Genomic DNA, 115,343 nt, shown 5'->3' with positions numbered 1-115,343 from the left:
AAAAACGGATAAGCCCCTGAGAGAGCCCCAGTTGTTCCTGCTCCTCCAATGGAATTTCAGAAGAGGTGGAAGTGCCTGGAGCGCTGAACAGGGTTTTATAGAATCCTAAACTTACCGCCAAGTATCCTAATTTTTCTTTTTGCATCAATTCCATTAGAGCATTGGCCTTGTCCAATGATCCCACATCAAGTGTCATCAATCCGCCATAGCCGTACTCCGAGTTCATTTGGGATTTCATGACTTCATGTCCAGGGTGACTTTTTAAGCCTGGATAAACCACCCTTAAGCCATCTTTTTCAAATTGATTCGCCAAGAACTGTGCATTTTCACTGTGCTTTTTTATTCTGATATGAAGTGTTCTCATGTTTTTAAGGATGGAAGCCGCCCTAAAACTATCCAAAGTACTACCGAGCAACATGCCTGCCCCATCATTGACATCTTTTAAACTCAAACAAAATTCTGTTGAAGCACAAACCGCACCGGCAACACAATCGCTACTTCCGTTGATAAATTTGGTAAGACTGTGTATTACCATATCAGCCCCCAATTTGGATGCGTTTATGCTTAAGGGAGAAAAGGTGTTGTCAACTACAAGCGGAATCCCGTGTTTCTTCGCTAGTTTGGAAAGCGATTCAATATGGGCTACCTCAAGGAGAGGATTACTTATCGCCTCACAATAAATCATCTTTGTTTTTGGGGTAATGGATTGTTCAACCACATCCAAATCGGTGATGTCCACAAACGAGGTTGAGATGTTGAATTTCTTTACGAAGTTTTTCAAAAAAGCATAGGTTCCACCGTAAATGGTTCTGCTACAGACTATATGTTCATCCGCATCGCATAGTTGAAAAATCACAGAACTTATCGCACCCATACCGCTAGCATATACATTGGCAGACTCCGTGCCCTCCAATTGGGCCATTGCTTCACCCAAATAGAGGTTAGATGGTGATGAATGCCTACTATATAGGTAGCAACCTTCGGTATTGCCCTCGAAGGTATCGAACATGGTTTTTGCGGAGAGAAAAGTATAGGTTGAAGAATCGGATATGGATGGATTAATTCCTCCAAACTCTCCAAAATATTGAAGGCCTTGAATCTGTTCTGATGCTTTGTAGTCCATTGGTTTTAATTTTCGATAAAATTATATGGTCTTGGATGTAAAGTCAATCAAATTAGTTAAATATAGAATAAAAGTCTATAATACTATATGAATTTAGATTTTATGTCTAATTTTGATATCAAACGATACATTAAACTGAAAATATATCAGCATGGAGTTGGATAAAACGGATAAGAAGCTCATACGGTTACTACAAGAGGATTGCAAAAGGACCACCAAGCAATATGCCGATAGTTTGGATTTATCCAAAACCGCTGTTTACGAACGCATTCGACGCTTAGAAAGAATTGGTATTGTGACCAATTATGTTGCACTCATTGATAAAGAAAAGGTGCGACGAAATTTCACCGTGCTTTGCCAAATTCGATTGGTGCAACATACCAAAGAAAATGTGCTACGGTTTGAGCGGGAAATATTAAAGTTGAACGAGGTGTCAGAATGTTTTCATGTGAGTGGGGATTATGATTATGTGCTAAAGGTAAACGTGGCGGACATGAAGGAATATCGCGAATTTATGGTCACCAAACTAACCGCAATAAGTAATATAGGAAGCACCCAGAGTTCTTTTTCCATTAAGGAAGTAAAAAGCAGCCCCTCAGTACATATTTAGCAAAGTTTAACGTAAATCCATGTTAAATAGATGTTCGGTTTGAACGAATCTTTCTAATTTTTCGTTACCAAAAAACGAACTACAATCAAAAAACATCATTTAACCAATGAGTTCCCGTACACGCATATTGCTCACGGTGACAGCAACGATAATAGGAGGATTATCACTTATGCTGTACACCACATTGTCACAACAGATTTTATTGGACAACCTTAGCTTTTGTACATCTTACAGTACAGAATTGTTCTTTGGAGGCCTGGCTACCTTTGCTTCAGCTGTGGTTGCAGGATTTTTGGCTTCATTAATTGTTGTACGTGACAATTATTGGCCACATTTTGCAATTTCCCTATTTATAGTTGGCAAAATGTCCTTTGCCGTGCTATGTGGTCAGTGGAGTGGCCCTTTTTGGTTCGAATCTGGATTGCACCTTTCATTGCTGGCTGGCATATGGATAGGATATCACGGTGCCAATAAATTTCCATTGGCTCCCATATAGGCCTTAAATGGATTTGAGATAGGAAACCATTTCACCCCTTAGTTTTTGGTCAGGCACCTTGCCAAGTCCAGCTTTCATATTGTCAATCATATGATGGGGTTTTGAGGTGCCGGGAATTACGCAGGTTACATTTTCGTGGGAAAGGATAAATTTCAAAAAATACTGCCCCCAACTGCTTATGTCTGCTTCTTGAGCCCATTCCGGCAGCGATTTGCCCCTTACATGTCGAAATAAAGAGCCACTTTCGTACGGTTGGTTAATCAATGTGGCAACTTTATATTTTTCCACGGTATCAAATAGAGAATTCTCTGCATGTCTTGATCGTATGGAATAATTGAATTGTACAAAATCTGGACGTTCAATCTTTATTACTTTTTCTAAAGAATCGTGGGATGAGTCCACATAATGTGTAATGCCCCAATACTTGATTTTGCCTTCTTCCTTCCATGTTTTCAAGGTTTTCACATGGGTTTTCCAATCCACTAGGTTGTGAATTTGCATCAAATCAATCTTTTTTCGTTGCATTTTACGCATGGAGGCTTCCATTTGCCTAATACCCGCTTCTCTTCCCGATGTCCAAACCTTGGTAGCATAAAAAAGCTTGTTTTGAAAAGCAAGATTGCTGGTGAGATCACCTACTACCTTTTCAGATGAACCATACATCGGAGATGAATCAATAACGCTTCCACCCAAACCATTCAATTCTGAAAGTACTTGGGTCAATACTTTTCGTTTTTGTGCGGAATTACCGACATCGAAGGTTTGCCATGTGCCAAGGCCAACAATAGGTAATGGTTCTCCCGTCGAAGGAATGTTTCTGGTACGGATTTTAGCCAATGGAATCAATGTGTTCGGAATTGGACTCATAGAAAAACCAAGACCTCCCAATAAGGACAATTTTATGACCTCTCTACGATTGAATGCTGTTTTCATAAATCTTGTTGTTTAAAGTTAGGGTTTTCTCTTTTTTATACTGTTGTTTTCCGAGGTTATGGCCAATAAAACTCCATAAAAAAGAAAGAGGGATGGCCAAAAACGCGATTGCACCAAGTCCCCATCCAATGGCGAGCAGTCCAGCGAATAGCCATCCAATGAGAGCATCACCTCCGCGATAAACAGCAGTGTCTATAAAGTTTTTTGCCTTGTATTTTTCTTCCAATGAAGTAACAGTGTACAGCACTTCACGCGAGGGACGAAGCAGCATAAAATTACCGGCCCTGTGCAGAACCATTAACACAGCGATGACCCATAGTGATGAATTTGCACCTAACAAAAACAAGCCTAAACCCATTAAAAATGGGATGGAGGCAAGCACTCTGGCCAAACCAAATTTTTTGATAATGTTTCCCGTCAACAATAACTGTCCAATTATTGCAATGGTATTAACTGTAAAATCGATATTGGAGAAATAGCTTAGACGCTGGCTTCGCTCCGTCAGTGTACGCTCTACAATGTGGGCTTGCTCAAAATAGAGTACTGTGGAAATTGTCGTGTATAGCAAAATAAAAAGCACAATGGATAGCAGATATCTGGATTTTGAGATGTTATGAATTGCTGCGAAAAGTCGTTTTGTATTCAATCCTTTGCTCGCCGTAATTTTAGCGTCGTTGTCTTTTTTTGATAAAACAAGAATTAAAAATATACAGCAGAGCGACATGAAAAGAAAGAATGCTGCTGCCAATAATAAAGGGCCCATTGAAGCTTGTTGCCCCAGATAATTTACAATAAGAGGTCCCGTCAAAGCTCCCAAACTGCCACCAGCAGCAATGATGCCAAAAAAACGTTTGGCAGCTGGCCCAGAGAACACATCTGCCATAAAACTCCAAAACAAAGAGACCACAAAAAGATTAAAAACGCTTAGCCAAATAAAAAAAGAGATGGCGATGGTTTTTGTGATTCCAATCAAATCGAACAGGACATAGAATAAGAAAATAGTGGCTAAAAAGAAGGAGTATGAAAAAAGCAACACTTTTTTTATTGAAATTTTTGCCGTTAGCAAAGCAAAAATCGGAACAATACAAAGCATGGCAATGAAGGTTCCGGTGAACAACCACTGCATATTTACCGCGCCGTTGACAATTCCCATTTCATCGCGTAATGGCCTTAGAATGAAATATGAACACAACAGACAGAAGAAATATACAAAAGAGCAGGCTACAAGTTGGGCATTGTTAGATCTGGCCAATTTTGATATCGAAATTTTAAATGAATGTGCCATAACAGTGCTGAATCAAAATGTTCAGGACCGAATATCAACCGATAATTGTCGCTAGGCTTTTCAATTAAGGAATAGGTCTGATGGATTTATAAAAACCTATTTGATAATACTGTGGGCTTTAAGGAATTTTGAAGGTGTGGTTCCCGTCGCTTTTTTGAAGGCAATGTTGAAAGAAGATAGTGTGTTGAATCCGCAATCGTAGGCGAGACTGGCAATTTTTACATGTTTATTTTCAGGCTGAAGCAATCTTGTTTTAACCGCTTCGATACGATATCCGTTCAAAAAATCGGGAAAGCTTTTGTCAAGGGTATTGTTGACAATATGTGAGATAAGATAGGAAGGAAGGTTCATGGCTTTGGCAACTTTGCTGAGTGAGCAATTGGGATCAAGATACAAGCCTTCGTCCTCCATCAATTGCTTCATTTGAACAGCGTAAACGTTCATCTGGGTCTCGGTCAAGCGAATATTCTGTTGTTTTCTTTGGACTGAATACTGCAATAGTGAAGGGTTCTTGAACAGCATAAAGACCAAAAAATATACGAACGGAAAGTAACTTATGGGACCCAGCAAATAGGGGGTTATCCCTAAAATATAATTGGAGAAATATAAAAACTGCAACACCGCCGTTCCAAATATCAAAGAACCAATCCAAATAATTGTTGCCTTACTCAATGATACGCTTCTATTTTTAGAGCTAAAATAGATGCCCAATAAGACAAGCCCCGTCAAACTATAGGCCAATTGTTGAAATAGCAATGCGGAATATCCTCCAGCATACCAAAAATTATCCAATGTTAATATTGCAGCATACAAGAATAAAATAAGGCTGGGAACAAAATGAAGCAAGTTCCAGTTGGACCATTTTCTAGGAAATAAAAAATGAAGGATGTATAGAAAAAGTACCGGCCCGGAAATACTGTGTGCAATAAAACCAAGATTAATCAACCAAAGTGGCGTGGTGTCAAGATAAACCCAAAGCAATGATTTGGTCAACCGGAGTGTGATAGCCAGAAAAAACAACCCTAAAAGTAAATTCCTGAAGTCTTTTTTCCTTTCAAAAAAACTATAAACCGATATCAATAAACTTTGGGCTGCCCCAAGTCCGGCGATAAACACCTCCATTTCCTTATCCAATTTCAATGCACGCATCTCTCAAATGTAATTAGAAATTGTGGATGTTGTCAAAAGTGGAATTCAACTTTAAGATAGATTTATAAGTCGCTTAAATAAAAAGAAAATCAAAACCTAAAAGAACCGGTCCTTTTAGAATAAACATTGTTATTTTTGTTCCTGTTATCGAACAAAATAATAGCTCTAAAATAGAAATATGAATCAATATGATGTGGCCGTTATAGGCTCAGGACCTGGAGGATATGTAGCGGCAATCCGTTGTGCCCAACTGGGAATGAAAACTGCAATAATAGAAAAGTACAATACCCTTGGCGGGACTTGTTTGAATGTAGGTTGCATTCCATCCAAAGCATTGTTGGACTCCTCACATCATTACGAAGATGCCATCAAGCATTTTGAAGAGCACGGTATCGATATCCCGGGAGAGGTAAAGGTTAATTTGGAACAAATGATCAACCGGAAGCAGGGCGTTGTGGACCAAACAACAAAAGGCATCCAGTTTTTAATGGACAAAAACAAAATTGATGTTTACCATGGTTTGGGAAGTTTCAAAGATGCGACCCATGTGAATATTACAAATGAAAAAGGGAAAACCGAGACCATTGAAGCTAAACATACGATTATAGCCACAGGATCCAAACCCTCTACGCTGCCATTTATCAAAATTGATAAGGAACGGATAATCACTTCTACCGAAGCGTTGAAGCTCAAAGAGGTTCCAAAGCACATGATTGTTATTGGTGGCGGAGTTATCGGGTTGGAGCTTGGTCAAGTGTACAAACGTATTGGAGCCGAGGTTACAGTGGTTGAATTCATGGATCGGATCATTCCAGGTATGGATGGAGCCCTTTCCAAAGACTTGATGCGTTCTTTGAAGAAGCAAAAGATGAAATTCAACCTTTCCCATAAAGTAAAATCTGTGGAACGGATTGGTGATGACGTAGTGGTGAAAGCGGATGACAAAAAAGGACAGGAAGTTGTTTTTAAAGGAGACTATTGTTTGGTTTCCGTAGGAAGAAGACCTTATACGGATGGATTAAATGTTGAAGCCGCTGGTGTTAAACTGGATGATAGGGGCAAGGTAGAGGTGAACGAGCACCTACAAACCAATGTTTCCAACATTTATGCGATTGGAGATGTGGTCAAAGGAGCGATGTTGGCCCATAAAGCGGAAGAAGAAGGTACTATGGTCGCAGAATTACTTGCGGGACAAAAGCCACATATTAATTATAATCTTATCCCAGGAGTGGTTTACACTTGGCCCGAAGTTGCAGCTGTCGGAAAAACAGAAGAAGAACTTAAAGAGGCCGGGGTTGCATACAAGGTAGGCCAATTTCCAATGCGAGCATTGGGGAGAGCGAGAGCCAGTATGGACATAGATGGTTTCGTCAAAATCTTGGCAGACAAGGCTACTGATGAGGTGTTAGGCGTCCATATGATTGGAGCACGCTGTGCTGATTTAATTACTGAAGGTGTCACCGCAATGGAGTTTAGGGCTTCTGCTGAAGATATTGCACGTATGAGTCATGCGCATCCAACCTATGCTGAAGCTGTTAAAGAAGCTGCTTTAGCCGCTACGGATGATAGGGCGATTCATATTTAATCGGATTTGGAAATTTGACGATTGTCATTTCGAGCGGAGTCGAGAAGTTTTAAGCTTCAATCTGCTTTATTAGGTCTCGCCCTTCGACAAGCTCAGGATGACACTCGACCTGACAAATAATTATATTGGCTAAACGAAAATCATTTCATTTTAACCACGAACTGTTCTAAGCAATCTTCTGAGCAATACCCTTGCTCTTATTGAAACTTCCCGTACCAGTGGAGTAGATGCCTTTTTAAGTTCCAAGGTCTGGGTTTTTACAAAAGCCGTGGTTTGTGAAATCTGCGTTTTGATTTCGGCTTCGTGTTTGTTATAACGCAATGCCAAGAAAGTACAAGCAAACATGAATGCCAATGCTCCAAAAATAACCGTATTTGGTTCCAGCGAATGGTGCATAAAACGGTATAAGCCCAATCCTGTAAAACTTCCATAAAGGATGATGAAGTGTATCACGTAAATGGATAAAGTGCTTGCTCCGATTTTTAAAACCGTTTTATTGGTCATGAATTGGCGGAACAACATAAAAATGGCGAATACCACAAAAACATCACCTAAACGTATAAAGAGATAGTTATTGGTTTCTATCAGTTTAAACAATTCCACACCACTAAGGTCATAAAGGGCTACAAATCCCAATGAGGAATAAAAAATCAAGGTCAATCCAATTACGGTTGCCATTGAAATTCCCGCAGGATACAAATACCTGTAATTTTTAAACCTTGTGAACAAAACCGAGATAAAGCCCCCGATGGTTGCATACCCGAGCCATGGGATTATAGTAAATACAGAACCATTGGCTTTCGTAAAATAATTGGCCAAAGCATCGGGTAAAAATGCAAAAGACCACTGCTTGTAAATCGGTTCAAATAAAAATAGCAGTATTGTAATCCCTAAAAGAAGGGAAGGAAAAAGGTATTTTTTTCGTTCCGCGGCGAACAGATAGACTCCTATCAACACTAAAATGGATAGCCCAATACAATGCAGCACATCAACGAAGTAAAAGGAATCGTAAATCTGCCCACTGAACAGCCCAAAAATGTTCATCCGGAGGAGGTAGCCAATAAGCAAAAGTTGGAGTCCACGGCGAATTCCTTTTTTTACTCTCGGGTTTTCAAATCCTTTTTGGGGTACCCTTATTAAGAGATAAGTAAATATAAAACCAGAGACGGTAAAGAAAACAGGAGCAGTAATTCCCCTAAAGTATAGCCATATGTTGAAAACCATATTGTCCTGATCCCTAAAAACAGGGTCTAATAACCCATCTATAAAATGCCCTTGGAGCATCATCAAAATGGCCCATGCCCTCATGGCATCAATAAAGAACAATCTGGCGGTTTTAGAATTCATCTATTATTTAAACGATTATCCTATATACTTGTTATACAGTATGTTTGGATGTTCCGGGGTCAAAATTAGCCAAAATACTCGCATGTAATATGCAATTACGGTATTTTAGCGAAACAATTAAACTTTTTCCATTATGGCTGCAATTTTGGCACTAGCAGGGAGTAATTCTTCAACATCCGTCAATTATGAATTGGTAAAACATACCATTTCTTTGATTCAAAGTCGTGAAATACAGCTAATTGACATGTCAAAATGCCCTTTTCCAATGTTTAGCGAAGAGGAGGAAAAACAGAACGGATATTCCAATTCGCTGGTGGAGCTCAAGAATGATTTTCAAAAAGCCGAAGCAATTGTACTTTCCGTAAGTGAACATAACGGAAACCCTTCAGCATATTTTAAAAATGTCTTGGACTGGTTATCTCGTTTGGAACGTAAATTTTTACAAGACACCAAAGTACTGCTCATGTCAACTTCCCCAGGTGGAAGGGGAGGAGTAGGCTCCTTGGCAGTTGTAGAGGCAATGTTGCCTCGTTTTGGAGCCGAGATTGTCGCCAAATTTTCATTGCCTTCATTTCACCAGAATTTTGACAATGAAAAAGGTATTATTGATGAGGAATTAAGAAACCAACATCAGGATGTAGTACAAATTTTGCTCGACTCACTAAAGTAAACCCATTGCGTAGGCATCGTTCCTTTAAAATCTCGTCTCCTTCCAAGTACAAAGATGCCATTTTGGATTGGTCTAAAGAGAACCAACTTGTTGCTTGGTTGGATAGCAACGAACATCAAGATAAGTACAGCTCGTACGATGCCATACTTGCAATATCGAGACAGACCGATAAGTCCGATTTTGCAAATAAAAACATCGATGAACTACAAAAAACCATCGATAAAGGGAAAGATTGGTTGTTTGGTTATATTTCATACGATATTAAAAATGAAATAGAAGACCTTGATTCCAACAATTTTGACGGTTTAGGCTTTCCAGAACTTTACTTCTTTTGTCCTCAGAAAATAATCACTATTAAGGGTGAAACATTAAACTTCTTGTACCTGAACGAATTACAGCATGAGATTGAGGGTGATTTTCAAAACATTAAAAGATTGGTGTTTGCCAATACTGCCAAAAACCATCCTTCGCAATCGATTCGTATTAAAATGCGTATTCACAAAGATGCCTATTTTGAAAAGGCACAAAAATTTCTTGACCATATTCACCGTGGCGATATTTATGAAGCAAACTTTTGCCAAGAATTTTACGCTGAGAACACGTCAATAGACCCTTTGGAAACATACAAGAACCTCAATCAAATCTCTGAACCTCCTTTTGCCGCTTATTTAAAATTAGATGAAAAGTATTTGTTATGTGCCTCTCCGGAACGCTATTTGAAAAAAGAGGGGCAAACCATCATCTCCCAGCCCATTAAAGGAACCGCTGCCAGAGGGGAGGATATCTTATTTGATGAGAAACTCAAACTTCAATTGGAAAAAGATGAGAAAGAAAGAGCTGAAAATATCATGATTTCAGATCTGGTTCGAAACGACCTTTCCAAAAGCGCATTAAAAGGAAGTGTAAAAGTAGCAGAACTGTGCAAGGTGTATTCCTTTAAGCAAGTGCATCAAATGATATCAACCATTACTGCCAAGGTCTCCATTGACAAAAAACCTTTGGATCTAATCAAAGAAACTTTTCCGATGGGTAGCATGACCGGAGCACCCAAAATTTCGGCGATGAAGATTATTGATGAACTGGAAGAAACCAAACGTGGCTTGTACAGTGGCACGGTGGGTTACTTTGACCCTGAAGGAAACTTTGATTTTAACGTGGTTATCCGAAGTATACTCTACAATAACAAACGCGAATATGTTTCCTTTTCTGTGGGAAGTGCCATTACTTCAAGATCCAATCCCGAAAGTGAATATCAAGAATGTCTACTTAAAGCAAAGGCCATGCGAAACGTCCTAGAGGGTAGCTAGGCTTAATTGTTACTTTTGCACTATGCTGGAGCTGTTTAAAATCAATCTTCATAATAATATGCCTTTTCTAAAGGAAGGTAAACTATTGCTGGCTTGCAGTGGCGGATTGGATAGCGTGATTCTTGCCCATTTGTGTTTCAAATCCGATTTGGATATTACCTTGGCCCATTGCAATTTCAATTTACGAGGCTCGGAAAGTGACGAAGATGAAACCTATGTAAAACAATTAGCATTGGAATTAGGGGTTCCTTCCATTACCAAATCATTCGACACCAAAAAACATATACAAGAAAATGGAGGGTCAGTTCAAATGGCTGCCAGAGCGCTTCGATACGAGTGGTTTGACGAACTGATGAAAACCCAAGAATATGATTATGTGCTGACGGCGCACCATGCCGATGATAACCTTGAAACTTTTTTGATTAATCTGTCCAGAGGGTCAGGAATTGAAGGGCTTACAGGAATTCCTTGGCAAAACAACAAGGTGATTAGACCATTACTCAATTTTTCGAGAGCTCAAATTTTGGAACATGCCAAATTGGAAGGGATTACCTGGAGGGAGGACAGCAGTAACAAGGAAAGTAAATACTTGCGAAACAAGGTGAGACATGAAATTGTACCACGATTAAAAGAAATGCATCCCACCTTTTTAAACAATTTTATGCAGACCCAAGCCTACCTGGAGCAAACGGATTCCTTGGTAAAAAACCATATGGATTCCATCAAAAAAAACGTATTCGTAGAGAAGGAAGGAGAAAAAAAGGTCAAGGTAGAGGAACTTTTGAAACTTCGACCAATCGAAGCATATCTCTATCAGCTTTTTCATGAATATGGTTTTACGGATTGGGTTGGCCTAAAAGATTTACTGAACGCCACCAGCGGCAAAGAAGTTTTATCCCAAACCCATAGACTGCTAAAGGACAGGGAATGGCTAATACTTTCAACAAATAAAAATGAAAGCCATGATTTTTTCTTGATTGAAGACGGAACAAAGCAAATGGACAGTCCCATAAACATTAAAATAGAAAAAGTTAAATCCATGGAAAAGTGCCCTAAAAATGTGGCCTTTTTCGATAAGGAAAAGTTAAACTATCCGTTAATGTTAAGAAGATGGCAAAAAGGCGACTATTTTTATCCTTTTGGAATGCAGGGGAAAAAGAAGCTTTCCAAGTATTTCAAAGATGAAAAAGTAGATGTGTTTTCCAAGGAAAAGCAATGGTTGTTATGTTCAGATAATGAAATTGCTTGGGTGGTGGGAATGCGTTCCGATAATAGATTTAAGGTGGATGATTCCACGAAGCATATTATTAAAATTACATTTTCAGTATGAAATTGATATCCATTTTATTTGGTTTCTTTTTGGCCCTAACACCCTTAATGGGTCAATCTGAAAATGAACCGGCAGTTTGGAGCCATGAGGTGAACAAAGTCGCCGATTCCGAATATGAATTGGTGTTCAAAGGTAAAATTCATGAAGGATGGCATGTATATTCACAATACACGGCCGAAGGAGGGTCATTGCCCAGCGAGTTTACATTTGAGAAGGCCGGCGAGGACTATGAATTATTGGGCAAAACGGAAGAAAGCGAGACTATAATAGAGTACAGCGATATTTTTGAGGTAGAGGAAACCTTCTTTAAACATGAAGCAGTTTTCACCCAAAAAATCAAACTGCTAAATCCGGATGTAAAGCAGATTTCGGTCAATCTTTTTTACCAAATATGCAAGGAAGTTTGTATACCTATGGATGAACTGTTCCAAGTTTCTTTGGATGGCAGTGCTTTTGTTGAAACCAAAAAAGAACTCGATGAAAACAGCATAGCTTTGGGCAAATCCTTGAAACTGGATTTAAAGAACAAAGAATTGCTCAATCAAGGAGGACTAAACGATGCAAACGGAAAATCTGGTCTTTGGATGATTTTTGGTTTGGGCTTTTTGGGAGGACTTATCGCCTTACTGACCCCTTGTGTTTTTCCAATGATTCCTTTGACCGTTTCTTTTTTCACCAAACAATCGCAAAATAGGTCCAAAGGTGTGGTCAATGCCATTTTGTATGGATTTTTCATCGTGTTGATTTATTTCTTGTTGAGTCTTCCCTTCCATGTATTTGATTCGGTGGATTCGCAAATTTTGAATACCATAGCCACAAACATCTGGTTGAATGTGTTCTTCTTCTTGATTTTTGTATTCTTTGCTTTTTCCTTTTTTGGATACTACGAACTCACCTTGCCCAGCTCATGGGCCAACAAAATGGATGCGGCTTCCACTAAAGCTGGAGGCGGTTTGGGTATCTTTTTTATGGCACTTACACTGGCCATTGTTTCCTTCTCTTGCACCGGCCCTATTTTGGGTGGTTTGTTGGGAAGCACTACCCTGGCCGAAGGTGATGTTGCTACCAACCTTTCCGCAGGAATGGTCGGTTTTGGACTGGCGTTGGCATTGCCCTTTGCACTTTTTGCGTTATTTCCGGCATGGCTCAACTCATTACCAAAATCGGGAGGTTGGATGACAACAGTGAAGGTAGTTTTGGGCTTTTTGGAGTTGGCCTTGGCATTCAAGTTCCTTTCCAATGCCGATTTGGTGGGTAACTGGGGAATATTCAAAAGAGAGATCTTTTTGGGAATTTGGATAGTGCTTTTTGTTTTGATGGCATTATATCTGTTCGGATTGTTCAGGTTTCCGCACGATGGCCCAAAGCAAAAATTATCGACTGCACGGAAATTTACTGGTTTATTGAGTGCTGGATTCTCAGTGTATCTGATTTTAGGACTATTCAATCTGACCAATCTAAAATTGCTGAGTGGATTTCCTCCACCGGACTTTTACAGCATACAAGAAACGGAAAGTGATTGTCCACTGGGATTGGATTGTTTCAAAGATTTTGATGAAGGGGTCGCCCATGCCCAAAAAGTGAATAAGCCCATATTACTGGATTTTACAGGATGGGCCTGTGTGAATTGCCGAAAAATGGAAGAAAATGTTTGGAGTGACTCAAATATCTATCCTTTGATTCGCGATGAATACGTACTTATTTCCTTGTACGTTGATGACAGAAAAGAACTCCCAGAAGCACAAAAATTCGATTTTCAATACGATTCAGGTCGAATAAAGGCCATTGAAACAATTGGCCAAAAATGGGGCACGTTCCAGACAATAAACTTCAACGCAGCTTCACAACCGTATTACGTATTACTGTCTCCAAATCTCGAGATTTTGAACGATGCGGTACAATATGTGGATATCGATGTGTACGAAAAATGGCTGAAATCAGGTCTGGAAAAGTATCATCTATCCATGAATCAGGAATAGCAATAACCCGAGTTTCTTTTCATGCTTTTTGGAAAATAGTTTAACTTAGACTAACTATTTACAATTAACCAAAGATCCCCACAGTGAAGAAATTCAAGAAAGTACTTCTTGTACTTGCCGGCCTGCTTATACTTTTTATTCTTGGTTCGATTCTTTTTGTTCAAAGTCTTAAACCCGATTACAGCGGAAAAAAAGCACTGCCCGGCTTGGAAAACAAGGTGGATGTGTATTTTGATGCCTATGGCATCCCGCACATCTATGCCCAATCCGAACCTGATGCTTTAAGGGCATTGGGATATGTGCACGCCCAAGACCGTCTCTGGCAAATGGAGTTGTTGCGAAGGTTGGCAAAAGGTAGACTTTCTGAAGTTTTTGGACAAGATTTGGTTGAAACTGACAAATTTTTCCTCTCGCTGGGAATAGATGAGCATACAACAGAAACAGTGACCAAACTGGATGAACAAAATGAAATGGTTGTTTTGTCCAATGCTTATCTTGAAGGCGTTAATAAATTTATTGAAGAAGGCCCTACACCAATAGAATTCTACCTAACTGGACTTAAAAAGGAGCCTTTTGCCATGGAAGACATCTATAATGTTGTCGGATATATGGCATTTAGTTTTGCCATGGCGCATAAAACTGATCCTTTGTTAACCAACATCCGGGATAATCTCGGCGAAGAATATATATCCAACCTTGCTGTTGATTCCGACACATCCACAGTTTGGATTAAAAATTATAAGAACACCGTTGCCGATACCCTTGGCAACACCATGGCATTCAACATTAAAAAAGCTTTAGAACATCTTCCTGTGCCGTTGTTTGAGGGAAGCAATAGTTGGGTGTTGGCTCCGGAGAAGACAAAAAATGGGAAAGTAATCCTTGCCAACGACCCGCATATTGGTTTTGCACAACCATCCGTATGGTATGAGGCCCATGTGACTACGCCCAATTACGAAAAATATGGATATCATCTTGCCGGGGTTCCATTTCCTTTGTTGGGACATGACAGGAATTTGGCCTACGGACTTACCATGTTCGAGAATGATGATATTGATTTTTATTATGAAGAAACCCATCCATCCGATAGCACAAAATACAAAACCGAAGATGGTTGGGAGAACTATGAGGTGGTTTCAAAAGAAATCAAGGTGAAGGATGGGGAGACCCTTGCATTTTCCTATAAAAAAACACGACATGGTCCTGTACTCAACAACATTGCCAAACAAATAAAGGGAGAACGACCCATTGCAATGTCTTGGATTTATACCAAGGTCAATAATGAGATAATGGATGCACTTTATGGAATAAGTCATTCCAAAAACATTGATGACTTTAAAGGTGCATTACCGAAAATACATGCCCCTGGCCTCAATGTGATGTACGGAGATGCAGAAGGCAATGTGGCTTGGTGGGCTACGGCTAAACTATATCAGATGCCAGATAGTCTTTCCACCAAATTTGTTTTGGATGGCACCACAGGAGAAAACGAACCTATTAGATATTTGGATTTTTCAGAAAATCCAAGTGCGGTTAATCCACCTTGGCATTACGTCTATTCCGCTAATAATCAACCTGACTCCATTGCCGGAATGTTATATCCTGGATATTACTTGCCAGAAAATAGAGGTAAGAGAATTGTGCAATTACTGGATGACAAAAATGACTGGGACAAGGAATCCACCTCAAAAATGATTTTGGATGTCACATCTTCAGTCAACCCCGACTTAATTACCGAATTGATCAAGTTACTGGATGTATCTAGTTTGACCGATGAGCAGCTTGTGCAGGTTGATGCCCTTACAAACTGGAACGGAAGTTATACCCTGGATAGTACTAGTCCAACATTATATCACAGGTGTGAGTATTACATGCTCAAAAATACCATGGAGGATGAGCTTGGCCCCGAACAGTTTCAGCAGTTGTTGGGCACGCATATACTCAAACGCCAGATTGCTTGGGGTGCCAAAATGATAGAGGGCAAATGGTGGGACAATGTAAACACCTCTGAGGTAGTGGAAACTAGGGACCAAATTGTTTTGAAATCTTTTTCAGATGCATGGATGTCACTAATAAAGGACTTTGGGGAAGACCCTACGCAATGGACTTGGGATAAGGTGCATACTTTAGAGCATCAACACCCTATTGGTCAAGTGGAACGTCTTAGAGAGTTTTTTAATGTGGGCCCATTTCCAGTAGAAGGAACAAGGGAGGTAATCAACAACATGGCCTTTCCGTACGATAGCACCGGTTTCTATAAGGTGAACTCTGGCCCATCAACACGAAGGATCATTGACTTTTCGGATATTGAAAATAGCATCAGCATACTTCCAACAGGCCAATCGGGCAATCCTTTTAGCAAGCATTATGAAGATCAAGCTGAATTGTTTGTCAATGGACAGTTCAGAAAGATGATGATGAATCAGCAGGAAATTCAAGACAACGCCCAATCAATATTGATTTTCACTCCTAATCAGTAGATTTATTCAAATTCTTCCAGCCACGAATATGGACTATTATTTAAGAATCACGTTCTAGGGAACTTTCTATTCAGTTCGTATTTAGTTTTCTCTCATTTTGATGGATATAAATGACTGATATTTAATGATATCGTTAATATTTTGATCATTTTCTGAGAATTTCATAGGATTCGTGATTATTAATAGTATTTTAGATTCTGCTAATTCATTTAATCAATAAACATCCTTAATACGACCATTTAATATTATGTTTTATTTTATTAGGACTGCTTTAATGCCCTGTTTGGCATTGGGTGGAATCTTTTTGTCTTTCGGACAAGACCAAGCTCAAATAGCATATTATAATTCCTTTGACGATAATGTAGGCATTGAAAACACTGGTCTTTACCAAGGTGTTATCTATACTGATAAGTATCGTACCATAAATGAAAAAACCCAATTTTTCAAAACCAGGGAATTCCAATCAGGAAGTGTTTGCTATGATGGACAGTGCTATTATGATTTAGAGATGAAATACGATGTCTATGAAGATGCGGTTTTAATCCGTTTGGTAGGCAGAGTAGGGGGTGGAACCCTTAAGTTGGTGAAAGATTATGTTGAAAGTTTTCAAATAGAGGGACATGATTTCATAAAGATTCTGCCAAAAGACGCACCGACCTTAAATGCATATGGCTTTTACGAAGTGGCACTCGAAAGTGCAAGTTTTACACTCTTTACCAAGCACACCAAAAAGAGTTTTGATAGAAAAGACAGAAAATCCATTTACTATGAATTTTTAGAGGGACAAAGTGAAAATGTATTATTGTATAATGGTGCATACCACATCATTAAGTCCAAAAAGGATATTGTCGCACTGTTTCCCGACCTCAAAAGAGAAATAGATAGATTTTATAATGTTGCCAGGGCACTTAGAAAATCCAATCCAGATGGTTTTCGCATCAGCCTCATGAAACGCATTGAAATACTCCTATCCCAAAAAGCAAACCAATCAGAAAAATGAAAAAAGTTTTCGCTGTAGCCATGCTTCTTGCAAGCATGCAATTTGTCGTGGCTCAAGAAATCCCAAGAATCTCGGTTTCATTTGCCAATGTTGATGTGTCCGAGGCACTTCAGGAAATTGAAAGTAAGACCAATTACAAGTTTTATTATTTGGAATCTTGGCTGGAAGGTATTAAGGTTACTGGAAGTTTCCAGAACGAACAAGTAAGCCTAGTTTTGGACGACCTGTTCAAGGATACCATTTTAAACTTCTATATTTCGGATGATGACCAGGTTTTTCTTCTGCAGAACAACCAAATCTACGACAGTTTGCCAGACGATTTTTTTGGGAATGAAGAGCAGGTGGCCGATGATGAGCCAAGTTATGACGACCTACAGGATTATGGCCCTCTGTTTGTCAACTCGGATGAAAATGGAGCCAATAGAGGATTGCAAGTGGTAAAGATCGGTAAGGAAAACCGAAACAACCGTAGAAGAACCTTCACACTTAATGGAAAAGTGGTCAATACCAGAAATGGGCAGCCCATTCCGGATTTGGCCATCATTGTACAAGGAAAGGATATTGGTACCTCAACGAATGCCAATGGAAACTATAGTTTGGAACTTCCCATCGGGGAAAATATTATCCAAACAAGAGGATTGGGTATTCAGGACTCAAGAACCAAGGTGGTGTTGTATAATGATGGAACCTATAATTTTCAACTTAATGAAAGTGTCGAGGCACTCGACGAAGTGGTTGTTCAAGGTAACTTGGACCGAAATGTTGAAACAGCACTCACAGGGGTTACCTTGATAGAAGTGGAAAAAATAAAAAATATTCCCTTGGTTTTGGGCGAAAGGGATATTCTAAAAGCTGCCATTACCCTGCCTGGTATTACCACCGCAGGTGAAGGTGCGGCAGGCTACAATGTAAGGGGAGGTAGAACAGACCAAAACCTGATACTATTGGACAACGGGGTAATTTACAACCCAGCCCACTTTTTTGGGATTTTCTCGGCGATAAACCCGTTTAGCACAGGATCTGCCGAAATCTATAAAGGCAATGTGCCAGCAGAGTTCGGGGGAAGGCTTTCTTCGGTTTTTGATATTACAACCAAGGATGGAAATACCCAAAAATTCTCCGGAGAAGCATCAATAGGCCCTGTTACAAGTAATATTGTGCTTGAAACTCCAGTTGTCAAAGATAAATCTGCCTTATTGGTTGGCGGAAGGGCCACATATTCCGATTGGATATTAAAAGCTCTTGATGATGAGCAACTGAACAACAGCACCGCTTCCTTTTTTGATGTGGTAGCCAAGTACAACCATACCATAGATGATAAAAACGAGATTAAGGCCACGGGCTATTTCAGTCGGGATGAGTTTAGTATAACCTCCGATTCCATTTTTGATTATAGCAACAGATTGGTGTCGTTAAAATGGGATCACAAGTTCAGTGAGAAGACAACAGGGAGTCTCATACTGTCCAATAGTGAGTATAAATTTGGTATTGAATTCGATGGCGAGTCCAATGATGATTTCGATTTGGGTTATAAAAACAGCGAAACGGAATTCAAGATTAAAATGAAGTACTTGCATAGCGACAAGCACAAATTCGATTACGGAATATCCAGCAAGCTGTATGTTGTAAATCCTGGAGATATAGTTCCCCTAAGCAGTGCATCGGATGTATCCGCATTGACCATTCCGGAGGAAAGAGGTCTTGAATCCGCGGTTTTTTTATCAGATAGTTATGAGGTCAATGATAAGTTATTAATTGATTTAGGACTGCGTTATTCTTTTTATGCTGCGTTGGGAGCTTCACAGCAGCGAATTTATCAAGATAACGCTCCACGAAATAACGGAACCTTGGTGGAAACACAGGACTTTGATAAAAATGAGGTGATTGAAACCTATGGAGGCCCCGAATTAAGGCTGTCTGCCCGTTATTTCCTGGCCCCTGATTTTTCTGTTAAGGCAAGTCTTAACAATGCCTATCAATACATTCATACCCTATCAAACAACACCACAGTTTCTCCTACAGATACTTGGAAGTTATCCGACCTGAACATTGAACCCCAAGAAGCGTATCAAGCTTCGCTTGGATTGTATAAAAATTTCGAAGGGAATAAATATGAACTCAGTTTGGAGGGCTATTACAAACAACAAAAAAATCTACTGGACTATAAGGTCGGCGCACAATTGTTGTTGAATGAAGCTATAGAAACTGAAGTCTTGCAAGGCGACGGTAAAGCCTATGGGGTGGAATTCCTGATCAAGAAAAACGAAGGTAAATTAAATGGTTGGCTTGGATACACCTACTCCAGGTCTTTTGTTAAGTTGGACAGTGAATTTAATGAAGAACGCGTGAACAATGGTGAATTTTTCCCATCCAACTTCGACAAACCCCATGATATTAGTTTGGTGGCCAATTACAAATTTACCAGAAGATTTAGTGCTTCGGCAAACTTTGTATATCAGACTGGAAGGCCTGTGACTTTCCCCATTGGGAGTTTTGCCTTTAATAATTCAGAGTTTGTTTTTTATAGTGATAGGAACAAGTTTCGAATTCCTGATTATTACCGATTGGACCTAAGTTTCAATATGGAGGGCAACCATAAGATCAAGAAATTTGCACACAGCTTTTGGAGCTTTTCAATCTACAATGTTTTGGGAAGGAATAATCCGTACTCTGTCTTTTTTGTAACCCAAGATGGAGATATAAAAGCGTACCAAAGCTCAATATTTTCGATTCCTGTCCCAACAATAACTTACAATTTCAAGTTTTAACGGCATGATGCTGCAAAGGAAATACCCGTTCATTTTGGCAACAAATGGCATTTTGGCCCTTTGCATGGGGTGTGTGGAGGAATTTGAACCAAAAATAAACGACTTTGAAGATTTGCTGGTGGTTGAAGCTACCATAAGCAATGAATTGAAACATCAAACCATATACTTGAACCGGACCTTTACATTTGATGATGAAGCTGCAGCACCGGAGACCAATGCGCAGGTAAGAATATTGGATGATTCCAACAATGAGTACGTGTTCAATGAATCAGCACCCGGAGTTTATACTTCACTCGCACCTTTTCAAGCGCAACCCAATGTCAACTATCAACTAAAGATTGCGATGAGCAACGGCAGCAACTATAGTTCGGACAATACTAGTTTACCCACCGGTTCGGCCTTGGACAGTCTGTATGCTGAACGAATCGTTACTGACACAGGAGAAGAAGGGATGGGAGTTTTTATCGATAATTTTGATGAGCAAGGTCAGGCCAAAAACTACAGGTACGAGTATGAAGAAACATATAAGGTCATTGCTCCAGATTGGAATGCCGTTGCCTTGAAAAATACACCCCAGCCGGTTTGCCCTTTAACCATTAAGGTGGATCGTGAGCGGGAGGAAAGGGTGTGCTATGGTACAAGGATTTCGAATGAAATTATACTGGCCAGCACCGAAAATTTTGAACAGAATAGATTGAAACGTTTCATGATCAGGTTCGTGAACAGGGACAACTATGTTTTATCTCACCGCTATAGTATTTTGGTGCGGCAACATGTACAATCCAATGAAGCATTTTCATTTTATGACCGATTAAAGGAATTCTCGAGCTCCGAAAGTCTCTTTTCAGAGACGCAACCCGGTTTTTTGACAGGGAATCTTCATTCAGATACTGACGGTGGCGATAATGTTTTAGGCTATTTTAATGTTGCTTCCATCTCCGAAAAAAGAATCTTTTTTAATTATGACGATTTTTTTCCTGGGGAAGACCTTCCGCCTTATGCAGACCCATGCCAGCGATCACAACCAAAAGTAGCCGCTGGTCACGGACCCGAACCACGTTGCATTTTGGCATCCTTGGTTGATCTTGACTTAATAAGATATGTGGTGGATAATGAAAATTATATTGGACCACAATCAGATGGAGGACCCTTTATTGTGGTTCCCAGGGTATGTGGCGATTGTACGGTATTAGGTAAAATAGAAGTTCCGGAATTTTGGATAGAATAAGAACATGAAAATATTCACTAACATAAAATTATACTTCGTATTCGCATTGCTTTCTAGCTGTATTGAGCCCTTCGAAGCTACTTTCACTGATTTTGAAAGTGCAATTGTTATCGAAGCTACCATTACGGATGAAATGGAACAGCAGCAGGTGTTTATTACAAGGACTTTTGAGTTTGAGGCTGATGGACCCACCCCGGAATCCAATGCCAATGTACGCGTAACTGGTGGAAGCGATACCTTTGTTTTTCAACAGATTGCACCTGGGGTTTATAGGTCAATGATGGCGTTTGCAGCGCAGCCAAATACAACATATCAACTGCTAATAGAGACCCAGGACGGGAGAACTTATTCATCAGATGCGATGGTTTTGCCTTCCAAAACACAAATTGATGAAGTTCGGGCAGAAAGGATTACCAATGATGAGGGCATCGATGGTGTTGCCATTTTGGTGGATAGTTTTGATCCAACAGGAAGTTCTGTGAACTACCGTTATGAGTATCAAGAGACTTTTAAGATAATTGCTCCCTTCTGGACGCCAACTGACTTGGAAAAAGTGCCTTTGGAAGAACAAACACGCCTATGCGACGTTAGGGCGATACCAGATGTTAGATCAGAGCAGATATGTTTTGGAACGGATTTATCCAATGCCATTATACAGACCAACACTTCTGATTTAGCGGAGGATAGAGTAGATGATTTTATGGTCAGGTTTATTTCTAGTGATAACTACATTATATCCCATAGGTATAGCATTTTGGTTCGCCAGCTGGTTCAATCCAATGCGGCCTTCACATTCTACGAAACATTGAATGAGTTTTCCGGAAATGAAAGTTTGTTTTCTGAGACACAACCCGGATTCCTAGAAGGAAATGTTTTTTCCGATATAGATAGAAATGAGAAAGTACTCGGCTATTTTGAAGTAGCTTCGGTAACTGAACAACGCATATTTTTTAACTATGAAGATTTGTATCCTGGGGAAGAATTGCCACCCTATGTTGACCCATGTGCGATAAACTCACCACCATTGGTATCCGGATCAGTCCCTCCAAGATGTGTTTTGAGTACCCAGGTAGAATTGGGTTTGGTGGGATATGTTGATTTAAATGAAACTCCAGGACCAGGAGAAGGGCCTTTTTTAACGGTGCCTAATGTTTGTGGAGATTGCTCTGAAATAGGAAACCCGACTCCACCAGCATTTTGGATTGAAGAGTAAGGTTGCAAAGTAGTAACAATGAATTTTGAAACAAATTTGAAAAAAGCATTTTTTATCATAACAAGCATCTTATTTTGTGGTTGTATTGAACCATTTGAGACCACTTTCATTGATTTTGAAAGCGCACTTGTTATTGAGGCAACCATTACCAATGAATTCAAACAACAGCAAATAGTACTTTCTCGGACGTATGAATTTGAAGTAGATGGCCCTACAGCTGAATCAAATGCCGATGTAAGTGTGAGCGATTCATCTGGCAATACGTTTATATTTCAAGATTCTGGAAGCGGAGTTTACTTGTCGCAGCAGGCCTTTGCCGCTCAGGACGGAATGGCTTATGAACTTTCGATTACCACCCAAAATGGGAGAAATTATGGTTCAGGTTCCGTACCCTTTTCATTGGGAACCAACATAGGTGAAGTGTCCGCAGAGCGAACCACCAACGATGACGGTATTGAGGGGATGGCTATTCGGGTCAATAGTTTTGATCCTGAGGATAATTCAAGAAATTATCGATATGAATATGAGGAGACCTATAAGGTGATAGCACCAAGTTGGGACCCAACTATGTTGATCGGTGATCCTGCGCCAGATAGTGGATGCAGTGTTGTCAAAGTAAATAATGAAATCAATGAGCAAACCTGTTATCCAACGGATAGTTCCAACACTATCATTCTAACTTCCACCGAAGATTTGAACGAAGATAGGGTAAGCAATTTTATGGTACGGTTTGTTCCAAGGGACAACTACATCATATCCCATAGGTATAGCATTTTGGTGCGACAGTTTGTACAATCCAACGAAGCTTTCACCTTTTTCGAACGATTGAACGAGCTTTCCAGTTCTGAAAGTTTGTTTTCCCAGGTTCAACCCGGATTTCTGCAAGGGAATGTTTTTTCAAAAGATTCAGAGGAAGAACGGGTTTTGGGCTTTTTTGATGTAAGTACAGTTTCCGAACAGCGGATTTTCTTTAATTATGATGATTTTTTCCCTGGAGAACCATTACCCCCGTATGTAGAACCTTGTAACCCAAGTGCACCTCCACTTGCAAGTTTTGGGGGCTGTATTGTAAGACCTATAATTGAAGTAAGAGCTGGAGTTTATGCTGGAGATAATGATGATATGCAGCTAGGAGAAGGACCATATTTTATTGTTTCCCGTGTCTGTGGAGATTGTAGTGTGTTGGGACCTAAAGAAGTCCCAGAATTTTGGATTGAGTGAAGGTATTTACCAAATATAGAGCCATTCTTACTGTTCTAATTCTGGGAACATTAGGAGGCTGTATTGAACCGTTTGAAACTGAATTTATTGAATTTGAAGACGCTTTTGTGGTAGATGCCACAATAACAGATGAAATGAAACAACAAGAGATAAATTTAACCAGAACCTTTAGATTCCAGGATGATGGACCATCCGGAGAATCTGGAGCTTCCGTGGTAGTTATGGATAATAAAGGCAATAACTATGCATTTGAGGAAACAAGTTCTGGAAACTATCGTTCCAATGCGCCGTTTGCTGCCGCCCCGGACACGGATTATCAATTGTTGATTACATCGGCGTCAGGCAAGCGGTACAGCTCTTCAGTAATGCAGTTGCCCAATACCAGCCAATTGGACAGTTTATACGCCAAACGGGTCACCAATGATTTTGGTGAAGATGGTATGGGAATTTTTGTGAATACCTCGAACCCTTCAGAAAGCACTAATTTTTATAGGTACGAATATGAGGAAACCTACAAGGTAATAGCACCTCGATGGATACCACAGGAACTGGAAGTTATGGAAACAGTTCCTCCAAGCGTAATAATAGTAGAGAGACCATTAGAAGAACGGGTGTGTTACCCATCAAATTTGTCAACTGACCTGATTCTTACTGATACAGAAGATTTTGAAGCAGGTAGGATATCCAATTTTCCTATCCGCTTTATTAACAGTGACGATTACATCCTATCACATCGATATAGCATTTTGGTACGACAATATACCCACACCTTGGAAGCATTTTCGTTTTTGGAGACCTTAAATGAATTTTCTGCCAGTGAGAGTCTTTTTTCCGAGACCCAACCCGGTTTTTTGCAGGGCAATATTGTGTCCGAAGATAATGCTAATGACAAAGTGTTAGGTTTTTTTGATGTGGTGGCGGTGGAAGAAAAACGAATTTTCTTCAATTATGAAGATTTTTATCCAGGAGAATCCTTACCGCCTTACATAGACCCATGTGAGGAATCTGCCCCATTTAATGGACTGTTGGATCTGATTCGATGGGATTTGATTAAATATATAAAAGATAATGACGGGGAATTTGGCTCATATACGAGTGGTCCATACATAACAGTGCCACAGGTCTGTGGAGACTGCACCATTTTGGGCCCTTCGGAAGTCCCTGAATTTTGGATTGAATAAATTTGAATTATGAAAAATAGTAGTATCGTATTAGCAGCGTTGTTATTGAGTTCAATGATCACTTTTGGTCAGTTTTCCAATATAGGAGATGCAAATTCTTTCAGCAACTTGCCAAAAGAGCATGTGTATGTTCACCATAACGAATCCTTATTGTTTTCAGGAGAATACCTTAGATATAAGCTACACTGTATAAATAAGAGCACCAAGGTTGCAAGTGAAATAAGCAAAATAGCTTACGTGGCACTTGTTGATGAAAATGGGAGGCCTGTGTTCACTCATAAAGTACGATTAGATCAAGGTTCGGGATATGGAGATTTCTTTATTCCTACAGCAATACCTACCGGAAGTTATAAGTTACTTGGCTATTCAGAATGGATGAAAAACTTTGAAGATGCTGGTTTTTTTCAAACCGATATCCATATAATAAACCCATATCAAGTTACTTCAGATTCTTATTTGGAGCCCAAGTTGGATTCCGTGCAGGAAGCAATGGCTGCTTTAGCGTCAAAACCAATGGATCTTCCAAAGTTTAAAGCTGTTAGCAGTGCTTTTTTGAATTTGGATCTTGATAAATCCGAAGTCGGGAAAAGAGAAAAAATGGTTGCGAATGTTTCTGCGGAAAATCTGGCGGCACAACAGGGAGATTATGCGATTTCAGTAAGAAAGATAGACCCCATCCCATCTCCAGAAAAAATTTCTTCCATGTCCTTTTTCAATAATTATATTCTCAAAGGGATTAATAGCTCAGCAAACAGGACAGCCGTGAAGCGATTGCCTGAATTAAGGGGTGAAGTGATTTCTGGAGTTATTGTAAACAAAGAAACCAAAAACCCTGAAGAAGGAGCGCGCATTTCACTTTCTATGCCAGGAGATAACTTTTTGCTTAAAGTAGCCACTTCAGATGTAAATGGCCGTTTTAAATTCATCGCTGAAAGGGAATATGACAATGTAAATGCAGCACTTCAAGTACTTTCCGATAACTGGGATCAGTTTGAGGTCATCTTGGATTCCCATGACCTTAACTTGGAAAATGTTGGTCATACAGATTTCAAACTCTCTAAAAAAATGAAGGATTATATCCTTGAGAAAAGCATTCAAAACCAAATTGAGAATGCATATAAGGAACGAAGATCAGATTCTATTCTCCCAGCAAGGCATAGAGCCCCTTATTATCGAGACTATGCAGCAAATTACAATTTAGATGACTATACCCGATTCAACAGTATTCAAGAAACTATTGTAGAAGTGGTTGACCAAGTCTCTGTCAGAAGATTAAATAGTGGTGATAGGGTATTCGAAATAAGACCAGAGGTGGGTTTTACTGACCTTAGTTTGTTGCCAATGGTTTTTGTTGACGGTCTTTTTATAAAACGGCATGAGGACTTTATGGATTACAGCGCTAAAAAAATTGAAAGGATCAGCTTTTCAAGGGATAAAGTAATGTTAGGTTCACAGACTTTTCAAGGCGTATTGTTCTTTAAAACCATCGAAGGCGACTTTTACAATGATTTTTATGCCCCACACATTCAAAACGTTGAGCTATTTAAGCCACAACCTCAAAAAATGTACTTCAATCAGGTGTATGATGGTGACAAAAGTAATGGTAGGGTTCCGGATTTTCGTTATCAATTACTTTGGAACCCCAAACTTGATGTTTCCAGTGGAAAGGAAGAGGTGATTTTCTATACTTCAGATGTACCTGGGGAATACGAGTTGGTTGTAGAAGGGTTTACGTCAAATGGAAACCCGGTATCCATCAAAGAAAGGTTCGTGGTTAAATAATACTGCCCTACTTTTTGGGCATAGTTAACCGAACTTTTCTTACTATGCTCATAAAAATTTATGGTAGCGCAGTTTTTGGTATCGAGGCCCAGACCATTGTGGTTGAAGTCAATATTGATAAAGGAATAGGGTACCACCTTGTTGGCCTGCCTGACAATGCCATTAAAGAAAGCAATTATCGTATTGCTGCTGCTCTTCAAAATAATGGATTTCGAATCCCAGGAAAGAAGATAACCATTAATATGGCGCCAGCCGATCTTAGGAAAGAAGGTTCGGCTTACGACCTGACCTTAGCATTGGGAATTTTATCGGCATCCAATCAAATCAAATCTGACGACATTGATAAGTTTATCATCATGGGTGAACTTTCATTGGATGGAGGCTTGCAACCTATAAAAGGAGCTTTGCCCATAGCTATTAAAGCCAGAGAAGAGCACTTCAAAGGGTTTATACTCCCTAAACAAAATGCGATGGAAGCTGCCGTCGTGGACGATTTAGAGGTGTTTGGAGTGGAAAACATAAGAGAGGTAATTGATTATTTTGACAAGGGAAAAAGGCTTACTCCAACCAAAGTGGATACAAGAATTGAATTTTATAAACACCTCAATTTTCCCGAGTTTGACTTTTCCGATGTAAGGGGCCAAGAAAGCATAAAACGTTGCATGGAAATAGCGGCAGCAGGTGGACACAACATTATTTTGATAGGCCCACCTGGAGCAGGCAAAACCATGTTGGCCAAGAGATTGCCTTCCATTTTACCACCAATGACGCTTCATGAAGCCTTGGAAACTACAAAAATCCACAGTGTTGTAGGCAAACTAAAGAATGTTGGATTAATGAGCCAAAGACCTTTCCGAAGTCCTCATCATACCATTAGTAGTGCTGCTTTGGTTGGCGGTGGCAGTTACCCACAGCCCGGGGAAATCTCTTTGTCACATAATGGGGTGTTGTTTTTGGATGAATTACCGGAGTTTGAACGAAGAGTTCTTGAAGTAATGCGTCAGCCGATGGAAGATCGTGAGGTAACGATTTCCAGGGCCAGATTTTCAGTGACCTACCCAAGCAGTTTTATGTTGGTGGCGAGTATGAACCCTAGTCCTTCGGGTTATTTCAATGACCCCGATGCTCCGATTACTTCGTCTCCAATGGAAATGAAACGGTATCTGGATAAGATTTCAGGTCCCTTGCTGGATAGAATTGATATCCACATTGAGGTTGCCCCTGTCCCTTTCGAAAAGCTGTCCGATGAAAGCAATGGCGAGACCAGTAGTTCGATTAGAAATCGGGTAGTTGCTGCAAGGGAAGTCCAAACCAACAGATTTTCCACTTTAGAGAATGTGCATTACAATGCCCAAATGAACACAAAGCAAATACGAAAGTTTTGTGTATTGGATGAACCTTCAAAAGAATTACTTAAAAATGCCATGATGAGGTTAAATCTTTCCGCACGGGCGTATGATAGAATATTAAAAGTTGCCCGTACTATAGCAGATTTAGAAAGTTCTGATAGCATAACCGGAAATCACATTTCAGAAGCCATATTATATAGAAGTTTGGATAGGGAAGGTTGGTTGGGTTAACAGAATTTTCTTAGATAGTTAATAATCAATACGTTAAAAAATTGGCTTCATTTTTTTCAATAATTAAAAAATTAAGTTAAATCCTACAATAAAAGAGCATCAATATTACTTTGGTTGTAAATTTGCGCCCCATTTTTAGAGAATTGAGTTATGCAATGTGTGGAATTGAACCCGGTGGGCAACTTTGACCCATGGGAACAAGAAATGATAGATGAGCTACTTCATCAAGAAATTAAAGAATCATTGGGTGAACGTTTAGTGTTTGAAAACGAAACGGTAAAGCTCTGGGATATACGTCTTGAGCCAGGTGAGCGAATCCCATTCAGAAAACATAATACCAACTATAACTGGGTATGTGTTACCGGTGGTTTGGCATTGACCCGTCATGGGGATGGCAAGATAAGCATGATCAAATTGGAGCCTGGGGACACCGAATATTGGGAGTTTAAAGGAAAGAACTATACCAATGATTTGGAAAACATTGGTGATAGAACCATCGCAATCAATATTCTGGAGTACAAAGAAACCGATATTGAGCAACTGCTCTTTTCAGACTAGATTGCCTTAATATTTGCTTTTAGTCCGGTGATGATTCCCAGAATGTTCTGCACGGTATCTTCCAGATAATACTTCACGGCCAAATGCGGAATACGTAAGGTTGTAAACCCATTTTTAAAGGAATGCATGGCTTCTTCAAGGTCATTGATGGCCTGCTCATGCGTAATCATATTGTAATCCTTGTCAATTTCAATATTTAGCTTGACCCTGGAAATGGCAATATCAACCGATTTTTTTCCATCCCACCATTCCAACATAGGGTGGGCTCCAGCTTCTTTAAGGGAATAAAAAAGTTGAATTGCTTCAAGAGGGGTATTGTTATCTAAAATTATTTTTTTGATAAGTCGGGTATGTCGTTCACAAAGAGCAACGCCCAAGGAATCCACCGATGCGTTGTATTGCTCACGCCCGATACTTTTTTCACAATCTTTACAAGTCATGAGTACTAGGTCAAGTTTTGGTCAATAATATGATTTGGGACTATTATAACTTTCACATTTTTGTATTCGTATAAATACTCGATGTAAAACACCCCATTTTTAGACGAAATACATTTTTTTAGATGAAACGCACAATTTTTGCCAAAAGGCATTAACTTTTACCAAGTAAAAAACACCATATGTTTAAAAAAATTGGTCCAGGAGTATTGGTGGCCGCCGCTTTTGTTGGACCAGGTACGATTACAATATGTACATTGGCGGGCGTCAACTTCGGATATGCCCTCATTTGGGCGGTATTGGTGTCCATAATAGCAACTATTATCCTCCAAGAAATGGCTGGACGTATTGGAGTGGTCTCCCAAACAGGACTTGTTGATGTGATAAAAGGAGAACTTAAGGCCCCTTGGATAAGAAATCTTGTATTGGGAATTGTACTTGCAGCCATTCTTATAGGAAACGCCGCATATGAAGGAGGTAATATTGGTGGAGCAACCCTAGGATTGCAAGGGCTTTTTGGGAATGGATCATTAGAACCTTTCTATCCTTTAATAGTTGGAGTATTTGCCTTCCTTTTATTGGCATTAAGCAGTTATAAAACCTTGGAAAAGGTATTTGTGGGACTTGTCGGGGTAATGGGAGTTTGTTTTGTGCTTAGCTCAATCATCACCAAGCCTTCCATGGGTGAAATATTCAAAGGCATGTTTGTGCCGAGTTTACCGGAAGGTAGTTTATTTACCGTAATTGCTCTAGTGGGTACGACGGTGGTTCCCTATAATTTGTTTTTGCACGCTTCCTTGACCAAGGAAAAATGGAAATCGGCCAACGATTTAAATAATGTTAAGTGGGATACCATACTTTCTATTGCTTTAGGTGGTTTTGTGTCAATGGCCATATTGATAACCGCATCTGCGGCGCCCATCAACAATGTGGAAAACGTGCTGGACATGGCAATGGGGTTGGAACCTCTTTTTGGAAGAATGTCCCGATACTTTATGGGGATAGGTTTATTGGCCGCCGGAATCACATCGGCGATAACCGCTCCGTTGGCCGCAGCTTTTGTGGCAAGTAGCTGCTTTGGATGGGATAAGGGGATGAAGAATTGGAAATTCAAATTGACCTGGGCCATTGTGCTCATTTTAGGGGTTGCATTCCTGTCGTTTGATATTAAACCCATCCAAATAATTCAATTTGCACAAGTTGCCAATGGAATATTGTTACCCATAATGGCAATTTTATTGCTTTGGGTGGTCAACAAAAAATCGGTCATGGGGAAACATACAAACAGCATTGCCCAAAATATCTTTGGACTTTCTATTGTGGGCTTTTCTATTTTTCTTGGAGTAAAAAGTATTTTAAAGGTTATAGGATTATTTTAAATGATGCAGCGGCAGATTGATATCAATTGTGATGTTGGCGAAGGAGTGGGGAACGAAGCTGAACTTTTACCTTTGATCAATTCATGCAACATTGCCTGTGGTGGTCATGCAGGAAATTTTACTTCGATGCGTGAAACGATTCGAATGGCCAAAACCCACAACGTAAAAATTGGTGCGCATCCTTCGTATCCAGACAAGGTTAATTTTGGTAGACAGGTCATGTCCATTTCCAATGAAGATCTAAAAACCAGTATACAAGAACAATTGGCAAACTTTGATCGTGCCCTCGAGTTTGAAAGTGCACAATTACACCATATCAAAGCACATGGAGCCTTGTACAATCAAGTGGCGAAAGATGTAGAGTTGGCCAAATTGTATCTGGAAACCATTGGGTCTTATCGAAAAAGCACCTATCTATATGTGCCATTTGGTTCAGAAATTGCCAAGTTGGCCATGGAAAAAGATTTTAAAATTATCTACGAGGCATTTGCGGACAGGAACTATAATCCTGATTTAAGTTTGGTGTCCAGAAAATTGGATGGCGCACTACTTGAGAACCCCAATCAAGTATTGGAACATATACTCTCGATGATAACCAAAGGTTTTGTCAGGACCATTACCGGTAAGTCCGTTCCAATACAGGTCGATACTTTATGCGTCCACGGAGACACCCCTTCCGCATTGCAAATATTGACGTATCTTTCACAACAATTACCCAATCATGGGATACAACTGAAGTGAAGAATTATTCCATCAACATTAAACCTTTTGGAAAATGTGCTGTTTTGATCGAATGGCCAAAGCAGGTGAATGAATCCATTTTAGAGGACATTCTGGATTTTACCCATAGCTTTAAAAAATTGAACCTGCCCAATTGGGAAATGTCCGCGGCATACAATTCCCTTACCATGGTCAATTATGTTGAAAAAATTGACTTTTCAGAGATTGAACTTCTTATAAAGGATTGCTATAACAACAGGGTTGCATCCCAAGACAGAGGTAATCGATATTTATGGCGAATCCCAGTGTGTTATGATTCGGAATTTGCGATGGATTTAGAGGAGGTTTCAAAATCCTTGAACATATCAGCTGAAAAAATTATAGACCTACACACCTCGAATCAATATACCGTTTACGGAATCGGGTTTTTGCCAGGCTTTATGTACTTGGGAGGTCTCCCTGAAAAATTGGAAATCCCCAGGCGCAAAGAACCTAGATTATCCGTGCCTAAAGGCTCTGTTGGCTTGGCTGGAATGCAAACGGGAATTTATCCACAAGATTCACCAGGTGGGTGGAATATTATTGGAAGCTGTCCAATTCCAATTTTCGATGCCCAACAGCAGCATCCGTGTTTTGTGAATGTCGGCGATAAAATCCAGTTTTGCAAAATATCAAAAGCTGAATATGATTTGCGTAAAATAGAGACCGAGGTGGGTATTTATAAACTTGAAAAAAGTCCATTAAATGCTTAAGGTCTTAAAATCCGGTTTTTTTCTTACCATTCAGGATCTTGGACGTTTTGGGAATAGACATATTGGGGTTCCTGTGTCGGGCGTATTGGATTCAATATCCGTAAAATGGGCCAACAAAATGTTGGATAATGATGCAAACGACGCTGTCCTTGAAATTACCATGACAGGTCCAACACTACAATTCGAAGCTCCTACTTATATATGTATCACAGGAGCTCAACTTTGCGCAACCCTGAATAATACTCCAATCGATAACTATCAAGTAATCAAAGTTTCCAAAGGTGATATTTTATCCTACGGCAGGTTAGAAAGTGGCTTTAGAAGTTATTTAGCGGTCAAAGGTGGTTTTAAAACTAAAAAGGTCTTAGGAAGTAGATCACAATATTTTCCAGTTACCAATAGGAAATGTATCAAGGACGGAGATGAAATTCCGTTTCAGGAGACCATCGCCTTTGAAGCTCCAATACCCGAAGTGAAGATTAAAAATCACTTTGAACAAGATTATATAGAAGTGGATAAAGGCCCAGAGTATGAAATGTTGACCGACAAACAATTGGAAGCACTCTTTGCAAAACCTTTTACCGTATCAAAAGCCAATAACAGAATGGCCTATCAGCTTTCAGAACTCATAGCCGGACATCATAGTTCCATGTTGACTTCGGGGACATTACCTGGAACCGTACAATTTACACCTGCTGGAAGATTGATAATTTTAATGAAAGATGGCCAAACAACCGGAGGGTATCCTAGAATTCTTCAACTTACGGAAGAAGCCATTTGCACTTTGGCCCAGAAAAAATCAGGAGATTCCTTAACCTTCAAACTATTATAATTTCTTGTAGACTTCTTCAAAAGGAACTCGAAATCGAGGACCGTAAACCCCGTGTTCCTCGCGAACACCACAACCAATGACCATATTTACCTCACTACCAGTTGGTAGTCCCAAAATTTTCTTCACACGCAGTGAATCATGCCCCTCCATTGGGCAGGTATCATATCCAATCGCGGCCATGCTTATCATAAAGTTTTGTGCAGCCAGCCCGGCACTTTTGTGGGCCACAATGCGCATATCCGATTGTCTTACCTGGCGATAAGTAGGCTTGAACACGCCGATAATTTGGAACATGAAATATTTTAGCCATCCCACTATACCAAAAATGTCAAAATAAACGGTGGGCATTATCTTCTCGTAATAATTCAAAGCGAATTTCTCCGCAGCGCTGTATTCTTCCTTTGGTTTATCCCCAAAAGATGATTTTAAAAATTCAAGATTGGCTTTTATCCGTTTTCTCCATAAATCTTTGCGACTGACCACCACAACTATTTGTTTTGCTGTTTTTGCCGCTTTTTGCCCAAAACAGGCAGTTCCCAATTTATCTAAAAGGTCTTTTTGGGTGATATGATAAAATTCCCAAAGTTGGAGGTTACTGCTTGTTGGTGCCAAAACTGCATTTTCAATACACTTTTTCACCTTTTCAGTATCCAGTTCCACATCACTTTTAAAGATTCGGACAGATCGCCTATAGTGTATCGCTTCGGTGACATTTTTTTCCATAGGCCTAAAGATACCCAAACCTATTTGTCACTAAAATATTTTTTTGTACTATTGAAGCGTGAAACAAAACAATGTAATCAATAGCACGGTCATTATTATTCCTCTAAGGGAATGATACAGACTTGTTATTGATTTAGAAAAGCCTGTATCGACCAAGATACAGGCTTTTTTTATGCGCATTGAAACTAAATGAATATGGGATTTTAAAATGATTTAAATAATTGAATTTCAGTCAAATACATAGATATTTATGTCAATGGATTTAGAACCCTTCAAACTGTTAAAATTATTGGGTATTTGAAACATCTATCTTTGGATACTGGAGTAAATTCAATAGAATTTTAGATTAGAAAGAAAGTTATTAATGGAATTGAACAAATACAGTAAAAATGTAACCCAAGACCCTACACAACCGGCAGCCCAAGCCATGTTGTACGCTATTGGATTGACCGAGGACGACCTCAAAAAGCCACTTATTGGTATTGGCAGTACGGGATATGAAGGTAACCCGTGCAACATGCACTTAAATGAATTATCCACCTATGTAAAAGAAGGAACGAAACAAGGTGATTTGGTGGGGCTTATTTTCAATACGATTGGTGTAAGTGATGGAATTTCAATGGGAACTTATGGAATGCGATATTCACTTCCATCTAGAGATATTATTGCAGACTCTATGGAGACAGTGGTGCAGGCAATGAACTATGATGGATTGGTGACCGTTGTTGGATGTGATAAAAATATGCCAGGGGCTTTAATGGCTATGATTCGTTTGAACAGACCTTCAGTACTTGTTTATGGAGGCACCATTTCCCCGGGATGCGTAAAAGATAAAAAACTGGACATCGTTTCCGCTTTTGAAGCTTGGGGGGAGAAAGTAGCGGGCACCATGAACGAAGCCGATTACAAAAGTGTGATCCAGAATGCTTGTCCGGGAGCGGGCGCATGTGGCGGAATGTATACGGCCAACACTATGGCCTCTGCAATTGAAGCTTTGGGGATGTCGTTACCTTACAGTTCCTCCAATCCGGCTGTTGGAAACCACAAAAAGAAAGACTGTATTGATTCCGGAAAAGCGTTAAAATACTTATTGGAAAATGATATTAAACCCAGTGATATCATTACCAGAAAATCATTGGAAAATGCAGTTAGGCTAATTACCATTTTGGGTGGTTCCACAAATGCCGTGCTTCACTTTTTGGCTATCGCTAAAGCCGCAGAAATAGATTTTGGTCTTGAAGATTTCCAACAGATCAGTGATACTACACCTTTCTTGGCGGATTTAAAACCAAGTGGGAAGTATCTCATGGAAGATTTACATAATGTTGGTGGAATTCCCGCGGTGATGAAGTTTATGCTTGACAAGGGCATGCTTCATGGTGATTGTCTTACGGTAACAGGTAAAACCATTGCCGAAAACCTTGCCGATGTTGCGGATTTGACAGAAGGGCAACAGGTAATGAAGGATTTGAACAATCCCATTAAGGAAACCGGGCACCTTAGAATTCTTTACGGCAATCTTGCCGAAGATGGGGCCGTTGCCAAGATCACAGGAAAGGAAGGGTTGCATTTCTCCGGACCTGCCAAGGTTTTTGAAGGAGAATTTGCAGCAAATGATGGAATCAGGGATGGCCTTGTAAATAAAGGAGATGTAGTGGTGATTCGCTATGAGGGACCCAAAGGAGGACCCGGAATGCCAGAAATGCTAAAACCTACGGCAGCCATAATGGGAGCCGGATTGGGAAAAGATGTTGCTCTGATTACCGATGGCAGATTTTCCGGAGGGACACATGGGTTTGTTGTAGGCCACATTGCACCAGAAGCACAAGAAGGTGGTGCAATAGGTTTGCTTAAAAATGGCGATGTTATTACTATCGATGCAGAAAAAAACAGCATAACGGTGGCTCTCTCAGATGAGGAATTGGCCGAAAGAAAAGAGAACTGGCAACAGCCTCCATTAAAAGTTAAAAAAGGAAGTTTATATAAATACGCCAAAACGGTATCATCAGCCTCTCAGGGATGTGTTACCGATTTAATATAAAATATTTCCCAAAGTTTGGGAGCAAATAATCCTTAAATAAGGTTTATGGAAACATTGAAAGCACAAAAAGCAGAAAAGAAAAAAGAAACGGCAATACGCATAACGGGAGCGGAAGCCATTATACATTGTTTGTTGGCCGAAGGTGTCGATTTAATTTATGGGTATCCAGGTGGGGCAATTATGCCGGTTTACGACGAACTCTATAAGTTTCAAGACAAATTGACCCATATTCTAACTAGACATGAACAGGGCGCTACGCACGCTGCACAAGGATATGCACGTGTTAATGGTAAAGTGGGAGTTGCTATGGCCACTTCGGGGCCAGGAGCCACCAATTTGGTCACAGGTTTGGCAGATGCTCAAATAGATTCCACCCCTATGGTCTGCATAACGGGGCAGGTTCCCAGACATTTGCTGGGCTCTGATGCATTTCAAGAGACAGATATTGTAGGAATCTCAACTCCGGTCACAAAGTGGAATTATCAAATTACAAAGGCCAGCGAAATCCCAGAGATTATGGCCAAGGCGTTCTACATTGCCAGATCAGGAAGACCAGGACCTGTATTGGTTGACATCACTAAAAATGCCCAGTTCGATGAGTTCGATTTTGTATATGAAAAATGTACAGGGGTTCGAAGTTACAAACCAGTCCCAGAACCGGACATAAAAGCTATCGAAGCTGCGGCCGAACTGATTAACAATGCCAAAAAACCTTATATCGTTTTCGGTCAAGGTGTGATTTTGGGAGAAGCAGAAGAAGAATTAAAAGCTTTGGTAGAAAAAGCAGGGATTCCCGCTGCATGGACCATTTTAGGGCTTTCTGCTATGGATACAGATCATCCTTTAAATGTGGGCATGGTTGGTATGCACGGCAATTACGGGCCAAATGTATTAACCAATGAATGTGATGTGCTGATAGCCATAGGCATGCGATTTGACGACAGGGTAACAGGAAGTTTAGATACCTATGCCAAGCAGGCAAAGGTGATACATTTTGAGATTGATCCTGCTGAGATTAACAAAAATGTCAAGGCCGACGTTGCTGTATTGGGGAACTCCAAACAGACATTGGAACTGTTACTTCCTTTGATCAATAAAAACGAATACAAAGCTTGGCGGGCTGAGTTTGAAAAGAAATACAAAATTGAATACGATACAGTAATCAAAAAAGATATAACACCTGTCAAGGATGGTTTGACAATGGCCGAGGTAATTGAACAGATCAATATTGCTTCAGAACACAAAGCAGTAATGGTTACAGATGTGGGACAACATCAAATGATTACCTGCCGATATGCAAAATTCAAACAATCGAAAAGTAACATTACGTCAGGTGGATTGGGAACCATGGGCTTTGCGCTACCAGCGGCCATCGGTGCAAAAATGGGTGCCATGGAACGAGAAGTGGTAGCTATAATTGGTGATGGAGGATATCAAATGACCATTCAAGAATTGGGTGTTATTTTCCAGCACAATGTTCCGGTTAAGATAGTGGTGCTCAATAATGACCATTTAGGTATGGTGCGCCAGTGGCAAGAACTTTTCTTTGAAAGACGTTATGCGTCCACCGTAATGACCAATCCCGATTTTGTGAAGATTGCGGAAGGATATCATATAAAATCACGAAGAGTTGTACAACGGTCTGAATTAAAGGATGCAGTGAGCGAAATGATTGCTTCGAAGGACCCCTATTTTTTAGAAGTTAAAGTTGAAAAAGAAGATAATGTCTTCCCGATGATTCCATCTGGGGCGTCAGTTTCAGACATAAGATTAAAATAGCATGGAAAAACAGTGGTACACCATATCGGTTTACTCCGAAAACAATGTCGGACTTCTAAATAGGATATCCGGAATATTCTTAAAGCGACACATTAATATTGAAAGTTTAAATGTCTCAAAATCAGAGATTGAGAATGTATCAAAATTTACTATCGTTGTTTTTACAACAGAAGATTGGGTTCGCAATATTTCGGGGCAGATAGAAAAGCAAATCGAGGTGATAAAGGCATTCTATCATACCGATGACGAGACCATTTATCAGGAATCTGCATTGTTTAAAATAGCATCAGATTTGTTGTTTGACGAACGTCAGATCCAAAATATTATTAAAGAGCATAATTCTCAAATTGTTACGGTGGCAAGAGATTTCTTTGTTCTTGCCAAAACAGGGCGCCGTTACGAGATTGATGAGATGCACGATGCACTAGAACCTTACGGCATTATGCAGTTTGTTCGCTCCGGGCGTATAGCCGTGACAAAAGCTAAAATGCCAATTACGAATATCTTGGAAGAATTTCAAAATCAATAAAATAGCACTAAATATAAAATCGAAAATGACAAATTATTTTAATACACTGTCGCTTCGCGATCAACTGGAACAACTAGGAAAATGCAGGTTTATGGACGCCAGCGAATTTGCCGATGGTGTAACTGCACTCAAAGGAAAGAAAATTGTAATTGTGGGTTGTGGAGCCCAGGGATTGAACCAGGGATTGAACATGAGGGATTCAGGCTTGGATATTTCTTATGCGCTTCGCGAAGCTGCAATCAAAGAGCAAAGACAATCCTATAAAAATGCCAAAGAAAACAATTTCAATGTTGGAACCTATGAAGAATTGATTCCAACTGCAGATTTGGTAATCAACTTAACTCCCGATAAGCAGCATACCAATGTGGTAAGTACGGTGATGCCCTTGATGAAAAAAGGGGCCACGCTTTCCTACTCACATGGATTCAATATTGTGGAAGAAGGTATGCAGGTGCGTGACGATTTAACCGTGATAATGGTTGCACCAAAGAGCCCAGGTTCCGAGGTTCGCGAAGAGTACAAAAGAGGCTTTGGAGTGCCAACATTGATTGCGGTTCACCCTGAGAATGACCCTGAAGGTAAAGGTTTGGCACAAGCAAAAGCTTATGCGGCGGGTACTGGCGGACATAAAGCAGGCGTATTGGAATCGTCTTTTGTTGCCGAAGTGAAGTCAGATTTAATGGGAGAACAGACCATTTTATGCGGTTTGTTGCAAACGGGCTCCATTTTGTGTTTCGATAAGATGTTGGAAAAAGGAATTGATGCAGGTTACGCTTCAAAATTGATTCAATACGGATGGGAGACCATTACCGAAGGGCTTAAGCACGGTGGAATTACCAATATGATGGACAGACTGTCCAATCCTGCCAAAATAAAAGCCTTTGAATTGGCCGAAGAATTGAAAGACATTATGCGTCCGTTGTTCCAAAAGCATATGGATGACATTATGAGCGGTCATTTTTCCAAAACAATGATGGAAGATTGGGCCAATGGAGATAAAAACCTATTGGATTGGAGAGCGGCGACCGGAGAAACGGCTTTTGAAAAGACACCAGCTGGAAGTGATGAAATTTCAGAACAAGAATACTACGACAATGGAGTTTTGATGGTAGCCCTTGTTAAATCAGGAGTGGAATTGGCCTATGAGACAATGACGGAATCAGGAATCATCGGAGAGTCGGCGTATTACGAATCCTTGCACGAGACGCCTTTGATAGCAAATACAATTGCCAGAAAGAAACTTTTTGAAATGAACCGTGTTATTTCTGATACTGCGGAATATGGATGTTATCTTTTTGACCATGCCTGTAAACCATTGTTGACCGATTTTATGAAGACTGTTGAGACGGACGTAATAGGCAAGCATTATGGTGAAGGAAGTGACAATGGCGTGGACAATGTAAAGCTGATTTCGGTGAACAAGGCGCTTCGCGAGCACCCAGTTGAGATTGTAGGAGCTAGGTTGCGCGAGTCCATGACAGCAATGAAACCCATTGTTTAATATTTATTAAACCACGCTGATACCATCCTTATGAAAGGAACAGCGACAACATATTTTCCGGAAATAGCGGATATTTACAAAGCTGCGCAAACTATTAAACTAGTAGCCGACCCAACACCATTGCAGCGAAGTATCCGCTATTCCAAAAAATACGAGGCCAACATATTTTTAAAGCGTGAAGACCTGCATCGTGTTCGTAGCTACAAGATTCGGGGCGCTTTCAACAAAATCAGCTCACTTTCCAAAGACGAACTAAAAAGAGGCGTTGTATGCGCCAGTGCCGGCAATCATGCCCAAGGTGTTGCCTTTGCCTGCAACTATTTGAAAGTTAAGGGAACCATTTATATGCCCATGGTAACCCCCAAACAAAAGATTGACCAGACCAAGATGTTCGGTGGTGAATGGGTAGAAGTTGTTTTGGCAGGAGACACTTTTGATGACGCTCAAAAAGCTGCTGAAGTTTACTGTACAAACCAAAATAAGACTTTTGTACACCCTTTTGATGACCCAAAAACTATTGAAGGGCAGGCAACGATTGGTTTGGAATTGCTCAATCAGTCAGAAAAACCAATCGACTACGTGTTCGTGGCCGTTGGGGGAGGTGGCTTGGCCGCAGGACTCTGTGCCACGGTCGAGGCCCTTTCACCAAAAACCAAGATCATTGGGATTGAACCTGCAGGTGCACCTTCCATGAAGACAGCTTTGGAAAGGGGAGAAGTGGTCGAATTAAAGCAGATAGACAAGTTCATAGATGGAGCTGCGGTTCAAAAAGTGGGGCAATATACCCTTCCCATTTGCAAAGACCATCTCTACAAAATGGAAACTATTCCCGAAGGGAAAGTATGTCAGACTATACTGGAGCTATATAACAGGGATGCCATAGTTGTGGAACCTGCTGGGGCACTTACCATTGCCGCTTTGGATAATTTTAAAGATGAAATCAAAGCGAAAAATGTGGTATGTGTTGTAAGTGGCAGTAACAATGACATCACCCGCACGGCGGAAATCAAAGAACGGGCTTTGCTCTATAGCAATCTAAAACATTATTTTATTGTTCGCTTTCCGCAGCGTCCAGGTGCCTTAAAAGAATTTGTTGCCAATATTCTAGGTCCCAATGACGATATTACCCACTTTGAATATTCCAAAAAATCGAGTAGGGAAAATGCTCCGGCTGTTGTTGGGATTGAATTAAAATCATCCGAAGACCTTGAGCCCTTGATTCGACGCATGAAATCCAATGGTTTTTTTGGGGATTATTTGAACGACAAACCGGACTTATTTCAATATTTGGTGTGATTCATATCACAATGAGCTTTCCTTTTTTTAAAATAGTCCCACTAAAACGTTTGCGTAGGTAAACCATTGTAAATAAAGGAGTTTTCAAGCTTTTTTGTGTTAGTTTTGTGCTGTATTTGACAATGCCGAAGGATTAACTATTTAAAAAATTAAGGTTATGCAGACACTGATTGCAATACCAGAAGAATTTCAGATTAAAGAACAGATTCATCAAAAAACATATTTGGTCAATGGTGAATTAAAAGTTTGGAATGGCAAAAACTCTGAGGTCATTTCCACCATATCATCCACAGACGAATATGCATATACCGCTTTGGGAAGCATACCTGATATGGGTGAAGCTGAAGCCATGGAAGCCTTGGATGCGGCAACAAATGCCTATGCACAAGGTCAAGGTGTTTGGCCCACCATGAAAGTAAAAGACCGCATCGAATGCATGCAGTCTTTTGTCAAAAAAATGGAAGAGAAACGCGATGAAGTGGTAAAATTGTTGATGTGGGAAATAGGCAAATCCCTGCCCGATTCCAGAAAAGAATTTGACCGTACCGTGGAATATATTTACGATACCATTGAAGATTACAAACAATTGGATCGCAATTCGGCCAAATTCCAAAAGCATGATGGGGTGTATGCCCACATCCGAAGAGGACCTTTGGGCGTGGTTTTATGTTTGGGACCTTACAATTATCCATTGAATGAGACTTTTGCTTTGTTGATTCCTGCCTTAATCATGGGAAACACCGCAATATTCAAACCTGCCAAACACGGAGTGTTGTTGATTACCCCATTGTTGGAGGCATTCCAAAGTAGTTTTCCGAAAGGCGTGGTGAACATTTTATTCGGTAGGGGAAGGGCTGTGGCCGCTCCAATTATGAAAACCGGAAAAGTGGATGTACTCGCATTGATTGGAAACAGCAAATCGGCCAATGCGTTGCAAGACCAACATCCAAAAAGTAACCGACTTCGGTTGGTATTGGGATTGGAAGCCAAGAATCCAGCCATAATTTTACCTGATGCGGATTTAGACCTCACCATAAAAGAATGTATTTCAGGAACTTTATCCTTTAATGGACAACGTTGTACCGCTTTAAAGGTCATTTATGTTCATGAAGATGTAAAAGATGAATTTTTAAAACGATTCTCGACAGCTGTTGATGCGCTTAAATTTGGTAATCCTTGGGATGATGGTGCCCAGTTGACACCGCTTCCTGAACCTGGAAAACCGGACTATATTCAAGAATTGTTGGAGGATGCCACTGCAAAAGGGGCAAAAGTCCAGAATAAAAATGGGGGACAACGTACCGATAATTTCATTTGGCCTGCGGTCTTATATCCAGTTTCCAAAGACATGAGGGTTTATGAAGAAGAACAGTTTGGCCCCATTATTCCAGTAGTTTCCTTTACCGATATTGAGGAACCCTTGGATGACATGGCCGCCTCCAATTACGGGCAACAAGTAAGTTTGTTCGGAAAGGATGTGTACACCCTGTCACCACTTATTGATACACTTGCCAATTTGGTTTGCCGGGTGAATTTGAACAGTTCCTGTCAACGCGGACCGGATGTATATCCGTTTACGGGTCGCAAAGACTCCGCACAATCCACGTTAAGTGTGCATGATGCCCTACGCTCGTTTTCAATTCGGACTTTTGTGGCGTTTAAGGACAATGATCTGAATAATGAGACCATCGAGCAATTGCTGGAAGCCAAAGTGAGCAATTTTTTAAGCACGGATTATATTTTATAACTCTCTTGCCCAAAGGTTAGAATTCATGAATGGTAGCTCTGTCCTTATACTTTTGCTTAAGCCCAATAGCTTGGTCAAGAACTTGTAAGTAAAAGGTAAAACTGCCTTCCCAAATGGTTTTGCTGCCGAGTTCCTGTAATTCTGGAATGTTCTGGATTTGGAATTTTGCAGCATCCACATCATCGAGCAAGAGCAACACGGTGGCTAGGTTGAGATTCAAAATGTCTTGGACATCCGGGTCGGTGGCCTTGGTCAATGCTTCGGTATAGAAATCCCTTGCGTTTTGTAGGTCTGGAGTAATCTCTTCGAGGGTCTTTCTTTTCTTTTTGCTCAAAGCTGAAAGTGAATTGATGGCGGTTTCTGTGTTTTCGCCAACGGTATTCAACGCATCATATTCTTTGCTTTTTATCCCAAAGAGACAGCTGATCACCCTTTCTTGCTGGGTCAAATATTTGTTACGGAGGATTTTACCCGCTTCTTGCATAAAATATTCCAGAATATCGGCCTCAAACCTTTTGATGCGTTTTTTGAGCAATTTCTCACGTTTTTCTGGCTTTTTGGTCATCTTAAGCTTCAATTTAAACGAAGGATTTACAGCAAAATGTTTAAGCCGTAAGCTTTTGGTCTGGCCATTTTCATCATCTATATAATAAGGGATGTCCACGTTCAGGAGTACTTCCTTTTTGGAAGTTTCTACTTTTAAGTTTGCAGAAACATTGATTTCTCCCAAAAGACTTTCTTGATTGGAATAGTCAATGTCCGTCTGCACATTTTCCATGGTAAACTGATCTGTGTGCAACGTAATGGTGAAATCGGGCGGGTTACTTCGCGTATAGGACATGTCCTTCAAAGCCAAATAATTGTCTGCCCATTTATTAATGGTGTCCTGTATGTCCGATTCATATTTGGCGCGGCGTTTTAAGGGGTTACGCTCGTTTACTTGGATGCTCCAGTTGACCTCGTCCCAAAAATCCATGGGATCCAAATCGGTCTTAACATTGATTTGGTAGTTTTTTAGATTTTCTGCCAATGGAGTTTCAGGCGCTATTTGATAGTACCACCCCACAGGATTTTTGATGGTTTTGACCTTCTTTTGCGCCATACAAATAAAAGGCAGACTGGCAAAGACTATTAAAATGGCTTTTTTCATAATATATGAATGAGATTAAAATTATCCAAAAGAAGGTGTTGGGCCAGATGAGAATTGATGGTTGCCCCGTATCAATTGATAGCTACCAAAAAATGCCCCAGAAGTACTCTGGGGCATTTTGATGAAACAACTTAATTTGAATATCTATTCTTCAATAGACTCGGTGGAGCGTACATAACTGAAAGCGCCTCCTAAACCATCTTTGCCATCTTCCCATTCAGTAATCATCAGGTAAAAATAGATATCATCTTCTTGTGACCACGCCATAAGTTGTTTACCTATTAAAGCTCCCATGTTTATGGATTTGTCATACTTTACAGTTCCATTTCCTGCTATAGTTGAGAATTCATCAACAATGATATGGGTTTTGATGCGGTTGTCCAGATTCGTGACCATGTTTACTATGTTATTAAAGCTATAGAAATGCTCTGGATTTCCTGGGGTGCCATAAAATTGGAATTCTGCCCATGTTGGGTTTCTAAGGGGTGCAATGGAATCTTTTATGATAGCCCAGCGAACTCCTTTGGTGCCACCGGAGGGATTAATCACATTGAAATCCTTTTTAGCTGCTTGATCGTTATTAAAGAAATCCGCCACGAGATCCGAGTTTTGCCCGTCTATATGTTCTGCATCTGATGCAAAAGTATTTTGCCACCAAGCATAGTTGTACAGAGGACCAGAATCTTGACGTGTGAATGTTACACTTTTGGTGATCTGATCTTGGTTTTGGGCCAATGTCCAATTTGCCAAGGCATCTTTGGAAAACTCAATTGGCTCGCCATTCCAGATTATTCCTGAAATGCCATCGCAATTATTATCGATACCGTCACCCGGTATTTCTTCTTCATTTCCAGGATTCATGTTGGCGTTGGTATCATTACAATCTGTGCTGTCAATGACATATCCATTACCTAAATCTGAACAATTGGCCAATTCCATGGGAACTTCAGGATTTCCATATCCATCCCCATCACTATCTTGGAATACGATAATTCCTGGGTGAATTTTTCTGTCAGTGTCATCACAATCTAAGGCATTGGAGGCATAGCCCTCAGGCACGGGACAAGCCGTTCCTACCATTGAAACATTTGGATTCCCGAAGCCATCTCCGTCCAAATCTTCGTAAAAAGTGTTCTGGGTTTCCGGATTGATTTCCGGGTTATTGTCATCACAATCGGCGTTCTGGAGAATAAACCCTTCTGGGATTTTCGCACCATTGCAGATAACACGGGCTTCTCCTTGATTTCCGTAGCCATCGCCATCACTGTCTTCAAAATAGATTTTTTTCTCACAGATAGGCGTTACGGCTGCCTGGGTATCATCTGGGTCTGAGCTATCCACTACATACTTAGCGGGTTGTATGCATTCTTTAGCTGAGATGTTTCTGTCTCCATAACCGTCGCCGTCACCATCATAATAGTACAATGTAGAAGCACATGGAGGTGATTCGTCCTCATTACATGAAACAAATGTGACCGTGACTGTCAGGAACACGAGATTGAATAATAATTTAGTTTTTTTCATAAGTTTTGTTTTTACTAGAATGGACTTGCCTGTACCTTGCATTACCTTAGCTATCAAAGAATTGCAAAAGGCGAATCCCGATTATTTGAATTGCACTAAAATTACGTTGGGACTTCCTTGGTTTATTGGGCAAATGGATGGATATAGGTTTTGAATTGACGGATGGGTTATTTGTGAAAAATGAGTATTAAACATTCTTGAGAAACTTGAAGCTTTAGCGTATTCTGTAACAAAAAGCCCCGGGAGAACCCCGGGACCTTGGAGAAAGTGAAGAACACTAATGGAAATTGATAAAAACTAACTAAACTGAACCATTAATTGTTGGGTGTGGAGCGCGTGTATGAAAATGCACCTCCACCTTGTTGACCGGACGCCCATTCGGTAAAACTGAGGGTCAGGTAAATATCTTCTTCGACCAGCCATACGCCCAATTTTACGCCGATAATGTCGTCGAATTCCACATCGTCGGTTCCAGGCTGTCCTTTTAGTAAAATGTTAAAATCGTCAGCTACACCATCAATTTCAAAACCATCTTCCAAAGCGGTAATGATGGAAACAATATTATGAAAGCTATAAAAACCTTCGGGCTTGCCAAGGGTGGCATAGAAGGGGTAGGTTTCCCAGCCTATATTGGTTGAAGGATTATCCCTATCCGGTAACAGCGCCCACCGAACACCTTTGGTGCCGCCAGAGAATTTAAAATCCCGGTCTGTAGCATCTTCCTTGTCCCAGAAGTCGGCATTAAGGTCAGAATCAAAACTGTTAATGTGAATGGCGTCTTCCTTAAATTCATTTTGCCACCATTGGTAGTTGTACATGGGGCCAGTATCTTGACGTGCAAACGAAACATTGTCTGTCAAACGATCTCGATTTTCCTTAATGGTCCAATCCGCGCTGGTCACTTTGCTAAAGACCATATCGGGACCATCCCAGATAAATCCGGAAATATCATCACAGTTGTTATCGATGCCATCACCGGCGATTTCAACGGCTTCTGGATTGATATTGGGGTCCGCATCGTCACAATCGTCGGCGTTTACAACGTATCCCTCGAGGTCCGTTTTACACCCCAGTTCAATTATTGAACGAACGGGATTACCGTAACCGTCTCCATCGGCATCTTCGTAATACCTGAAATTTGCATCTGGGTTTACACCTTCATTGTTGTCATCACAGTCAAAAGCTATATCGTTTTTGGTGTAATTTTCAGGTTCTGGATCACAAACGGATATTTGGATAGTTTCATTTTCCAAACCAAAATTATCCCCGTCCATGTCTTTATAGTAGGTAACCATTACTCCAGGATGTTTTTGATCGTCTTCGTCATCACAATCACCGCCTTGGGCCACAAAACCTTCGGAGGGCACACAACCAACTTCCTTTGCGTCGGGATTTCCGTAGCCGTCCTCATCTTTATCAAAATAAAAGGTGGTTTCTGGGCATCCGGGGTAATTGTTTGGGTCGCTGTCATCGGTATCACCGCTTTTGTCGACAAAGTTTTTGGGTGCCTCACAGGCCATTTTGGTGTTGGATGCTACTCCGTAGCCATCACCGTCACCATCAAAATAAAATGTTTGCTGTTCGCAGCCATCATCTTTACTGCAGGACATAGAAAAGACAACAAGGCCAAAAACAATCAGCTTGTTTATAAATTTTGAGGTTTTCATAAAATTGAATTTTAAAGGGTTATGGAGCGAAGGTAGAGGTGGTTTTATCTGTCAAAAGGGCTCAATTGACGAATGATGGTTTTGAATTGATGGATGGGGTTTTTGGGTTGTCCTGCGCTTCGCTTCTGACAATGGGTGAAGGGTTGAATGTCAGATGCTGGATGTTGAATGTTAAGTGTTAAAAGGTGAAGGTTGAACGGTGAAAGGTAAAAGGTGAATGTTGTAGGGTTTTAATGAACAATGAACAATGGACAATTAAAAATGAAAAATGGCAAGTTGTAAATGGGATAGGCTTGAGCTTGAACTTAGGTTTTGAGTTTGAGTTTGAGCTTTTGCTTTTAAGATGAAAGGTTAAGGGTCTTCCTTCGCTAAAGCTTCGGATGACGAGTTGGGGTTGTCGGTATGCTATGAACAATGAACAATTGACAGTGTGTTTGTCAATATTCAAATCATAAATTCCAAGCTCCAAATCCAAGCTTTAGGTCTCGACTGCCCCCTCGACTGCGCTCGGGGTTACAGCTCGACCTGACATCTAACTTCTCACATCTCAATATTCATATCCCATTTCAGCTTTAAAAAGAAAAGGCCCCGAAGGGCCTAATCCAAATACAACTAAACACTATGGAATTATTGAATATCGGCCTGGGAGCGTCCCGTGCCATAGTTCACATTAATGATCTTGGTCTCGCCATTTCTTACGGTTATGGAACTTGTTCCCTCAAAGGCTTCGGAATCAATATTGATATCGGTGGTGTAGCCGGAGCCTCCAGAGATCAATGTATAACCTTCAAACCAACCTACTTCGGTGGTGATGTCGTTGGTCAAAAAATTGGTAAGGTCTAACACAGCTCCTGATCCGGGCAGGCCTTCCACCGTTTTTATGGTAACGTTATATTCGGAGTTATAGCCCGTTCCGGGGACAATATTGTCAAGACCAACCACCTTTCCATCTTCAATGACCACATCGGCGGTGGTTTGTACATGTACAGGTTCTTGAATTAGAAATTCAGGCGCTCTGTAGGTATAACTGTCTAATATCCCATGAATTCCATATTTTGTTTTCCAATGGTTGATGTACGCAGGACCAGGGTCGATAAATTCAATTTGGCCATGGACCACCTTGATGTGATCATGTATAGGATCGGATAGTGGCCAACCACTTGTATAATCGCCTTCGTCGTCTATCGTACCTATTACAAATTGGTCAGGTCCAATTTCGGTAACTCGTAATGTTTTTTCATAGGTGTATTGTATCTGTGGTAATATTACGTAAGGTTGGGTAATGGTGGCATTATTGGGCACTATTCTATGTTCAAATGCCATATGGGTCATTTGCAGCGTAGCTGGTTCCATAGGGTCGCCCCCGGTAATGGTAAATTGTGGAATGGATGTATACCCAAAACCAGCGTGGGTAACATCAAAAGCTTCCACTTTTCCCGAATAATCCAAAGTGGCTACGGGTTGATTGCCCGGGGCAACCGGAGCAAAGGCAACCTCAACGCCAATTACTTCGTGGGTAATTCCGGGATCAATATCATCAATGATTCCCGTTGGAAGCGAACCGGAACCATCGGCCTTGATCCATTTTAAAGGAACATCAGCGAGGGTGTTGTCCGGTTGGGTAAAACGGGCAATGACCAATACATCTTCACCAGCTCCATATCCGCTACCTCCATCGGTGATGTTGACAGATTTAAAATCCCAACGCATATCGGCATGCATTTCTGCCAATTTCACATCTTCCAGCGTATCGGGATCGCTTACCGTGACAATGGGCGAGGTTTTGTAACCCGAACCGGAGGTGCCCACGTAGCGGGCATTGTGTTCTTCGTCCACCGGAAGGTCGATAATATCGTCTAGATCTCCGGGAAGAATGGTGTTACGAAGCGGAATGGGATCAAAGGTGAATCCGCGACCGGGTGGGGGCGGGGCATCGAATTCGGCATAAACTCCGGATACCTCGGGTGTGGGCATGGCCTCAATATCGGGTCCGAAGAGTGCAGGAAACAACCGAATACCCGGAGGTACATCCTCGCCGTTCAACCGGTTATGGGCCAAACGTTGTTTCGCCTCTACCACAGGAAAGAGCAGGTCTACCTTTGTGCCTTGCTCGGTGGCCGGCACCTGCATGGTATAGTTTCCGGTAGTCCCGTCTACGGTGGCATGGCCAATGTTACCTTCGGTAAAGGTGAGGGAACCGTCCACATAAATGGAGTGGGGTGCTCCCGAAGCTTCTTCAGCATTGGTATGTGATGCGTTGACCGCCACATCCAGATTGGCCCGGATGGTAAGACCTTGGGGAACTTCGGGGGTACTGTTGGTAAGATCGGTCTCAATTTCCACCTTGCCCTTTAGCGTGGCGGTCTGTATGCCGTTGAGCTCAAAAAGTTCAATTTTTGAGGCTTCGGAAGTGGGTATGGGCAGTACTTGCCCGTCAATTACTTCGTAATGCACCCCTCTTTTGGGGCTGCCGAAATCCACAAGGTAAGAGAGGTCCACATGGTTCGCAGAAGTAATGGCAATTGTGTGGGCCCCCATTTGCATGTTGGCAAAAATGGCATTGCCGTTGGTGTCGCTGGTTGCGGAAACCGTTTCGCCATCGGTTTGGTTGGTGGCCGTTATGGTTATTCCATCCACGGGAACATCGTTAACATGAAGGGTGATGGTATAATCGAGCATTTGCCCGGCCAGATTGATGGCGGTTATTGCATCTTCATGATCTGTGTTGGGATCCTCGGATGGTGTTTCTATTTTTTCTTGTTGTTGGGATGCGATCAGTGCCTCTTCGGAGAAATCGTTCTTACAGGACGAAAACGCCAAGAGCAGGATTCCTATTCCCAGTGATTTGTAGGTGTTATGTTTCTTCTTCATTTTTTTAATATTTAGTGGTTAGTAGTCAGTAGTCAGTAGTCAGTAGTCAGTAGTCAGTAGTCAGTAGTCAGACATCTGATTTGTCAATTTCCAAAATTCCCTTCCTTCGTTCGAGACTTCGGAAGGCACACACTTCTATAGTCCTTCGACACTTCGACAAGCTCAGTGTGACATCCAACATCGAGCATCGAGCATCCAACATCCCATTTTCACCCCCTCCGTCCCTTCGGGACACCTCTCCCTAAATAGGGAGGAGGAGCCTGTTCTTGCCAGGATTCAAATTCCAAACTCTAAATTCCAAGTCTGTGTCAAGCTGTGTTGGGATTTTTCACTTCGTTCAAAATGACAAATACTGTTGTTCAAACTCCAAATCCCAAATTCCAAATTCCAACAATCGTATAATCCATACTTAGTTTGACACGAATTGCACGGATTTCACTAATCTTCAGACATCAGACATCAGACATCAGACATCAGACATCAGACATCAGACATCAGACATCCAACATCGAGCATCAGCATCCCATTTTCACCCCCTCCGTCCCTTCGGGACACCTCCCCCTTCCCTTCGGCTTCGCTCAGGGTACAAGGGTGAGGAGCTTGTTCTTGCCAGTGTTCAAATTCCAAACTCCAAATTCCAAACTCTAAATTCCAAGTTTTGTGTCAAGCTGTGTTGGGATTTTTCACTTCGTTCAAAATGACAAATACTGTTGTTCAAACTCCAAATCCCAAATTCCAAAATCCAACAATCGTATAATCCATACCCAGTTTGACACGAATTACACGGACTTCACTAATTTTCAGACCTCTGACTTCTGACTTCAGGTTTTAACTCCCTCCGTCCCTTCGGGACACCTCCCCCTCCCTTCGGCTTCGCTCAGGGTACAAGGGTGAGGAGCTTGTGGTTGCCAGGATTCAAATTCCAGGCTCCAAAATCCAAGCTTTAGGTCTCGACTGCCCCCTCGACTGCCCTCGGGGTGACGGCTCGACCTGACATTACTCACATCTCAATACTAATATCTCAAGTCTCAATACTAATTCTAAAAAAAGAAAAGGGGCCCAATAAAAAAGACCCCTCTTCCGGCAAGTATCCACAATATGGGTTGTGGTTAGCCTTAATCTATGTCGTTAACGCGGTCGCCGGTACCGTAGTTAAAGTTGATGATCTTGGTCTCTCCGTTTCTAACATTTACAGAGGTAGCGCCTGCAAAACCTTCTTGGTTAATGTTAACATTGTTGGTGTACCCGGAGCCTCCTTCCAACAGAATGGCCAAACCGTTCCAGCTTACCTCTCCGGTAGCGGGCGTGGTCGTAAAACCTGAAATCTCAAACAACGCACCAGACCCAGAATTAGGTAAAAGACTCTCTATAGTAACCTCAAATTGCTCGGTATAGCCAGATCCGGTGTTGGTAATGGCCATACCGGTTACTTCCCCTGTTCCGCTATCCACTATGACTATGCCCGTTGCCGGCTCGTGATCTGGCTCTATGAGCAAACCTTTTGGGGTGGCAAAGGAGTATACAGAGGTACGTGCTCCCTCAATATCGGTAGTGCCCAGGGCATTGTCGTGATCAAAAACCAAATTGCCGTTCTCTACCTTCATGATCTGCTCCAAGGCGCCACGAGTTTCAGGTGCGGGGTTGTTTTCTACACGGCCGTCTTCATCAAATACAAATACTTGAACAGCAGAGGCGGTCTCTATGGTGCCCGGGGTGCTGTTGTACTCATAGCCAATGTTTGGTTTTACCACATAGCCATTGGTCACCCCGCTATTGTCCAGATCAAATTGGTATTGGAAGGCCATATCGGTAATCTCCAAACTTGCCGGGGTACTTGGGTTGCCCTCTGGGCCTACGGTAATGGTAGGTATGCTGTTATAGCCATCGCCGGAGTTTAAAATCTCAAATTGTCTGATGCTACCGCTATATTCATAATCGCCCGCGGTGGCTGGGGTGGTAACACCACCAAGTGGTGTAAATCTTACAAAAACATCTTTGACCACATACGGAGTATATATGATACCAAGATCGAAAGGCCTTACTGCACCATTCGCATTCCCAGAGGGTAACCTTCCAGTAAAAGAAGTCGTAATATCCTCAATAAAAATCGGTATTTCATTGTCTTGATCATCAACGATTACTAAATGGACCCGTACATCTGATTGCGATTCGTATTCCCCTTCGGTCAAAATATGATAGGTATCAAAATCCCAGTCCATCCAGGCTTCGATAAGGGCGGTATCACCTGCATGCACGGGTAGGTCGGGTTCACTTACTGTGATTACCGGCGTTAACTGAAAGTCATCGGATCCCGGGTTGCTCCTGAATTTCATGTAGTCAAAATGATTCTCTATGGGGAAATCATCAATAGAAGACTCATTTTCTTCTTCCAAAATACCACGCACCATAGGCATAAAATTGTTTATGGCAAAGCCACGGCCAGCAGGGGCAGGCTCTGGAAAAACTGCTTGGGCACCATTTACGTCTGGTGTGCCGGTGGAGGTAATGTCCGTACCAAAAAGGGCGGGCTGTGCGCCCAGGTTAAAGCCTACGTCCTCTCCATTTTCTTGCGTCCACGCCAAAGTTTGGTCGGCCTCCACCAAGGGGAGCAACAGATCAATATCGGTACCTTCTTCGGTGGCGGGCACCACCATGCTGTACTCGCCGGTGGTATTGTCCACAGTGGCCACGCCTATATCACCTTCGGTAAAAGAGAAAGAGTTTGCCACGAAAATGGAGTTTTGAAAGCCATTGTTTGTACTTTCCACATTGGAGTGGGAGGCGTTAAAGGTATCATCAAAATTGGCACGGATGGTAATGTTCTGTGGTACTTCGGGCAGATCATTGGTAAGATCGGTCTCGATTTCCACCTTACCTTTAATGGTGGCCGTTTGTGTACCGGCAAGGGCCAAAAGTTCCACTTTGGAGGCCTCGGAGGTCTCAATGGGGACAATATTGCCGTTTATATTTTCATAATGAATATTTTCCGTGGCGCGGCCAAAGTCTACGATGTAGGAAATGTTCAAATGATCGTCGGAGGCAATGGCCACGGTATGTCCGCCCAGTGCAATGTCAACAAAGGCAGCATTACCGTTGGCATCGGTTGTTGCGGTATTTGTAGAGCCGTCGCTGGCATTGGTAAGGGTAACGGTGGCACCAGCTACGGGCACGTCGTCGGAATGTGCTGTAACAGTATAGTCCAGCGCCACTCCGGCGGCCGCAAGGGCAGCGGCGTTTGCTGCCGCCTGTGCCTCTTCTTCGGCTTTTTCGGCGGCCTCTTTGGCAGCTTGTTCAGCGGCGATCTGGTCGGCCCGCTCTCGTTGGTGGGTCAGTACGTCTAATTCGTCGAACTCATCTTTACAGGAGCTCACAAATACCCCGCAGGCGAGTACCACGAGCAGGGCGGAAAGAATGTTTCTGTTTTTCATTGTATTCGGGTTTTTAAATGGATTGAAAATGGGTTTCTGTTTGTTCTTTTGTTTATTTCTCATAGCTTAAAAATGTAAAATGGTATAGGTAAAGCCAATACCGAAGCGGTGGGTGCGTAGCACCTCAATGTTTTCGGGCTGGCCAATGATAATGTTGTTCAGGTCGGTAAAACCACGATCGTAGGTGAACTCCACGGTGAAGGTTTCGCCGTTTTGCAGGTTAAAGTCGAGCGCAAGGCCCAAATGTGCCCCTACGTTTACGCTGGTGTAGTCGGCGCCGACCTCTTCCCAATCGTTGGAAAGGATGATGCGGGAGCCGTCCTCGAATACCATGTACTGATCACGGTTTTCCCGCGCCCGAAAAATGTAGGCCCCGTTTACCCCCACGATCAACTGTGGCTGTACGGGTGCGCCATTGAGCTCGGGCAATGACAGTCTTGCGGAAAGCTGGCCCTTTGCCGAATGGAAGAACACCTGGCGGTTTAGGTACTCCAAGCGGGTCAATAGTCCGCTGGGAACGCCCTCCACGCTTTCGGGCAGTGGGGCAAGCTCACGGTTAAGGTCGGTTCGGCCCCCACCGAAGGTGTCGTACCCCAGATCCAATTGTACCTGCAGGTAGGGCAGGGCCTGATAGCGGCCAAATGCACCGATATTGCCGGAAATTACCGTACCGGGCTGGGTAAATTGGCTGAAAGTGCCCCCGGCCCTTGCTCCAATTATAATGGAGTTGTCGGGGTTTGTAGCTGCATCCGAACCTTGTGCGGCCCCGCCGAACGGTAGCGCCATAATGCACAGGAACGATGTAAAATAGAATAATTGCTTCATAACATTTATATGGAATTAAGGTGTGTGCTAATGCTTAAAAAGCGGTTTCGGTTTGTGACAATGGTTTTTCTCTTCATATTTAAATGATGTTTAAAAGGTTACTATTTGTGATTTACTATTGCGTTATGTAAAGCCATCCAACAGGTTTTTCTGGTGGTCCTTTTCATTATAACCTGAGTTTGTTTTGGAATGGCCCGATGGCAGGAGGGTTTGATTTTTGAGATTGATTAAACATGCTATTTGGTTCTGGACGCCATGGCGCGCACGGCAATCGCTATCAAAAGTAGAAATGGACCGAAGGGTTAAGGGTCCCCAATTGACGGATGGGGGGTTTGGGTTGATGGATGTTGTCCTTCGCCAAGGCTTCGGACAATGAACAATGAACAATGGACAGTGAACAATGAACAATGGGCAATGAACAGTGAACAATGAACAATGAACAATGTCACACTGAGCCTGTCGAAGTGGAGTCGAAGGGGTAGCCGAGAGGGTTGTGTGGGATTTTTGGATTGTTGGATGGTTGGATTGTTGGATTGTTGGATGGATGGAAGTGGGTTGCGTTTGAACTTGCGCTTATGATTTGAACTTGAGTTTTTTGGGATAGGTTAAGGGTGAAAGGTGAAAGGTGAAAGGTGAAGGGATGTCGCAATGAGCTTGTCGAAGAGTGGGTAGATTGTGGATTGAAAATTGAAAATGAAAAATTGAAAATGGATTTGAACTTGAACTTTTGATTTGAGCTTGTACTTAAAAACAAAACCCCATGCAAATGCACAGGGTGGTATTGATTGTATTCAAGAAGTTAAAAAGGGAAACTCCCCTCCGTCCCTTCGGGACACCTCCCCCTGGACAGGGGGAGGAGCTTGTGCGTGGCAATATTCAGATTTTAATCTCCAAATTCCAGCAATCTATATTTTGTTTGACACGAACTGTACGGATTTCACTAATCTTCAGACATCAGACATCAGACATCAGACATTAGACATCGAGCAGCGGACTTCCAACAATCCCAAACTCTAAAAATCTAACAATCCAAATTCCAAGTCTGTATCAAACTGTGTTGAGATTTTTCACTTCGTTCAAAATGACAAATACTGTTTTTAGATGTTAGCCGCCAGCCAATCACCCACTTCACTGGTTTTGTAGGCTTTTCCTCCTTCGGAGAGGTCTTCGGTGACGATGCCCTCGGCCAAAGATTTGTTGACCACCGCACGGATGGCCTCGGCCTCATCTTTTAAATTGAAATCCTCGAACATCATCGCTGCGGACAAAACGGTCGCCAACGGATTGGCAATGTCTTTTCCGGCTGCTTGTGGGTATGATCCGTGGATGGGCTCGTAAAGTGAGACATCGCTTCCCAATGAGGAGGAGGGCATCAATCCCATAGATCCGGAGATTACGGAAGCTTCGTCCGTCAAAATATCGCCGAAAAGGTTTGCGGTGATGATCACATCGTACCCTTTGGGCCATTGGATCAGTCGCATGGCGACGGCATCTACAAATTCGTAAGTGACCTCCACTTCGGGATAGTCTTTTTCCATGGCCTGAACGGTTTCCCTCCACAGACGGGAGGCTTCCAAAACGTTGGCCTTGTCCACACAACAGAGTTTTTTGCCTCGTTTTAATGCCATTTCAAAACCTTTTTTGGCCAAACGCTCAATTTCGAAACGTTGGTAGGTCATGGTATCAAAAGCGGTATCGCCATTGTCTTTTCTACCACGCTCCCCGAAATACACACCTCCGGTAAGTTCACGAAGGATAATCAAATCGGTGCCTTCGATACGGTCGCGCTTTAGGGGGGACTTATCAATCAGCGATGGAAAGGTAAAGGTTGGGCGTACGTTTGCGAAAAGTCCGAGTTTTTGACGCATTTTCAACAATCCTTGTTCCGGACGCACCTTGGCTGATGGGTCGTTGTCGAACCGTGGATGTCCAATGGCTCCGAATAGTACGGCATCAGCATTGGCGCACACTTCGTGTGTTTCGTCAGGATAGGGTTCGCCCACGGCATCGATGGCAGCGGCTCCGGTAAGGGCTGGTGTCCAGTTGATTTCATGGTTGAACTTTTTTGCTACTGCATCGGATACTTTTACGGCTTGGTCTATAACTTCGGGACCTATTCCGTCTCCGGCTAAAAGGGCTATGTTGAGTTTCATTTTTTCAATTATCAGTTGTCAATTATCAGTTATCAGTTGAGTAAAGGGTGAATGGTTATAGGTTAAAAGGTTAAAGTAAAAGGGTAAAAGTGGAGGTATTTGTTCATTGTAAATTGTTTATTGCCGATTGTGTATTGATCATTGTTAAACAAGGTTGAGCATTTTTTCTGTTGCTTTGATGGCAGATACGGTCTGGTCGGAGTCCAATCCGCGGGTGGTAAAGTCCTTGTCCTTGGTCTGCCATGTGATTATGGTCTCGCAAAGGGCATCGGAGTTACTTCCCGGAGGGATTCGCACCGCATAATCGATTAATTTGGGCAATTCCCGTTTTTCTTTTTGATATACTTTTCGCAAGGCGTTGATAAAAGCATCGAACTGCCCGTCGCCTTGGGCATTTTCTTCGTACAATTTTCCATCAATTTCAATGGAAAGGGTAGTGGAAGGTTTTAATCCTTTGGAATGGGTGAGCACGTATGATTTTACAAAAACACGTTGCTGGTGCAGTTCGCTGTTCAGTACATCGGAAATGATATAGGGAAGGTCTTCTTTAGTGACCCTTTCTTTCTTATCTCCTAGTTCGATTATGCGTTCGGTGACCTTTTTTAGTTCTTCATCGTTCAACGTCAATCCGAGCTCTTGAAGGTTCTTTTGAATGTTGGCTTTGCCCGATGTTTTTCCTAGCGCATATTTCCGTTTTCTGCCGAATCTTTCGGGTAATAAATCATTAAAGTAAAGATTCTTTTTGCTATCTCCATCTGCATGTATTCCAGCAGTTTGTGTGAACACATTATCTCCAACAATGGGTTTGTTCACCGGAATTCCAAAACCGGTAAAGGCGGAGACCAATTTGCTCACTTTAAAGAGTGAAGATTCTTTTACACCAATGGAAATTTCGGGCATAAAATCGTTCACCACGGCCACCACACTTGCCAATGGAGCGTTACCAGCCCGTTCGCCCATGCCGTTCACGGTCAAATGTAATCCACGGACACCCGCTTTTAGGGCTTCCATCACATTGGCCACACTAAGATCATAGTCGTTATGCCCATGAAAATCGAAATGTGTATTGGGATAACGTTCAACAATTTGATGCAAAAACCCAAAAGTTTCTTGGTGCGTAAGCACGCCAAGGGTATCGGGCAATAAAATTCGTTTTACGGGCAAAGTGACGAGGAAATCCAGATATTGGAACACATATTCTGGCGAATTTCGCATGCCGTTGCTCCAATCTTCGAGATACACATTGGTGTCGATGCCCAGTTCCTCGGCTTTTGACACTACATTTTGAATATCCTTAAAATGTTGTTCTGGTTTTTTCTTAAGTTGATGGGTCAAATGATTAAGCGAACCCTTGGTCAACAGGTTTTGTACTTTGGCACCCGCTTGTTGCATCCATTCAAGGGAAACACCGCCATCCACAAAGGTCAACACCTCTACATTGGATAGAAAACCCTCGGTTTTGGCCCAATCGGTGATATTTTTTACGGCTTCAAACTCTCCGTCCGACACGCGGGCAGAGGCAATTTCAATGCGGTCTACCTTGAGCTCTTCCAGCAGCAATTTGGCCAAAGTGAGCTTTTCCGAAGCGGAAAAGGACACCCCAGAGGTCTGTTCACCATCCCGAAGGGTGGTATCCATGATTTCCACAGTCCTTTTTTTCATTAACTTGGTACTAATTTCAGAGGCCTCGCAAATGTTACGACCCTTTCCGTCCCATAGGGACACCTTTCCCTTCCTTCGACAGGCTCAGGATGACAAGGAAAGGAGCTTTTATTTTAATTTTTTATTGAACGAAACTCCTTAATTTTTCAAGTTTCAACTCAACATTCAACATTTAAAACCTAAACTTCAAAATCTTGAATCTAATCCGACACGAATCACACCAATTATCACGAATATTTTGATTTATAGCGGAGTATTTTCTGCGTACTTTTCAATATTGTTTTTGATGTTCAGTAAGTAATCGATATCATCGAACCCGTTGAGCATGTTCTCTTTTTTGTAATCGTTGATGTCGAAGCTTTCACTTTCCCCTGATTCCAAGATGGTGATGGTTTGCTCGGGAAGGTTGATTTCCAATTCGGTATCTGGATTGGCTTCAATCGCCTTAAAAATGTTGTCCAAAAATTCTGGGCTCACCTGAACGGGGAGTACGCCAATGTTTAAGCAGTTGCCTCTAAAGATATCTGCAAAGAAACTGGACACTACACAACGGAAACCGTAGTCATAAACGGCCCAAGCGGCATGTTCCCGAGACGAACCGGAGCCAAAATTTTTACCTCCCACCAAAATTTTTCCACTGTAAATGGGATTGTTGAGTACAAAGTGCTCTTTTGGGGTGTCGTCTGTGTTATATCTCCAATCACGGAACAAATTATCGCCAAAACCTTTGCGTTCTGTCGCTTTTAAAAATCGAGCGGGGATGATCTGGTCAGTATCCACATTTTCAATCGGTAATGGAACCGCCGAACTTTTTAGTATGTTGAATTTATCGTAAGCCATTTTTCAATTTTCAATTATCAGTGTACAATTTGCAATTAACAGTTATCAGTGGTCAGTGGTCAGTTTTCTGAATTCCTACGTCTTAAATCTAATCTCTAGTTTTAAGCGTTTTCCAATTCCATCAATTCTCTTGGGTCGGTCACTTTGCCGGTTACGGCCGCAGCGGCTGCCACCAATGGGCTTGCCAAAAGGGTACGGGCACCAGGGCCTTGTCTACCTTCGAAGTTTCGGTTAGAGGTGCTAACTGCATATTTTCCGGCTGGGATTTTATCATCGTTCATAGCCAAACATGCGGAGCATCCGGGTTCTCTCAATTCAAAACCAGACTCATGTAGAATGTCCAAAATACCCTCATCCTTGATTGCTTCTTCTACACGATGTGAGCCCGGAACCAACCATGCTGTGACATTATCCGCCTTTCTCCTTCCTTTAATGATGGAGGCAAAAGCCCTAAAATCTTCAATTCGACCGTTGGTGCAGCTTCCCAAGAATACAAAATCGATAGGTTTGCCGATCATGGCATCTCCTTCGTTGAAGGCCATATACGCCAACGATTTTTTATAGGTAGCAGCTCCACCTTCAACAGCTTCGGCTTGTGGAATATCATTTTTGATTCCCATACCCATGCCCGGATTGGTTCCGTAGGTGATCATAGGTTCTATTTCAGAGGCATCAAACGTGAGTTCTTTATCAAAAGTGGCATCGTCCTCTGAATATAAAGTTTCCCAATAGGTCATGGCCTTATCCCATGCCTCACCTTTAGGTGCATATTCCCTTCCCTGCACATAGTCAAAGGTTTTTGCATCAGGAGCGATCATGCCACCACGGGCACCCATCTCTATACTAAGGTTACATACGGTCATTCGACCTTCCATGCTCATATTTCGGAACACATCACCGGCATACTCTACAAAATAGCCTGTGGCACCCGAGGTGGTCAGTTTGGAAATGATGAAAAGTGCAACATCTTTTGGGGTAACGGCTTTATTCAATGTTCCATTTACATTAATGCGCATACTTTTTGGTTTGGGCTGCATGATGCACTGGGTGGAAAGTACCATTTCTACCTCACTGGTTCCAATTCCGAAAGCAATGGCACCAAAAGCACCGTGGGTAGAAGTATGTGAATCACCACAAACAATGGTTGCCCCAGGAACGGTAATCCCATTTTCCGGACCTATTACGTGGACAATCCCATTTTTCTCATGTCCAAGTCCCCAATAGGGTATGTTATGTGCATTGGAATTCTCTTCCAAAGCCTTTAACTGATTTGCAGAGAGTTTGTCCTTAACCGGTAAATGCTGATTACGGGTTGGGGTATTATGATCAGCGGTGGCAAAGGTGCGCTCTGGATAGAGTACTTTGATGCCTCTGTTCTTTAATCCAAGAAAAGCTACTGGACTAGTGACCTCGTGGACCAAATGTCTATCAATAAAAAGTACATCGGGACCATTTTCTATGTGTTGTACCACATGTGAATCCCAAACTTTATCAAATAGTGTTTTACTCATAACTGTATGCAATAATATATAAGCTGGTAAATTTAAAATATGAAAAAAAAACGCGTATTGATTTGGGGTGAAAATTACGATGTTCAAAACAAGTTTTGATCCAAAGCAGTAGATAAAATGTGAGTATTTGCCATTTGAAACAAAATACAGGAACAATGTTGTCAAATGTGATGGTATTGATAAAATCTAGATGTTTTTTTAAATTTTTTGACCGAAGGACAGTTTCCCGATGCATGTTTACTTATTGCATTTGAGAAGTTGTATTATTTGACGTATTCTGATGGCTCAAAATTTGGCAAGCAATTGAATTTTAACATGTTTCCACCTTTTTTAACATAGCTGTAACGGAATGGAAACAGTGAGCTCCCTACTTTAGGGGAACGACCTAAAAGTTTATTCATTAACTCATCTAAAAACGAACAAATGAAAAAAAGTTACCCGGCCATTTCGGCCATGATTCTGATTGCAGTATTTCTAATTTCCAGCAGCTCTTTTGGGCAATTGACCTTTTTGCCGCGTGGTAGCCAAATGGCAAAAGTTTCCCAACGTATTGGAACTACTGATGTTACTGTTGTGTACTCAAGACCTAGTGTAAATGATAGGGAAGTATGGGGCGCCCTAGTACCTTATGGCATGAACAATTTGGGATTTGGAACGGCCAGTGAATCTCCTTGGAGAGCTGGTGCCAATGAAAATACAATTTTTAAAACTACCCACGATTTGACCATTGGAGGTAAAACACTGCCCGCTGGAAAGTACGGTTTGCATATGATTGTTAATGAGAACAATACGGCAACGATCATATTTTCTAAAAACCACGATGCTTGGGGAAGTTATTTTTATAAACCTGAGGAGGATGTACTCCGGGTTGATGTGGAAACTGCGGAAGGACCCCATGTTGAACAATTGACATATAGCTTTGATAATGTTGATGCAACTTCTGCCGTGGTTAGCTTGAACTGGGAGAAAAAGCAGATTCCATTTAAAGTGGAAGCGAGTGTTACCGATAATGTGTTGGCCAAAATCCGTCAACAATTACAAACCACACCAGGTTTCAGTAGACAAAGTTGGGAGCAAGCAGCAAACTATGCGCAAAACAATGGAGGAGACCTCGACGAGGCACTCGGTTGGGTAGATGCTGCTATTGCGGGACAATTCTTTAGTCAAAAAACGTTCAATAACCTGAGCATAAAATCACAGATTTTGGCGAAACAAGGTAAAAATGCCGAAGCAGAAGCCTTAATGGATGAAGCACTTCCCTTGGGCACCGTTTTCCAAGTACATGGTTACGGAAGGCAACTAATTGGACAAGGCAAGAATAATGAAGCCTTGGAAATTTTTAAATGGAACGCCAAGAATAATAAAGATACGTGGCCTGTTCATTATGGTTTGGCAAGAGGCTATTCTGCTTTGGGAGATAACAAATCCACTGTAAAACATTTGAAAATTGCTATGGAGAATGCACCTGCTCAGGCAAATAAGGATAGAGTGGCTGCCAATTTGGCCAAAGCCGAAAAAGGAGAAGGAATCAATTAACCAATACTAGATACCTTAAAAACTAAAAACTCGGCTTCGGTCGGGTTTTTTTGTTGGTTTTAATCAGTAGTCAGTAGTCAGTAGTCAGTAGTCAGTGGTCAGTAGTCAGTAGTCAGTGGTCAGTGGTCAGTAAACAGTGAACAATGAACAATGAACAATGAACAAAGACATCAACTTATATAATTCCAGATATTCGATTGTTTCATCATTCTAGAATATGAAAACAAAATCGCGGCATTTTCCGTCTTTTCGAATCTAGGATCTTCTTTCAATAACTGAATGGCATAATACCGTGCTGACTTTAAAATCTGGTTGTCTTTTACAATGTCCGCAATCTTTAGATTGAGTAGTCCACTTTGCTGGGTTCCCATTAAATCCCCTGGGCCACGTAATTTTAAATCCACTTCGGCAATTTCAAAACCATCGTTGGTGCGTACCATGGTCTGTAAGCGCGTTTTGGCATCTTCGGATAGTTTGTGACTGGTCATGAGAATGCAAAAGCTTTGCTCTGCACCTCGTCCCACACGACCGCGCAATTGATGCAGTTGCGAAAGCCCAAAGCGCTCCGCACTTTCAATGATCATTACAGATGCGTTTGGCACATTTACCCCAACTTCGATAACCGTGGTGGCAACCATAATCTGTGTTTCTCCTTTTACAAAGCGTTCCATCTCATAATCCTTGTCCGCAGGTTTCATTTTACCATGAACAATAGAAACTTGATATTCTGGTAGTGGAAAATCCCTGGCTATACTCTCATAACCATCCATTAGATCTTTATAATCCAAAGCTTCGGATTCTTTGATCAAGGGATAAACAATATAAATCTGTCTTCCTTTTTTGATTTCATCTTTGATGAACTGAAAAACCTTTAACCGATTTCCATCAAATCGATGCACTGTTTTAATAGGTTTGCGACCTGGTGGGAGTTCATCAATTACCGAGATATCCAAATCACCATATAAACTCATAGCCAAGGTTCTTGGAATGGGAGTGGCCGTCATTACGAGAATATGGGGTGGAAGAGCCCCTCCAGCCTCCCCAAAGGGGAGACTATCCAAAACTGTTCTTATTTTTTTGAGTACGATATCAATGCCGCCGATTACTTCATTATTAGAAAAGCGAATAACCTTGTACCCAAATTCGTTTAAGATTTTGGTTCTAATTTCATCGGCTTCTTTTTGATTTGGATTGTTATGATATTCTCCATCAACTTCAATAATTAGTTTTTTAGATAGACAGACAAAGTCTACAATGAATACATCGATGATATGCTGCCGTCTGAATTTTACATCAAGTTGTTTGGTTTTTAATTGCTCCCACAGTACCCTCTCTGCTTCTGTGGTTTGTTTTTTTCGCTCCTTTTGAAATTCTTTTAAAAGTCCATAGATTGAAGGTCGAGCTGTTTGATATTTATAGTGAATTTCATTCACCCTCCCTTTAGGAGGGATAAGGGGTGGGCTTCCTTTATGCCATAGTTTGGAGCGTTGGGCTACACCAAACCTGTGTTGTTCATCAATAACCGCCAATCCAAGATTTTTAAACTGTACTTTATCTTCTAGCACTGCATGAGTTCCCACTAAAATGTTTAGGTTGCCATTTTCCAGTTGATTATGCAATAGCGTGCGTTCCGATTTTTTGGTGGAACCGGTCAACAGGGCGATTTTCACGTCCATTTTGCCCAATAATTCCTTTAGGCCATTATAGTGTTGCTGGGCCAAGATCTCGGTAGGGGCCATCAAACAACTTTGAAACCCATTATCAATGGCCAGCAACATGCACATAAGTGCTACAATGGTCTTTCCGGAACCCACATCTCCTTGAAGTAGGCGGTTCATTTGGGCATTACTGCCCATATCCTTTCTGATTTCCTTGATGACCCGCTTTTGTGCATTGGTCAGTTCAAAGGGGAGGTGCTCCTTAAAAAAACCATTAAAATTAGCTCCAACTTGATCAAACTTAAGCCCTTTGATTTTATGCTTCCGAAGCATTTTTTTGGAAATCAATTGCAGTTGCACAAAAAACAACTCTTCAAACTTTAACCGGAATTGTGCCTTGGCCAATAGATCTTGGTTCTTTGGAAAATGAATATTGAAGAGCGCATCACCTTTAGAAATCAATCGCAATTCGTCCAATATTGAAGCTGATAATGACTCTGGAAATTGACCTTTACATTCCAAGAACAATTGTTGCACCATTTTACTAATGACTCGATTTGTGATGCCCTTTGCACTTAACTTTTCCGTGGAAGGATAGATGGGCTGCATGGCAATCTTTAACCCTTGTTGGTGTTCCGACAACAATTCCATTTCGGGATGGGGCATTGAAAACGTGCGGCCGTATCGAGTGGTCCGCCCAAAAACTACGTAGGGCTCGTTGAGTTTTAGATTTTCCCGAATCCATTTATGTCCTCGAAACCAGACCAATTCCATTTGTCCGGTTTCATCGATAAAGGTGGCCACCAGGCGTTTTCCGCGTTTTTGTTCCACCGTTTTAATGTTGATAATCTTACCGACCACCTGAACATCTGCTCCGCTAGGTTGTAGCTGGTTGATTTTATAATACTGGGTTTTGTCCAGATATCGGTTGGGGAATAAATGCAATAAATCCTGATAAGTTTCTATGCCCAATTCTGTCCGAAGGGTTTCAGCTCTGTTGGGGCCAACTCCTTTGAGATAGGGGATGGGAGTTTGTAGAAAATTGGGATTCATCAAACTAAAATATGTAATTTGGAAGGACTTTTGATACATCCCCAATATGAAGCTTGGCCTCACACTTATTTTTTTTCTTTCCCTACAGCTCTTGGGTGCTCAAATTCAGGATAAAGTGGATTTTATTCGGGCTGAAGTTTTTGTTGAACCTCTTCCAAAGGAAAAAAGCATAAAAGGTACTGTTCGATATGAGTTCAAAGTGTTAAAAGATGTTGACTCCATTTTTTTGGATGCCCATAATATGGATTTTTCATCTGTTATGATTGATTTAAAAAAAGTGAATTATCGAAATAATGCTAGAAGAATTTCAATTAGGAAGAAATTTAAAAAAGGAAACACCCATTTCATCGTGCTATCCTATAAGGCAATTCCCAAACAAACCGTTTATTTTTTAGGTTATGAGGATAATGTTGAAGGCAATGAACAAATCTGGACGCAGGGACAAGGAAAATATACAAGTCATTGGCTGCCCAGTTTTGACGATATGAATGAAAAGGTGGAGTTTGATGTGAGTTTTCCAAGTTCAAATGTTATTGCCAATGGATCCAGAAAGGTTGTAAATAATCATGGAGGAGGGTTTTATTCAACCTTTGAGATGCAAAATCCAATGAGCAGTTATTTGTTGGGGTTTGCCATTGGGAATTTCGACAAAATAGAACTTCAATCCACATCTGGTGTTCCTATCGGATTGTATTACGAGCCCAAAGACAGCTTAAAGGTTGAACCTACCTATCGTTATTCCAAAAGAATCTTTGATTTCTTGGAAAACCAAATCGGCATACCATACCCATGGCAAAACTATAAACAGGTACCCGTTCAAGATTTTCTGTATGCAGGAATGGAAAATACGGGTGCCACCATTTTCTCCAACACTTTTATGGTGGATTCGATAGCCTTTGTTGATAAGAATTTTGTCAATGTAAATGCCCACGAAATGGCTCATCAATGGTTTGGAAATTTGGTAACAGAGCAAAGCGGCAAGCATCACTGGTTGCATGAAGGGTTTGCCACCTATTACGCGTATTTGGCTGAAAAAGACATTTTTGGAGATGATTATTTCTATTGGCATTTGCTGGAAACGGCCAGGGCCTTGGACAATTTTTCTGGGGAAGGCAATGGCGAAGCATTAATAGATCCCAGTGCTGGAAGTTTAACCTTTTATGAAAAAGGGGCCTGGGCCCTGTTGATGTTGCGGGATAGAGTAGGGGATGACAACTTTAAACAGGGGATTAAGAATTATTTGAATAAATATTCTTTTAAAAATGTGACCATTGCAGATTTTATGTGGGAAATGGAAAAAGCGTCCGGCATGAAACTGAGTGATTTTGAAGAAAAATGGTTGCAGGAATCTGAGTTTCCTTTTGCTCAGGTAAAGGAGTTTTTGATTCATAAGAATCCTTCCATCCGAGCTTATTTTGAGCTTAAGGATAGTATCGGGGATATGACAACTTTTGCGGAACGTCTGTTTAAAGAACAATGGAGTCAGTTCACGTCGAATTATTTAAAGTATCAGCTACTATTGGATTATTCCAACGAGTTGTCTCCAGGATTTTTAAAATGGGTTTTGGAAAACGAAGACCTTAAAGTTAGACAGGCCATTGCTCTCGCATTGAAAAAGGTACCGAAATCCATTCAAAAGGAGTTTGAGAGCTTGATTGAGGATAAGAGTTATAAAACCATAGAGGCGGCGCTGTTTCGATTGTGGTCGGACTTTCCGGATCTTCGAAGTCAATATTTGGATAGCACTTCGGAGGTTTTAGGCCTTCCCAACAAGAATATCCGTCTTTTATGGCTGACCTTGGCTTTGGTGACTCCGGAGTATAACGAGGCGTTAAAGCCCAACTATTTTAAAGAGCTAAGTGGGTATACCAGTTCTGAACACCATTTTGAGGTCAGGCTTTTGGCATTCCAATATTTGAAAAGTATCGGTGCATTTAGCGACGAAACCGTTAAAAATCTGGTGGAAGCATGTGATCACCATGTGTGGCATTTTAAAAAATCGTGCAGAAAAATGCTAAAAGAATTTTTAAAAGAAGATAAAAATAGGGAGAGGCTGATGGGCATATATCCGACCCTCAGTTTGGAACAACAGCAGTATATAGACAAAACTTTGGGCAAATGAGAGCATTGGTAATTTCTGGAGGAGGTAGCAAGGGTGCATTTGCTGGCGGGGTTGCCCAGTTCTTGATTCAAGAAGCAAAACATGAATACGACCTTTTTGTTGGAACGTCCACAGGTAGTCTGCTTATTTCACACTTAGCCTTGAACAAATTGGATAAAATCAAAGAGATTTACTCCAACGTCAACCAAAATAGCATTTTCAACAATTGCCCTTTTCTTATTAAAAAGAAACACGGGGTAGAAGTAATTGTAATTAACCACTGGAATGTGGTCAAAAACTTCATCAAAGGGAAGAAGACATTTGGGGAAAGTGAAAATCTGCGTAAACTTATTCGAAGGTCGATTACTCCAGAGGAATTTGAAGAACTAAAACATGGACGGACAGATGTTGTGGTCACTGTTTCCAACCTTTCATTGAATCAGGTAGAATACAAATCCATAAACGATTGTACCTACGAAGAGTTTTGCGATTGGATTTGGATTTCATCCAATTATACCCCTTTTATGAGTTTGGCCAGACGTAACGGATGTGAATATGCCGATGGTGGTTTAGGAAGTTTAGTTCCAATTGAAGAGGCCATTCGTCGGGGAGCTACAGAAGTGGATGTTGTGGTGCTCCATACCGAAGTAAACTATCTAAATAGAATGCCTGCAAGAAACCCGTTTGAGCTTATAACTACAATTTTTAGTTTTATGCTCGATAGGATTGAAAATCAGAATGTCAGAATTGGTAAGTTGGTCGCCAATCAAAAAGATGCTATCATCAATTTCTACTATACCCCGACCATTCTGACTACAAATTCATTGGTCTTTAACAAAGAACGAATGACATTATGGTGGAAAAGGGGTTATTTGTACGCTAAGAACAAAAATGAGGAAACCAGTCCAATAGATCCGGATCACATGGATAGATAACTACCACAGTTCGCTCACCTCTTTTTTCACAAAAGCGAGGGCCGTTGCTGAGGGTGATTGCTTTTCCATAGTTTGGTTAAGGATATCCTCCCGTAATTTATCCGGAGAATCAGTTTCGCTCATCCCCGCGGAACGAATGATCTGAATGGTGGCATTTTTGGCAGCTTTGATGATGTTCCAACATTCTTCGGACATATATATTTGTTGGGAAAGATTGTGTTCAAACTCAGTTTCCACTTGTTTGATGAGCAAATTTTCATAATCACTCTTACTTTTTCCTTTTGGCGCTACACGTACCACAAGACTATTTATGGCAATCCGTTCCAAAAAAAGCACCATTCTTTCATAAGCTTGCAATCGGATGGGGAGTGTGTCCTTTTGGGAATCTTTATGCAATAAGAAACGTCTACGCCCATCTTCATTTCGTGTATGCAATCTAAAGAAATAAAATGCCACTGCACCAGTCACAACTGCTGGCAATAGGTAAGCAAAAAGTTGAAAGATTTGATCTCCAGTCATTGGATAGTTTGTTTTTGGATTTTATAGAAACTACAACGAATGATTCTTCTAAAAAGTATTGCAGGTTTTATCTTATCCTTATTGTCCCTTGGTCAAGCGTTCTTTGGCTCTGTCATAAAACCCTTTATGGTCGGGCTGCATCTTAATTACAATTCCTTCTTTAAAGTTCCCATCTTTAACTGAAACACGCAATGCATCCGAAGGAACTTGCAAAGTACTGATCAATTCTTTGGAAACTGAGGCTGTCTGATCTAAGGTAACTCCAAATTCTCCGGTAATGTTTAGTCCTTCAACTTCTGTTTTAAGGGTAGGATTGGCGATGATAACTTTGGCAACATTCGCCAGCCAGGTTTTGCCCTCATCTGTTAAATCAACCGAAGTGTCAGAACCAAATAAGTTGGTGAGACTGTTAGATATTACAATGGCTCCTCCACTGACATCGGCATTTGCGTTTTCGCCCAAGGTTTGTTTCACCTTTGACAACAAAACAATGGCGGTAGAATCATTGGAGGCAATCATTTCGTTAAGGAGACTTAATTGTTTTTCCTTTCGCTCAAGAGCCGCAAGGGTTTTATTTACGTTCTCACTATTCTTTTTTGAAAGCTCGGAGAAACTACTCAAGTTTTTTAACAAAGTGGCATTGGCGTCACGCAAACCAATATTCTCAATTTCCAAAGTTTCCGCTTTTGCCGTGCTCGACGAAACTTCACGTTTTTTCTCAGCCAGTTGTTGCTCAACATCCTGGATTTTGGATTTTAGCTCTTCAATTTCGGCGAACAGCTCACTTTTTTTCTGTGAAAAACCTATGGTTGAAATCAACAAACACAGGAAGAGGGGTAAAAGTTTATTCATAAGTAAGTACTATTTGGTTCTCTTTTGATGCCCCTAAATTAGGATGTTTTTTCGGAAGTTGGCTTTCCGCCCAAATAAACACAATCGTGAAGTTCTTGCATAGAATTGAAAGGGACTTCATTTTTTTCATATGCATAAACAGCTTTTAAATCACTGCTGAGGTAGTCGTCGTCTACATTCACCTGAATATCGCACATGGTAAATTGACAGGGATGTTCGTAGCCCGCAGCATGGGTGATTTCCAAAAATTCTTTTCTGAATGTCTTGAAATATTGGGCCAACCTGTCCGATTTTAAGGGAATGTTGATGCCATTTTGCAACCATTTGCTTTGGGTGGCCACCCCTGCGGGGCATCTGTTGGTATGACAAATTTGGGCCTGAATACACCCGATACTCATCATGGCCTCACGAGCTACATTGATACAATCCACCCCCATCGCAAAGGCCATGGCCGCTTTGGCGGGAAAGCCCAATTTTCCACTGCCAATAAAAACTATGCGCCCTGTCAATCCTCTGTCTTGAAAAATTTTATAAACAGATGAGAAACCATACACCCATGGCAGTGAAACATGATCCGCAAAACTTGGCGGAGCGGCTCCTGTCCCTCCTTCACCACCATCAACAGTAATAAAGTCGGGGCCTTTCCCCGATGTTTTCATCAAATCAGCAAGCTCTTCCCATTGGTCAAGCTTGCCAATCGCAGCTTTGATTCCGACCGGAAGGCCTGTCTCTTGGGCAATATCTTCAATAAGTTGAAGAAGCTCGGGTATAGAACTGAAAGCTTTGTGCGTAGCAGGGGAGAGTACATCTTTACCGACTTCAACACCCCGAATTTTCGCAATTTCGGGAGAGATTTTGGCCCCTGGAAGCACACCGCCCTTACCAGGTTTGGCCCCTTGGGAAAGTTTGATTTCAATGGCTTTGATACATGGGTTTTCATCTACCAAAATCTTCATTTTTTCCATGGAAAAATTCCCTTCTCGAGATCGTACCCCAAAATATCCGGTTCCAAAATGAAAAATGATGTCCCCTCCATTTTTATGGTAGGGAGATAACCCGCCTTCTCCGGTATTATGATAGGCCTCACTTTTTTGCACCCCTTTATTCATGGACTCCACAGCGGTCGCGGACAGGGAACCAAAACTCATGGCCGAAACGTTGATTATCGATGCTGGGCGATAAGGCTTTTTACGTTTGTTGTAGGCCCCAATAATCTTGGCGCAGGGTAAGAAATATGGGTTGTGTTTGTTGGGATGATTTTCAGGCGCTTGATACCCTATCATCGCATTTTTTACAAAAATATGTTGGTGTGCATAGATGTCACGGTCGGTACCAAAGCCTTCATAATTGTTTTCTTTTTTGGCCGATGCATAGATCCATCCTCTTTCAATCCTATTGAACGGTAACTCTTCACGATTGTTGGCCACAAAATATTGGCGCATCTCGGGGCCAATACTTTCCAACCAATACCGTAGATGTCCAACCACTGGAAAATTATGGCTTATGGTGTGGGCTTTCTGAAAGAAAATATCCCGTACGGCCACCAATACTAAAACAATCAGAATCCAAGCCCACCAAGAAATCGACCCGAAAAAATCCAGTATTCCTTCCATCTACATATTCAAATAATCTAACGTCAATTCGGTCATTGCTTTTACGCCCAACAACAAGCCACTGTCATCAATTTTAAAATCTGGGGTGTGGTGCGGAAAGGACTCGGTGTTTCCGGGGGTCATTCCACCTAAAAAGAAATAGAGGCCAGGAACTTTTTCCTGAAAATAACTAAAGTCTTCTGCACCTGTAATTGCCTTATGGATTTGTACATTTTCTTTCCCTGCAACCCTTTCAAGAGTAGGAACCATTTTAGGGGTCAGTTCAAGGTCATTGAACGTAATGGAAGTTGAACTTTTAATATCAATCGTGGCATCTCCTCCGTAAGCTTGAGCTATGGCAGGCACCATTTCTTCCATACGCTTGTTGATGTGTTTTTGCATTTCATAATCCAAAGTTCGTATAGTTCCAATCAACTCGGCACTTTCCGGAATGATATTAAAACGCACCCCGCTTGTTATTTTACCAACGGAGATTACAGCTGCCTCATTGGTCAATTCTGTTTCCCTGCTAATAATGGTCTGAAGACCATCAATAATTTTTGCGCTGATTAAAATGGGATCTACACCACCCCAAGGTTGTGAGCCATGTGTCTGTTTTCCTTTTACATTGATAACAAATCGTTGAGCAGCGGCCATACTACCACCAGCTTTGTATTTTATGGTACCCACTGGGGTTTGTGAATTGATATGTAAACCGAAAATGGCATCAACATCAGGTTTTGTGAGCACACCCTCTTTTACCATGAGCAAGGCTCCACCTTCCTCACCCGGAGGTGCACCTTCTTCAGCAGGTTGAAAGATAAATTTAACCGTTCCATTGATTTTATCCTTGTTCTTGGAAAGAACCTCGGCAACTCCCATTAAAATGGCCGTATGGGTATCATGGCCACAGGCATGCATTACACCAACTTCCTTTCCTAAAAATGTTGATTTTACGTTGGACTTAAAAGGAAGGTCGTTACGTTCCGTTACAGGTAGTGCGTCGATATCTGCCCGAAGGGCAACCACCTTTCCTGGTTGATTTCCCTTTAACAAACCAACCACACCGGTTTTTGCAACTCCTGTTTGCACTTCAATTCCAAGCGATTTTAAATGTTTGGCAATTTTTCCGGCAGTTTTAAACTCTCGATTGCTGAGTTCAGGATTTTGATGGATGTCCCTTCGCCATTCAATTACTTTGTTTTCAACAGCGGAATAATCCTTTTCCAAATTTGGACCTTGGGCCCAAACAGATAAACTTGCTAGCAAGAACGTAAATGTCAAAGTTTTGTACATATGTATTTTGAGTTTAGAATTTTATTAATTGGTAACCTTCGTCTTGTAAATGGACCAAGGCAGTCATGGCGGATAATGAAAGTTGTACCCCCTCAATAAGTTCTGACCTGTCGATTCCGTGATAGGTCGCTGATTGCCCACAGATAATTACAGGAACATCAATATTCAGTAGCGATTTGACCAAATCGGAATTTGGATTGTCCTTTCCATATCTTTTTTGATAGGCTGTATTGGAGATGACATCTTTTGATGCACCCCCGTGAACAACCAACGCAACTTTTAGTTGCTTGGCGGGGACTCCACTTTGGGCATGCATATTTAAATAACGGGCTGCAGTTTCAATTAATGGGTTTCTGGCATCATGCGAATCATTTTTACCAGTTACATCAATAACTGCTTTATAAGTTTTATCTGGATGGACTTTAAAATCGGGGTTATCTATCTTATAAACCTTGCCAAAATCGTCAATGATGGGGCCTGTAGTTGGGGTTTGGCAAACGACCGTTTCGGCTATAAGGAATACACAGAAAAAAAGAAATGGTAGCAGGGGTCGTTCCATATTTTTTTGATTTCCTAAATATATTCAATTCAGATGAAAACTTGTCCAGTGTTTATAAGTATTAACTGCATCATTTTAGCATGAAACCATTATTGGCTAATTTCACATCTATTTTAAAATACCTAAAGGTTTGAGTACTTTTTTGGATGAATTGAACGATGCCCAACGGGCTCCGGTATTGCACAAAGATGGTCCGTTGATGGTTATTGCGGGTGCAGGCTCTGGAAAGACTAGGGTTCTCACATATAGGATAGCGCATTTGATGGAGCAAGGGGTGGACTCCTTTAATATTTTGGCATTGACCTTTACCAACAAGGCTGCACGCGAAATGAAAAAGCGTATCGCCACCATCGTGGGAAATTCGGAGGCAAAGAATCTTTGGATGGGAACTTTTCACTCCGTTTTTGCCAAATTATTACGTTTTGATGGGGACAAATTAGGCTACCCCAGCAATTTTACCATCTACGATACCCAAGATTCCCAACGTTTGATTGCTGCCATTATCAAGGAAATGGGATTGGACAAGGATATTTATAAGTACAAGCAGATTCAGAACAGGATATCGTCCTATAAAAACAGCTTGATTACCGTAAAGGCCTATTTTCAAAACCCTGAATTGGTTGAGGCCGATGCTATGGCCAAAAGGCCCAGATTAGGCGAGATCTACCAAAATTATGTAGATCGTTGCTTTAAGGCGGGAGCCATGGATTTTGATGACCTTTTATTGCGCACCAATGAGCTCTTGACCCGTTTTCCAGAAGTATTGATGAAATACCAAGATCGGTTCCGATATATTTTGGTGGATGAGTATCAAGATACCAATCATTCCCAATATTTAATTGTAAAAGCGCTTTCGGACAGATACCAGAATATTTGTGTGGTGGGCGATGATGCTCAGAGTATTTATTCATTCAGAGGCGCCAATATAAATAACATCCTCAATTTTCAACGCGATTATGATGATGTTGGGATGTATCGGTTGGAACAAAACTATCGTTCCACCAAGAATATTGTCAACGCAGCTAATTCCATCATTGCCAAGAACAAAAACCAGCTGGAAAAGGTGGTTTGGACATCCAATGACGAGGGAAATAAGATAAAAGTCCACCGAAGTATTACAGATGCTGAAGAAGGTCGGTATGTTGCAAGTTCCATTTTTGAAAATAAAATGCAACAGCAAATGCAAAATGGTGAGTTTGCCGTTTTGTATCGAACGAATTCACAATCCAGGGCCATAGAGGATGCATTGCGCAAACGTGATATACCTTATCGAATCTATGGAGGCCTTTCCTTTTATCAACGTAAGGAAATCAAGGATGTATTGGCATATTTGCGTATGGTCATCAACCCGAAGGATGAGGAAGCCCTAAAGCGAATTGTCAATTTTCCGGCACGTGGTATTGGGCAGACCACCATTGATAAATTGGTGGTGGCTGCCAATCATTACGGGCGTTCTATTTTTGAAGTGATGGAACATTTGGAAAAGCTCGAGTTAAAAATCAATGCGGGTACACAGCGCAAACTGCAAGATTTTGTAACCATGATCAAGAGTTTCCAGATCATGAATGAAGGTTCGGATGCATTTGCCCTTGCTGAACATGTGTCCAAAAAGACAGGATTGCTTTTGGAGTTCAAAAAAGATGGAACCCCTGAGGGAATTGCCCGTATGGAGAACATTGAGGAGCTTTTGAACGGGATCAAAGATTTTGTGGAAGGACAAAAAGAACTGGCGGATGCCACGGGAAGCTTAACCGAATTTTTGGAAGATGTGGCGCTGGCCACTGATATGGACAAGGATACAGGTGATGATGATCGTGTAGCTTTGATGACGATTCACCTTGCAAAGGGATTGGAGTTTCCATATGTGTATGTTGTGGGTATGGAGGAAGATCTTTTTCCATCAGCAATGAGTATGAATACCCGCAGTGAATTGGAAGAAGAGCGAAGGTTGTTTTACGTGGCTTTGACCCGAGCGGAAAAACAAGCGTATTTGACCTATACGCAGAACCGATATCGATGGGGTAAACTTATCGATGCAGAACCCAGTCGATTTTTAGAGGAAATAGAAGAGCAATACGTTGAAAACCTTACTCCTGTAAGTGATGGTTATCGCTATAAATCGATGATCGACGCTAACATTTTTGGCGAGGTGGACAAAAGTAAACTTAGGCAAATAAAACCTAAGAGTGGAACACCTCCGAGCGTTCAAAGACCCAACGAAAGCCAATTGCGCAAACTTAGAAAATTGAAGCCAGAGATTTCATCGCCAACCAACAATACAAATACCAGCGACCCTAATTTAACGGAAGGTTCAATGGTAAACCACACACGGTTTGGCAAAGGAAAGGTGCTTAAGATTGAAGGAGTGGGCAACGATAAAAAGGCAGAAATCAAATTTGATAGGGGAGATATAAAAAAACTACTGCTTCGCTTTGCCAAATTGGAGGTTTTGGATAACTAGATTGGTTACCAGAGTGCGTTGAAAAACAGGATTGAACATAATCTTCGTTACTTTGTATAAAATGCACATTGTTTGATGGCCGAACTCATAAAACTTTTTGAGGAAAATCCGAATCCAAAACAGGTTGAGAAAATTGGGGCAATACTCCGAAAAGGAGGATTGATTATTTACCCTACCGATACCGTTTATGGCTTGGGCTGTGACATTACAAATTCAAAAGCCTTGCAACGAATAGCACGGATAAAAGGAATAAAATTGGAAAAGGCCAATTGGTCGTTTGTTTGCCCTGATTTAAGTGATCTTTCCGAATATGTACGGCAGATTGACACAGCAACATTTAAAATATTAAAAAGGGCATTGCCAGGCCCCTACACTTTTATCCTTCCTGGAAATAACAATCTCCCTAAAGACTTCAAAAAAAAGAAAACCGTGGGTATCCGGGTTCCAGATAATGCCATTGTAAAAGCTTTGGTCACCGAATTAGGTAATCCGATTGTATCCACTTCAATCCGTGATGAGGACGACATTCTGGAATACACCACGGATCCAGAATTGATTTATGAGAAATGGCAAAACCTTGTAGATGTTGTGATTGATGGGGGATATGGTGGAAATATTGCTTCAACGGTGGTGGATTTATCCGAAGGATATCCTGAAGTCATCAGGGAAGGTAAAGGAAGCCTGGATATTTTCTAGCGAAAAAATTAAGAGCGAACCCTATTCACTTTTAGATTTAAATAGCAATGGGAAACTGTCACTTCGAGCGCAGTCCAGAAGTCTATGCGGGTTGCCTTTTGAATACGGTCTCGACTGATCCTTCGACAGGCTCAGGATGAAAGTCCGACCTGACATTGAAACAAAAAAAAGCGGCCGAAATAGCCGCTTTTTCATATTGTAACAAGAAAGGTTAGTTTCCAGAACCGCCTATTGCAGGGTCTTTCATTCCTTCTTCGATCATATTATAGAACTGATCAATTTTTGGTAGCACCACAATCCTTGTTCTTCTGTTTTTAGCTCTATCGGTGGCAGAATCATTTGACGCCAATGGCACATAGTAACTTCTTCCAGCCGCGGTCATACGCTTGGGATCTACATTAAAGTCGTTTTGCAACGTTCTAACTATCGATGTGGCACGTTTCGCACTCAAATCCCAGTTATCAACAAGAACACCACTAGAGAAAGGTACATTGTCCGTGTGCCCTTCAACCAAAAATTCAAAATCAGGCTTGTTGTTGACCACCTTGGCTACTTTGCCAAGAACGTTTCTAGCTGCGCTTGTGATATTATAGCTTCCACTTCTGAATAACAATTTATCAGAAATAGATACATATACCACGCCTTTTTCTACGCTAACCTCAATATCTTCGTCATCCAAATTTCCAAGAACTCCTTTAAGGCTTTGTACCAAAGCAAGGTTCACCGAATCTCTTCGGGTAACCGCATCCTGTAATTTTCTAATGGTAAGGTCTTTTTCACGCAGGCTTTCCAAAGATTTTTCCAAATTTTCGGCTCCTTTTGTGGTAAGGGTGGTTAAATTACCCATATTGTTGATCAACTCTTGATTGTTTGCCTTCAAGAAAGCATTTTGATCTTCGAGGGTTTTTAATCTAGACGAGGCTGTAGCCTTTTCTTCCAAGCAGTCATTAAGTTTAACTGTTGCAGAATTTAGCAGGTCTTGGGTTTCTTTTTGCTTGGCTTCAAGATCCGCATACTTTTTTTGAGATACGCAAGAAGTCAATAAAACCGCCATGGACAGTGTTCCGAGGAAAATTTTTTTCATAATTGTGGTAATAGATTATAGATATGTTTGATTTTTTGGATTATAAACGAGATCAAAATTATATAAAATGCAATGTTTGGGTGATCAGGCTTAGTTAATCTTTTACTAAAATGTTAAAATTCTTTACTTGATGTACGAAATGGGACCAGACAATGGATGTCGTTGAATAGTATTTTTGCAAAAAATTAGCTTTTTCCCTTTTACCGTAAATCTTTCTAAAATTAATATAAAAACTGATATGCGCCTTAAGTATGGCCAAACAGTGCTTGAATTTAAACTGAAATATAAAACGTAACCCGGCTATGCCATCCAATAGTAACCGCAAAAAGATGATTGAAAAGGCTCTTTTGCCTGGTAGATTCTTGGTGATGGAGTAGAGCGAATTCCGGAAATTGAGAAAAGTCTTTTTGGGATCCATGTTTTTGAGGGTTGAACCGCCCATGTGGTAAACTCTGCTCTTTCCAACATAATAAACCCTGTGACCTGCATTTTTGGCCCGCCAACAAAGATCAATTTCTTCTTGATGCGCAAAATAGTCCTCGTCAAAACCTTGCAACGATTTAAAGACATCACTTTTTATGAACATGCAAGCCCCAGTGGCCCAAAATACTTCCTTAATATCATCGTATTGTCCAGAATCTTTTTCCAAGGCCTGAAAAATCCGTCCTCTACAAAAAGGGTAACCCAACATGTCGATAAATCCACCGGCAGCTCCGGCATATTCAAAATACTCCTTACGATTGAGGTCCAATATTTTGGGTTGAATAATGGCACAGTCTGGTTTGTTGTTAAATACGGAAAGTATTGGACCCAGCCAATTTGGGGTAACTTCAACATCTGAATTTAAAAGACAATAGATATCGGCATCAATGCTTTGCAAACCATCGTTATACCCTTTTGCAAAACCGCCATTTTCAGTGTTGCAAACGACACCGATTGATGGATATTGATTCTTTAAAAAATCTACAGAACCGTCGGAGCTGGCATTATCCACTACATAAATGTCAGAATCTTCGGAATGGGCAACCACCGAAGGAAGGAATCTTTCCAACAACGCTTTACCGTTCCAGTTTAATATGACTATGGCGACTTTCAAAACGGCAGCAAATTAACGGCTAAAATCAGGAATTTCCTTTAAAAACATATATTTTTCACGTTTAAAGTCCATTTTGCAATAATAATGCTCCATTCCGTTTGTGACCATAAGATAATCTGCCTCCAAACTTAAATTGTATTGTGCTATTTGGTCAAATGTAGTTTGGTCAATATTTATTTCTGGTGCTTTGCATTCCACCAAAACATTAATACTTCCATTTGGTTTAAAAACTACGATATCATACCTTTTTTTTAGGTTGTTAATCGTTAGTTGCTTTTCAACATTTATTAGACTCTTTGGATAATTTTTGGTGAAAATCAAAAAATGGAGTACATGTTGGCGCACCCATTCCTCTGGTTGAAGCAACACAAATTTTTTACGGATCAAGTCGAAAATATGGATGCTATTTTCGCTATTTTTGACTCTAAACGTATACTTTGGAAAGTTCAATGGTTGCATTGGACAAATTTGATGATTTTTTCTGAATGGACCGGATTAAGGAAATAGTTGGCAAGATTGATCAGGGAACACCAAAGCCTGTATATTTCTTAATGGGTGAGGAGCCCTACTATATTGATAAGATTTCGCAATACATTGCTGATAATGTACTCTCGGAAGAGGAAAAGGGATTTAATCAGATGGTGCTCTATGGGAAAGACATTAGTGTGGACGAAGTAATTTCCAACTCCAAACGGTTTCCCATGATGGCGGAACACCAAGTTGTGATTGTGAAGGAAGCACAACATTTATCCCGGGCTATTGAACAACTTGTTTCCTATGTGGAGAACCCTCAACCTTCTACGGTATTGGTCATTTGCTATAAGTACAAGAAGTTGGACAAACGGAAGAAATTGTACAAGGCCATTCAAAAAAACGGCGAACTCTTTGAAAGCAAAAAACTATATGAGAACCAAGTATCCGAATGGATCCGCCGAACGTTGAACGGAAAAAAATACAAGATTGAGCCAAAGGCTTCGGCATTATTGGTAGAGTATTTGGGTACGGATCTTAGCAAAATCAACAACGAGTTGGACAAGTTGGTGATGGTGGTTCCTGACGGTGCCCAAATTACTTCAGAATTGATAGAAAAGCATATCGGAATAAGTAAGGACTTCAATAATTTTGAGCTCAAAAAGGCGATCGGCGAAAAAAACATTCGTAAAGCTGCGCGTATTATGGACTATTTTGCGCAAAATCCAAAGGATAATCCCTTTGTAGTGACCATATCGTTGCTGAGCACATTTTTCACACAATTGTTGCAGTACCATGGTCTAAAAGACCACTCACCGGGGAATGTATCGAAGGTGTTGGGAATCAATCCTTATTTCGTAAATGAATTCACCGTCGCCGCTAAAAACTATCCCATGAAGCGGGTCAGTGGAATTGTCTCGGGGCTTCGACAGCTCGATTTAAAGAGTAAAGGTGTTGATGCCAACAATTTATCGCAAGCCGATTTATTGAAAGAATTGCTGGTTCAGATTGACTAGATTATTTTTTATCCACACTGTATTTACCTGGGCCCAATAGAAAAATAACCACAAAAATGGTGAAATAGACAAGCGCCAGTTCTTTTTTACCCAAAGGGTCGGAAGCATGATAAATAAATGCTGCCACAAACATGGTAATGGCAGAAGGTATGGCGGCCCATCTGGTTTTAAACCCAATTATAATCAGAATGGGACAAATAAACTCACCGATCATTGCCAAAAAGAGGGATGGTGCTTGTCCAATTCCGATAGGATTTAACCACTCCGTATCACCACTGATTAATTTTTGAAGTTTTGGATATCCGTGGGTCATCAAAAGTGCTGACGGAACAATTCTAAGGAGCGCCAGTCCTAGATGGATTAAAAGATTATTTTTCATGACGGGGGATTTTAATTTCTTGTGAAAGTATAAAATATGTCCCGAATAACTTAAAAAAATGATTGAAAACTAAGTTTCTCTTTGGATAAGATTTTCTGTTGCTTGGGAAAACTAAAACTTATTATTACCTTGTTTGGCACTAAATTTTTCAATCAAAAACATAAAATCACAGTCATGAAAAGAAATTTCCTTTTTATTGCCATGGCCTTGTTTTGCATTCAATCGCAAAGAGGGCAGAATTTTCAATTCAAAGCCAGCGAGATAGAAATACCGTATGAGCATTATAGTTTGCCCAACGGACTAACGCTGCTTGTTCACGAAGACCACAAAGCTCCCATTGCGGCAGTTAATGTGTGGTACCATGTGGGTTCTAAGAATGAGAAACCCGGTAAAAGCGGTTTTGCACATTTATTTGAACATTTAATGTTCAACGGCAGCGAAAATTACAACAAGGATTATTTTCAAGCTTTGGAGAGCATTGGGGGAACCGATTTGAATGGAACCACAAACACCGACCGAACCAACTATTTTCAGAATGTGCCCGTGTCAGCTCTGGATCAGGTACTTTTTTTGGAATCGGACCGGATGGGACATTTGTTGGGCGCTGTTGACCAAGAAAGATTGGATGAACAACGAGGGGTGGTCCAAAATGAAAAACGACAGGGAGAGAACCAACCTTACGGAATGCAGTGGGATTATTTGACCAAGGCCATGTATCCCAAAGGACATCCGTATTCTTGGACCGTTATTGGTGAAATGGAAGATTTGAACGCCGCGTCTTTAGAAGATGTACAGGAATGGTTTAAATCGTATTATGGAGCAGCAAACGCCGTGGTTGCCGTGGCAGGTGATGTGAACCCGGAAGATGTATACCAAAAGGTGCTAAAATATTTTGGGGATATTCCTGCAGGGCCAACCATTGAACGACAAGAGGTCAACATTCCTGAACGCAGTTTTGATACCTATCAGGTTTATGAGGATAGGGTGCCTGAGACCAGGGTGTTGTTTGCTTGGAATACACCACAGTTTGGAGCGGAAGAAGATTTACATTTTGATTTGATATCTGCCATACTCACAAGTGGTAAAAACTCTCGATTGTACAAAAAATTTGTTTATGAAGATCAATCGGCCAGTTCAGTGGTCTCGTTTCAAGCATCAAGCGAAATAGCGAGTAGATTTATTACTTGGTTGAATGTGAAGCCAGGCCAGGATGCCGATAAATTGGAAAGTGAGCTGGAGGCCGAAATCAAAAAATTCTTGGCTGAAGGGCCCACTGAAAGCGAACTGACAAGGGTTAAAGCAGCCTATTTTGCCAATTTCATTAAAGGACTTGAACGAATTGGTGGTTTTGGTGGAGTTTCTGATATTTTAGCCTCTAACCAAACCTATTTTGGGGACGCTTCCTACTACAAAACCAGATTGAAATTTATTGAGGATGCCACGGTTGAAGATCTTAGAAAAACAGCCAACAAGTGGTTGTCCATGGGCAAACATGTTTTAGTGTGCAAGCCATTTCCCGAGTATAGTGTCCAAGAAAGTACTGTAGATCGCTCCAAACTTCCAGAATTGGGGAAACAAAAGAGTTCCAAGTTTCCATCTTTGGAAAAAGCGCAGCTATCCAACGGGTTGAACATTATTTTGGCCAAACGTACGGGAGTTCCAACGGTTGTGGTGAACCTTGTAGTAAACGCAGGATATAAAACCGACTATTTAAGTAGCCCAGGTACAGCTCAATTGGCCATGAATCTTATGGATGAGGGAACTAAAGACCTGAACTCCTTAGAAATTAGCGAAAAGTCCGAACTTTTAGGAGTTAGCTTGAACACTTTTTCAAATCAAGATCAGTCCAATGTTTTTATGACAACCCTAAAACAAAGCTTCGATGCGAGTCTGGAACTATTCTCTGATGTTGTGTTAAACCCCACTTTTCCGCAAACAGAGTTTGATCGTCTAAAGAATGAACAGATAAACAACATTAAAAATGAAAAGGCACAGCCGGTTGCAATGGCTTTAAGGGTCATGAACAAATATATGTATGGGGAAGACCATCCCTATAGTAATCCTTATACAGGAACTGGATACGAAAACACTGTGGAAGCACTTACCAGGGAAGATGCGCTCAGTTTTTACAATACGTGGGTTAAACCTAATAACGCAACGATTATTGTTACGGGGGATATTGAAATGGATGATTTAAAATCCAAACTTCAAAAGACATTGGGCAAGTGGAGAAAAGGAAACATTCCTGCAATTACGTTTAACGAACCCAAAACGAATACCAAAAACACCTTGTATTTGATGAACAGACCAGAATCACAACAATCCGTTATCATTGCTGGGCATTTGACTGAAAAGTATGGTGGAGTTTCGGAAATTGCCCTGGAACAAATGGTAAGCATCCTTGGAGGGGATTTCACTTCAAGAATCAATATGAATTTACGTGAAGACAAACATTGGTCTTATGGTGCAGGTGGATTTGTTTTAGGATCGAAGGAAGAAAGACCATTTATCGTTTATGCACCCGTGCAAACAGACAAAACTTCGGAATCTGTGAGTGAAATCCGCAAGGAAATCTCCGAATTTATATCCACCCGCCCTGCTACGCAACAAGAACTTGACAAAGTAAAGACAAATCAGGTTTTGAGTTTGCCGGGACAATGGGAAACCAATAGCGCAGTAAATACTTCCATACGAAACCTTTTACGATACAATCTACCTGACAACTATTATGAAACCTATGATCAAAATGTCCGTAACCTGTCATTGGATGATGTTCGTAAGGTAAGTACCCAAATAGTGAAGCCAGAAGCTGTAAATTGGTTTATGGTAGGGGATAGGGCCAAGATTGCGAGTAAATTGGACGAACTGGGTTTCGATAATATAATTGAAATAGATGCTGATGGAAATCCGATAGTCCCAGCGGTGAAAGAACCGGAAACCGAGATAAAGAATTAAAAAAAGAAAGCCCGCTTAAAGCGGGCTTATTTTTTATCGTAGTGTTGGGTATTCCGTGGGATTGGTTTCATTCATGATGGCATACACCTTCTCAAAGATATCTTCTGCATTGGGTTTGGAAAAATAATCCCCATCTGATGCATAAGCTGGCCTATGTTCATTGGCTGTAAGGGTTTGGGGAGCGCTGTCAAGATATTGGTAACCTCCTTGTTTTTCCAATATTTCTTGCATCAAGTATGCCGAACATCCGCCAGGAACATCTTCATCAACTATCAATAGTCTATTGGTCTTTTTTAAACTTTTCACCACATCATGTTCAAGGTCAAATGGGAGAAGTGTTTGTGCATCTATCACCTCGGCTTCAATACCCACTTCCAAAAGTTCGGTGGCAACCTTCTCTACAATCCTCAAGGTAGAGCCATAGGAAAGCAAAGTGATATCCGTACCTTCTTTCATAACCTCAACTTTCCCGATTGGGGTGCAAAACTCCCCTAGGTTAAGAGGTTTCTTTTCTTTGAGTCGGTAACCGTTCAAACTTTCAATAACAAGTGCGGGTTCATCACTTTTCATAAGGGTGTTATAAAAACCTGCAGCTTGTGTCATATTTCTTGGAACCAAAATATACATCCCGCGTAACAAATGAATTAATCCACCCATTGGGGAACCGGAGTGCCAAATACCTTCCAAACGGTGTCCTCTTGTTCTAATGATCAACGGAGCTTTTTGCTTCCCAACGGTACGGTACATTAATGTGGATAGGTCATCACTCAGCGTTTGCAGTCCATAAAGGATGTAATCCAGATACTGAATTTCTGCAATAGGCCTTAAGCCTCTAAGGGCAAGTCCTATTCCCTGACCAACAATTGTTGCTTCCCGGATTCCGGTGTCGGAAATTCGTAAATCCCCGTATTTTTTCTGCAAACCTTCAAGTCCTTGGTTTACATCACCAATGTTTCCGGTATCCTCACCGAATACCAACGTCTCTGGATGTTTGCCAAAAAGCGCATCAAAATTATCCCTCAAGATAATTCGGCCATCCACCATCTCTGTTTCGTTTGAGTATTCCGGTGGCAGGGCTTGAACTGTGGTTGCTTTGTTTTTCAATTCACTATATAAATGCGAACTGAATTTGGGTTGGGAGACGCTCAAAAACTGGGATATCCATTGCAGTAGCGCTTGCTTTTCTTGGGAAGATTCACCCAATAGATATCGCAATGCCTTCCTTGAATTGGAGGCCAAATCTTTTTTGAGTGGTTCTTCTATTGCAATCAGGTCATTCTTAACTTTTGAAATGAACGTTCTATTTGGACTTTGGTTGGCTGCATTTTCCAAAAGTTTTACCAGTTGCTTCTTTGCTTCTGTATGGGGCTTGAGAAATTCGGACCATGCCTCTTTTTTAGCGGCCCTAACTTTCTGTTTGATTTCCCTTTCAAGAGCTTTTAGTTCTTCTTCGGTAGCTATACCATTTTCAATAATCCACTCTCTGAACCTTTTGTTGCAGTCATTTTCCCGTTCCCATTCTAAACGTTCTTGAGATTTGTACCTTTCATGTGAGCCAGAGGTTGAATGCCCTTGAGGTTGTGTTAGCTCGGTAACATGAATCAATACCGGTACGTGACCTTCCCGAGCAATATCGGAAGCATTTTCAAAGGCATGAATAAGCCCTGTATAATCCCATCCTTTAACTTTTAGGATTTCATAACCGTCGTTGTTCTCATCTCTTTGAAGACCTTTAAGCACTTCAGAAATATCACCCTTGGTGGTATGGAATTCAGAAGGTACGGAAATGCCATAATCGTCATCCCAAACACACATGACCAAGGGAACCTGCATTACCCCGGCAGCATTAAGGGTTTCAAAAAAATGGCCTTCGCTGGTACTTGCGTTGCCAATGGTGCCCCATGCCACCTCATTTCCATTATTGGAAAAATTGGTTTGATCTATGCCTTTAAGGTTTCGATATATTTTGGATGCCTGAGCTAGACCTAAAAGTCTAGGCATTTGACCCGCGGTACATGATATATCGGCACTACTGTTTTTCTGTTTGGTCAAATCCTTCCATGTACCATCCTCATTTAAACTGTGTGTCACAAAATGGCCTCCCATTTGCCTGCCGGCGCTCATGGGCTCTTTTTCTAAATCAGTGGTGGCGTAAAGTCCGTGGAAAAATTCTTTGGGATCAAGAAGGTCCAAAGACATCATAAAGGTTTGATCTCGGTAATAGCCACTTCTAAAATCCCCATCCTGAAAAGCGCGTGCCATTGCCAATTGGGGTAATTCTTTGCCATCTCCAAAAATCCCAAATTTGGCTTTGCCGGATAAAACTTCCCTTCTCCCCAACAAACTACATTCCCTGCTAGTGACGGCAACTTTATAATCCTTAAGTATTAGCGATTGAAAATCATCAAAGGAGATATCGTTGCTTGTTTGGGAGTTGGGTTTCATAAGCTATGCAGGATTTTGTGCAAAAATAGGAAAATACATCCGTATTAACAATACCGACCTATGTTAATAATGTGATAATTTGATAACAAAACAGGTGTTTCGAAACAAATATTTCAAACTTTGTGTTTTATTAAGGTTCTTTTTTGGGAATTTGGCAATTAAAACCACTTTCGGGTAAACAGACCTATTAGGGTTCTTGGACTGATCGTCACCACAAAACGGATACGCTCTCCGTAGTCCTTGTCCGCAATTTCCCAACCTCTATTGGAATACATGGGAAAATAGAGTTCGAAATAATCGGTCACCAAATTTAATCGTATGCCCGAGTCATACACAAAACGCGCATTTTCACCCTTATTTCGGATATAGCCAATATCTCCATAAGCCTCGATCCATCTCCAAATATTGGTACTTGCATTCATGGTTGTAATCCAATCATTGGCAAAAGGATTTTCCAGTTGGGATTTAAAACCACCTTCGGCAATGATAATCTGTTGACTGTAGATACCGGAATCTTCGGAACGACCTAAATAATTAAGGTCGAAAAGATAATCTGTGGGTCGATCCAGTGCAAAACTGAAAAAGTCCGAGTTGGTTTTGTTCCTTAAAAACTTTCCTGCATAAAACCTGACATTGAGCTGTCTGTTGCTTTGAAACAACTTGCGATATTCCAGTTCAAAGGCAAGTTTAGTGAATTCACTGGAATGCTGGGCATCCAAAAACCAAGAGGAGTAATTGAGAATATTGTTGTCCACATCACGGAACCTTACATTGAAAACTGCATAATCTGGATCTGTATCAATTTGGTCGGCAATGGCATCGTCAATGTTCCTGAAAACACTTCGATATCTAAAAAGCAGGGACTGCCTACGGTTGGAAATGAGGTCATCGGGCCTCCACCCAAAACTAATGGCTGGGGTTAGGGTGGTGAATCTAGAATTTACTTGAAAGTGAGAGGTAGAACCCGAAAAGGAATAATTGGAGACATACAATCCACTTTTACCATGGTACTTTCTATAACGAAGACTGGCTTTACCCACCAAAGTTTTTTCCAAAAATGAATAAGTGGGTGCAAAATCATATTGAAAAGGCCTTTCTAAAAAGGTTTTGTTGTAAATTCTCAACCCTGGGGTTATTCCATCATAAACATTAAAGTTGGCCACAGGCACATAAAATACCTGATTGTAATTGGGGTCTTCCGTGTCTTTGAAAAATTGAAATTTCAGCTTTTTGTTGCTGGAAAAGAAACCATTTAAGGTTTTCCAATTATCACGTTGGTTGAATTCTGGAATCTTTTGGTCATAATTAAGAACCAAACGGTCTTCGCCTTTTCTGGGAATGGTAAACGTTCTGGAAGTATCCACACCGGTAAACCAATAGTGGGACACAACAGAATCTTTTTGAAGTCCAAACAATGAAATTGGAACCTTGGTGCCTCTTTTATTTTTTAAAACAAAGGTGATGGAATCTTCAGTCTTTTCAACCTTTTTTATTTTATAGTCTATTTTTTTGCGTGTGGAAACATATTCATCAAAGAACCAATTAATATCCTTATCAGAAAAACGTTCGATCTCATTTCTAAAATCTGCTGCATTTACGTTGGGGTTCAGAATATGTGTCTTATAAAAGGATACAATGCTACTATCTATCTCTTCTTTACCTAAATATTCTGCTAAATAGGACATCCCTAGACCGGCCTTATAGGCGTTGGCAATTTTTTGGTTGAACTTGATAAGGGAGTCGTTGGGGGTGGTCAGCGCTTGATCAATATTTTTACGTGCAGAGAGCATGCTAAGTAGGGCATATTGCTCGTTAAAGTCCATTTTAGCCAAATGGAAACTTCTGAATCCCCATATTTTTGAAAGCTTTCCAGCCAGTTTTTGTCCCGGGTAATGTTCCTCCACATACTTTATCATAAGATAATTGCTGATGGCATCCGTAACCCATCGTTCTTTGCGGGCATCTATGAACAGTGTTTCTTTTAGAAAACTATGGAGTGCAGTTTTCAGAAATTTCATCTCAAACTGAAATTGAGCTTCATATGGCCGAATGAAAGAGGGTAATTGATTTATTCCGTAAAGTGGGGATTTATTATAGGCAAGTTCACTTACCAATAGATTTTGATGAGGGAAATGCCCGAGGTTTCCATCCAAAAAGTCGGTAATCTTGTTGATGGAAATACCTTGGGAAATATTATCGTATTTGTTGGAATCCAAATCGGTAATCACCGTTAGTGCCCTGGTGACATGTTTGGTGAATTTTTCCCTTGGGCTAAGAATGACCTCACAACTTTTTCTATCGTGCCCGCTGAGCTTAACATATTGCCCTCCAGGGAATTTGGAATTGCCATGACCATCAAAATTTGTGGTGAGGTATAAGCCTTTTGGATATTTAAAATCAATAGTGGTATTGGCAACATCCGTATAAAGATCATCAAGATCCATATTATTATAAAGCTTCCACTCTTTATCATAAACTGCAGGGGTCAGGTACCAATCTTTTAAATAATATCCGCCACCCGGAGTGTATCCATAGGATGTGAATTTTTCGTGCGGCAGTTTTACGCTGTAGGTGAAAAATAATTGGATGGAGTCCCCTGGTGGTAGTACTTCGTTCAGTTTAATACGAAGTATATCCTGGTTTTTGTTCTGTGCCCACTCCAATCCGGCATAGTCGGCATCCACAATGCTCATTATTCCAGTACAACCCCTTTCTTTTTCTTTGGCCAGGTGTAAACTTCGTTTGAATTCTTCGGCAAAACGCTTGGCTAAAGCTGTATTTTTATTTGAATAGGCGTGCGTCCAGTCGTTGAAATAGAGTACAGTAAGCCCATCGTTTGAATCGTTGACATAAGTGAACTTTTGCTTGATCTGGATTTCTTTGTCAACGCCATTCAAGGTAGCATTTATTTCATTGGTATGCTGAGCCATAAGGACACCACAACACAAATAGTGAAGCACGAGAATGGTATGTAACAAGAACTTTTTGCTCAACAAAGACAATGGGGTTAGAAGTTGGGACTCAAATTTCGTCCTTTGTAGAATGCATCAATGATTTGGACCACTTCAGCTTCAGTATCCACAATTTTAATTAGGTCAAGGTCTTTTGGGCTAATGTTGCCAGCAGTCAACATAGTGTCTTTGATCCAATCAAAAAGTCCTGACCAGAAAGATGTACCGACCAAAATAATTGGGAATGTGTGTATTTTATTGGTTTGGATCAGGGTAATTGCTTCGAATAGCTCATCCAATGTGCCAAAACCTCCTGGCATGACCACAAAGCCCTGGGAATATTTGACGAACATCACTTTTCTAACAAAAAAATAGTCAAAATCGAGACTTTTATCAGCATCAATAAAAGGATTGTCGTGCTGTTCAAAGGGAAGGTCTATGTTTAATCCAACGGAAGTTCCCCCTGCCATACTTGCTCCTTTGTTACCAGCTTCCATGATACCAGGCCCACCTCCAGTGATGATTCCATAGCCGGCCTCGGCCACACTTTTGGCGACTTTTACGGAGAGTTCATAGTATTTTTCCCCAGGTTTGGTCCGTGCTGACCCGAAAATTGAAACACAAGGGCCAATAGCACTCATTTTCTCAAAACCATTGACAAATTCGCCCATGATTTTAAAAATGGCCCAAGAGTCATTTGTCTTTATTTCATTCCAACCTTTATGGTGTTGTTCTTTACGCATATCTCTACTTTTTTATCAGACCGCAGGGGCGATTTTTCTTTTGGAATTGTCCAACTCCTTTTTCAAGAACTTGGCAGTATAACTTTTATTGTCTTTGGCCACCTCTTCTGGAGTGCCTTTTGCAACGACCATCCCACCGCCGCGACCTCCTTCGTAGCCTATATCAATGAGGTGGTCCATCATTTTTATGACATCCATGTTGTGTTCAATGATCAAGATGGTATTTCCTTTGTCCACCAGTTGGTCCAAAACTTCCATCAGCACGCGAATATCTTCAAAATGGAGACCTGTTGTAGGTTCATCCAATATATAAAAGGTATTTCCGGTATCTCTTTTGGACAACTCCGTCGCCAACTTTACCCGCTGTGCTTCACCTCCTGAAAGGGTTGTGGACTGTTGTCCTAAGGAAATGTATCCCAATCCCACATCTTTTATGGTCTTCAGTTTTCTGTGGATTTTTGGAATATTTTCAAAAAAACCTACAGCCTGATTAATGGTCATTTCCAGCACATCGGCTATTGACTTTCCCTTGTATCGGATTTCCAAAGTTTCCCTATTAAAACGTTTTCCATTACAAGTTTCGCATTCAACATAAACGTCCGGCAGAAAATTCATCTCAATGACTTTTAAACCGCCACCTTGGCAGGTTTCGCATCTACCTCCAGCAACATTAAAACTGAAACGGCCGGGCTTATAGCCTCTAATAGTGGCTTCCGTGGTTTTTGCAAACAATGCCCTGATCTCACTAAAAACACCAGTGTATGTAGCGGGATTGGATCTTGGTGTGCGGCCAATAGGGGATTGGTTAATATCAATCACCTTGTCAACGTGATCCAGTCCAGTAATTTTTTTATAGGGCATTGGTTTTTTGACGCCATTAAAATAGTGTGCATTCATAATAGGATAGAGGGTCTCATTGACCAAAGTAGATTTTCCACTACCTGAAACACCAGTAACTCCAATTAGTTTTCCAAGGGGAAATTCCGCAGTAACGTTTTTAAGATTGTTGCCCGTGCAACCCGATAAAACAATCTTTTTTCCACTGCCTTTTCTTCGGTTTGATGGAACTGGAATCTCCAATTCCCCCGAAATGTACTGAGCAGTAAGTGTTTTATGATGCTTTAGATCTGCCGGTAATCCTTCGGAGATGATTTCGCCCCCATGCCTTCCGGCTTTTGGCCCAATGTCGATGACATGGTCTGCATGCTCGATCATATCCCTATCATGTTCTACAACAATAACAGAGTTACCAATATCACGAAGCGATTCCAAGGAGTTGATCAAGCGTGCATTATCACGTTGGTGCAACCCAATGCTTGGTTCATCCAAAATATATAGGACTCCCACAAGTTGAGATCCTATTTGGGTTGCCAATCGTATTCGTTGGGCTTCACCACCGGAAAGGGATTTTGAGCTTCGATTCAAGGAAAGATAATCCAGACCAACATCTAACAAAAATCGAATCCTAGTTCTGATTTCCTTGATGATTTCCTCGGCTATTTTCTTTTGGTTGCCCTCCAGTTCATTTTCCAGTTGTTCAAAGAAATCGGCTAATTCGGCGATGTCCATTTGAGCCAATTCCGCGATATTTTTATTTCCAATTTTAAAATACAATGATTCTTTTCGCAACCTTGAACCTTCACAACTTGGACATGAAACTTTGTCCATGAAATCTTTTGCCCAACGTTTGATAGAGGTGGAATTGGCCTCGTCAAACTGTGTTTTAATGAAATTGGCAATACCCTCATAGTCAATTTTATATTGTCTTTTTACACCCAAGGTTTTGGAATCAACCTCAAAACTATCTTTGCCACCGTTCAGAATTACATCCATGGCTTCAGAAGGAATTTTCGAAATAGGATCCGAAAGATTGAATTTATAGCGTTGCGCAATTGTCTCAAGTTGCTTAAATGCCCACGATTTTTTGTATTCTCCCAAAGGCGCGATTCCACCAGCATTGATTGAAAGCTTTGTATTTGGGAAAATTTTCTGTTCATTGACTTGATGCACGTGACCAAGACCATTACAAACAGGGCACATTCCTTTTGGTGAATTGAAGGAAAACGTATTCGGTTCGGGAGTAGGGTAGGAAATACCCGAAGATGGGCACATCAGGTCCCGACTAAAATAGCGTGGCTCGGATTCACCTTCTTCCAAGACCATTAGTACATTATCGCCACTGTACATTGCCGTGTTAATGGTCTCATTGAGTCTTTTATGAAAGTCTTCACTCTCGTTTACCTTGAGCCGGTCTATTACAATTTCAATATCGTGGGTCTTGTAGCGGTCGACTTTCATCCCTTTGGTAATATCCAAAATTTCACCATCTACTCGAACCTTTACAAACCCCTGCTTCGCAATTTGCTCAAACAATTCTCGGTAATGTCCTTTTCTTGACTTGACCACTGGAGCCAAAACATTGATTTTTTTATCGCGATAGGAATCAATGATCAGCAACTTAATTTGTTCATCGCTATAACTGACCATTTTTTCACCAGTGTTGTAGCTGTATGCGTCCCCGGCCCGTGCAAAAAGCAAGCGCAGAAAATCGTATACTTCGGTGATGGTACCCACTGTTGAGCGGGGTGATTTTGATGTAGTTTTCTGCTCAATGGCAATTACTGGGGAAAGTCCATCAATTTTGTCAACATCCGGGCGTTCCAATCCACCTAAAAATTGTCGGGCGTAGGCAGAAAAGGTCTCAATATATCTGCGTTGCCCCTCAGCATAAATGGTGTCAAAAGCTAAAGACGACTTTCCACTGCCGGAAAGTCCAGTGATTACTACGAGCTTTTCCCGAGGGATGGTCACATCAATATTTTTAAGGTTATGGACCCTAGCTCCCTTAACCTCAATATGTTCTTCGTAGTTAATCATAAAAATTATAGCAAAACTTCAAAAATAACCATTTGACAGTTAAAAAGGAAGCCAGCTCAAGTTTCGTTTTTGTCAATTGTTGACTTATTTTTGAGATACCAAAACTCAAGTCTTCTCGCGCGTAGGCGAGAGGTATTTATATATAAAATTAGTTGGTCTCGACTGCGCTCGACCTCACATAATAAGTTTTTAAGAATGAAATTACTTGGCATCGGCTCTCGAATTGACCACCCGGAATATGGAAAAGGCGTTATAACCAATGTGTCCTCGAAACACTATTGGGTCACTTTTTTGGAAAATGGACTTGAAACCATTGATTTGGATTCCGAATTTGAAGTAATTGAAGGGGTAGAGGACGATGTGGATACGGTCAGTTTCTTTGATGTGGAGCGCTCTCTGGTCAAAATCCTTGAAAAATGGAGTGATACCCATGAAAAAGTTGCCTTGGCCGACAAATGGAAAGGCGGGAAATTGATTTTGGATCCTGTTGGGGATTTGTCGCCAAAGGAAATGCCCATTGATACTTTTTTTCATAAAATAGTTATGGTTAGGGATAGGATCAGGGTGATGGAGCAAAAAATAAACAGTAGCAAAACCTTGGACGACCAGGATAAAATTGATCTTCAGCAATACATCACAAGGATTTATGGGAGTTTGACCTCCTTCAACGTGCTTTTCAAAAATAAAAGCGATCAGTTCGTAGGTGAGCGGTCAAAATAGTAATATTATTACACGGCTTCTTTTTCTACTCTACTATATGACCGGTTTCTATTTGAAGTATTACTTGCATGTAGCTTGCCATTGATCAAGGATTTAATCTTGGCATTTCTTATGTCATTGTTGCAAAAACTTTGGTGATTATCCGTACGATTTAAAAAAGAATCACTTTTACCCATTTCACCAAAGCTAATGTCCTGTAGGTTTAAGGAGATCATTTCAACATGATTTTGATTGTAGTAAATACCGTATTTACGCTTTATATCATAAATCAACCAATCTTGGTTCGAATAAATATTTCTAAAGTGCTTTGAAATTAATGGCAGGACATTGGATTCTGGAGTAATGGAAGCAAATTGAACCCCATCTTTGGTCGGTTGGAAATCCATCAGATTTTCTGTCCGTTGCTTCTCCCTGCGAACGGAACCGGCCAATTGATTTACTCTTTGGACAATGCCGTCGGAATAATTCAAATAACTTCCTGTTTTGGCCTCCACTAGCTTTTGGATGTAGCTATATAATATAAGTTCTATTCCTTCAGATTCGCTCAAAAACGAAAAATAGATATTGGTAATGGCATTGTGGCTTTTGTTCCGAATGCCCTCCCAAACCCTTTTTGCAGTATCAACATGGGTGAAAATGGTCTTGGTCTCCGAAAAAAGACCCTTTTGGCCATTCCCATTTTTTTGAATATCGGCCACATTGATTTTCTCTTCAAAAGCAACATATACAGCCGAGAGAAAACCGTTAAAGCTGCCATCATAAATTAGTGTAGTTGAATTTTTCATAATCCGCCCATTTTGTAATTAATCCAAAATTATGGAATTATTCCCAAAAATGGAAATAATCCAAAATATTTTTTGGAAATAATCCAAATTAGTTATATTTGAGGATATAAAAAGGATGACAAAGGGCACGACAATGGAAAATGAACTGACTTTAAAACGATTTACTGAAATACGAAGGGAACTGGGGCATACGCAAGCTGAGTTCGCCAAGTTGTTGGGAGTTTCGAATACGACAGCGGATATTGAAAGAGGTCGGACCAAGCTTTCTGGGAAAGTTGTAGCGGAACTTTTAAGACAGTTTAAGGTAAATCCCCTCTGGTTGTTCGGGGAAAGTGACCAAAAGCATTTGGAAACTTCAAAAACCAGTGTCATTCCCAAAGTAGTGACCGTAGATAGTTCTGACCAGGATAATATGGTACTCGTAAATGCAAAGGCCGCAGCTGGTTATCCGCAGAACATCCAGGACACAAGCTGGTACCAACAGCTCCCCGCTTTTGATTTGCCAATTCCCGAATTTAGAAACGCCACCTATCGCGGATTTCAGGTGGAAGGGGATAGTATGTTGCCCAATCTTCGGCCTGGAGAATGGATTTTGGCCAGGGCAATTGAGCATATTGACCATGTAAGTTCCAACAAAATGTACGTAGTTGTACTTCAGGATTCGGTAATGGTAAAAAAGATTGAAAAACGGCCCAACTCCAACAATATTACTTTGGTTTCACTTAATGAAACCTATCCACCTTATGATATCAAACCTTTTCAGATCCAAGAAATTTGGGAAGTGAGCAGCAAGCTTACCTTTAATGTGGATGCCACAACAGAAACCGGGTTGCTGCGACAACTACAGCAATCCATGGAAGAATTAAAAAAACAAGTGGGTCAGGTTAAGAGTAATTAACCACTTTTTGTACCTGTTCGTTATATGTACTTTCAAAAATCTTGTCGGCGTTAGCTGATTCAAATCCTTCACGTAGATGTTCACGCTTTAGCAGTTGTTTATTCATTTTCTCAAATTCTGGAAGCGGTAACCGCTCGGCAAATTCAACATAACTTCCGGCAATTTTCATTTCCTCGCCATTTGCAAAAGTGGCATTAACCATTTTAGCTACTGAACTGCTTTGCTTCAAAAGGCCATCTTTACTGGTTTTGATTTTACCTCCTGCTGTATTTAGTACAATTCCAATCTCTTCCAAGAAGGTATTGAATTCCTTTAAGGTGTTATAAGGCTCCGGTAACGCATGCACACTAATGGTGTAGTGATTCAAATAATATCTATTGTAAATGGCCCAAGCGGCATACTCTGTTTCTTTGGCGAGCTGCAAAAAATCATCGAGAGCAGGAACTTTCCATAAGGGTTTGTAAAAGAATTGTCCCACTTCCTTTGGGTTTTCCAAGTTTAGATCGTTTATGGGGTCGGTTGTGATATCTTGTGTATATTTTTTGATTATGGATTGAGCACCTGAGGACAATTCATTTACTCTTAACTCACTAATAAAAATCCGCGGATAATCAGGTTTGGGTGGAGCGTACCAATATGCATTCAATTTCTTTTCTTCAAAAGAATAGGCGTCCATTCTTTGGTAGCCATGGGCAAGAAATATCTTCTCCAATGAAGCTATACCCAAATTGGGGACACCCAAAGTTCTAAATGCAATATGATCATTAATAATATTCTCTTCTTTGGAAATCAATCCTTTTTTTATCATGGCTCCGCTTATTATCTCAACATCATCCACATTTTTTTTATAGGGCTCAAAGATTGACTTTAGTATAATGTCCAAGGGAGTATTGTCGTCAAATTTCATAATCTCAGTTTTAATTGTACTAATTGGGCCCAAAACTAGTTGTATATTTAATCGATTTTAATTATTAATTTATATTAAATGATTAGTTTGTATAATCAATTGGAAATTCGGCATTTCCACTATTTCTTAACACTTGCCGACACATTACATTATGGTAAAGCTGCAGAACGTCTGCTAATTTCACAGTCTGCTTTGAGTCAACAAATACAACGACTTGAAGTAATCCTAAAACAGCCACTATTTAAAAGGCACAATCGTAAGGTTGAATTGAGTCGGGCCGGTAAATTCTTTAAAACAGAGGCCGAAATTGTAATAGGACAGATGCAAACCTCCATGGAGCGCTGGAATACTGTAATGGAAGGACATTCGGGAATAATAAAAATTGGCTTTGTCGGCTCAGCGATTCAGGAATTCTTACCTAGAAAAATCAAAGAATTGAATCAGGCATACCCCAAAATTCAATTTGTCTTGCAAGAAGGAAGCAATCAAGCCCAATTGGAATTATTGGAGCGGAATCAATTGGATGTTGGCCTCATGCGCTCCAACGAGGTGCCGGATACTATGAATTTTAAATCGGTCGCCAAAGAAAATCTGTGTCTTGTGTTACCGAAGGACCATGCCATAGAAATCAAAAACTTCAAAAATTTAAAACAGTTTTCTTCAGAACAATTCATACTTTTTCCCAACCAACAGAGCCAATCGTACTATCATCAAATTATCAGCCTTTGTGCCAGTCATGGATTTGTACCCAATATCACGCATCAATCCATTCATGGCCCGGCCATATTCAAATTGGTGGAGAGTGGTTTGGGAATTTCCATTGTACCCAAGTCCTTGACCTTGGCCACAAAATATAAGGTCAATTTTATTGAACTTGAGAAAGAGCCTTTTAAAACAGAACTTTTTGCGGTTTGGAAAAAGAAAACCAGCAATCATGCACTTGAAGTCTTTTTAAGATTGCTGGAATAATATCTTGGATTCCTAATTTTGAAGCCCTTAACTAAAATAATACTTTTCAATATTTAATTATTGCCAGCGCTTACGACCTCGATTGGTGGCCCAAAATGGTTTAAGGTTTTTATCCCTTAGTTCAAGATGGCTGTTATTGTAGTCAAGCTCTTTGGCAATGAAATGACCTTTTGGTAGTTTCTTTGTGCGGAAAGCTACAATCTGAATCTGGTCTCCTTTACTATCAATTACAAAGTTATGGACCTTATTTGTTGGTCCTAAGTGTATATTAAGAATTGTATCGTTGGAATTCATAATCAAATGTGTTCCAGAAAGTGACTTGCCAGTTGTGTATTTACAGGATTCTTTTTTAATCTCGGTTACGGTACCTTTCAAAGTAACAAGTTCGTATTTAGAGCCATTCCTTGACACCCCTTCTAGTTCTCCCATTCCCTTTTGGGAATGCACTGTAGTAATAATTGAAATTGAACAGATTAAAAGCACAGATTTCATAAAATCATTCATCTCGTTTGTTTTGGTAACGAAAGTAGTATTGAAGCCTTTTTTGGACAATGACCTCAATCAATTTGGATTGAATGTCAACCCCTAAATAACGAAAAGAGATTCCTTGATACTATGGGCCAATTTATCTGCGGCTTTTGGATGTAATCGGAACCAAAGCTCTGGCTCAAAAATTTCCAATTCAGCTAATGCCAAGTTCCCATCATTGTCCCTGAAAATATCTACTCTTGCATATATGGGTAGTTCCGGGCTGGCATAAAGTACTTGAGTTGCAAATTCAATTTCGGTTACTGAGGGTTGATAATTTTGAATTGATCCACCAAAATCATCCTGTACCCTAAAATCACCTGGTTTGGCAATTTTTAAAATGGAGTGCGAGTATTTTCCGTTGAACAGTACCATGGAAATTTCTCCTTGTTCAACAATATTTTTTTGGAACTCTTGCAACATCATGGTTTCCTCTGCCGTCAACTCTTGAAAAACCGCATCGTATTTTTTCCAATCATCTTTATGGAACTTATACGTGTGCCTAGCTCCACCGGCAATACACGGTTTAAGGACCAGATTTTCAGATTCGAAACCTAACTGATGCCTAGCTTGATCCATGGCCTGTTTCAGATTGAGTCGTGAATCTGGTTCGATATACAAAGTCTTGGGGATGTTGATTCCATTTTGCTCCAAATCCTGCAGATAATGTTTATCCATATTCCAGGACACCAATTTGTATGAATTGATAAATTGGGTCAAGTTCTTTGTCCGCTGAAACCAGGGAGCAAATGTTTCGAAGCGCTCAAAACAATCCCATGTGGACCTAAAAATGACATATTTGGTGGTATTCCAATCAAAGCTCGGGTCATCCCAAGCTTTTTTGATGGTACGAAGCCCTATTTTATTAAGGGAATCAATGACCAATTGGTCCTCTAAAATTGCATTTTCAATAAGTTGGGTTGATTTTTTCGGATTTATAAACCTTGAATCCGTCAACACTACAACATCAAACATAGGGATAGTTTAAAATCCTACAGCGGTATCATCTCCACGTCTGTCCGCTCCACCTTCCAGTTTTCCATCGGGGAGCACTCTTATCGCATCGACCTTGCCAATAATCCTGTTTTTACCTTCATGAATTTCGTAACCAATATTGTCCAATTCAGATTTGATTTCTGAGGAAAAACCCTCCTCTTCAAACACAATCACATCAGGAAGCCATTGGTGATGGAACCGAGGAGCATTTACTGCCTCCTGCATACTCAGGTCAAACTCATGAACATTTAAAATGGTCTGGGCAACAGCGGTAATAATTGTTGAACCACCAGGGGTGCCAACCACCATATATAACTTTCCATCCTTCTCAACTATGGTTGGGGTCATGCTGCTCAGCATACGTTTTTCAGGTGCAATGCTGTTGGCTTCCGCCCCAATTAATCCAAACATATTTGGGATTCCCGGTTTAGCGCTGAAGTCATCCATTTCATTGTTAAAGAAAAACCCTAGTTCATCCGAGTACAATTTAGAACCATAGGCTCCATTCAAGGTAGTTGTAGCGGAAATAGCATTTCCTTGATCGTCGATAATGGAATAATGTGTGGTTTCATCGCTCTCTATTATTTCCACGATTCCGTGCGAAACTTCGGATGATGGCGTTGGTTTTTTAAAGGAAAAATTCCGCATTCTTTCTTTTAAATAAGCATCAGTCAAAAGTGTATCCAATGGAATATCTACAAAGTCGGGGTCTCCTAAAAAATAATTACGGTCCGCATAGGCTCTTCGGGCTGCTTCCGTGAATAATTGAATGGATTTTGTTGAATTGTGACCATATTTTGAGATGTTGTAGGGCTCGATCATCTTAAAAATTTGATTGATGGTCACTCCACCACTACTGGGAGGAGACATAGAGATTAATCTGAGGTCCTTATAATTAAAAACTACAGGTTGTCGCCATTTGGCTTCATATTTTTCTAGATCTTCTTCTGTAATGTATCCTCCTTTTTCCTGAATGAAAGCAGCTAATTTTTGGGCAATTTCACCTTTATAGAAGCCTTCTCTGCCAAATTTTTGTATTTTCTCCAAGGTATTGGCTAATTCAGGATATTTGATGGTATCCCCTGGCTTAAAATTGAAGGCCAATTTGGTGCTATCACCACTTACTTCAATTATCTGCTCCCTATGGTGTTCCAATCTTTTTGCTTGTTTTTCGGTAACAACCACTCCCTTTTTTGCCAATGCTATAACCGGTGCTAGAATTTCTGAAAAGGGGAGTGAGCCAAATTTGTTATGTACCTCGACCACACCTGCTACAGTACCAGGAACTCCCACTGCCGTGGCACCCACCGTGCTCATATTTGGAACGACATTGCCAAGTGAATCAAGATACATGTCTTTGTGTGCGGATAAAGGTGCCTTTTCCCTATAGTCCAATCCTCCAATAGCACCATCACTTTTCCGATAGACCATAAAACCTCCACCGCCGAGATTACCAGCATAGGGATAGGCTACGGCCAGAGCCAATTCGGTGGCCACCATGGCATCGAAGGCGTTTCCTCCTTTTTGCATGATTTCGGAACCAATTTTTGAGGCTTCTTCCCTAGCGGAGACCACCATAGCTTTTTCGGTGACAAGGCCAGTTGGCGCTGTAGGTTGCTTTTTACAATGTAGAAATAGGACAAGGGGAAGAATAAGAATTAGTCTTCGCATAGGGATTTTAGTTTTTGACGGGAAAAGGTAATCAATTCTTCAAAAAAATCAGTGAATTCCTTTTCAAAAGCTTCATAATGTTCTTCGAGGTCAACAATGGCATAATTCATCTTGGATTTGTTTTGGGTTCTGCGGTTCATTCCATTGAGTACCCTCGATATTCCGGCAAGGTTAGAATAATTATAAAGCCAATTATCTGCAATCATATAGGGCATCATGCGCTGGGTTCCCAAAGGGAGTATATCGTAATTATCCTCTAATAGATCATAGAAATTATCAACATATTCCTCTAAGGGAACTTCTGAATAGACAGACCAATTCTTGGCCAAAAAATGATCGTAAAATATGTCAACAATTACTCGACTGTAATGGCTGTAATTCTTGTGTAGACGTTTGCTACTTTGCTTTGCAATGGGGTGTGAATCGGTAAAAGTGTCGATCTCCCGATGCAATAAAATGCCCTTTTGGATTTTTTCCGGAAAATGATGGAATTTATTCCCTCTGATATGATCGGCAAAAAAATTACCGAGCGTAATTTCCTGATCATCAAAGGATAAATAAATATGGGCCAGAAAGTTCACCGATACAATTTTGTTTTCTTTGTGAAATTTACAAATTCGAAACATGGAATAGGAGGTAGGCAGTTATATTTGCAAAAACTTTTCAACAACTATGACACTGATCAAATCAATTTCTGGAATACGGGGTACCATCGGAGGGGCCACAAATGATAACCTTACACCCATAGATGCTGTTAAATTTGCCGCGGCCTATGGAACTTGGTTAAAAGGATATTCTGGAAAGGACAAATTGAATGTTGTAATCGGTCGTGATGCGCGCTTGTCGGGCGAAATGATTCAAAACCTAGTGGTGTCAACCTTGGTCGGATTGGGAATTGATGTTGTTGACCTAGGGCTATCCACTACACCAACGGTTGAAATAGCGGTTCCGCTGGAAAAAGCGGATGGAGGGATCATTCTTACAGCAAGTCATAATCCAAAACAATGGAATGCCTTGAAATTGTTGAACGAAAGAGGTGAGTTTTTGGATGCAAAACAAGGTGCACTCATTTTGGAACTGGCCGAGAATGAGGATTTTGATTTTGCCGAAGTAGATGATTTAGGAAGCATAACAAAGAACGATGCCTATATCGATATTCATATTCAAGAAGTGCTCAACCTATCCTTGGTGGAGAAGGAAGTGATTAAAAAAGGAGGTTTTAAGGTTGTGGTTGACGGTGTGAATTCAACTGGAGGCATTGCTATTCCAAAGTTGTTGAAAGAATTGGGGGTGGAAGTGGTTGAACTATACTGTGACCCTACGGGTCATTTTCCGCACAATCCAGAACCCCTGAAAGAACATTTATCCGATATCTGTGAATTGGTCGTAAAAGAAAAAGCCGATTTTGGAATCGTTGTGGACCCCGATGTAGATCGCTTGGCATTCATTAGCGATGATGGGGAAATGTTTGGCGAAGAATATACCTTGGTGGCCTGTGCTGACTATGTATTGAGCAAAACCAAAGGAAATACAGTATCTAACTTATCCTCAACTAGGGCACTTCGTGATGTTACTGAAAAACATGGAGGTTCGTATGAGGCAGCTGCCGTCGGAGAGGTGAACGTGGTAACCAAAATGAAGGCCAATAATGCCATCATTGGAGGTGAAGGGAACGGTGGAATCATCTATCCTGAAAGTCATTACGGCAGGGATGCTTTGGTGGGTACCGCACTGTTTTTGATGCTGTTATCCGAAAAAGGAGGCACGGTTGCTGAGTTGAGGGCCAGTTATCCAAGCTATTTTATGAGCAAAAAGAAGATTCAACTTACCCCGGAATTGGATGTCGATGCACTTCTGGATGCTATGCACCAAAAGTATAAGAGCGAACAAGTGTCCACTGTTGATGGGGTGAAGATTGATTTTGCAGAAAACTGGGTACACCTACGTAAATCCAATACGGAGCCGATTATCCGAATTTATACAGAAGCCCAATCGCAGAGCGAAGCAGATGGACTGGCGGATAGAATTATTGGCGAAATAAAAGAAATAGCTGGGATAGCATAACTTATTTCATCAGTTCATATAAGATTTTCTGTTCGCGGAAGTCCTCGTCAGATATATCAACCCGTTTGTCAGAATCTAGCGTTATTTTCCATGTATCGTTTTCCTTTTTGAGTGCCACGTTGAAATAGCCGTATCCGCGAGGTGTCAGTTTTTCGTCACCAGTGCGTCTTGAGCTATAGCGATAATAGCCCGTTTGATACGCAAGACTTCCACTTTCGTCAATTGCTGTTGACAATATGGCAAAAGCGATGGCCATTTCATTCCCACCTTGTTTCATCTGGTCCAGAAAACCTCCAAAATTTTCAAGGTAATTTGACCCGGTTTCAATTCGGTTTTGATCAATTGTGATTCGAATAATATCCTTGGAATGAATGGATTTTAATTTGTCGGAATCCAATTGGGCATAAGCTTCCATAAATGGAATCCAGACATCATCTCTTATTGTCTCAATAACACTATCGGATACAGTATTTCCTTGTTGGCCAAAAGAAATAAAGGAAACACAAAAAAACAGAATAAATAGGGATTGTTTCATTTTTTGATTGTTGAGTTAGCAACAATTTATGAAACAAAAACAATTAAGGATGAGACTTTTAGAAAAATTTAAGTGTTGGTCAAGTTCTCAAGATATTCGTTTCTGACCAGTTTGGCCGTTTTGTGCTCTCCAGTATGACTCCAACCTGGGGGCATTACCAGATAGCGCAACTTGTTCATGAGCCCGGGTGCTTTTACAACATCTTTGACAAGTGCAATAATCTCCCCAAAATAGACGTCAATAAAATTTCCTGAGTCCATTTCCCTCGTTATTCCATATTCAATTTGAATACTTTTTTGCTCCTCTTGGTAGGTTCCAAACACCCTGTCCCAAATATTTAGAAGGTTACAGAAATTGGTGTCCATATACAAAGGATTTCGAGCATGGTGCACCCGGTGATGTGATGGAGTCAACATGATCTTATTCAAAAAACCGAAACGGGCATCTTTGATCAGGTTTTCACCCACATGGATAAAGGCGCCATAGGTACCATCTATAAACATTACTGCAAACAACACCTCAGGGGGAACGCCCAATAAGATGCAAATGGTTGTTCGTATAACATCGGCATAAGGGGCTTCCAAAAAGAAGTGGGCATGGGTAACAGAGAGGTTCATGTCCTCTGGCGCATGGTGTGTTGAATGCAAGCACCAAAAAATCCTGACCTTATGACCCAGATAATGATAAACAAAATGTGCCAACTCCCAAACAACGTAGGCATAAATAAACCAATACCATGTTGGGCTGGTTTTGAATAGGGTGTAGGGTTCAAAGAATCCAATACAAAAGGCAACCATGGCAATTGCGATAAAGCGACCTACAAATCTGTTGAAAATGTAGATTAGGAAATTAACTTTATACACCTTGATCTGTGGCTTTTTATAGATCAAGCCAGCAACAAACTCCAGAATCAATAAAAAAGGAATGATAGGGTAGATCAAGGAAGCAACCCCTTCATAGGTTTTAAAAACTGAATAGTCGCCGGTTTTAAAGATTTCAAGCGCTTGGGTGATTCCAAGAAACCCAATGATCTCCTCGAATAAAGATGATAAAATTTCCATATTGGCATATTATGGAAAAATAGAATTGGGGAGAATAAAATTTAGACGAACAGCCCATTAGGAGCTACCAGCAAATGGGACGCTTACAAAAGTTTGATCAGTATTGGATAAGTGACCGTAGCGGTTGATCTATTCAAGTTGTTTGAAAAGCTGCTGGTACTTTGTCCTTGTGTTTCCATCTTTTGTGTGTCCAGAAATAAAACTCTGGAGCTTCACGAATTGATTTTTCCACTTCTTCGAGAAAAGCTTCTGAAATCCCATATCCTTCAACTTCATTTGGATTCTCGGTAAGAACCTTAAAAGTACCTTGGTAATGTCCCCGTTTGGTTTTTTTAACTTTTAAATAAACCGGAACAATGTCGTGTTCCTTACAAATTTCTTCACCACCAACATGAACGGGCACCAAAATATCCATGAATTTTGCCCAATGTCTTGTTCTGTTCAGCATAGGAGATTGATCGCTGATGATTCCTACCGTTACCAGTTCGTTTGCCTCTTTTGCGGCCTTTATAATTTTTCTACTTTCAAAGGTTCTGATTAGGGTTGTACCATACTTACTTCGTATATCCCTGACCATTTTATCAAAATACCTATTGTTTATAGGTTGATAAATGGCATAAGCCTTGGCTTTGATAAAAGAATTTAAATTAAAAACCCACTCCCAACTAGCATAATGGGGCATCATTATCATTACATTTTTACCGTCTTTTTCCAACTTCAGAATATCTTCAACATTGGTAAAAACATATCTTTTACGCATTTGTTCATCGCTTATGCCCAGCGTCTTTACCATTTCTAGAAACATATCGCAAAGATGCTTGTAAAATTCCTTTTCAATCCTAAGGCGTTCAGCATAAGATTTCTCTGGAAAAACGAGTTCAAGATTGTATCGGACCACTTTTTTGCGGTAACCAATTAGATAGTACAACAATAGATATACACCATCCGATATGAGGTAAAGAAGTTTGAAAGGTAATCTGGAAATCAACCAGAGTAGGGGATAAACAAGTATAAAAACAGCTAGCTGCATACGTAATTCTTGTGGGCAAATATAGCTATATTTAACCCCAAATTTGAAGGCTTATGTACAATTTGCATATTGCAACCATTGCGATTATCGCTGCAAATATATTGGTCTCATTACGAGGCTTTTCCGATTCCAGTTTTTTTGAACGATACAAGTTCAGTATTGGAGGTATTAAGGCTGGGCAGCAAGAAAGAACCATAACTTCCGGTTTTTTACACGTTGATATTTCGCATTTGTTCTTCAACATGTTCACGCTTTATTTTTTTGCCAATGTTGTCATCAATGGTTTTGGCGCTTCGAAATTTGTGATCATTTATTTTATAAGTCTTTTAGGCGGCAGTCTATTGGCATTGTTCTTTCATAAAAATGAGCCTTTCTACAGTGCAGTGGGGGCAAGTGGTGCGGTCACCGGAATTTTATATGCCGCAATTTTGTTAAATCCTGGTATGCAATTGGGTATTATGTTCATTCCCATTCCACTGCCTGCCTATGTATTGGGAATTGCCTATTTGCTCTATTCCATTTATGGAATGAAAAGCCGGTTGGGAAATATTGGACACTCTGCTCATTTTGGTGGGGCCATAGGTGGTTATGCCATTACCTTATTGTTTAAACCAGAACTTTTTGTCACGGACACTTGGATTGTGGTGTTACTGGCTATTCCGATTGTCATTCTTTTTATTCTTGAAAAGATGGGAAAGCTATAGAAAACAAAAAGGCCAAGGAATATTCCCTGGCCATTATCTTTTCGAGGTTATTTTTTAGTTCAACAACTCCGCTACTTTTGCTTCTAATTCTGGCCCTCTAAGATTTTTGGCAACGATAACGCCATTTTCATCCAAAAGAAAGGCGGCTGGGATGGCGTTGATATTGTACAACTGTGCTATGGGATCTTGAAATCGTTTTAGATTGGAAATATGGTTCCACACCAAACCATCTGCCTCAATTGCTTTCTTCCAGTCTTCAGCTCTGGCATCAAGCGAAACACCAATTACATTAAGCCCCTTATCATGGTATTTGTTATATACGGAAACGATATTTGGATTTTCCATACGGCAAGGTCTGCACCATGCGGCCCAAAAATCGATGAGTGTAACTTTTCCTTTCGCTTCACTTAGGGCGAGCGTATTTCCGTCGGGCGTTGGCGCTGAGAATTCTGGAGCTACATTTCCAATTTGTGTGTTCTTGAGTTTGTCCAACTGTTTTTGAAGTTGTTCTCCAGGCTCCGATTGTTTGATTTCCGGGGTGAAGGTCTCAAAAATCTCCCTTACCTCATCTTCAGAAAGCACTCTTTGTGCCATAAGATTACCTAGGATGTGTGCAGAAATCAAAGCGTTCGGATTTTCCTTTGGAAAATTGATTTGAAAATTCTTGGCTTCCTCCTGTAACTCCAAAAACTCTTCTCGTAACGCTGTTACCGTGGCAGTATCCCTTTGCTGCGAAGCAGCTTGCATATCATCCCTCATGGAATTGAACCTCTCCTGCAATTTTCTAGATTCTTCTTGAAAACCGTTGAAAAGGTCATTTTGAACCGTTCCTTTTACCTTGGCATACCTGAGACTGTCCTTTTGGAACCTCATATCGATAGCTCCATTCTCCAACACAAAAGGGATGCTTCCTTGATTTGTGCCTAAGAATATGTAGTAAAGCTTGGGTTTGGTTTGGGTACCCACAAAATTGAAGTTTCCATTTTGTACAGTGGCAGTATCGATTTCAATCAACTTATTAAGAGAGTCCGTAGTTTTCAAAAAAACTTGTGTTCCTTCGGCCAGCTCTCCTGAAATAGTTCCTTTAAGCGCATATCCGTCAGAACCGGAACCGCAAGAGGCCAATAGTATTATTGCAAATGCAAATCCAAAAATCTTTTTCATTTATTGCGTTTTAAAGTGCTAAGGTATTCATTACTTATGGCATAAAAAAACCCTTCACATCCAATTCATGAACGTAAAGGGTGTTAGTAAATTATGTAATTGTTAGAATTGATAACGGATCCCTAAGGCGATATCAAAATCAAAGTCATTATCAAATCCATCGTAGCCCAAAATGCCTATTTCTGGTCTAAAATCCAATGACAGCAACAGCGGAATGTCAAAATTGTATTCAACCCCGATGTCTCCGGCTGCAAATACAAAGAGTCCATCTTCATCCTCTATATTAAGTCCCGGATCAAAGTCAACGCTGCCTAAACCGCCGCCAACGCCGTAGTACCAGTTAAAATTTCCATCAAGTTGGTGCACCCATTGGTAAATTCCGGCCAGTTTAAAAGCATCAAAGTTGCGACTGTCTCTCCAACCCAGGTCAAATTCTGCGCGATTGTAGCGGCCAATGGATTTTTGATACGAAATTTCAGCACCAAAACCGTCACTGTCCCCCAAGCGGAGTCCAAGTGCATGTTCAGAAATATCCTGTGCACTCATAGCAATTGTTGCGAATAAAAAAACACCCGTAAATAATGTGGTAATCTTCATATGTCTCGTGTTTAGTTAAAAATTAAAGATAGCTTTGCAAAGCTTCTTGACAATAAACTATTTTGACGACCAAAAATTGTTCCATTGTGGATAAATCTCTTTTAAAAAAGCTTGCCAAAAAACTACAAGGCGAATTTTTATTTGACAGTTTGAGTAAAGCACTTTATGCAACCGATGCTTCTGTATATCGTAAGATTCCTATGGCCGTTGCATATCCAAAAAGCGCTGAGGATATCAAGATTTTGGTGGCTTTTGCTACTAAAAATGGGATAGGACTCATTCCAAGAACTGCTGGAACTTCATTGGCAGGTCAATGTGTTGGCGATGGTATTGTTGTTGACGTTTCGAAGCATTTCACCCAAATTTTGGAATTGGATGAAGAGAAAAAACAAATCAAGGTGCAGCCCGGAGTGGTTCGGGATGAACTCAACCAATACTTAAAGCCGTTTAGTCTTTTCTTTGGACCCAATACCTCAACCTCGAACCGTTGTATGATCGGAGGGATGGTAGGAAACAATTCCTCTGGAACCACATCCATTCAATATGGGGTTACCCGGGATAAGGTTGTTGAAATGACCTGTATACTTTCCGACGGGAGCGAAGCTTTTTTTGGAGATATGGACAAAGAAGTTTTCCAAATAAAGAAAAACCAAAATTCCCTAGAAGGGAAAATCTACGCCGGGTTGGGTAAAGAACTTTCCAATGCGCATAATATAAAGAATATCCAGACAGAATTTCCCAAAACCAGCATACATCGAAGAAATACAGGTTATGCGGTTGATGAGCTCCTGAAAAATGGGATTTTTGGGGATAGCGCTTCTGATTTCAATCTTTGTAAACTCCTTTCAGGTAGTGAGGGCACCTTGGCATTTACTACAGAAATCACACTGCAATTGGATGATCTTCCGCCACCCTTGTCCGCAATGGTGGCCACTCACTATAAAACCTTGGAAGATTGTTTGAGCGATGTTGCCCCAGTGATGCGGCACAGTTTGCACACCTGTGAGATGATGGATAAGGTTATTTTGGATTGCACAAAGAACAACAGGGCACAACTCGCCAACCGATTTTTTGTTGATGGGAATCCAGCCGGAATTTTGATGTTGGAAGTAAAAGCGCATACCCAAGAAGAATTGGATATACAATTGACCGCACTGCTCAAAACCATTGAAACATCCGGATTGAGTTATGCGAATCCTGTGTTAAAAGGGGAAGACATCAATAAGGCGATTGAACTGCGCAAAGCCGGCTTAGGTTTATTGGGAAATATGGTGGGTGATAGAAAGGCCGTGGCCTGTATTGAAGATACAGCAGTTGCTTTGGAAGACCTGAAAGATTTCATCATGGAATTCTCCCAAATCATGAAGGGGTACAACCAAGAAGCGGTCTATTATGCCCACGCGGGAGCAGGTGAATTACATCTCAGGCCCATTTTAAATTTAAAGAAGTCGGAGGATGTTTCCTTGTTTCGTGCTATTACAACCGATGTAGCAAAGCTCACGAAAAAATACAAAGGAAGCTTTAGTGGAGAGCATGGGGATGGAATTGTACGTGCTGAGTTCATTCCTTTGATGATTGGAGATGCCAATTACCAACTGCTCAAACGAGTAAAAGCCACCTTCGACCCCAATAATATTTTTAATCCTGGGAAGATTGTAGAAGCTTTTCCCATGGATGAATCCTTACGCTATGAAATTGACAGAAAAGAACCAGAAGTAAAAACCTTAATGGATTTTTCAGATAGCGAAGGTATTCTGAAGGCTACGGAAAAATGTAATGGCAGTGGAGATTGTAGAAAAAGCCACACCATGTCGGGTGGAATGTGTCCTAGTTACCATGCCACTAAAAATGAAAGGGATACCACGCGGGGTAGGGCCAATGCACTTCGTGAATTTTTAACCAATTCTGAAAAGCCAAATCGCTTTGACCAAGAAGAATTAAAAGAGGTATTCGATTTATGTTTGAGCTGCAAGGCATGCGCAAGCGAATGTCCCAGTAATGTGGATGTAGCTACGCTTAAGGCTGAATTTTTATATCAATATCAAGAATCGAACGGATACCCACTGCGGAGTAAACTGTTTGCCCACAACACAAGGTTGAACAAGTTGGGAAGTAAAGTTTCTGGTTTGACCAATGCGGTGTACAAATCCAATATTCTTGGGGGTTGGCTTAAATCCGCTTCTGGAGTTGCCAAAGAAAGGAGCTTTCCTAATGTGCATAACTTTGATTTTGGCGAGCACTTGAAAAAACACCAAACCTCAGTCGACCCAAATAAAAAGATTGTCCTATATATTGATGAGTTCACCCAATACTTGGATATTCAAGTTGGAAAAGATGGGATTGAATTGCTTTGTAGATTGGGCTATGATGTCCAACTCTTTTATGGAGAGAGTGGCCGAACCTATCTATCAAAAGGATTTTTAAAACAAGCAAAGAAGTTGGTGGCCTCCAACATTTCAAAATTGGATAAAACTTTGGAACAAAACATTTCCATTGTTGGATTGGAGCCTTCAGCAATTTTGTCCTTTCGGGATGAATACAAAAGACTCCATGATGATAAAACTAAAGTGGAGCAGTTAGCATCGAATTCTTTTTTGATTGAGGAGTTTTTGGCATCAGAGATGGAAAAAGGAAATATTACATCGGACAGTTTTACCAAGGACGAGAAAGAGGTTAAAATTCATAATCACTGCCATCAAAAAGCATTGTCAAATCAAAAAGTAACGTTCGATATTTTGAATTTGCCCAAAAACTACAAGGTAACCATAATCCCTTCGGGGTGTTGCGGAATGGCCGGCTCGTTTGGATATGAAAAAGAGCATTACAAAACAAGCATGCAGGTGGGTGAGTTAAAATTGTTCCCAGCAGTACGGAAGAGTTCCGAGAGTACAATCATTTCGGCAAATGGTACCAGTTGCAGACATCAAATCAAAGATGGTACGGATAGGGATGCCCAACATCCAGTTTCCATCTTGTTGGAGGCATTGGTGGTCTAATTGTTTTTGGAAATAAGTTTTAACATCTACCTTTGAAACGCATTCAATATTTACCATATGGCAGGAAATACTTTTGGACAACTTTTTAAGCTAACATCTTTTGGGGAATCACATGGTAGGGCGCTGGGAGGTGTTATAGACGGTTGTCCAGCTGGCTTGGAATTGGATATGGAAAAAATACAGATGGAATTGGACCGAAGAAAACCGGGTCAATCTGCCATAGTTACTCAAAGAAAAGAGCCCGACACGGTTGAATTTTATTCAGGCATTTTTGAAGGAAAGACCACCGGCACCCCGATTGGATTTGCGATTCACAACACCAATCAAAAATCAAAAGACTATTCCCACATCAAAGACTCATACAGACCTTCGCATGCCGATTATGTCTATGATAAAAAGTATGGTTTCAGGGATTATCGTGGAGGTGGTCGAAGTTCAGCCCGAGAAACGGCAAGTAGGGTAGTGGCTGGGGCCATTGCAAAGCAATTTTTAGGTGATGTAAAGATCAATGCTTTCGTATCCCAAGTTGGAGATATGAAAATGGAGAAGAAATATCAAGATCTTGATTTTTCCAAAATCGAATCCAATCCAGTTCGATGTCCTGATCAAGAAACTGCCGAAAAGATGGAAGCGTATATCAAATCCATCAAAAAAGAAGGGGACACTATTGGAGGAATTGTAACCTGTGTCGTTCAAAATGTTCCCATTGGCCTTGGAGAACCTGTTTTTGACAAATTACATGCGGAGTTAGGCAAGGCAATGCTATCTATCAATGCTGTTAAAGGTTTTGAATATGGGAGTGGGTTTGAAGGAGTGAAAATGAAAGGTAGTGAGCACAACGATTCCTATAATAATGACGGTACAACTAGCACTAATCGTAGTGGCGGTATTCAAGGAGGTATCAGCAATGGAATGGACATTTATTTCAATGTAGCCTTCAAACCTGTGGCCACGGTGTTACAATCGTATGAGACCATCAACAAGGAAGGAGAAAAAGTAACCACCCAAGGTAAAGGAAGACACGACCCTTGCGTTGTTCCAAGAGCTGTGCCCATAGTAGAAGCAATGGTCGCACTTGTACTGGCCGATTACAGCCTTTTGGCGCGTTCTAACAAAATCTAGGCAGGGGATACTGGATTTTCCAATCAAAATAGTATCTTACTTTCCTAAAAACTACACATGCGTAAACTCGAACTGCACTGGCAGATCCTTATTGGGATGTTGTTGGGAATAATATTTGGATTTGTAATGATCCAAATAGATTGGGGAAAGGATTTTGTTTCTGATTGGATTCAACCACTAGGTACTATTTTCGTAAAACTTCTTAAACTTATTGCCATTCCGCTGATAATAGCTTCCTTGGTTAAGGGAATATCAGATTTAAAGGATATATCTAAGTTCCGGAACATAGGTATCAGAACTATAGGTATTTATATTCTTACCACAGTTGTTGCAATCACTATTGGATTGGTTCTGGTGAATATATTGAAACCAGGAGATGGGATTTCCGAAGAAACAGTAATCAAAATGACGCAAACCTATGCTTCATCCGAAGGGGTAACTTCCAAAATGAATGAGGCAATGAGCCAAAAGGAGAGCGGACCGCTTCAATTTTTGGTGGACATGGTGCCCGACAACGCCCTCGCTGCGATGAGCGATAACGGGTTGATGTTACAAGTGATATTTTTCACGATTTTCTTAGGTATTTCCATGCTGCTTATTGGTGAGAAAAGAGCCAAACCACTTAAAGATTTCTTTGATTCCTTGAACGATGTGGTATTGAAAATGGTGGATTTGATTATGCTTAGTGCACCCTATGCAGTCTTTGCACTTTTGGCAAGTGTTGTAGTTTCTTCCAGTGACCCTGACCTTTTGGTCGCCCTATTGAAATATACAGGTGTAGTTGTTGGTGGATTATTGCTAATGATAGTTTTCTATACCATTGTGGTATCTACCTTTACCAAAAAGAACCCTTTTTGGTTTTTAAAGGAAATTAGCCCGGCTCAATTATTGGCATTTTCGACTAGCTCCAGCGCAGCCACCTTGCCTGTAACCATGGAAAGAGTGGAAGAACATATTGGGGTAGATAAAGAAGTGTCAAGTTTTGTATTGCCCGTTGGAGCTACTATCAACATGGATGGAACAAGCTTGTACCAAGGAGTAGCCGCTGTGTTTATTTCACAGGCCTTGGGATTCGATTTGTCCTTTGCAGACCAATTAACCATTGTATTGACCGCTTTATTGGCTTCCATTGGCTCAGCAGCTGTACCTGGAGCTGGAATGGTGATGTTGGTAATCGTATTGGAAGCCATTGGCTTTCCAGCGGATAAGCTTGCGATAGGTTTGGCCTTGATATTTGCCGTGGACAGACCTTTGGATATGTGTAGAACCGTTGTCAATGTTACCGGGGATGCTACAGTTTCTATGATAGTGGCAAAATCTGTTGGTAAGTTGGGAAAACCTAATGTAAAAGAGTGGGACGACCATTTGGACGAAGTTAGATAAGCAATCAAAAAGTATACGTTATGAACATCTGTTTTTTAATGTACCCTTGGGAAGAGATTCAGCCGGAAAATGATACCAGTCTGGCGTTGATTCACGAATGTGTGAAACGAAATCATGGAGTGGCACTCTGCACACCTGCAAATTTGACCATTCGGAATAGTGTTACCAGTGCTTTTTGCACAGTAATCAACCGCATGGACAAAGTTTCGAGCAGTCTTAAGACCTTTTACAAACAGGCTTCCTTACGTGAAGAAATGCTGCCTTTGGCAGGTTTCGACGTTATTTTTATGCGAGCCAATCCACCCCTGGACCCAATAATGCTCAATTTTTTAGATTCGGTAAAGGACGATGTGTTTATTGTAAATTCCCTTCAAGGGCTTCGCGAAGCGAACAATAAATTATATACGGCCGCCTTTGGGGATAGTCATAGTAATATTATTCCAGTGACCCATGTTTCCAAAAACAAGAGGTATTTGGTTCAGCAGATTAAAGAATCCGCAGCGGATAAAATGATTTTGAAACCATTAAATGGGTTTGGAGGTTCAGGAGTTATTCTTATTGAAAAATCTGCAATGTCCAATATAAAGTCGTTGTTGGATTTTTATGTCACCAACGCGGATGGTTCTTCCAACTATGTAATTCTGCAAGAATATATTGAAGGTGCAGACCAAGGAGATGTTAGGATCCTACTCTTAAATGGAGAACCGATCGGGGCCATGCGCAGAATACCGGGATCAGATGACCATCGCTCCAATGTATCTGCTGGGGGTTCTGTTGCTAAACATTCCTTGTCCAAAGAGGAAAAAGCACTTTGTAAACAAATTGGCCCAAAACTAGTTAAAGATGGGCTGTATTTTGTGGGAATTGATGTGATTGGGGGGAAGTTGGTTGAAGTCAATGTTATGTCTCCCGGTGGAATTACCTATATCAACAAAGTATATAAAACAAAGGCCCAATGTAAAGTAATCGACTTTATTGAAAGTAAGGTTGTTGATAAATTGCAGGCCTTTGACAGAAGGTCAAGATTGCGAAGTGAAGTGGAAAATGCATAAGTATAGCATTGCAGACATCATTGGGTTGATTGAAAAGGAAACTTGTTTTGAAGCCGTTTCTGAGGACTATTCATTTACCATAAAGATTGAGCAATACACACCTTTTATTTGTGGTGCTGTGCATGATGGCCATCAGTTTAGAAAATCACTCTGGGATAATTGCCTACATACCGAATATGAAAGATGGTATGAAGAGGACCCATGTACCAAACAAATGGTTCAAGGTTTCCCGATTGTCATCGCAGGATGCGACAGCCGCTTTGAATATGACTTGAACCGACCTCCTGAAACAGCAATTTTTGATACAGCCTGGGGCAAACAACTGTGGAAAGAACCTTTGTCCGAAAAGGAAAAACAACACAGTCTTGCCAAACACGGAAATTTCTACAAGGTAGTGCATGCCCTGATTGCAAAATTGGAATCAAAATTCCAAAATGTGGTTGTATTTGATATGCACAGTTATAACTGGAAACGGTGGGATAGGGAAGTGCCTGTTTGGAATCTTGGTACAACAAATATCGACAATGGAAGATATGGTGATTTAGTTGAAAGCTGGAGGGGAAGATTAGAGGATATCCAATTTTCCAACGGTATAGTCTCATCAGCAAAAATTAATGACACCTTTTTTGGTAATGGATACTTTTTGAAATACATCACCCAAAATTTTAGGAATACCCTGGTACTGGCCACCGAAATCTCTAAAATATACTGCGATGAGCTTACAGGAATTATATTCCCTGAAGTGGTCAAAACGGTAGAAAATCAATTAAAAAAACTTATTCCTGAAATGGTGCAGGAATTTGAACGGCAGACCTTATGATACAAGAGAAAGAAAAACAGGGTTTGCAAAAGGAATATGGGCATCTGTTTGAGATAGATGCCAATCTAGATCGTCTGGTGCGCCGCATAGAATTGCTTGGTTATGTGAATCCTTTGAACATTGAAAAGGAGAAGCAACGTTTTTTTACATCAAAATTCTCCATCGAACCTGAATTCAAGTACCCAAAGTTGAAGTTTGACCCCTATAAATTGCACAGACTGTTCTTTTCGCAACGTTTGGAACGTATAACCGATGAACGAATCCGGAGATTGTACCAGGAAGTGATCTATCACTACTCCAACATGATCCAGTGTATCGAAACCATTGGTAGAGGAAAGAAATTCTATTACAATTCGTTACGGATTTATGGAACACCTACGGAGCGGGATGTCCAAAATGCTAGATTCATTCTACATTTTGAGGATGAGCCGGTTTCTTCGGATATGGAAAAAATATTCTCGCCAGACGAGGCTTGCGAATACTTTGAAGATTTCTCGAAACGATATCATTTCCCGTTGAATATCAGGTTCTCCAAAAACATGGCTGCCGAGGCCATGGTAAGCAATAGTGAAAAGGCACTTCTGATTAAACGGAATATTAAATTCAGCAAAAATCAATTATTGACTTTGGCCAATCATGAAATTGGGGTTCATTTGGTAACCACCTATAACGGATTGTTGCAACCACTAAAGATTTTCTCCAATGGCTTGCCTAAAAATGTGGAGACCCAAGAGGGCTTAGCAGTCTTTAGTGAGTATATGGGAGGTGCATTGAACTTAAAAAGATTAAAAGAACTTGCCTATCGTGTTTTGGCGGCAGACAGTTTGATTAAAGGGTATTCCTTTGCGGATACCTTTGATTTGATTCATGGACAATATAAGTTGAACAAGCACGAAGCTTTCGGTATAACATTAAGAGCCCATCGCGGAGGTGGATTTACCAAAGACCGGTTGTATTTGAGCGGCCTTCGCAAGATTTATAAAAAGTACCAACGTGAAGAACGTCTCGACACCTTATTGACAGGTAAGGTGGCCTTGGAAGATGAAGAAATCATCAAATATTTAAAGACATTGGGATTGGCACAGCCGATTACGCATAAAGGACTTTCCTTTGACCAAAAATTGAACACCAACCCTACTTTGGATTTTATCTTGAACAATCTAAAGTAAAATACCATTCCAAATTAGGGTCCTAAATCGGAATGGCATTCAACAAAAAACAAACTAAAGCGAAATATATCTTCCTCTGGGATATTTAACTTGAAAAGAAAAGCTTTCTTTTTTGCTCTCTTGGCTGTCCAATTTCAGATGCCACGTCAACAATCCGGTTTTTTTGTCATACTCGGCCAATTGTGGTTCGATATCGTCAACTTTAATTTCCCTGTTTTGGGAAATTGGCACCCTATCCATTAGCTTTAGGTTTATGGCCAAGTTCTTGTTGTTTTTGACCTCGAGATCGTAGGTTCTATCCAAAATTCGGTTGCTGCCTGTAAAGGATTTACTTTTAAAATTACGTTGTTGCTTACGGCTTACGGTAATATTTGGATCAATGCCTAAAGAAAGTGTCATTTCTTTTTTAACTGTAAAAGGGTCAATGTTGGTCTTTCCGGCATAACCACCTTCATAATAAATATTGGCTTCTCCGGGTAACAACTGGAATTTTTCCCAATCCTTTAAACTGGCCGTTAGAAAAACATTTTCATTCACAAGGGGAGCGGCAAAGTATTCATATTCCGCGGGTAGTTGAAAGGTATTGATTTCAATGGCAGTGATATCGCCATCCGAGACAATTGAATACGGTTTCTTTATAATGAACTTGGTATTTGTCAAATCATCCTGTACCATACTTTTTTTGGTGGTTATTAAAATTACACC

89 protein-coding genes (2 of these 89 running past the window's edge) are annotated in these 115,343 nt (G+C 40.9%); 46 read left to right on the top strand and 43 right to left on the bottom strand.

Going from position 1 to position 115,343, the window contains the following annotated elements; all coding sequences use genetic code 11:
• Positions 1–1,123, bottom strand: the 5' portion of a protein-coding gene (locus ACULLG_RS12530) for an aminotransferase class I/II-fold pyridoxal phosphate-dependent enzyme (protein WP_452127138.1). Its footprint begins 98 nt before the window's first position; 1,123 of the gene's 1,221 nt are visible here — the first part of the coding sequence; its start codon is at positions 1,121–1,123; its stop codon lies beyond the left edge, outside the window.
• Between the two features lie 151 nt (positions 1,124–1,274).
• Between ACULLG_RS12530 and ACULLG_RS12525 the strand changes: the two genes are divergently transcribed.
• Together ACULLG_RS12525 and ACULLG_RS12520 are read left to right on the top strand one after the other, a co-directional pair.
• Positions 1,275–1,733 (top strand): Lrp/AsnC family transcriptional regulator, encoded by a 459-nt coding sequence (locus ACULLG_RS12525; RefSeq protein ID WP_452127137.1) that lies wholly within the window; start codon positions 1,275–1,277, stop codon positions 1,731–1,733.
• Positions 1,734–1,839: 106 nt separating this feature from the next.
• A complete protein-coding gene (locus ACULLG_RS12520; RefSeq protein ID WP_452127136.1) occupies positions 1,840–2,229 on the top strand; it encodes a hypothetical protein in 390 nt (129 codons plus the stop codon).
• Positions 2,230–2,232: 3 nt separating this feature from the next.
• Here the strand turns inward: ACULLG_RS12520 and ACULLG_RS12515 are convergent, their stop codons facing one another.
• Positions 2,233–3,162 (bottom strand): aldo/keto reductase, encoded by a 930-nt coding sequence (locus tag ACULLG_RS12515; protein WP_452127135.1) that lies wholly within the window; start codon positions 3,160–3,162, stop codon positions 2,233–2,235.
• On the bottom strand, positions 3,140–4,354 hold the full coding sequence (locus tag ACULLG_RS12510) for an NTP/NDP exchange transporter (RefSeq protein ID WP_452127973.1): 1,215 nt from the start codon (positions 4,352–4,354) through the stop codon (positions 3,140–3,142). The genes ACULLG_RS12515 and ACULLG_RS12510 overlap by 23 nt, the downstream gene beginning before the upstream one ends.
• On the opposite strand from ACULLG_RS12510, the gene ACULLG_RS12505 reads away from it, so the two are divergent.
• Positions 4,338–4,502 carry a hypothetical protein gene (locus ACULLG_RS12505; protein ID WP_452127990.1) on the top strand — a complete coding sequence of 55 codons (165 nt, stop codon included), beginning with the start codon at positions 4,338–4,340 and terminating at the stop codon, positions 4,500–4,502. The two genes, ACULLG_RS12510 and ACULLG_RS12505, sit on opposite strands and share 17 nt — an antisense overlap.
• 41 nt (positions 4,503–4,543) lie before the next feature.
• Here ACULLG_RS12505 and ACULLG_RS12500 read toward each other — a convergent pair whose 3' ends face one another.
• Positions 4,544–5,596: a helix-turn-helix domain-containing protein gene (locus ACULLG_RS12500; protein WP_452127134.1), complete on the bottom strand. Its 1,053-nt coding sequence runs from the start codon at positions 5,594–5,596 to the stop codon at positions 4,544–4,546.
• Positions 5,597–5,774: 178 nt separating this feature from the next.
• Here ACULLG_RS12500 and lpdA point away from each other — a divergent pair, with 178 nt between their 5' ends.
• Positions 5,775–7,181, top strand: a complete 1,407-nt coding sequence (lpdA, locus tag ACULLG_RS12495) for a dihydrolipoyl dehydrogenase (protein ID WP_452127133.1) — start codon at positions 5,775–5,777, stop codon at positions 7,179–7,181.
• Positions 7,182–7,331: 150 nt separating this feature from the next.
• Here lpdA and ACULLG_RS12490 read toward each other — a convergent pair whose 3' ends face one another.
• Complete coding sequence (locus ACULLG_RS12490; RefSeq protein WP_452127132.1) at positions 7,332–8,528, bottom strand: acyltransferase family protein; 1,197 nt, start codon at positions 8,526–8,528, stop codon at positions 7,332–7,334.
• Between the two features lie 133 nt (positions 8,529–8,661).
• Between ACULLG_RS12490 and ACULLG_RS12485 the strand changes: the two genes are divergently transcribed.
• The 14 genes from ACULLG_RS12485 to ACULLG_RS12420 all read left to right on the top strand — a co-directional run bounded on the left by ACULLG_RS12485 (position 8,662) and on the right by ACULLG_RS12420 (position 28,825).
• Positions 8,662–9,198: an NADPH-dependent FMN reductase gene (locus ACULLG_RS12485; RefSeq protein ID WP_452127131.1), complete on the top strand. Its 537-nt coding sequence runs from the start codon at positions 8,662–8,664 to the stop codon at positions 9,196–9,198.
• Between the two features lie 5 nt (positions 9,199–9,203).
• Positions 9,204–10,505 carry an anthranilate synthase component I family protein gene (locus tag ACULLG_RS12480; protein ID WP_452127130.1) on the top strand — a complete coding sequence of 434 codons (1,302 nt, stop codon included), beginning with the start codon at positions 9,204–9,206 and terminating at the stop codon, positions 10,503–10,505.
• 22 nt (positions 10,506–10,527) lie between these two features.
• Positions 10,528–11,835, top strand: coding sequence for a tRNA lysidine(34) synthetase TilS (tilS, locus tag ACULLG_RS12475; protein WP_452127129.1), 1,308 nt, complete (start codon positions 10,528–10,530; stop codon positions 11,833–11,835).
• Positions 11,832–13,814: a cytochrome c biogenesis protein CcdA gene (locus ACULLG_RS12470; RefSeq protein WP_452127128.1), complete on the top strand. Its 1,983-nt coding sequence runs from the start codon at positions 11,832–11,834 to the stop codon at positions 13,812–13,814. Before tilS ends, ACULLG_RS12470 begins: the two co-directional genes overlap by 4 nt.
• Before the next feature lie 83 nt (positions 13,815–13,897).
• Complete coding sequence (locus tag ACULLG_RS12465) at positions 13,898–16,294, top strand: penicillin acylase family protein (protein WP_452127127.1); 2,397 nt, start codon at positions 13,898–13,900, stop codon at positions 16,292–16,294.
• A gap of 247 nt (positions 16,295–16,541) precedes the next feature.
• The gene (locus ACULLG_RS12460; RefSeq protein WP_452127126.1) at positions 16,542–17,294 is read left to right on the top strand and encodes a hypothetical protein; all 753 of its coding nucleotides are present in this window, start codon (positions 16,542–16,544) and stop codon (positions 17,292–17,294) included.
• Positions 17,291–20,062 carry a TonB-dependent receptor gene (locus tag ACULLG_RS12455; protein WP_452127125.1) on the top strand — a complete coding sequence of 924 codons (2,772 nt, stop codon included), beginning with the start codon at positions 17,291–17,293 and terminating at the stop codon, positions 20,060–20,062. Before ACULLG_RS12460 ends, ACULLG_RS12455 begins: the two co-directional genes overlap by 4 nt.
• A 4-nt stretch (positions 20,063–20,066) precedes the next feature.
• A complete protein-coding gene (locus ACULLG_RS12450; protein ID WP_452127124.1) occupies positions 20,067–21,290 on the top strand; it encodes a DUF4249 domain-containing protein in 1,224 nt (407 codons plus the stop codon).
• Positions 21,291–21,294: 4 nt separating this feature from the next.
• On the top strand, positions 21,295–22,503 hold the full coding sequence (locus tag ACULLG_RS12445) for a DUF4249 domain-containing protein (protein ID WP_452127123.1): 1,209 nt from the start codon (positions 21,295–21,297) through the stop codon (positions 22,501–22,503).
• Positions 22,504–22,521: 18 nt separating this feature from the next.
• Complete coding sequence (locus tag ACULLG_RS12440; protein WP_452127122.1) at positions 22,522–23,724, top strand: DUF4249 domain-containing protein; 1,203 nt, start codon at positions 22,522–22,524, stop codon at positions 23,722–23,724.
• A complete protein-coding gene (locus ACULLG_RS12435) occupies positions 23,721–24,905 on the top strand; it encodes a DUF4249 domain-containing protein (RefSeq protein WP_452127121.1) in 1,185 nt (394 codons plus the stop codon). The genes ACULLG_RS12440 and ACULLG_RS12435 overlap by 4 nt, the downstream gene beginning before the upstream one ends.
• 9 nt (positions 24,906–24,914) lie before the next feature.
• Complete coding sequence (locus ACULLG_RS12430; protein WP_452127120.1) at positions 24,915–26,687, top strand: hypothetical protein; 1,773 nt, start codon at positions 24,915–24,917, stop codon at positions 26,685–26,687.
• A 44-nt stretch (positions 26,688–26,731) separates the two neighbouring features.
• Positions 26,732–28,267 (top strand): YifB family Mg chelatase-like AAA ATPase, encoded by a 1,536-nt coding sequence (locus ACULLG_RS12425; protein ID WP_452127119.1) that lies wholly within the window; start codon positions 26,732–26,734, stop codon positions 28,265–28,267.
• Positions 28,268–28,417: 150 nt separating this feature from the next.
• On the top strand, positions 28,418–28,825 hold the full coding sequence (locus ACULLG_RS12420) for a hypothetical protein (RefSeq protein WP_452127118.1): 408 nt from the start codon (positions 28,418–28,420) through the stop codon (positions 28,823–28,825).
• Here the strand turns inward: ACULLG_RS12420 and ACULLG_RS12415 are convergent.
• Positions 28,822–29,265, bottom strand: coding sequence for a hypothetical protein (locus ACULLG_RS12415; protein WP_452127117.1), 444 nt, complete (start codon positions 29,263–29,265; stop codon positions 28,822–28,824). The genes ACULLG_RS12420 and ACULLG_RS12415 overlap by 4 nt on opposite strands.
• Positions 29,266–29,444: 179 nt before the next feature.
• Between ACULLG_RS12415 and ACULLG_RS12410 the strand changes: the two genes are divergently transcribed.
• The 4 genes from ACULLG_RS12410 to ACULLG_RS12395 are packed head-to-tail and all read left to right on the top strand — an operon-like array spanning position 29,445 to position 32,945.
• Positions 29,445–30,641, top strand: coding sequence for an Nramp family divalent metal transporter (locus ACULLG_RS12410; RefSeq protein ID WP_452127116.1), 1,197 nt, complete (start codon positions 29,445–29,447; stop codon positions 30,639–30,641).
• Between the two features lie 3 nt (positions 30,642–30,644).
• Entirely contained in the window at positions 30,645–31,382 is a 738-nt protein-coding gene (gene pxpA, locus ACULLG_RS12405; RefSeq protein WP_452127115.1) for a 5-oxoprolinase subunit PxpA, read from the top strand.
• Entirely contained in the window at positions 31,379–32,113 is a 735-nt protein-coding gene (gene pxpB, locus ACULLG_RS12400) for a 5-oxoprolinase subunit PxpB (protein WP_452127114.1), read from the top strand. The genes pxpA and pxpB overlap by 4 nt, the downstream gene beginning before the upstream one ends.
• A complete protein-coding gene (locus ACULLG_RS12395) occupies positions 32,106–32,945 on the top strand; it encodes a 5-oxoprolinase subunit C family protein (protein ID WP_452127113.1) in 840 nt (279 codons plus the stop codon). Before pxpB ends, ACULLG_RS12395 begins: the two co-directional genes overlap by 8 nt.
• Here ACULLG_RS12395 and ACULLG_RS12390 read toward each other — a convergent pair.
• Positions 32,940–33,668, bottom strand: a complete 729-nt coding sequence (locus ACULLG_RS12390; protein WP_452127112.1) for a nitroreductase family protein — start codon at positions 33,666–33,668, stop codon at positions 32,940–32,942. The genes ACULLG_RS12395 and ACULLG_RS12390 overlap by 6 nt on opposite strands.
• A 364-nt stretch (positions 33,669–34,032) precedes the next feature.
• Here ACULLG_RS12390 and ilvD point away from each other — a divergent pair, with 364 nt between their 5' ends.
• The 6 genes from ilvD (at position 34,033) to ACULLG_RS12360 (ending at position 42,561) form a co-directional block, all read left to right on the top strand.
• Positions 34,033–35,709, top strand: coding sequence for a dihydroxy-acid dehydratase (gene ilvD, locus ACULLG_RS12385; protein WP_452127111.1), 1,677 nt, complete (start codon positions 34,033–34,035; stop codon positions 35,707–35,709).
• A 45-nt stretch (positions 35,710–35,754) separates the two neighbouring features.
• Complete coding sequence (gene ilvB, locus ACULLG_RS12380; protein ID WP_452127110.1) at positions 35,755–37,488, top strand: biosynthetic-type acetolactate synthase large subunit; 1,734 nt, start codon at positions 35,755–35,757, stop codon at positions 37,486–37,488.
• 1 nt (position 37,489) lies between these two features.
• Entirely contained in the window at positions 37,490–38,017 is a 528-nt protein-coding gene (gene ilvN / locus ACULLG_RS12375; protein WP_452127109.1) for an acetolactate synthase small subunit, read from the top strand.
• Positions 38,018–38,042: 25 nt separating this feature from the next.
• Positions 38,043–39,518, top strand: coding sequence for a ketol-acid reductoisomerase (gene ilvC / locus ACULLG_RS12370; RefSeq protein WP_452127108.1), 1,476 nt, complete (start codon positions 38,043–38,045; stop codon positions 39,516–39,518).
• A 30-nt stretch (positions 39,519–39,548) separates the two neighbouring features.
• A complete protein-coding gene (ilvA, locus tag ACULLG_RS12365; protein ID WP_452127107.1) occupies positions 39,549–40,814 on the top strand; it encodes a threonine ammonia-lyase IlvA in 1,266 nt (421 codons plus the stop codon).
• Positions 40,815–40,971: 157 nt separating this feature from the next.
• A complete protein-coding gene (locus ACULLG_RS12360) occupies positions 40,972–42,561 on the top strand; it encodes an NADP-dependent glyceraldehyde-3-phosphate dehydrogenase (protein ID WP_452127106.1) in 1,590 nt (529 codons plus the stop codon).
• A gap of 16 nt (positions 42,562–42,577) precedes the next feature.
• On the opposite strand, the gene ACULLG_RS12355 is transcribed toward ACULLG_RS12360, so the two are convergent.
• From ACULLG_RS12355 to leuC, 10 genes are all read right to left on the bottom strand, one after another.
• Positions 42,578–43,711, bottom strand: coding sequence for a hypothetical protein (locus ACULLG_RS12355; protein WP_452127105.1), 1,134 nt, complete (start codon positions 43,709–43,711; stop codon positions 42,578–42,580).
• Between the two features lie 144 nt (positions 43,712–43,855).
• Positions 43,856–45,235: a putative metal-binding motif-containing protein gene (locus ACULLG_RS12350; protein ID WP_452127104.1), complete on the bottom strand. Its 1,380-nt coding sequence runs from the start codon at positions 45,233–45,235 to the stop codon at positions 43,856–43,858.
• A 314-nt stretch (positions 45,236–45,549) separates the two neighbouring features.
• Positions 45,550–46,902 (bottom strand): putative metal-binding motif-containing protein, encoded by a 1,353-nt coding sequence (locus tag ACULLG_RS12345; protein WP_452127103.1) that lies wholly within the window; start codon positions 46,900–46,902, stop codon positions 45,550–45,552.
• Between the two features lie 627 nt (positions 46,903–47,529).
• Positions 47,530–49,773 carry a carboxypeptidase-like regulatory domain-containing protein gene (locus ACULLG_RS12340; protein ID WP_452127102.1) on the bottom strand — a complete coding sequence of 748 codons (2,244 nt, stop codon included), beginning with the start codon at positions 49,771–49,773 and terminating at the stop codon, positions 47,530–47,532.
• A gap of 1,115 nt (positions 49,774–50,888) precedes the next feature.
• Positions 50,889–53,201, bottom strand: a complete 2,313-nt coding sequence (locus tag ACULLG_RS12335; RefSeq protein ID WP_452127101.1) for a carboxypeptidase-like regulatory domain-containing protein — start codon at positions 53,199–53,201, stop codon at positions 50,889–50,891.
• Between the two features lie 66 nt (positions 53,202–53,267).
• Positions 53,268–54,026 carry an outer membrane beta-barrel protein gene (locus tag ACULLG_RS12330; protein ID WP_452127100.1) on the bottom strand — a complete coding sequence of 253 codons (759 nt, stop codon included), beginning with the start codon at positions 54,024–54,026 and terminating at the stop codon, positions 53,268–53,270.
• A 1,097-nt stretch (positions 54,027–55,123) separates the two neighbouring features.
• Positions 55,124–56,179 (bottom strand): 3-isopropylmalate dehydrogenase, encoded by a 1,056-nt coding sequence (gene leuB / locus ACULLG_RS12325; protein ID WP_452127099.1) that lies wholly within the window; start codon positions 56,177–56,179, stop codon positions 55,124–55,126.
• A 144-nt stretch (positions 56,180–56,323) separates the two neighbouring features.
• A complete protein-coding gene (locus ACULLG_RS12320; protein WP_452127098.1) occupies positions 56,324–57,841 on the bottom strand; it encodes an alpha-isopropylmalate synthase regulatory domain-containing protein in 1,518 nt (505 codons plus the stop codon).
• Positions 57,842–58,084: 243 nt separating this feature from the next.
• Positions 58,085–58,681, bottom strand: a complete 597-nt coding sequence (leuD, locus tag ACULLG_RS12315; protein ID WP_452127097.1) for a 3-isopropylmalate dehydratase small subunit — start codon at positions 58,679–58,681, stop codon at positions 58,085–58,087.
• Between the two features lie 101 nt (positions 58,682–58,782).
• The gene (gene leuC / locus ACULLG_RS12310; RefSeq protein ID WP_452127096.1) at positions 58,783–60,192 is read right to left on the bottom strand and encodes a 3-isopropylmalate dehydratase large subunit; all 1,410 of its coding nucleotides are present in this window, start codon (positions 60,190–60,192) and stop codon (positions 58,783–58,785) included.
• 423 nt (positions 60,193–60,615) lie between these two features.
• Between leuC and ACULLG_RS12305 the strand changes: the two genes are divergently transcribed.
• Positions 60,616–61,728: a DUF2911 domain-containing protein gene (locus ACULLG_RS12305; protein WP_452127095.1), complete on the top strand. Its 1,113-nt coding sequence runs from the start codon at positions 60,616–60,618 to the stop codon at positions 61,726–61,728.
• Positions 61,729–61,898: 170 nt separating this feature from the next.
• Here the strand turns inward: ACULLG_RS12305 and ACULLG_RS12300 are convergent, their stop codons facing one another.
• Positions 61,899–64,439, bottom strand: coding sequence for a DUF559 domain-containing protein (locus ACULLG_RS12300; RefSeq protein ID WP_452127094.1), 2,541 nt, complete (start codon positions 64,437–64,439; stop codon positions 61,899–61,901).
• A 46-nt stretch (positions 64,440–64,485) separates the two neighbouring features.
• Here ACULLG_RS12300 and ACULLG_RS12295 point away from each other — a divergent pair, with 46 nt between their 5' ends.
• Together ACULLG_RS12295 and ACULLG_RS12290 are read left to right on the top strand one after the other, a co-directional pair.
• Positions 64,486–66,561, top strand: a complete 2,076-nt coding sequence (locus ACULLG_RS12295) for a M1 family metallopeptidase (protein WP_452127093.1) — start codon at positions 64,486–64,488, stop codon at positions 66,559–66,561.
• Positions 66,558–67,475, top strand: coding sequence for a patatin-like phospholipase family protein (locus tag ACULLG_RS12290; RefSeq protein ID WP_452127092.1), 918 nt, complete (start codon positions 66,558–66,560; stop codon positions 67,473–67,475). Before ACULLG_RS12295 ends, ACULLG_RS12290 begins: the two co-directional genes overlap by 4 nt.
• Here the strand turns inward: ACULLG_RS12290 and ACULLG_RS12285 are convergent, their stop codons facing one another.
• The 5 genes from ACULLG_RS12285 to ACULLG_RS12265 all read right to left on the bottom strand — a co-directional run bounded on the left by ACULLG_RS12285 (position 67,476) and on the right by ACULLG_RS12265 (position 72,293).
• On the bottom strand, positions 67,476–67,994 hold the full coding sequence (locus ACULLG_RS12285; protein WP_452127091.1) for a DUF7935 family protein: 519 nt from the start codon (positions 67,992–67,994) through the stop codon (positions 67,476–67,478).
• A gap of 78 nt (positions 67,995–68,072) precedes the next feature.
• Positions 68,073–68,846, bottom strand: a complete 774-nt coding sequence (locus tag ACULLG_RS12280) for a hypothetical protein (RefSeq protein WP_452127090.1) — start codon at positions 68,844–68,846, stop codon at positions 68,073–68,075.
• A gap of 38 nt (positions 68,847–68,884) precedes the next feature.
• On the bottom strand, positions 68,885–70,459 hold the full coding sequence (locus tag ACULLG_RS12275) for an FMN-binding glutamate synthase family protein (RefSeq protein ID WP_452127089.1): 1,575 nt from the start codon (positions 70,457–70,459) through the stop codon (positions 68,885–68,887).
• Positions 70,460–71,734, bottom strand: coding sequence for an amidohydrolase (locus ACULLG_RS12270; RefSeq protein ID WP_452127088.1), 1,275 nt, complete (start codon positions 71,732–71,734; stop codon positions 70,460–70,462). It lies immediately after the preceding gene.
• 13 nt (positions 71,735–71,747) lie between these two features.
• Complete coding sequence (locus ACULLG_RS12265; protein ID WP_452127087.1) at positions 71,748–72,293, bottom strand: DsrE family protein; 546 nt, start codon at positions 72,291–72,293, stop codon at positions 71,748–71,750.
• Positions 72,294–72,423: 130 nt separating this feature from the next.
• Here ACULLG_RS12265 and ACULLG_RS12260 point away from each other — a divergent pair, with 130 nt between their 5' ends.
• Entirely contained in the window at positions 72,424–74,754 is a 2,331-nt protein-coding gene (locus tag ACULLG_RS12260; RefSeq protein WP_452127086.1) for an ATP-dependent helicase, read from the top strand.
• 75 nt (positions 74,755–74,829) lie between these two features.
• Positions 74,830–75,450 (top strand): L-threonylcarbamoyladenylate synthase, encoded by a 621-nt coding sequence (locus ACULLG_RS12255; RefSeq protein ID WP_452127085.1) that lies wholly within the window; start codon positions 74,830–74,832, stop codon positions 75,448–75,450.
• A gap of 211 nt (positions 75,451–75,661) precedes the next feature.
• On the opposite strand, the gene ACULLG_RS12250 is transcribed toward ACULLG_RS12255, so the two are convergent.
• From ACULLG_RS12250 to ACULLG_RS12240, 3 genes are all read right to left on the bottom strand, one after another.
• Positions 75,662–76,534, bottom strand: a complete 873-nt coding sequence (locus ACULLG_RS12250) for an OmpA/MotB family protein (RefSeq protein WP_452127084.1) — start codon at positions 76,532–76,534, stop codon at positions 75,662–75,664.
• Between the two features lie 94 nt (positions 76,535–76,628).
• Entirely contained in the window at positions 76,629–77,630 is a 1,002-nt protein-coding gene (locus tag ACULLG_RS12245) for a glycosyltransferase family 2 protein (protein WP_452127083.1), read from the bottom strand.
• 12 nt (positions 77,631–77,642) lie between these two features.
• Entirely contained in the window at positions 77,643–78,089 is a 447-nt protein-coding gene (locus ACULLG_RS12240; RefSeq protein WP_452127082.1) for a type I restriction enzyme HsdR N-terminal domain-containing protein, read from the bottom strand.
• Between the two features lie 26 nt (positions 78,090–78,115).
• On the opposite strand from ACULLG_RS12240, the gene holA reads away from it, so the two are divergent.
• Positions 78,116–79,117, top strand: a complete 1,002-nt coding sequence (gene holA, locus ACULLG_RS12235; protein ID WP_452127081.1) for a DNA polymerase III subunit delta — start codon at positions 78,116–78,118, stop codon at positions 79,115–79,117.
• A gap of 1 nt (position 79,118) precedes the next feature.
• Here the strand turns inward: holA and ACULLG_RS12230 are convergent, their stop codons facing one another.
• Complete coding sequence (locus ACULLG_RS12230) at positions 79,119–79,496, bottom strand: DoxX family protein (protein ID WP_452127080.1); 378 nt, start codon at positions 79,494–79,496, stop codon at positions 79,119–79,121.
• Positions 79,497–79,670: 174 nt separating this feature from the next.
• Here ACULLG_RS12230 and ACULLG_RS12225 point away from each other — a divergent pair, with 174 nt between their 5' ends.
• Positions 79,671–82,451, top strand: a complete 2,781-nt coding sequence (locus tag ACULLG_RS12225; RefSeq protein ID WP_452127079.1) for a M16 family metallopeptidase — start codon at positions 79,671–79,673, stop codon at positions 82,449–82,451.
• A gap of 33 nt (positions 82,452–82,484) precedes the next feature.
• Here the strand turns inward: ACULLG_RS12225 and ACULLG_RS12220 are convergent, their stop codons facing one another.
• The 4 genes from ACULLG_RS12220 to uvrA all read right to left on the bottom strand — a co-directional run bounded on the left by ACULLG_RS12220 (position 82,485) and on the right by uvrA (position 91,467).
• A complete protein-coding gene (locus ACULLG_RS12220) occupies positions 82,485–84,896 on the bottom strand; it encodes an alpha-ketoacid dehydrogenase subunit alpha/beta (RefSeq protein ID WP_452127078.1) in 2,412 nt (803 codons plus the stop codon).
• Positions 84,897–85,054: 158 nt separating this feature from the next.
• The gene (locus ACULLG_RS12215; protein WP_452127972.1) at positions 85,055–87,826 is read right to left on the bottom strand and encodes a metalloprotease; all 2,772 of its coding nucleotides are present in this window, start codon (positions 87,824–87,826) and stop codon (positions 85,055–85,057) included.
• A 77-nt stretch (positions 87,827–87,903) separates the two neighbouring features.
• Positions 87,904–88,590: an LOG family protein gene (locus ACULLG_RS12210; protein WP_452127077.1), complete on the bottom strand. Its 687-nt coding sequence runs from the start codon at positions 88,588–88,590 to the stop codon at positions 87,904–87,906.
• 15 nt (positions 88,591–88,605) lie between these two features.
• Entirely contained in the window at positions 88,606–91,467 is a 2,862-nt protein-coding gene (gene uvrA, locus ACULLG_RS12205; RefSeq protein WP_452127076.1) for an excinuclease ABC subunit UvrA, read from the bottom strand.
• Between the two features lie 195 nt (positions 91,468–91,662).
• Here uvrA and ACULLG_RS12200 point away from each other — a divergent pair, with 195 nt between their 5' ends.
• Positions 91,663–92,187: a hypothetical protein gene (locus tag ACULLG_RS12200; protein WP_452127075.1), complete on the top strand. Its 525-nt coding sequence runs from the start codon at positions 91,663–91,665 to the stop codon at positions 92,185–92,187.
• A gap of 8 nt (positions 92,188–92,195) precedes the next feature.
• On the opposite strand, the gene ACULLG_RS12195 is transcribed toward ACULLG_RS12200, so the two are convergent.
• Complete coding sequence (locus tag ACULLG_RS12195) at positions 92,196–92,972, bottom strand: TIGR03915 family putative DNA repair protein (RefSeq protein WP_452127074.1); 777 nt, start codon at positions 92,970–92,972, stop codon at positions 92,196–92,198.
• A gap of 133 nt (positions 92,973–93,105) precedes the next feature.
• On the opposite strand from ACULLG_RS12195, the gene ACULLG_RS12190 reads away from it, so the two are divergent.
• Positions 93,106–93,870, top strand: a complete 765-nt coding sequence (locus ACULLG_RS12190) for an XRE family transcriptional regulator (protein WP_452127073.1) — start codon at positions 93,106–93,108, stop codon at positions 93,868–93,870.
• On the opposite strand, the gene ACULLG_RS12185 is transcribed toward ACULLG_RS12190, so the two are convergent.
• Entirely contained in the window at positions 93,857–94,777 is a 921-nt protein-coding gene (locus ACULLG_RS12185; RefSeq protein WP_452127072.1) for a 2-oxoadipate dioxygenase/decarboxylase family protein, read from the bottom strand. The two genes, ACULLG_RS12190 and ACULLG_RS12185, sit on opposite strands and share 14 nt — an antisense overlap.
• Before the next feature lie 78 nt (positions 94,778–94,855).
• Here ACULLG_RS12185 and ACULLG_RS12180 point away from each other — a divergent pair, with 78 nt between their 5' ends.
• Positions 94,856–95,746, top strand: a complete 891-nt coding sequence (locus ACULLG_RS12180; protein ID WP_452127071.1) for a LysR family transcriptional regulator — start codon at positions 94,856–94,858, stop codon at positions 95,744–95,746.
• A gap of 57 nt (positions 95,747–95,803) precedes the next feature.
• Here the strand turns inward: ACULLG_RS12180 and ACULLG_RS12175 are convergent, their stop codons facing one another.
• From ACULLG_RS12175 to ACULLG_RS12160, 4 genes are all read right to left on the bottom strand, one after another.
• On the bottom strand, positions 95,804–96,250 hold the full coding sequence (locus ACULLG_RS12175) for a hypothetical protein (protein ID WP_452127070.1): 447 nt from the start codon (positions 96,248–96,250) through the stop codon (positions 95,804–95,806).
• An 81-nt stretch (positions 96,251–96,331) separates the two neighbouring features.
• Entirely contained in the window at positions 96,332–97,249 is a 918-nt protein-coding gene (locus tag ACULLG_RS12170; RefSeq protein WP_452127069.1) for an ATP-grasp domain-containing protein, read from the bottom strand.
• Between the two features lie 9 nt (positions 97,250–97,258).
• Positions 97,259–98,941 carry a gamma-glutamyltransferase gene (gene ggt, locus ACULLG_RS12165; protein WP_452127068.1) on the bottom strand — a complete coding sequence of 561 codons (1,683 nt, stop codon included), beginning with the start codon at positions 98,939–98,941 and terminating at the stop codon, positions 97,259–97,261.
• Positions 98,929–99,522: an acyl carrier protein phosphodiesterase gene (locus ACULLG_RS12160; RefSeq protein ID WP_452127971.1), complete on the bottom strand. Its 594-nt coding sequence runs from the start codon at positions 99,520–99,522 to the stop codon at positions 98,929–98,931. Before ACULLG_RS12160 ends, ggt begins: the two co-directional genes overlap by 13 nt.
• A gap of 91 nt (positions 99,523–99,613) precedes the next feature.
• Here ACULLG_RS12160 and glmM point away from each other — a divergent pair, with 91 nt between their 5' ends.
• On the top strand, positions 99,614–101,005 hold the full coding sequence (gene glmM, locus ACULLG_RS12155; protein WP_452127067.1) for a phosphoglucosamine mutase: 1,392 nt from the start codon (positions 99,614–99,616) through the stop codon (positions 101,003–101,005).
• Between the two features lies 1 nt (position 101,006).
• On the opposite strand, the gene ACULLG_RS12150 is transcribed toward glmM, so the two are convergent.
• The 3 genes from ACULLG_RS12150 to ACULLG_RS12140 all read right to left on the bottom strand — a co-directional run bounded on the left by ACULLG_RS12150 (position 101,007) and on the right by ACULLG_RS12140 (position 103,631).
• Entirely contained in the window at positions 101,007–101,540 is a 534-nt protein-coding gene (locus ACULLG_RS12150; protein WP_452127066.1) for a YybH family protein, read from the bottom strand.
• A gap of 68 nt (positions 101,541–101,608) precedes the next feature.
• Positions 101,609–102,601: a sterol desaturase family protein gene (locus ACULLG_RS12145; RefSeq protein WP_452127065.1), complete on the bottom strand. Its 993-nt coding sequence runs from the start codon at positions 102,599–102,601 to the stop codon at positions 101,609–101,611.
• 133 nt (positions 102,602–102,734) lie between these two features.
• Positions 102,735–103,631, bottom strand: coding sequence for a lysophospholipid acyltransferase family protein (locus ACULLG_RS12140; RefSeq protein ID WP_452127064.1), 897 nt, complete (start codon positions 103,629–103,631; stop codon positions 102,735–102,737).
• A 53-nt stretch (positions 103,632–103,684) separates the two neighbouring features.
• Between ACULLG_RS12140 and ACULLG_RS12135 the strand changes: the two genes are divergently transcribed.
• Positions 103,685–104,335: a rhomboid family intramembrane serine protease gene (locus ACULLG_RS12135; RefSeq protein ID WP_452127063.1), complete on the top strand. Its 651-nt coding sequence runs from the start codon at positions 103,685–103,687 to the stop codon at positions 104,333–104,335.
• A 54-nt stretch (positions 104,336–104,389) separates the two neighbouring features.
• Here ACULLG_RS12135 and ACULLG_RS12130 read toward each other — a convergent pair whose 3' ends face one another.
• Both ACULLG_RS12130 and ACULLG_RS12125 read right to left on the bottom strand, forming a co-directional pair.
• Entirely contained in the window at positions 104,390–105,499 is a 1,110-nt protein-coding gene (locus tag ACULLG_RS12130; RefSeq protein WP_452127062.1) for a redoxin domain-containing protein, read from the bottom strand.
• A 102-nt stretch (positions 105,500–105,601) separates the two neighbouring features.
• Positions 105,602–106,096, bottom strand: coding sequence for a hypothetical protein (locus ACULLG_RS12125; protein ID WP_452127061.1), 495 nt, complete (start codon positions 106,094–106,096; stop codon positions 105,602–105,604).
• Between the two features lie 86 nt (positions 106,097–106,182).
• On the opposite strand from ACULLG_RS12125, the gene ACULLG_RS12120 reads away from it, so the two are divergent.
• From ACULLG_RS12120 to ACULLG_RS12095, 6 genes are read left to right on the top strand one after another with little or no spacing between them, the layout of a single operon-like run.
• Positions 106,183–109,092 (top strand): FAD-binding and (Fe-S)-binding domain-containing protein, encoded by a 2,910-nt coding sequence (locus tag ACULLG_RS12120; RefSeq protein WP_452127060.1) that lies wholly within the window; start codon positions 106,183–106,185, stop codon positions 109,090–109,092.
• A gap of 57 nt (positions 109,093–109,149) precedes the next feature.
• The gene (gene aroC, locus ACULLG_RS12115; protein WP_452127059.1) at positions 109,150–110,214 is read left to right on the top strand and encodes a chorismate synthase; all 1,065 of its coding nucleotides are present in this window, start codon (positions 109,150–109,152) and stop codon (positions 110,212–110,214) included.
• 57 nt (positions 110,215–110,271) lie between these two features.
• Positions 110,272–111,597, top strand: coding sequence for a dicarboxylate/amino acid:cation symporter (locus tag ACULLG_RS12110; RefSeq protein ID WP_452127058.1), 1,326 nt, complete (start codon positions 110,272–110,274; stop codon positions 111,595–111,597).
• 20 nt (positions 111,598–111,617) lie between these two features.
• The gene (gshB, locus tag ACULLG_RS12105) at positions 111,618–112,649 is read left to right on the top strand and encodes a glutathione synthase (RefSeq protein WP_452127057.1); all 1,032 of its coding nucleotides are present in this window, start codon (positions 111,618–111,620) and stop codon (positions 112,647–112,649) included.
• Positions 112,642–113,469: an N-formylglutamate amidohydrolase gene (locus ACULLG_RS12100; RefSeq protein WP_452127056.1), complete on the top strand. Its 828-nt coding sequence runs from the start codon at positions 112,642–112,644 to the stop codon at positions 113,467–113,469. Before gshB ends, ACULLG_RS12100 begins: the two co-directional genes overlap by 8 nt.
• Positions 113,466–114,638 carry a flavohemoglobin expression-modulating QEGLA motif protein gene (locus tag ACULLG_RS12095; protein WP_452127055.1) on the top strand — a complete coding sequence of 391 codons (1,173 nt, stop codon included), beginning with the start codon at positions 113,466–113,468 and terminating at the stop codon, positions 114,636–114,638. Before ACULLG_RS12100 ends, ACULLG_RS12095 begins: the two co-directional genes overlap by 4 nt.
• 54 nt (positions 114,639–114,692) lie before the next feature.
• Here the strand turns inward: ACULLG_RS12095 and ACULLG_RS12090 are convergent, their stop codons facing one another.
• A protein-coding gene (locus ACULLG_RS12090; RefSeq protein WP_452127054.1) for a mucoidy inhibitor MuiA family protein crosses the window boundary here: on the bottom strand, positions 114,693–115,343 show its final stretch. Its footprint extends 1,410 nt past the window's final position; the window shows 651 of its 2,061 coding nt (coding positions 1,411–2,061); its start codon lies beyond the right edge, outside the window — the gene reads right to left on this strand; it ends in the stop codon at positions 114,693–114,695.

The organism is Flagellimonas sp. 2504JD1-5, assembly GCF_053618295.1.
The sequence above is the reverse complement of the archived record's forward strand: the minus strand, read 5'-3'. Positions and strand labels throughout refer to the sequence as shown.

Coding starts and splice junctions, on each gene's coding strand:
- ACULLG_RS12525 (WP_452127137.1), top strand. CDS start 1,275: ATGGAGTTGGATAAAACGGATAAGAAGCTCATACGGTTACTACAAGAG.
- ACULLG_RS12520 (WP_452127136.1), top strand. CDS start 1,840: ATGAGTTCCCGTACACGCATATTGCTCACGGTGACAGCAACGATAATA.
- ACULLG_RS12515 (WP_452127135.1), bottom strand. CDS start 3,162: ATGAAAACAGCATTCAATCGTAGAGAGGTCATAAAATTGTCCTTATTG.
- ACULLG_RS12505 (WP_452127990.1), top strand. CDS start 4,338: ATGAAATATGAACACAACAGACAGAAGAAATATACAAAAGAGCAGGCT.
- ACULLG_RS12500 (WP_452127134.1), bottom strand. CDS start 5,596: ATGCGTGCATTGAAATTGGATAAGGAAATGGAGGTGTTTATCGCCGGA.
- lpdA (WP_452127133.1), top strand. CDS start 5,775: ATGAATCAATATGATGTGGCCGTTATAGGCTCAGGACCTGGAGGATAT.
- ACULLG_RS12490 (WP_452127132.1), bottom strand. CDS start 8,528: ATGAATTCTAAAACCGCCAGATTGTTCTTTATTGATGCCATGAGGGCA.
- ACULLG_RS12485 (WP_452127131.1), top strand. CDS start 8,662: ATGGCTGCAATTTTGGCACTAGCAGGGAGTAATTCTTCAACATCCGTC.
- tilS (WP_452127129.1), top strand. CDS start 10,528: ATGCTGGAGCTGTTTAAAATCAATCTTCATAATAATATGCCTTTTCTA.
- ACULLG_RS12470 (WP_452127128.1), top strand. CDS start 11,832: ATGAAATTGATATCCATTTTATTTGGTTTCTTTTTGGCCCTAACACCC.
- ACULLG_RS12460 (WP_452127126.1), top strand. CDS start 16,542: ATGTTTTATTTTATTAGGACTGCTTTAATGCCCTGTTTGGCATTGGGT.
- ACULLG_RS12455 (WP_452127125.1), top strand. CDS start 17,291: ATGAAAAAAGTTTTCGCTGTAGCCATGCTTCTTGCAAGCATGCAATTT.
- ACULLG_RS12450 (WP_452127124.1), top strand. CDS start 20,067: ATGATGCTGCAAAGGAAATACCCGTTCATTTTGGCAACAAATGGCATT.
- ACULLG_RS12445 (WP_452127123.1), top strand. CDS start 21,295: ATGAAAATATTCACTAACATAAAATTATACTTCGTATTCGCATTGCTT.
- ACULLG_RS12440 (WP_452127122.1), top strand. CDS start 22,522: ATGAATTTTGAAACAAATTTGAAAAAAGCATTTTTTATCATAACAAGC.
- ACULLG_RS12430 (WP_452127120.1), top strand. CDS start 24,915: ATGAAAAATAGTAGTATCGTATTAGCAGCGTTGTTATTGAGTTCAATG.
- ACULLG_RS12425 (WP_452127119.1), top strand. CDS start 26,732: ATGCTCATAAAAATTTATGGTAGCGCAGTTTTTGGTATCGAGGCCCAG.
- ACULLG_RS12420 (WP_452127118.1), top strand. CDS start 28,418: ATGCAATGTGTGGAATTGAACCCGGTGGGCAACTTTGACCCATGGGAA.
- ACULLG_RS12415 (WP_452127117.1), bottom strand. CDS start 29,265: ATGACTTGTAAAGATTGTGAAAAAAGTATCGGGCGTGAGCAATACAAC.
- ACULLG_RS12410 (WP_452127116.1), top strand. CDS start 29,445: ATGTTTAAAAAAATTGGTCCAGGAGTATTGGTGGCCGCCGCTTTTGTT.
- pxpA (WP_452127115.1), top strand. CDS start 30,645: ATGCAGCGGCAGATTGATATCAATTGTGATGTTGGCGAAGGAGTGGGG.
- ACULLG_RS12395 (WP_452127113.1), top strand. CDS start 32,106: ATGCTTAAGGTCTTAAAATCCGGTTTTTTTCTTACCATTCAGGATCTT.
- ACULLG_RS12390 (WP_452127112.1), bottom strand. CDS start 33,668: ATGGAAAAAAATGTCACCGAAGCGATACACTATAGGCGATCTGTCCGA.
- ilvD (WP_452127111.1), top strand. CDS start 34,033: ATGGAATTGAACAAATACAGTAAAAATGTAACCCAAGACCCTACACAA.
- ilvB (WP_452127110.1), top strand. CDS start 35,755: ATGGAAACATTGAAAGCACAAAAAGCAGAAAAGAAAAAAGAAACGGCA.
- ilvN (WP_452127109.1), top strand. CDS start 37,490: ATGGAAAAACAGTGGTACACCATATCGGTTTACTCCGAAAACAATGTC.
- ilvC (WP_452127108.1), top strand. CDS start 38,043: ATGACAAATTATTTTAATACACTGTCGCTTCGCGATCAACTGGAACAA.
- ilvA (WP_452127107.1), top strand. CDS start 39,549: ATGAAAGGAACAGCGACAACATATTTTCCGGAAATAGCGGATATTTAC.
- ACULLG_RS12360 (WP_452127106.1), top strand. CDS start 40,972: ATGCAGACACTGATTGCAATACCAGAAGAATTTCAGATTAAAGAACAG.
- ACULLG_RS12355 (WP_452127105.1), bottom strand. CDS start 43,711: ATGAAAAAAGCCATTTTAATAGTCTTTGCCAGTCTGCCTTTTATTTGT.
- ACULLG_RS12350 (WP_452127104.1), bottom strand. CDS start 45,235: ATGAAAAAAACTAAATTATTATTCAATCTCGTGTTCCTGACAGTCACG.
- ACULLG_RS12345 (WP_452127103.1), bottom strand. CDS start 46,902: ATGAAAACCTCAAAATTTATAAACAAGCTGATTGTTTTTGGCCTTGTT.
- ACULLG_RS12340 (WP_452127102.1), bottom strand. CDS start 49,773: ATGAAGAAGAAACATAACACCTACAAATCACTGGGAATAGGAATCCTG.
- ACULLG_RS12335 (WP_452127101.1), bottom strand. CDS start 53,201: ATGAAAAACAGAAACATTCTTTCCGCCCTGCTCGTGGTACTCGCCTGC.
- ACULLG_RS12330 (WP_452127100.1), bottom strand. CDS start 54,026: ATGAAGCAATTATTCTATTTTACATCGTTCCTGTGCATTATGGCGCTA.
- leuB (WP_452127099.1), bottom strand. CDS start 56,179: ATGAAACTCAACATAGCCCTTTTAGCCGGAGACGGAATAGGTCCCGAA.
- ACULLG_RS12320 (WP_452127098.1), bottom strand. CDS start 57,841: ATGAAAAAAAGGACTGTGGAAATCATGGATACCACCCTTCGGGATGGT.
- leuD (WP_452127097.1), bottom strand. CDS start 58,681: ATGGCTTACGATAAATTCAACATACTAAAAAGTTCGGCGGTTCCATTA.
- leuC (WP_452127096.1), bottom strand. CDS start 60,192: ATGAGTAAAACACTATTTGATAAAGTTTGGGATTCACATGTGGTACAA.
- ACULLG_RS12305 (WP_452127095.1), top strand. CDS start 60,616: ATGAAAAAAAGTTACCCGGCCATTTCGGCCATGATTCTGATTGCAGTA.
- ACULLG_RS12300 (WP_452127094.1), bottom strand. CDS start 64,439: ATGAATCCCAATTTTCTACAAACTCCCATCCCCTATCTCAAAGGAGTT.
- ACULLG_RS12295 (WP_452127093.1), top strand. CDS start 64,486: ATGAAGCTTGGCCTCACACTTATTTTTTTTCTTTCCCTACAGCTCTTG.
- ACULLG_RS12290 (WP_452127092.1), top strand. CDS start 66,558: ATGAGAGCATTGGTAATTTCTGGAGGAGGTAGCAAGGGTGCATTTGCT.
- ACULLG_RS12285 (WP_452127091.1), bottom strand. CDS start 67,994: ATGACTGGAGATCAAATCTTTCAACTTTTTGCTTACCTATTGCCAGCA.
- ACULLG_RS12280 (WP_452127090.1), bottom strand. CDS start 68,846: ATGAATAAACTTTTACCCCTCTTCCTGTGTTTGTTGATTTCAACCATA.
- ACULLG_RS12275 (WP_452127089.1), bottom strand. CDS start 70,459: ATGGAAGGAATACTGGATTTTTTCGGGTCGATTTCTTGGTGGGCTTGG.
- ACULLG_RS12270 (WP_452127088.1), bottom strand. CDS start 71,734: ATGTACAAAACTTTGACATTTACGTTCTTGCTAGCAAGTTTATCTGTT.
- ACULLG_RS12265 (WP_452127087.1), bottom strand. CDS start 72,293: ATGGAACGACCCCTGCTACCATTTCTTTTTTTCTGTGTATTCCTTATA.
- ACULLG_RS12255 (WP_452127085.1), top strand. CDS start 74,830: ATGGCCGAACTCATAAAACTTTTTGAGGAAAATCCGAATCCAAAACAG.
- ACULLG_RS12250 (WP_452127084.1), bottom strand. CDS start 76,534: ATGAAAAAAATTTTCCTCGGAACACTGTCCATGGCGGTTTTATTGACT.
- ACULLG_RS12240 (WP_452127082.1), bottom strand. CDS start 78,089: ATGCAACCATTGAACTTTCCAAAGTATACGTTTAGAGTCAAAAATAGC.
- holA (WP_452127081.1), top strand. CDS start 78,116: ATGGACCGGATTAAGGAAATAGTTGGCAAGATTGATCAGGGAACACCA.
- ACULLG_RS12230 (WP_452127080.1), bottom strand. CDS start 79,496: ATGAAAAATAATCTTTTAATCCATCTAGGACTGGCGCTCCTTAGAATT.
- ACULLG_RS12225 (WP_452127079.1), top strand. CDS start 79,671: ATGAAAAGAAATTTCCTTTTTATTGCCATGGCCTTGTTTTGCATTCAA.
- ACULLG_RS12220 (WP_452127078.1), bottom strand. CDS start 84,896: ATGAAACCCAACTCCCAAACAAGCAACGATATCTCCTTTGATGATTTT.
- ACULLG_RS12215 (WP_452127972.1), bottom strand. CDS start 87,826: ATGGCTCAGCATACCAATGAAATAAATGCTACCTTGAATGGCGTTGAC.
- ACULLG_RS12210 (WP_452127077.1), bottom strand. CDS start 88,590: ATGCGTAAAGAACAACACCATAAAGGTTGGAATGAAATAAAGACAAAT.
- uvrA (WP_452127076.1), bottom strand. CDS start 91,467: ATGATTAACTACGAAGAACATATTGAGGTTAAGGGAGCTAGGGTCCAT.
- ACULLG_RS12200 (WP_452127075.1), top strand. CDS start 91,663: ATGAAATTACTTGGCATCGGCTCTCGAATTGACCACCCGGAATATGGA.
- ACULLG_RS12195 (WP_452127074.1), bottom strand. CDS start 92,972: ATGAAAAATTCAACTACACTAATTTATGATGGCAGCTTTAACGGTTTT.
- ACULLG_RS12190 (WP_452127073.1), top strand. CDS start 93,106: ATGGAAAATGAACTGACTTTAAAACGATTTACTGAAATACGAAGGGAA.
- ACULLG_RS12185 (WP_452127072.1), bottom strand. CDS start 94,777: ATGAAATTTGACGACAATACTCCCTTGGACATTATACTAAAGTCAATC.
- ACULLG_RS12180 (WP_452127071.1), top strand. CDS start 94,856: ATGATTAGTTTGTATAATCAATTGGAAATTCGGCATTTCCACTATTTC.
- ACULLG_RS12175 (WP_452127070.1), bottom strand. CDS start 96,250: ATGAATGATTTTATGAAATCTGTGCTTTTAATCTGTTCAATTTCAATT.
- ACULLG_RS12170 (WP_452127069.1), bottom strand. CDS start 97,249: ATGTTTGATGTTGTAGTGTTGACGGATTCAAGGTTTATAAATCCGAAA.
- ggt (WP_452127068.1), bottom strand. CDS start 98,941: ATGCGAAGACTAATTCTTATTCTTCCCCTTGTCCTATTTCTACATTGT.
- glmM (WP_452127067.1), top strand. CDS start 99,614: ATGACACTGATCAAATCAATTTCTGGAATACGGGGTACCATCGGAGGG.
- ACULLG_RS12150 (WP_452127066.1), bottom strand. CDS start 101,540: ATGAAACAATCCCTATTTATTCTGTTTTTTTGTGTTTCCTTTATTTCT.
- ACULLG_RS12145 (WP_452127065.1), bottom strand. CDS start 102,601: ATGGAAATTTTATCATCTTTATTCGAGGAGATCATTGGGTTTCTTGGA.
- ACULLG_RS12140 (WP_452127064.1), bottom strand. CDS start 103,631: ATGCAGCTAGCTGTTTTTATACTTGTTTATCCCCTACTCTGGTTGATT.
- ACULLG_RS12135 (WP_452127063.1), top strand. CDS start 103,685: ATGTACAATTTGCATATTGCAACCATTGCGATTATCGCTGCAAATATA.
- ACULLG_RS12130 (WP_452127062.1), bottom strand. CDS start 105,499: ATGAAAAAGATTTTTGGATTTGCATTTGCAATAATACTATTGGCCTCT.
- ACULLG_RS12125 (WP_452127061.1), bottom strand. CDS start 106,096: ATGAAGATTACCACATTATTTACGGGTGTTTTTTTATTCGCAACAATT.
- aroC (WP_452127059.1), top strand. CDS start 109,150: ATGGCAGGAAATACTTTTGGACAACTTTTTAAGCTAACATCTTTTGGG.
- ACULLG_RS12110 (WP_452127058.1), top strand. CDS start 110,272: ATGCGTAAACTCGAACTGCACTGGCAGATCCTTATTGGGATGTTGTTG.
- gshB (WP_452127057.1), top strand. CDS start 111,618: ATGAACATCTGTTTTTTAATGTACCCTTGGGAAGAGATTCAGCCGGAA.
- ACULLG_RS12100 (WP_452127056.1), top strand. CDS start 112,642: ATGCATAAGTATAGCATTGCAGACATCATTGGGTTGATTGAAAAGGAA.
- ACULLG_RS12095 (WP_452127055.1), top strand. CDS start 113,466: ATGATACAAGAGAAAGAAAAACAGGGTTTGCAAAAGGAATATGGGCAT.